This window comes from Arthrobacter sp. GW822-FHT05G07 (assembly GCF_058799755.1).
Genome location: NZ_JBXALT010000001.1, coordinates 528,998 through 641,350 on the forward strand (window position 1 = coordinate 528,998; position 112,353 = coordinate 641,350).

110 protein-coding genes, 1 tRNA gene and 3 riboswitches (1 of these 114 running past the window's edge) are annotated in these 112,353 nt (G+C 62.3%); of the genes, 51 read left to right on the forward strand and 60 right to left on the reverse strand.

Going from position 1 to position 112,353, the window contains the following annotated elements:
• The 5 genes from AC1RJY_RS02320 to AC1RJY_RS02340 all read right to left on the reverse strand — a co-directional run.
• Positions 1-97, reverse strand: the 5' portion of a protein-coding gene (locus AC1RJY_RS02320) for an NTP transferase domain-containing protein (protein ID WP_014920922.1). 818 nt of this gene lie to the left of the window's left edge; only the first 97 of its 915 coding nucleotides appear in the window; the start codon lies at positions 95-97; its stop codon lies off the left edge, out of view.
• Between the two features lie 43 nt (positions 98-140).
• Positions 141-641 carry an HNH endonuclease gene (locus tag AC1RJY_RS02325; protein ID WP_014920921.1) on the reverse strand — a complete coding sequence of 167 codons (501 nt, stop codon included), beginning with the start codon at positions 639-641 and terminating at the stop codon, positions 141-143.
• Positions 642-858: 217 nt separating this feature from the next.
• The gene (locus tag AC1RJY_RS02330) at positions 859-1,638 is read right to left on the reverse strand and encodes an NlpC/P60 family protein (protein WP_014920920.1); all 780 of its coding nucleotides are present in this window, start codon (positions 1,636-1,638) and stop codon (positions 859-861) included.
• A 338-nt stretch (positions 1,639-1,976) separates the two neighbouring features.
• Positions 1,977-2,137, reverse strand: a riboswitch (cyclic di-AMP (ydaO/yuaA leader).
• Between the two features lie 146 nt (positions 2,138-2,283).
• Positions 2,284-3,120, reverse strand: a complete 837-nt coding sequence (locus tag AC1RJY_RS02335) for a M23 family metallopeptidase (protein WP_011773754.1) — start codon at positions 3,118-3,120, stop codon at positions 2,284-2,286.
• Between the two features lie 4 nt (positions 3,121-3,124).
• A riboswitch (cyclic di-AMP (ydaO/yuaA leader) is annotated at positions 3,125-3,365 on the reverse strand.
• Between the two features lie 182 nt (positions 3,366-3,547).
• A complete protein-coding gene (locus AC1RJY_RS02340; RefSeq protein ID WP_011773753.1) occupies positions 3,548-4,243 on the reverse strand; it encodes an iron-dependent transcriptional repressor DtxR in 696 nt (231 codons plus the stop codon).
• Between the two features lie 293 nt (positions 4,244-4,536).
• On the opposite strand from AC1RJY_RS02340, the gene serC reads away from it, so the two are divergent.
• Positions 4,537-5,667, forward strand: coding sequence for a phosphoserine transaminase (gene serC / locus AC1RJY_RS02345; protein WP_011773752.1), 1,131 nt, complete (start codon positions 4,537-4,539; stop codon positions 5,665-5,667).
• Between the two features lie 66 nt (positions 5,668-5,733).
• Here serC and AC1RJY_RS02350 read toward each other — a convergent pair whose 3' ends face one another.
• The 3 genes from AC1RJY_RS02350 to AC1RJY_RS02360 are packed head-to-tail and all read right to left on the reverse strand — an operon-like array spanning position 5,734 to position 8,064.
• Positions 5,734-7,041, reverse strand: coding sequence for an MFS transporter (locus AC1RJY_RS02350; RefSeq protein WP_011773751.1), 1,308 nt, complete (start codon positions 7,039-7,041; stop codon positions 5,734-5,736).
• A 43-nt stretch (positions 7,042-7,084) separates the two neighbouring features.
• Positions 7,085-7,672, reverse strand: coding sequence for a DUF3027 domain-containing protein (locus AC1RJY_RS02355; RefSeq protein WP_011773750.1), 588 nt, complete (start codon positions 7,670-7,672; stop codon positions 7,085-7,087).
• Positions 7,673-7,680: 8 nt separating this feature from the next.
• Positions 7,681-8,064 carry a cold-shock protein gene (locus tag AC1RJY_RS02360; RefSeq protein ID WP_011773749.1) on the reverse strand — a complete coding sequence of 128 codons (384 nt, stop codon included), beginning with the start codon at positions 8,062-8,064 and terminating at the stop codon, positions 7,681-7,683.
• Between the two features lie 226 nt (positions 8,065-8,290).
• Here AC1RJY_RS02360 and AC1RJY_RS02365 point away from each other — a divergent pair, with 226 nt between their 5' ends.
• The 5 genes from AC1RJY_RS02365 to AC1RJY_RS02385 all read left to right on the forward strand — a co-directional run bounded on the left by AC1RJY_RS02365 (position 8,291) and on the right by AC1RJY_RS02385 (position 15,617).
• Positions 8,291-8,506 (forward strand): hypothetical protein, encoded by a 216-nt coding sequence (locus AC1RJY_RS02365; RefSeq protein ID WP_014920916.1) that lies wholly within the window; start codon positions 8,291-8,293, stop codon positions 8,504-8,506.
• Between the two features lie 53 nt (positions 8,507-8,559).
• On the forward strand, positions 8,560-11,025 hold the full coding sequence (locus tag AC1RJY_RS02370; protein WP_011773748.1) for a helicase-associated domain-containing protein: 2,466 nt from the start codon (positions 8,560-8,562) through the stop codon (positions 11,023-11,025).
• Between the two features lie 43 nt (positions 11,026-11,068).
• Entirely contained in the window at positions 11,069-12,727 is a 1,659-nt protein-coding gene (locus AC1RJY_RS02375) for a DNA repair helicase XPB (protein ID WP_011773747.1), read from the forward strand.
• Between the two features lie 211 nt (positions 12,728-12,938).
• Positions 12,939-13,412, forward strand: a complete 474-nt coding sequence (locus tag AC1RJY_RS02380) for a hypothetical protein (RefSeq protein ID WP_011773746.1) — start codon at positions 12,939-12,941, stop codon at positions 13,410-13,412.
• A gap of 12 nt (positions 13,413-13,424) precedes the next feature.
• Complete coding sequence (locus AC1RJY_RS02385) at positions 13,425-15,617, forward strand: multicopper oxidase family protein (protein WP_498601170.1); 2,193 nt, start codon at positions 13,425-13,427, stop codon at positions 15,615-15,617.
• Positions 15,618-15,638: 21 nt separating this feature from the next.
• On the opposite strand, the gene AC1RJY_RS02390 is transcribed toward AC1RJY_RS02385, so the two are convergent.
• Together AC1RJY_RS02390 and AC1RJY_RS02395 are read right to left on the reverse strand one after the other, a co-directional pair.
• Positions 15,639-15,860, reverse strand: a complete 222-nt coding sequence (locus AC1RJY_RS02390; protein ID WP_498601171.1) for a hypothetical protein — start codon at positions 15,858-15,860, stop codon at positions 15,639-15,641.
• 60 nt (positions 15,861-15,920) lie between these two features.
• A complete protein-coding gene (locus AC1RJY_RS02395; protein WP_498601172.1) occupies positions 15,921-16,862 on the reverse strand; it encodes a LysR family transcriptional regulator ArgP in 942 nt (313 codons plus the stop codon).
• A 68-nt stretch (positions 16,863-16,930) separates the two neighbouring features.
• On the opposite strand from AC1RJY_RS02395, the gene AC1RJY_RS02400 reads away from it, so the two are divergent.
• From AC1RJY_RS02400 to AC1RJY_RS02415, 4 genes are all read left to right on the forward strand, one after another.
• Positions 16,931-17,566 (forward strand): LysE/ArgO family amino acid transporter, encoded by a 636-nt coding sequence (locus tag AC1RJY_RS02400; protein ID WP_498601173.1) that lies wholly within the window; start codon positions 16,931-16,933, stop codon positions 17,564-17,566.
• 88 nt (positions 17,567-17,654) lie between these two features.
• The gene (locus AC1RJY_RS02405; protein ID WP_024819794.1) at positions 17,655-18,365 is read left to right on the forward strand and encodes a response regulator transcription factor; all 711 of its coding nucleotides are present in this window, start codon (positions 17,655-17,657) and stop codon (positions 18,363-18,365) included.
• Positions 18,366-18,368: 3 nt separating this feature from the next.
• On the forward strand, positions 18,369-19,832 hold the full coding sequence (locus AC1RJY_RS02410) for a sensor histidine kinase (protein ID WP_043469838.1): 1,464 nt from the start codon (positions 18,369-18,371) through the stop codon (positions 19,830-19,832).
• Positions 19,833-19,954: 122 nt separating this feature from the next.
• A complete protein-coding gene (locus AC1RJY_RS02415; protein ID WP_011773740.1) occupies positions 19,955-20,245 on the forward strand; it encodes a WXG100 family type VII secretion target in 291 nt (96 codons plus the stop codon).
• Between the two features lie 113 nt (positions 20,246-20,358).
• Here the strand turns inward: AC1RJY_RS02415 and AC1RJY_RS02420 are convergent, their stop codons facing one another.
• The 5 genes from AC1RJY_RS02420 to AC1RJY_RS02440 all read right to left on the reverse strand — a co-directional run bounded on the left by AC1RJY_RS02420 (position 20,359) and on the right by AC1RJY_RS02440 (position 25,017).
• The gene (locus AC1RJY_RS02420; RefSeq protein ID WP_498601175.1) at positions 20,359-21,462 is read right to left on the reverse strand and encodes an RNase H family protein; all 1,104 of its coding nucleotides are present in this window, start codon (positions 21,460-21,462) and stop codon (positions 20,359-20,361) included.
• A gap of 224 nt (positions 21,463-21,686) precedes the next feature.
• A complete protein-coding gene (groL, locus tag AC1RJY_RS02425; protein ID WP_011773738.1) occupies positions 21,687-23,312 on the reverse strand; it encodes a chaperonin GroEL in 1,626 nt (541 codons plus the stop codon).
• Between the two features lie 323 nt (positions 23,313-23,635).
• On the reverse strand, positions 23,636-23,839 hold the full coding sequence (locus AC1RJY_RS02430; RefSeq protein ID WP_011773737.1) for a cold-shock protein: 204 nt from the start codon (positions 23,837-23,839) through the stop codon (positions 23,636-23,638).
• A 172-nt stretch (positions 23,840-24,011) separates the two neighbouring features.
• Positions 24,012-24,632 carry a LytR C-terminal domain-containing protein gene (locus AC1RJY_RS02435; RefSeq protein WP_011773736.1) on the reverse strand — a complete coding sequence of 207 codons (621 nt, stop codon included), beginning with the start codon at positions 24,630-24,632 and terminating at the stop codon, positions 24,012-24,014.
• A 49-nt stretch (positions 24,633-24,681) separates the two neighbouring features.
• The gene (locus tag AC1RJY_RS02440) at positions 24,682-25,017 is read right to left on the reverse strand and encodes a DUF3263 domain-containing protein (protein WP_374100547.1); all 336 of its coding nucleotides are present in this window, start codon (positions 25,015-25,017) and stop codon (positions 24,682-24,684) included.
• A gap of 106 nt (positions 25,018-25,123) precedes the next feature.
• Between AC1RJY_RS02440 and AC1RJY_RS02445 the strand changes: the two genes are divergently transcribed.
• Together AC1RJY_RS02445 and AC1RJY_RS02450 are read left to right on the forward strand one after the other, a co-directional pair.
• A complete protein-coding gene (locus AC1RJY_RS02445; RefSeq protein ID WP_498601178.1) occupies positions 25,124-25,894 on the forward strand; it encodes a uracil-DNA glycosylase in 771 nt (256 codons plus the stop codon).
• 69 nt (positions 25,895-25,963) lie between these two features.
• Positions 25,964-26,803 carry a siderophore-interacting protein gene (locus tag AC1RJY_RS02450; protein ID WP_498601179.1) on the forward strand — a complete coding sequence of 280 codons (840 nt, stop codon included), beginning with the start codon at positions 25,964-25,966 and terminating at the stop codon, positions 26,801-26,803.
• A 59-nt stretch (positions 26,804-26,862) separates the two neighbouring features.
• On the opposite strand, the gene AC1RJY_RS02455 is transcribed toward AC1RJY_RS02450, so the two are convergent.
• The 10 genes from AC1RJY_RS02455 to AC1RJY_RS02500 all read right to left on the reverse strand — a co-directional run bounded on the left by AC1RJY_RS02455 (position 26,863) and on the right by AC1RJY_RS02500 (position 39,265).
• Positions 26,863-28,350: a threonine/serine exporter family protein gene (locus AC1RJY_RS02455; RefSeq protein ID WP_011773732.1), complete on the reverse strand. Its 1,488-nt coding sequence runs from the start codon at positions 28,348-28,350 to the stop codon at positions 26,863-26,865.
• Between the two features lie 27 nt (positions 28,351-28,377).
• On the reverse strand, positions 28,378-29,694 hold the full coding sequence (locus tag AC1RJY_RS02460; protein WP_210064492.1) for a peptidoglycan bridge formation glycyltransferase FemA/FemB family protein: 1,317 nt from the start codon (positions 29,692-29,694) through the stop codon (positions 28,378-28,380).
• A gap of 111 nt (positions 29,695-29,805) precedes the next feature.
• Positions 29,806-30,894 (reverse strand): lipid II:glycine glycyltransferase FemX, encoded by a 1,089-nt coding sequence (locus AC1RJY_RS02465; RefSeq protein WP_498601180.1) that lies wholly within the window; start codon positions 30,892-30,894, stop codon positions 29,806-29,808.
• A 107-nt stretch (positions 30,895-31,001) separates the two neighbouring features.
• Positions 31,002-31,823 carry a DNA/RNA non-specific endonuclease gene (locus AC1RJY_RS02470; protein ID WP_498601182.1) on the reverse strand — a complete coding sequence of 274 codons (822 nt, stop codon included), beginning with the start codon at positions 31,821-31,823 and terminating at the stop codon, positions 31,002-31,004.
• Between the two features lie 15 nt (positions 31,824-31,838).
• Positions 31,839-32,090, reverse strand: coding sequence for a hypothetical protein (locus AC1RJY_RS02475; protein ID WP_011773728.1), 252 nt, complete (start codon positions 32,088-32,090; stop codon positions 31,839-31,841).
• Positions 32,091-32,131: 41 nt separating this feature from the next.
• A complete protein-coding gene (locus AC1RJY_RS02480) occupies positions 32,132-33,544 on the reverse strand; it encodes an L-serine ammonia-lyase (RefSeq protein ID WP_498601183.1) in 1,413 nt (470 codons plus the stop codon).
• Between the two features lie 305 nt (positions 33,545-33,849).
• Positions 33,850-34,236 (reverse strand): glycine cleavage system protein GcvH, encoded by a 387-nt coding sequence (gene gcvH, locus AC1RJY_RS02485; RefSeq protein WP_011773726.1) that lies wholly within the window; start codon positions 34,234-34,236, stop codon positions 33,850-33,852.
• 125 nt (positions 34,237-34,361) lie between these two features.
• Complete coding sequence (gene gcvT, locus AC1RJY_RS02490; RefSeq protein ID WP_011773725.1) at positions 34,362-35,495, reverse strand: glycine cleavage system aminomethyltransferase GcvT; 1,134 nt, start codon at positions 35,493-35,495, stop codon at positions 34,362-34,364.
• A 14-nt stretch (positions 35,496-35,509) separates the two neighbouring features.
• On the reverse strand, positions 35,510-38,356 hold the full coding sequence (gene gcvP / locus AC1RJY_RS02495; protein ID WP_498601184.1) for an aminomethyl-transferring glycine dehydrogenase: 2,847 nt from the start codon (positions 38,354-38,356) through the stop codon (positions 35,510-35,512).
• A gap of 178 nt (positions 38,357-38,534) precedes the next feature.
• Positions 38,535-38,632: riboswitch (glycine riboswitch) on the reverse strand.
• 93 nt (positions 38,633-38,725) lie between these two features.
• The gene (locus AC1RJY_RS02500; protein ID WP_014920900.1) at positions 38,726-39,265 is read right to left on the reverse strand and encodes a TetR/AcrR family transcriptional regulator; all 540 of its coding nucleotides are present in this window, start codon (positions 39,263-39,265) and stop codon (positions 38,726-38,728) included.
• Between the two features lie 72 nt (positions 39,266-39,337).
• On the opposite strand from AC1RJY_RS02500, the gene AC1RJY_RS02505 reads away from it, so the two are divergent.
• Positions 39,338-40,888, forward strand: a complete 1,551-nt coding sequence (locus AC1RJY_RS02505) for an MFS transporter (RefSeq protein ID WP_011773722.1) — start codon at positions 39,338-39,340, stop codon at positions 40,886-40,888.
• A 63-nt stretch (positions 40,889-40,951) separates the two neighbouring features.
• Here the strand turns inward: AC1RJY_RS02505 and AC1RJY_RS02510 are convergent, their stop codons facing one another.
• On the reverse strand, positions 40,952-42,091 hold the full coding sequence (locus AC1RJY_RS02510; RefSeq protein WP_498601186.1) for a hypothetical protein: 1,140 nt from the start codon (positions 42,089-42,091) through the stop codon (positions 40,952-40,954).
• Positions 42,092-42,340: 249 nt separating this feature from the next.
• Entirely contained in the window at positions 42,341-43,000 is a 660-nt protein-coding gene (locus tag AC1RJY_RS02515; RefSeq protein ID WP_011773719.1) for a cyclodeaminase/cyclohydrolase family protein, read from the reverse strand.
• 90 nt (positions 43,001-43,090) lie between these two features.
• Between AC1RJY_RS02515 and AC1RJY_RS02520 the strand changes: the two genes are divergently transcribed.
• Positions 43,091-44,314, forward strand: coding sequence for an amidohydrolase (locus AC1RJY_RS02520; protein WP_498601188.1), 1,224 nt, complete (start codon positions 43,091-43,093; stop codon positions 44,312-44,314).
• A 111-nt stretch (positions 44,315-44,425) separates the two neighbouring features.
• On the opposite strand, the gene AC1RJY_RS02525 is transcribed toward AC1RJY_RS02520, so the two are convergent.
• On the reverse strand, positions 44,426-44,638 hold the full coding sequence (locus tag AC1RJY_RS02525) for a hypothetical protein (RefSeq protein ID WP_043805831.1): 213 nt from the start codon (positions 44,636-44,638) through the stop codon (positions 44,426-44,428).
• Positions 44,639-44,779: 141 nt separating this feature from the next.
• Here AC1RJY_RS02525 and AC1RJY_RS02530 point away from each other — a divergent pair, with 141 nt between their 5' ends.
• Positions 44,780-44,995 (forward strand): hypothetical protein, encoded by a 216-nt coding sequence (locus AC1RJY_RS02530; protein WP_043469830.1) that lies wholly within the window; start codon positions 44,780-44,782, stop codon positions 44,993-44,995.
• On the opposite strand, the gene AC1RJY_RS02535 is transcribed toward AC1RJY_RS02530, so the two are convergent.
• Positions 44,987-46,009, reverse strand: a complete 1,023-nt coding sequence (locus tag AC1RJY_RS02535) for an NAD(P)/FAD-dependent oxidoreductase (RefSeq protein ID WP_498601189.1) — start codon at positions 46,007-46,009, stop codon at positions 44,987-44,989. The two genes, AC1RJY_RS02530 and AC1RJY_RS02535, sit on opposite strands and share 9 nt — an antisense overlap.
• Positions 46,010-46,096: 87 nt before the next feature.
• On the opposite strand from AC1RJY_RS02535, the gene AC1RJY_RS02540 reads away from it, so the two are divergent.
• Entirely contained in the window at positions 46,097-46,678 is a 582-nt protein-coding gene (locus tag AC1RJY_RS02540) for a helix-turn-helix domain-containing protein (protein WP_043469824.1), read from the forward strand.
• A 2-nt stretch (positions 46,679-46,680) separates the two neighbouring features.
• Here AC1RJY_RS02540 and AC1RJY_RS02545 read toward each other — a convergent pair whose 3' ends face one another.
• Positions 46,681-46,983, reverse strand: a complete 303-nt coding sequence (locus AC1RJY_RS02545; RefSeq protein ID WP_011773714.1) for a helix-turn-helix domain-containing protein — start codon at positions 46,981-46,983, stop codon at positions 46,681-46,683.
• Between the two features lie 67 nt (positions 46,984-47,050).
• On the opposite strand from AC1RJY_RS02545, the gene map reads away from it, so the two are divergent.
• On the forward strand, positions 47,051-47,830 hold the full coding sequence (gene map, locus AC1RJY_RS02550; RefSeq protein ID WP_498601191.1) for a type I methionyl aminopeptidase: 780 nt from the start codon (positions 47,051-47,053) through the stop codon (positions 47,828-47,830).
• A 13-nt stretch (positions 47,831-47,843) separates the two neighbouring features.
• Here map and AC1RJY_RS02555 read toward each other — a convergent pair whose 3' ends face one another.
• Positions 47,844-49,382, reverse strand: a complete 1,539-nt coding sequence (locus tag AC1RJY_RS02555; RefSeq protein WP_498601192.1) for an HNH endonuclease — start codon at positions 49,380-49,382, stop codon at positions 47,844-47,846.
• Between the two features lie 227 nt (positions 49,383-49,609).
• On the opposite strand from AC1RJY_RS02555, the gene AC1RJY_RS02560 reads away from it, so the two are divergent.
• Genes AC1RJY_RS02560 through AC1RJY_RS02570 form a run of 3 tightly spaced genes read left to right on the forward strand, consistent with a single transcriptional unit; the run spans position 49,610 to position 52,317 of the window.
• Positions 49,610-49,744 (forward strand): hypothetical protein, encoded by a 135-nt coding sequence (locus tag AC1RJY_RS02560; protein WP_498601194.1) that lies wholly within the window; start codon positions 49,610-49,612, stop codon positions 49,742-49,744.
• Complete coding sequence (locus AC1RJY_RS02565) at positions 49,741-50,766, forward strand: agmatine deiminase family protein (protein ID WP_498601195.1); 1,026 nt, start codon at positions 49,741-49,743, stop codon at positions 50,764-50,766. The genes AC1RJY_RS02560 and AC1RJY_RS02565 overlap by 4 nt, the downstream gene beginning before the upstream one ends.
• A gap of 12 nt (positions 50,767-50,778) precedes the next feature.
• A complete protein-coding gene (locus tag AC1RJY_RS02570) occupies positions 50,779-52,317 on the forward strand; it encodes an APC family permease (protein WP_011773710.1) in 1,539 nt (512 codons plus the stop codon).
• A gap of 111 nt (positions 52,318-52,428) precedes the next feature.
• On the opposite strand, the gene AC1RJY_RS02575 is transcribed toward AC1RJY_RS02570, so the two are convergent.
• From AC1RJY_RS02575 to AC1RJY_RS02585, 3 genes are all read right to left on the reverse strand, one after another.
• The gene (locus tag AC1RJY_RS02575) at positions 52,429-52,974 is read right to left on the reverse strand and encodes an AMIN-like domain-containing (lipo)protein (RefSeq protein ID WP_011773709.1); all 546 of its coding nucleotides are present in this window, start codon (positions 52,972-52,974) and stop codon (positions 52,429-52,431) included.
• Between the two features lie 216 nt (positions 52,975-53,190).
• Complete coding sequence (locus AC1RJY_RS02580) at positions 53,191-53,493, reverse strand: DUF4193 domain-containing protein (protein WP_017199882.1); 303 nt, start codon at positions 53,491-53,493, stop codon at positions 53,191-53,193.
• A gap of 125 nt (positions 53,494-53,618) precedes the next feature.
• Entirely contained in the window at positions 53,619-53,834 is a 216-nt protein-coding gene (locus tag AC1RJY_RS02585) for a hypothetical protein (RefSeq protein ID WP_011773707.1), read from the reverse strand.
• A gap of 96 nt (positions 53,835-53,930) precedes the next feature.
• Between AC1RJY_RS02585 and AC1RJY_RS02590 the strand changes: the two genes are divergently transcribed.
• A complete protein-coding gene (locus AC1RJY_RS02590; protein WP_498601197.1) occupies positions 53,931-54,686 on the forward strand; it encodes a CPBP family intramembrane glutamic endopeptidase in 756 nt (251 codons plus the stop codon).
• On the opposite strand, the gene lhgO is transcribed toward AC1RJY_RS02590, so the two are convergent.
• The 9 genes from lhgO to AC1RJY_RS02635 form a co-directional block, all read right to left on the reverse strand.
• On the reverse strand, positions 54,687-55,904 hold the full coding sequence (gene lhgO / locus AC1RJY_RS02595; RefSeq protein ID WP_011773705.1) for an L-2-hydroxyglutarate dehydrogenase: 1,218 nt from the start codon (positions 55,902-55,904) through the stop codon (positions 54,687-54,689).
• A gap of 128 nt (positions 55,905-56,032) precedes the next feature.
• Positions 56,033-56,524 carry a DUF805 domain-containing protein gene (locus AC1RJY_RS02600; RefSeq protein ID WP_011773704.1) on the reverse strand — a complete coding sequence of 164 codons (492 nt, stop codon included), beginning with the start codon at positions 56,522-56,524 and terminating at the stop codon, positions 56,033-56,035.
• On the reverse strand, positions 56,521-56,835 hold the full coding sequence (locus AC1RJY_RS02605; protein WP_081589115.1) for a DUF3237 family protein: 315 nt from the start codon (positions 56,833-56,835) through the stop codon (positions 56,521-56,523). Before AC1RJY_RS02605 ends, AC1RJY_RS02600 begins: the two co-directional genes overlap by 4 nt.
• Positions 56,832-58,382 carry an o-succinylbenzoate--CoA ligase gene (menE, locus tag AC1RJY_RS02610; protein WP_498601200.1) on the reverse strand — a complete coding sequence of 517 codons (1,551 nt, stop codon included), beginning with the start codon at positions 58,380-58,382 and terminating at the stop codon, positions 56,832-56,834. The genes AC1RJY_RS02605 and menE overlap by 4 nt, the downstream gene beginning before the upstream one ends.
• A 12-nt stretch (positions 58,383-58,394) precedes the next feature.
• Complete coding sequence (locus tag AC1RJY_RS02615; protein WP_011773702.1) at positions 58,395-59,720, reverse strand: MFS transporter; 1,326 nt, start codon at positions 59,718-59,720, stop codon at positions 58,395-58,397.
• A 58-nt stretch (positions 59,721-59,778) separates the two neighbouring features.
• Positions 59,779-60,234 carry a MaoC family dehydratase gene (locus AC1RJY_RS02620; protein WP_011773701.1) on the reverse strand — a complete coding sequence of 152 codons (456 nt, stop codon included), beginning with the start codon at positions 60,232-60,234 and terminating at the stop codon, positions 59,779-59,781.
• A gap of 37 nt (positions 60,235-60,271) precedes the next feature.
• Positions 60,272-61,495: an acyl-CoA dehydrogenase family protein gene (locus tag AC1RJY_RS02625; RefSeq protein WP_498601202.1), complete on the reverse strand. Its 1,224-nt coding sequence runs from the start codon at positions 61,493-61,495 to the stop codon at positions 60,272-60,274.
• A gap of 1 nt (position 61,496) precedes the next feature.
• Positions 61,497-62,387: a 4-hydroxyphenyl-beta-ketoacyl-CoA hydrolase gene (locus AC1RJY_RS02630; RefSeq protein WP_014920883.1), complete on the reverse strand. Its 891-nt coding sequence runs from the start codon at positions 62,385-62,387 to the stop codon at positions 61,497-61,499.
• Between the two features lie 2 nt (positions 62,388-62,389).
• Positions 62,390-63,343: an SDR family NAD(P)-dependent oxidoreductase gene (locus AC1RJY_RS02635; RefSeq protein WP_498601203.1), complete on the reverse strand. Its 954-nt coding sequence runs from the start codon at positions 63,341-63,343 to the stop codon at positions 62,390-62,392.
• A 139-nt stretch (positions 63,344-63,482) separates the two neighbouring features.
• Between AC1RJY_RS02635 and AC1RJY_RS02640 the strand changes: the two genes are divergently transcribed.
• The 6 genes from AC1RJY_RS02640 to AC1RJY_RS02665 all read left to right on the forward strand — a co-directional run bounded on the left by AC1RJY_RS02640 (position 63,483) and on the right by AC1RJY_RS02665 (position 67,263).
• The gene (locus AC1RJY_RS02640; protein ID WP_210064509.1) at positions 63,483-63,941 is read left to right on the forward strand and encodes a MarR family winged helix-turn-helix transcriptional regulator; all 459 of its coding nucleotides are present in this window, start codon (positions 63,483-63,485) and stop codon (positions 63,939-63,941) included.
• 112 nt (positions 63,942-64,053) lie between these two features.
• Complete coding sequence (locus tag AC1RJY_RS02645) at positions 64,054-64,272, forward strand: hypothetical protein (protein WP_498601204.1); 219 nt, start codon at positions 64,054-64,056, stop codon at positions 64,270-64,272.
• A gap of 160 nt (positions 64,273-64,432) precedes the next feature.
• Positions 64,433-65,341 carry a DNA/RNA non-specific endonuclease gene (locus AC1RJY_RS02650; protein WP_159101451.1) on the forward strand — a complete coding sequence of 303 codons (909 nt, stop codon included), beginning with the start codon at positions 64,433-64,435 and terminating at the stop codon, positions 65,339-65,341.
• Positions 65,342-65,974, forward strand: coding sequence for a hypothetical protein (locus tag AC1RJY_RS02655; RefSeq protein WP_498601205.1), 633 nt, complete (start codon positions 65,342-65,344; stop codon positions 65,972-65,974).
• Between the two features lie 114 nt (positions 65,975-66,088).
• The gene (locus tag AC1RJY_RS02660) at positions 66,089-66,451 is read left to right on the forward strand and encodes a hypothetical protein (RefSeq protein ID WP_498601206.1); all 363 of its coding nucleotides are present in this window, start codon (positions 66,089-66,091) and stop codon (positions 66,449-66,451) included.
• Positions 66,452-66,531: 80 nt separating this feature from the next.
• Complete coding sequence (locus tag AC1RJY_RS02665; RefSeq protein WP_498601208.1) at positions 66,532-67,263, forward strand: DUF72 domain-containing protein; 732 nt, start codon at positions 66,532-66,534, stop codon at positions 67,261-67,263.
• 35 nt (positions 67,264-67,298) lie between these two features.
• Here the strand turns inward: AC1RJY_RS02665 and AC1RJY_RS02670 are convergent, their stop codons facing one another.
• Positions 67,299-67,760, reverse strand: a complete 462-nt coding sequence (locus AC1RJY_RS02670; protein WP_043805825.1) for a GatB/YqeY domain-containing protein — start codon at positions 67,758-67,760, stop codon at positions 67,299-67,301.
• A 102-nt stretch (positions 67,761-67,862) separates the two neighbouring features.
• On the opposite strand from AC1RJY_RS02670, the gene AC1RJY_RS02675 reads away from it, so the two are divergent.
• Both AC1RJY_RS02675 and AC1RJY_RS02680 read left to right on the forward strand, forming a co-directional pair.
• A complete protein-coding gene (locus tag AC1RJY_RS02675; protein WP_286176752.1) occupies positions 67,863-68,600 on the forward strand; it encodes a 3-keto-5-aminohexanoate cleavage protein in 738 nt (245 codons plus the stop codon).
• A 106-nt stretch (positions 68,601-68,706) separates the two neighbouring features.
• The gene (locus AC1RJY_RS02680; RefSeq protein WP_011773691.1) at positions 68,707-68,991 is read left to right on the forward strand and encodes a DUF3040 domain-containing protein; all 285 of its coding nucleotides are present in this window, start codon (positions 68,707-68,709) and stop codon (positions 68,989-68,991) included.
• On the opposite strand, the gene AC1RJY_RS02685 is transcribed toward AC1RJY_RS02680, so the two are convergent.
• A complete protein-coding gene (locus tag AC1RJY_RS02685) occupies positions 68,977-70,272 on the reverse strand; it encodes an NAD(P)/FAD-dependent oxidoreductase (protein WP_210064516.1) in 1,296 nt (431 codons plus the stop codon). The genes AC1RJY_RS02680 and AC1RJY_RS02685 overlap by 15 nt on opposite strands.
• A gap of 124 nt (positions 70,273-70,396) precedes the next feature.
• Here AC1RJY_RS02685 and AC1RJY_RS02690 point away from each other — a divergent pair, with 124 nt between their 5' ends.
• Positions 70,397-71,182, forward strand: coding sequence for a histidine phosphatase family protein (locus AC1RJY_RS02690; protein ID WP_014920873.1), 786 nt, complete (start codon positions 70,397-70,399; stop codon positions 71,180-71,182).
• Positions 71,160-72,089, forward strand: a complete 930-nt coding sequence (locus tag AC1RJY_RS02695) for an NAD(P)H-hydrate dehydratase (RefSeq protein ID WP_498601210.1) — start codon at positions 71,160-71,162, stop codon at positions 72,087-72,089. The genes AC1RJY_RS02690 and AC1RJY_RS02695 overlap by 23 nt, the downstream gene beginning before the upstream one ends.
• Positions 72,090-72,110: 21 nt before the next feature.
• On the opposite strand, the gene AC1RJY_RS02700 is transcribed toward AC1RJY_RS02695, so the two are convergent.
• Together AC1RJY_RS02700 and AC1RJY_RS02705 are read right to left on the reverse strand one after the other, a co-directional pair.
• A complete protein-coding gene (locus tag AC1RJY_RS02700; protein WP_498601211.1) occupies positions 72,111-73,775 on the reverse strand; it encodes a RecQ family ATP-dependent DNA helicase in 1,665 nt (554 codons plus the stop codon).
• A 123-nt stretch (positions 73,776-73,898) separates the two neighbouring features.
• Positions 73,899-74,519 (reverse strand): dihydrofolate reductase family protein, encoded by a 621-nt coding sequence (locus AC1RJY_RS02705; protein ID WP_011773686.1) that lies wholly within the window; start codon positions 74,517-74,519, stop codon positions 73,899-73,901.
• 102 nt (positions 74,520-74,621) lie between these two features.
• Between AC1RJY_RS02705 and AC1RJY_RS02710 the strand changes: the two genes are divergently transcribed.
• Complete coding sequence (locus tag AC1RJY_RS02710) at positions 74,622-74,855, forward strand: hypothetical protein (protein ID WP_143711609.1); 234 nt, start codon at positions 74,622-74,624, stop codon at positions 74,853-74,855.
• A gap of 26 nt (positions 74,856-74,881) precedes the next feature.
• Here the strand turns inward: AC1RJY_RS02710 and AC1RJY_RS02715 are convergent, their stop codons facing one another.
• A complete protein-coding gene (locus AC1RJY_RS02715; RefSeq protein WP_498601213.1) occupies positions 74,882-76,441 on the reverse strand; it encodes a glycoside hydrolase family 32 protein in 1,560 nt (519 codons plus the stop codon).
• A gap of 222 nt (positions 76,442-76,663) precedes the next feature.
• Between AC1RJY_RS02715 and AC1RJY_RS02720 the strand changes: the two genes are divergently transcribed.
• The 7 genes from AC1RJY_RS02720 (at position 76,664) to AC1RJY_RS02750 (ending at position 84,087) form a co-directional block, all read left to right on the forward strand.
• The gene (locus AC1RJY_RS02720) at positions 76,664-78,100 is read left to right on the forward strand and encodes a family 43 glycosylhydrolase (RefSeq protein WP_498601214.1); all 1,437 of its coding nucleotides are present in this window, start codon (positions 76,664-76,666) and stop codon (positions 78,098-78,100) included.
• 49 nt (positions 78,101-78,149) lie between these two features.
• Positions 78,150-79,487 carry an ABC transporter substrate-binding protein gene (locus AC1RJY_RS02725; RefSeq protein ID WP_498601216.1) on the forward strand — a complete coding sequence of 446 codons (1,338 nt, stop codon included), beginning with the start codon at positions 78,150-78,152 and terminating at the stop codon, positions 79,485-79,487.
• 46 nt (positions 79,488-79,533) lie between these two features.
• Positions 79,534-80,415: a carbohydrate ABC transporter permease gene (locus AC1RJY_RS02730; RefSeq protein ID WP_011773682.1), complete on the forward strand. Its 882-nt coding sequence runs from the start codon at positions 79,534-79,536 to the stop codon at positions 80,413-80,415.
• Positions 80,412-81,314 carry a carbohydrate ABC transporter permease gene (locus AC1RJY_RS02735; RefSeq protein WP_498601218.1) on the forward strand — a complete coding sequence of 301 codons (903 nt, stop codon included), beginning with the start codon at positions 80,412-80,414 and terminating at the stop codon, positions 81,312-81,314. The genes AC1RJY_RS02730 and AC1RJY_RS02735 overlap by 4 nt, the downstream gene beginning before the upstream one ends.
• A 38-nt stretch (positions 81,315-81,352) precedes the next feature.
• A complete protein-coding gene (locus AC1RJY_RS02740; protein ID WP_498601219.1) occupies positions 81,353-82,432 on the forward strand; it encodes a LacI family DNA-binding transcriptional regulator in 1,080 nt (359 codons plus the stop codon).
• Between the two features lie 64 nt (positions 82,433-82,496).
• On the forward strand, positions 82,497-83,237 hold the full coding sequence (locus AC1RJY_RS02745) for a DedA family protein (RefSeq protein WP_498601220.1): 741 nt from the start codon (positions 82,497-82,499) through the stop codon (positions 83,235-83,237).
• Between the two features lie 361 nt (positions 83,238-83,598).
• A complete protein-coding gene (locus tag AC1RJY_RS02750; protein WP_498601221.1) occupies positions 83,599-84,087 on the forward strand; it encodes a DUF2306 domain-containing protein in 489 nt (162 codons plus the stop codon).
• Positions 84,088-84,348: 261 nt separating this feature from the next.
• Here the strand turns inward: AC1RJY_RS02750 and AC1RJY_RS02755 are convergent, their stop codons facing one another.
• Positions 84,349-84,633 carry a DUF1905 domain-containing protein gene (locus AC1RJY_RS02755; protein ID WP_210064523.1) on the reverse strand — a complete coding sequence of 95 codons (285 nt, stop codon included), beginning with the start codon at positions 84,631-84,633 and terminating at the stop codon, positions 84,349-84,351.
• An 811-nt stretch (positions 84,634-85,444) separates the two neighbouring features.
• Between AC1RJY_RS02755 and AC1RJY_RS02760 the strand changes: the two genes are divergently transcribed.
• The 4 genes from AC1RJY_RS02760 to AC1RJY_RS02775 all read left to right on the forward strand — a co-directional run bounded on the left by AC1RJY_RS02760 (position 85,445) and on the right by AC1RJY_RS02775 (position 88,655).
• Positions 85,445-85,678 (forward strand): hypothetical protein, encoded by a 234-nt coding sequence (locus AC1RJY_RS02760; protein ID WP_143711608.1) that lies wholly within the window; start codon positions 85,445-85,447, stop codon positions 85,676-85,678.
• 545 nt (positions 85,679-86,223) lie between these two features.
• Positions 86,224-86,418 (forward strand): hypothetical protein, encoded by a 195-nt coding sequence (locus AC1RJY_RS02765; RefSeq protein ID WP_498601223.1) that lies wholly within the window; start codon positions 86,224-86,226, stop codon positions 86,416-86,418.
• Positions 86,415-87,338: a ketopantoate reductase family protein gene (locus AC1RJY_RS02770; protein ID WP_498601224.1), complete on the forward strand. Its 924-nt coding sequence runs from the start codon at positions 86,415-86,417 to the stop codon at positions 87,336-87,338. Before AC1RJY_RS02765 ends, AC1RJY_RS02770 begins: the two co-directional genes overlap by 4 nt.
• Positions 87,339-87,665: 327 nt before the next feature.
• Positions 87,666-88,655: an ArsR family transcriptional regulator gene (locus tag AC1RJY_RS02775; RefSeq protein WP_498601226.1), complete on the forward strand. Its 990-nt coding sequence runs from the start codon at positions 87,666-87,668 to the stop codon at positions 88,653-88,655.
• A 478-nt stretch (positions 88,656-89,133) separates the two neighbouring features.
• Here AC1RJY_RS02775 and AC1RJY_RS02780 read toward each other — a convergent pair.
• A tRNA-Thr gene (locus tag AC1RJY_RS02780) sits at positions 89,134-89,210 on the reverse strand.
• A gap of 146 nt (positions 89,211-89,356) precedes the next feature.
• Entirely contained in the window at positions 89,357-90,229 is an 873-nt protein-coding gene (locus tag AC1RJY_RS02785; protein ID WP_043469807.1) for a DsbA family protein, read from the reverse strand.
• 175 nt (positions 90,230-90,404) lie between these two features.
• Here AC1RJY_RS02785 and AC1RJY_RS02790 point away from each other — a divergent pair, with 175 nt between their 5' ends.
• The 5 genes from AC1RJY_RS02790 (at position 90,405) to AC1RJY_RS02810 (ending at position 97,096) form a co-directional block, all read left to right on the forward strand.
• Entirely contained in the window at positions 90,405-91,907 is a 1,503-nt protein-coding gene (locus tag AC1RJY_RS02790; RefSeq protein ID WP_011773669.1) for an alpha,alpha-trehalose-phosphate synthase (UDP-forming), read from the forward strand.
• Positions 91,897-92,694 carry a trehalose-phosphatase gene (otsB, locus tag AC1RJY_RS02795; protein WP_014920859.1) on the forward strand — a complete coding sequence of 266 codons (798 nt, stop codon included), beginning with the start codon at positions 91,897-91,899 and terminating at the stop codon, positions 92,692-92,694. The genes AC1RJY_RS02790 and otsB overlap by 11 nt, the downstream gene beginning before the upstream one ends.
• Positions 92,695-92,900: 206 nt before the next feature.
• Complete coding sequence (locus tag AC1RJY_RS02800) at positions 92,901-93,983, forward strand: ABC transporter ATP-binding protein (protein ID WP_011773667.1); 1,083 nt, start codon at positions 92,901-92,903, stop codon at positions 93,981-93,983.
• Positions 93,984-94,100: 117 nt separating this feature from the next.
• Complete coding sequence (locus AC1RJY_RS02805) at positions 94,101-95,684, forward strand: beta-N-acetylhexosaminidase (RefSeq protein WP_498601229.1); 1,584 nt, start codon at positions 94,101-94,103, stop codon at positions 95,682-95,684.
• Positions 95,681-97,096 carry a DUF4032 domain-containing protein gene (locus tag AC1RJY_RS02810; RefSeq protein ID WP_011773665.1) on the forward strand — a complete coding sequence of 472 codons (1,416 nt, stop codon included), beginning with the start codon at positions 95,681-95,683 and terminating at the stop codon, positions 97,094-97,096. Before AC1RJY_RS02805 ends, AC1RJY_RS02810 begins: the two co-directional genes overlap by 4 nt.
• Positions 97,097-97,155: 59 nt before the next feature.
• Here the strand turns inward: AC1RJY_RS02810 and AC1RJY_RS02815 are convergent, their stop codons facing one another.
• The gene (locus AC1RJY_RS02815; protein ID WP_286176316.1) at positions 97,156-97,857 is read right to left on the reverse strand and encodes a GntR family transcriptional regulator; all 702 of its coding nucleotides are present in this window, start codon (positions 97,855-97,857) and stop codon (positions 97,156-97,158) included.
• Between the two features lie 198 nt (positions 97,858-98,055).
• Between AC1RJY_RS02815 and AC1RJY_RS02820 the strand changes: the two genes are divergently transcribed.
• Positions 98,056-99,285 (forward strand): amidohydrolase family protein, encoded by a 1,230-nt coding sequence (locus tag AC1RJY_RS02820; RefSeq protein ID WP_498601231.1) that lies wholly within the window; start codon positions 98,056-98,058, stop codon positions 99,283-99,285.
• A 3-nt stretch (positions 99,286-99,288) separates the two neighbouring features.
• Here AC1RJY_RS02820 and AC1RJY_RS02825 read toward each other — a convergent pair whose 3' ends face one another.
• The 7 genes from AC1RJY_RS02825 to AC1RJY_RS02855 form a co-directional block, all read right to left on the reverse strand.
• Positions 99,289-99,801: a pyridoxamine 5'-phosphate oxidase family protein gene (locus tag AC1RJY_RS02825; protein WP_011773662.1), complete on the reverse strand. Its 513-nt coding sequence runs from the start codon at positions 99,799-99,801 to the stop codon at positions 99,289-99,291.
• Between the two features lie 35 nt (positions 99,802-99,836).
• Positions 99,837-101,108, reverse strand: a complete 1,272-nt coding sequence (locus AC1RJY_RS02830; protein ID WP_498601233.1) for an MFS transporter — start codon at positions 101,106-101,108, stop codon at positions 99,837-99,839.
• A gap of 276 nt (positions 101,109-101,384) precedes the next feature.
• Positions 101,385-102,830, reverse strand: coding sequence for an FAD-binding oxidoreductase (locus AC1RJY_RS02835; protein WP_014920854.1), 1,446 nt, complete (start codon positions 102,828-102,830; stop codon positions 101,385-101,387).
• Between the two features lie 130 nt (positions 102,831-102,960).
• Positions 102,961-104,883: a glycoside hydrolase family 13 protein gene (locus AC1RJY_RS02840; protein WP_498601234.1), complete on the reverse strand. Its 1,923-nt coding sequence runs from the start codon at positions 104,881-104,883 to the stop codon at positions 102,961-102,963.
• A gap of 2 nt (positions 104,884-104,885) precedes the next feature.
• Positions 104,886-105,818 carry a sugar ABC transporter permease gene (locus AC1RJY_RS02845; protein WP_498601235.1) on the reverse strand — a complete coding sequence of 311 codons (933 nt, stop codon included), beginning with the start codon at positions 105,816-105,818 and terminating at the stop codon, positions 104,886-104,888.
• Positions 105,818-107,476: an ABC transporter permease subunit gene (locus tag AC1RJY_RS02850; RefSeq protein ID WP_014920851.1), complete on the reverse strand. Its 1,659-nt coding sequence runs from the start codon at positions 107,474-107,476 to the stop codon at positions 105,818-105,820. Before AC1RJY_RS02850 ends, AC1RJY_RS02845 begins: the two co-directional genes overlap by 1 nt.
• A 97-nt stretch (positions 107,477-107,573) precedes the next feature.
• Positions 107,574-108,872, reverse strand: coding sequence for a sugar ABC transporter substrate-binding protein (locus AC1RJY_RS02855; RefSeq protein WP_011773656.1), 1,299 nt, complete (start codon positions 108,870-108,872; stop codon positions 107,574-107,576).
• Positions 108,873-108,974: 102 nt separating this feature from the next.
• On the opposite strand from AC1RJY_RS02855, the gene AC1RJY_RS02860 reads away from it, so the two are divergent.
• A complete protein-coding gene (locus AC1RJY_RS02860) occupies positions 108,975-110,828 on the forward strand; it encodes a glycoside hydrolase family 13 protein (RefSeq protein ID WP_498601236.1) in 1,854 nt (617 codons plus the stop codon).
• 20 nt (positions 110,829-110,848) lie between these two features.
• The gene (locus AC1RJY_RS02865) at positions 110,849-111,871 is read left to right on the forward strand and encodes a LacI family DNA-binding transcriptional regulator (protein WP_498601237.1); all 1,023 of its coding nucleotides are present in this window, start codon (positions 110,849-110,851) and stop codon (positions 111,869-111,871) included.
• A gap of 7 nt (positions 111,872-111,878) precedes the next feature.
• Here AC1RJY_RS02865 and AC1RJY_RS02870 read toward each other — a convergent pair whose 3' ends face one another.
• Positions 111,879-112,319 carry a GNAT family N-acetyltransferase gene (locus AC1RJY_RS02870; protein WP_498601238.1) on the reverse strand — a complete coding sequence of 147 codons (441 nt, stop codon included), beginning with the start codon at positions 112,317-112,319 and terminating at the stop codon, positions 111,879-111,881.
• Positions 112,320-112,353: the final 34 nt, after the last annotated feature.

Here is a 112,353-nt window from a genome sequence, read left to right on the forward strand (position 1 = left end):
AAAGGAGGGTGTCGCCGTCGTACTTCAACGATGGCTTGGGCACCCCACCGAGGCGGGTGGCCCTGCCACCCGCCAAAATCACGGCATTGAACTCCATCCGCCCAGATTACCCGGGACGGCCGGAGGCCAGCAGAAATCGATCAGGCAGCGGATTCCGGCAACAGGAACGGGTCCCAGTCCGGCGCAGGTTTCTCGAGTTCTTTGATCTGCCACATGGTTCCCTGGGGCACACCGGGTTTGAAACGGAGCTTCCAGCCCATCTCAGCCAGCGTGTGGTCACTCTTGGCGTTGTTGCATTTCAAGCACGCCGCAACCAGGTTTTCCCAGGAATCCGCGCCGCCCCTGGATTTGGGGTGGACGTGGTCTATGGTGTGGGCTGTTTTCCCGCAGTAGGCGCAGCGATGGCCGTCGCGGCGAAGTACCCCGCGGCGACTCACGGCGGTGATCCTGTTGTACCGGGGACGGATGTAGCGGTTGAGAAGGATCACGGAAGGTCTTCCGAGAATCTCCTGTGGCCCGACGACAGGCTCGTCGCCTTCGGCCACTACGCTAGCTTTCCCAGTCAGCACAAGGACCAGCGCCCGGCGGAATGTTATTACCGCCAGCGGTTCATATCCAGCATTCAGAACGAGTGTGCGCATGCACGTACCTCTTCACGGCCGCACCCGTCAGGGGCACGAGGGCCGGCTGCCCTCTGCTTGTACGGGCTGTGGATCGACACCATAAGGGTAAGCACTTATATGCCGTATCAACGAATTTTTCTGTGATTTCGTGTGCGGTGTCGGCAAGAGTTCATGCGCGGTTAAAGCAGAACACCCCGCCGGCCGAAGCCTGCGGGGTGTTCCTAAGCTCTGAGAATTAGCCGTTGACGCGGATGAAAACCGGGCCCGAGCCCACGTTGGCGCTGAACAGTGCCGTGGTGGATCCGTTCCATCCACCGTGGACTGCCTGGCCGTTGCCGACGTAGACAGCGATGTGGGCCTGTCCAGCCAAACCACCGTTGGCGTAGTAGGCGAGGTCACCGGGCTGGGCTTCTGCTGCACTGACGGTGCGGCCCAGGGAAAGATAGCCGGCGGGCCAGTCGTGGAAGTTGATGCCCACGGCCGCCAGGGAGTTGGTCACCAGCATGGTGCAGTCCTGGGTCACGCCGATCTGGGCGTAAGCAGCCGCAGCGATGGCTGCCCCGAGACCGCTGGAAGCCGCCGGAGCGGGGGTCGGGCTGCTGACGGCAACGGTCGCGGTGGCTGCCGGAGCGGCCGCCGGGGTTGCTTGTTTGGGCTCAACCTTGGCTTCAACCTTGGCCTGAGCTTCTTCGATCACAACGGGGGCCGGGGCTTCCTCCGTGGTGACAACGGGGCGCTCGTAGGAGATGGCCACCGTGGAGTCCGCGGCGATGGTGGCCTGGACTACGGACTGCACGTCCAGAGTGGACGTTGACGTCGATTCACGATCCACGTTGGTCTCGGCAGCGTTGGCGGCGATCCCACTGGTCAGGACCAGGCCTGAAGCTGCAGCGATAACTGCTGCCTGGCGGCCAACGCCACCGGCGTTGGTGGTGACGGCCTTGGCGATGACGGAAAGCGAGCTGGTCTTGGGGGCCTCAGCACGGTGCCGCGCAACCTTGTTTGCACTGGTCATGATTTTCTCTTTTCGTATCCGAGTGCAGTTGGGGTGCACACGGGTAGTGGGTTGGCCAACATGGGGGCATGCTGGACGACCCCGAACCGGATTATTTCTAGCGGAGGGTGAAGCGTGAGGATGAGGTCCCGGTGGACGCTACGGAGTGCAGCAGCGTTGACGCAGGGGATGCTGATTCGGGCCTGCTGAGAGCGGAGGCCGGGGCTGCTGCCGGTACGGGCGCCAGATGGCGCGAGGTACCTGCCGTGAATGATGCAGCCTTGCAAAGGGTGTTCGACGGGTTCGCGCGAACCGTTGGGGCGCTAAGCCGCGCAGGGGTAGTGCATGATGACACGTAGGTAGCCTCTCCCAGTGCCTGCGAGGTGAGCTGTCGGATTCGGATGGGAGTCATCCGGCCACGCTGCTTCCACGGAAGCTTTGCGACTTAACCCCTAGGCCTTCTTTCGAAGACCGGAAGTGGTTCCCCCGCCCCTGCCAGACGATTTTGCGAACGGACCTTGAGCGGTGGCAGAGCTAGGCAATCCACTCAAGTGCATCGGCCCCCTAAAAAGCCGATGCGCTCTGTACGCTACAACAGTTGGACCTGAATGTCACATTCAGGTCACGGCGCGTCTCCCTAATGCGAGAGGCGACCATCGACTGGGATTAGAGCCAGCCCATGGGGTCTACGACTTCACCGTTGACCTGGACCTCGAAGTGGAGGTGGCAACCGGTGGAAGCGCCCGTGGTGCCACTCAGGGCCACGGTGTCGCCGCGGTTCACGGTCTGTCCTACCTGGACGGTGAAGGACGACAGGTGGTTGTACGTGGTTTCGAGGCCATTGCCGTGGTCGACCACCACGCGGTTGCCTCCGCCGTACTCGTGCCATCCGGCGAAAGTGACCTTGCCGGTAGCTGCGGCGTGCACAGCCGTGCCGCACTGGGCTACGAAGTCCTGACCGCGGTGGAAGTCACCGGCACCACCCGTGAGCGGGCTGATGCGGTAACCGAAGGGGGATGCCGTGGTGAGCGTGTCAAGGGGGCTGGCCATGGTGCCAACGGATGAGGCGCGCTGGATGCTTCCAGCAGACTGGGCGCTGAGCAGCTGCTTCAGCTTTCCATCGGGGTCCGCGGCAGTAGCGACTGCGGCGCGGCTGAAGTCGATCTTGGCCGACGCGGCAGCGGAAACCTCGGGCTGGCTGCCGGCGGGGGCGGCGACGGCGAGGGCCGATTCGGTCTGTCCTGATTCCGACGTGGCCATGACGGGGCTTGTAGCCGGCAGGCCGACAGTCAGGGCAAGCCCGGTGGCGGCAAGCGCAACTCCGGCCTTCTGCCCGACGCCGCTGGCAGCGGCGAAGTCGGCAACCTGGCGCAGCGGGCTCTTACGGCGGCGCACCTGACGCTCGGTGTCGCGGGGCCGGATCTCCGTTACGACGGTGGCTGGCCGCAGCTCAGCAGCGGGGCCGGACGCGCGGCGGCGACCCCTGACGTTCTGCGATGTCAAACTCTGTTCCTCTCTCAAAAGCCTGCGAAGTTAGCTGTCGGATTCGGGTCAGAGAGTACAAAGACCCGGTCCGCACGAGGCGCTCACGGCACACAGGTATCCCAAGAGGGACTTGCATACGTGGGCACTTCTGCTGCGGACTTCACCCCAAGGCTGCTTCTTTAGACAGCCGCTTGTGGTTCCCCCGCCTCTGCCAGTGGTGGTGACACACCTGATCCGCTGGCAGAGCTCGGCTCCGGATCAGGTAACGCTTTGGTATCAGCGCTAGTAGATAACTATAGGGGATGAAGGCCTGCGGTAATAAATTCGTTATCAACAGGAGGCCGCTGAGAGAAGGAGGCTTTTATCATCTTTTTCGGAAAACCGCAGGTCACACGCGCGCCGAAGCGGGCAAAGTGAGGTTTGACACGGTGCTTTGGGGCTTCGCTCAGCTGAGTGAGACGAAGACGTGCGCGGCAACTTCCGGAGGCAGCTCCAACGCGCCCTCAATACCGGGGACCCGTACTGAGATGTACTCGCCGACGCGCTCCAGCGAGACACTTGCGCCCGGACGGATTCCGCCTTCGTCCAACTGGGTCAGGAGCTCGGGCTCCACCTGGATGGGCTCCGCGAGGCGGCTGACCACCACACGGGAATCCGCGGCATAGCCGTCCATGGCCTGCAGAAGGTTGACATCGAGCCGTGGGAACGGCTGGCTGGCAAGGCCACCAAGCGCTTCGAGTCCGGGGATGGGATTGCCATAGGGAGACTCCGTGGGGTGCTCCAGGAGCTCGTAGAGCCGACGCTCCACCCGCTCGCTCATGACGTGCTCCCAGCGACAGGCCTCATCATGCACGTAGGCCCAGTCCAGACCGATCACATCGGCCAGGAGGCGCTCCGCGAGGCGGTGCTTGCGCATGACCTCGGTGGCGCGCTTCCGCCCCACTTCAGTCAGTTCCAGGTGGCGGTCGTTGGACACAATCACCAGGCCATCGCGCTCCATGCGTCCAATGGTCTGGGAAACAGTGGGTCCGGAGTGGCGCAGTCGTTCGGCAATGCGCGCCCGGAGGGCCACAATGTTTTCTTCTTCAAGCTCCAAAATGGTCCGAAGATACATCTCAGTGGTATCGATCAGATCCGTCATCCAGCTCAGCTCTCCTCGAACGCAGTTCCTTGCGTAATCTCCACCGTACCGCGTCCCTAGCAAGGGCGGACGGTGTGCACCGCCGCCCCCTGAACGCCAACCACCAGCCTAGCTTATTTGGAATTACTCTGGATAATTCCGGTCGCATTCGGTGAGCCCGCATTCCACGTAGCGGACTATGACGGCCGCAGGTTCCTGCGCGCGGGCCGTGTCAGGCAGAATTGGGGTGTCGAAGGGGCAGTTGATGCCCCATGCCACCTCCCATCTCTAGCCGACACCCATTGGAGCGCCACGTGAGCGACAACAGCATCACCATTCCCGCCGACCTGCTGCCCAAGGACGGACGCTTCGGCGCTGGACCGTCCAAGGTTCGCCCGGAACAGATCGAAGCGTTGTCTGCCGCATCGACCACCATCCTGGGCACTTCCCACCGCCAGGCTCCGGTCAAGAACCTGGTTGGTTCGGTCCGTGAAGGACTCAGCCAGTTCTTCCGCGCTCCGGAAGGCTATGAAGTGGTCCTCGGCGTGGGCGGCTCCACAGCGTTCTGGGACGTGGCCGCGTTTGGCCTGGTAGAGCAGAAGGCACAGCACCTCTCCTTCGGCGAGTTCGGCTCAAAGTTCGCCGCCGCCACCAACAAGGCACCGTTCCTTGATGCTTCCTCCATCATCAAGTCCGAACCCGGCACCCGCCCGGTGGCACAGGCCGAAGCCGGCGTTGACGTCTACGCCTGGCCCCAGAATGAAACGTCAACCGGCGTGGCCGCCCCCGTCAAGCGCGTCGAGGGGGCTGACGAAGGCGCCCTCGTCCTGGTGGACGCCACCTCGGCAGCCGGCGGGCTGGACGTGGACGTCGCCGAGTCGGACGTCTACTACTTCGCGCCCCAAAAGAACTTCGCTTCCGACGGTGGCCTCTGGCTGGGCCTCTTCTCCCCCGCCGCCCTGGAGCGCGCGGCACGGGTCAAGGCAAGCGGCCGCTGGATCCCGGACTTCCTGGACCTGCAGACCGCCATTGACAACTCCAAGCTGAACCAGACGTACAACACCCCGTCGCTGTCCACCCTGGTGACCTTGGACGCCCAGGTGCAGTGGCTCAACAGCAACGGCGGCCTGGACTTCGCCAGCAAGCGCACGGCAGACTCCGCCAACCGTATCTACTCCTGGGCCGAGGCATCCGAGTACGCAACGCCGTTCGTTGCCAACGCCGAGGACCGCTCCAACGTCATCGCTACGATCGACTTTGACGACTCCATTGACGCCGCAGCCATCGCCAAGGTCCTGCGCGCCAACGGCGTGGTGGACACCGAGCCGTACCGTAAGCTCGGCCGCAACCAGCTGCGCATCGCCACCTTCGTCGCCATCGAGCCGGACGACGTTTCGGCACTGCTCGCGAGCATCGATTACGTTGTGGGCGAGTTGAAGAAGTAGCACCACGGGCTTTGGTCGGCGTCGTGCGGGTAGCTCCCGGACGGCGCCGCCGCTTTTTAAGGTGGGCTATCCGCCCTGCCGGCTTGCGCCGTCGTCGTCCGTGTCCGGACGGGCAAGCAGCGACTCCACCCGGAAGTGCTTCAGTCCACGGGCCCGTCGGTCAAAGCGGAGCCGCAGCTGCTTGGCGCGGATGATCCACAGCAAACCCACGACGGCGGTGCTGACGCCGGCAACCGCGGCGACGCCAACTGCCCATCGGGGGCCGCCGACGTTGGCCACCAAACCCACCAACGGCGCCCCGATAGGGGTGCCGCCCATGAAGATGGCCATATAGAGGGACATGACCCGCCCGCGCATCACAGCCTCCGTGGTGGATTGCACGTAACCGTTGGCGCTGGTGATCAAAGTCAGGGCGAACAGGCCGCAGGGAACCAGGGCGAGCCCGAAGAGCACAGCATTGGGGGCCAGGGCGGCAAGCGCGCTTGATATGCCGAAGCCGCCAGCGGCGCCGAAGATCAGCCTGAGGCGCGGCCGTCCGCGTCGGGCAGCCAGCAGTGCACCGGTCACGGATCCGATGGCCATGACGGAGTTCAACGCTCCGAACGCACCCGCGTCCATGCCGAATTGGGTTCCCACCATCGCGGCGATGAACAGGGGGAAGTTGAGCCCGAAAGTGCCCACAATGAAGATGGCCACTAGGACCACTTGGATATCCGGCCTGTTCCGGACGTAGCGCAACCCCTCCCGGATGCGCCCCTTCCCCGCCGCCGCACGGGGCTGGACGCGGAGCGATGACGCAGGAATGAGTTTGAGCGCCCACAACATGGCCACGAAGGACACGGTGTTGATGAGGAACACCCAGCCGGGACCCACCACCACCGTCAGCACGCCCGAGACAGCGGGTCCGATCATCCGGGCCACGTTGAAGGAGGCACTGTTGAGGGCCACCGCGTTGGGGAGGTAATCGTCGGTGACCAGCTCGGAGACGAACGTCTGACGGACGGGAGCGTCCAGGGCGGTCACGATTCCCAACATCAAAGCAAAGAGGTAGACGTGCCAGAGTTCGGCGACCCCCAGCAGCACCAGCACACCCAGCCCCGTGCTGAGCAGGGCCATGGCCACCAAAGTGATGAGGAGAAGTTTCCGCCGGCTATAACGGTCAGCCAGCAGCCCCGCCCACGGAGCAAGGAAAAGCTGGGGACCGAGTTGGAGCGCCAGAGTAATGCCCATGGCACCGGCGTCGTGCGCGGTCAGGTGGTCAAAGACCAACCAGTCCTGCGCCGTGCGCTGCATCCACGTGCCGATGTTGGAGATCAGCGCACCGAAGAACCAGATGCGGTAGTTGAGGATTCCGAGTGACCTAAAGGTGGACATCAGCGTCCGCCTTCGATGTGGTCACTCCGGGTTTCCGCAACGCTTATTCAGCCCCGGCTTCGTCGTCGTCGGCGCTTTCGTCGGCGATTTCGGGTTCGTCGGATTCAGCAGCCTCATCAGCCGGTTCAGTGGCCTCGTCTTCGGCCGCCTGCACAGACGCTTCCGTGACATCCTCAACGGTCTCTTCGACCAGCGGCGTCTCATCCTCGGGACGGACGCGTTTGGCCCACGGCACCCATTCAGGAGCCAGGATGGAATCCTCGGAGGGCAACAAACCAAGCTCGCTGACAGTCACGATCTTGGAGCGCGAGTTACGGGTCACCACGGCGTACCACTGCCAGCCGCCGTAGCCGGCGAGCCTGGACTCGAACAGATGGGTGACCACACGGTCCCCCTCCGACTTGGCGCCCAGGTGCGAGCCGACTTCGCCCGGATTGGCGATGCCTTCAACAGCCTCACGTGCAGTATCGACGGCGGCAGCCAGGAACGCGTCCGGCTTGCCCGTGCGCCACACGGGCAAACCGGCGCGGGGCTTGGCCGCGACGGGCTTCCGCGCGGGGGCGTCCCCGTTTGCAGGAGCCTGGGCAGCGTCAGGGACGGCCTTGGTGTCCTGTGCGGATTCCGATGTCATGGCCGGTCCTAGGCTTCCAGCTCGTCGGCAACCTTGCGCAGTGCCATGCTGATGGCCTTGGCCTTGTTGCCGTCGGGGTATTTGCCTGAAGACAGGGAGCCGGAGAGATTGTCCAGCACGGTGACCAAGTCCTGGACCATCGGCGCGAGGTCCCTGGCGTTCATGCGCTTGGCCTTGGCAATGGACGGCGTCTTCTCCAAGACACGCAGTCCAAGTGCTTGTGCTCCACGGCGGCCGTCGGCCACACCGAATTCCACGCGGGTCCCGGCTTTGAGCTCCGTTACGCCCGCGGGCAGGGACGTCTTGGGCAGGAATACTTCCTGGCCGTCTTCAGCCGCGAGGAATCCGAAGCCTTTTTCCTTGTCATACCACTTGACCTTGCCGGTAGGCACGTAATCAACCTTCTTCGTTCTTGCTTTGGGAGACACGTCGGGCCATTCACCGCATCCACAGTTATCTGCGGGATCGAGGGCGACAGCCCGGTCCGTGTTGGTCTGTTCCTTCAAGGTTATCCTGCCGGACCCCCTATTCCCGCTTTGCCGCGACCACGCGGTACGCGAAGATGACAACAGTTGCTTCCATGAATCGGCTTCGCGTGCTGCTGCTAGCGTTATTGGCATGACTTCCCCGGGTTACCGCCGCCCCATCATGATCATCGCCGCCGTCATTGCCGTCATCTCCCTGGCTGCCGTGGGCACGGTCATGGCTGTCGCATTCAACGGGGGCGTGCCACCGGTGTGGGTAACGTGGGCGGCCCTTTACGGACTTCCCGTAGCCTTCATGCTCGCCGTAGTTCTGGTGCTTGACTCTGTTCGCCAACGCCGCCGGCAGTAACCCACGGCCCCACTGACAGGCACGAGGGGCCCGGGGGCGGTAACGTTGGATTGATGTCCCTGATACGCGCGCTCAGCAAGGAACTCGAAGCGCGCAGCGACGATTCGCTGCGGGCCTTGTTTGCCGCGCGACCGGACCTCATCTCCCCCATGGCGCCTGACTTCCCGGCTTTGGCTGCGAGGGCGAGCGCACGGGTCAGTGTCCAACGTGCCTTGGAACGGTTGAACAAGCCCGAGATGCAGGTCCTGGAAACACTGCACCTGTGCACCAATGCCGATACCGGCCACAGTATTTCCTCGGCCGGGCTGAAGAAGGTCATTGCGGGTTCCACCCTTTCGGCGCTGGACCCCATCCTCGCCAAATTGCAGGATCTGGCCCTGGTACATCGGGCAGATCCGCCCACCGGCTCGCCGGCAACCTCGTCCCGTCAGCGCTTCTACCTTCCGGTGGGCAGCCTCAAAGACGTCATCGGAATCTACCCTGCGGGTCTTGGGCGGAGCTATACAGAACTGGTACGGCTACAACCGGCCTTTGCCCAGCGGGTAGTGCAGTTGGTGGCCGAGCTTCATCAAAGCGGTGCCGGTATCCACCCCGCCAGCACTCCAATGGACGCGGCCCTGGCCTTGCAGCGCTGGACCTCCACTCCGGAGAACCTGCGCGCCATCCTGGCCACGGCACCCGACCGGACGGTGGCCTTGTTGGACAAGTTCGGCAGCTGGGCCATGGGCGCAGTACCCCAGGCGCAGCGCCGGGCTTCGGTCACCCACGAAAGCCATGATGTGGGGCCCATCGACTGGCTGTTGGCGCGGGGTTTGCTGGTCCCTTTGGACGCCGGCCACGTGGAGCTGCCCCACAGCGTGGGCCTTGCCTTGCGTGGTGGTGCAATCGTGGATGATTTCACGCTCGCCCCACCGGTTCCGGAACTCGGCCATACGAGTGCTGCCCTGCGACGCAATGCTGCCATGGGGGCCATCGCCGAGATTTTGCGGCTGGCGGCTGAGCTTTTGTTCGCAGTCCGGGAGCAGCCTCTGGCTACCCTTCGGAGCGGCGGTGTGGGCGTGCGCGAACTGCGGCGTTTGGCAGAGTCCATCCGTTTAGGTGCCCATGAGACGGCCATCCTCCTGGAGTTGTGCGCCATGGCAGGGCTGCTCCGCTTGGACGTGGACAGCTCCACGTGGGTACAGCCACCGTCGCTCGAATGGCTCAACCTGCCCCGGCAGGAACAGTGGCTGTGGCTGGTCAACGCATGGCTGGCAAGCGAGCGGGCACCTTCATTGGTGGGGCAGCCTCTCGCTGGCCCGTCGTCGTCGGCCGCCCATCAAGGCGCGGCAGGCACCACCATCAACGCCTTATCCGCGGAGGCACAACGGCCCGACGCCCCGGTGGTGCGCCGGCGGGTTCTGGAGATCCTGAATGAGCTCACTGTGGAGGCCGCAGCGCCGGACGGGAAGGCGCCCGTCCTGGATGCCAGGGCCGTGCTGCAGCGGGCCGAGTGGGCGCAGCCACGGATGTCCCGCCGGTTCAGTTCCCTGGTGCGCGGCATCCTTGAGGAAGCCACGATCCTTGGCCTGATGGGATCCGGTGCGTTGACGCAGTTGGGTTCGGCCATCGCTGACGGCCAGCCGGAACAAGCCATGACCATCCTCGGCGAACATTTGCCCGCTGCGGTGAACCACATCCTCCTCCAAGCAGATCTCACGGCCGTGGCGCCCGGTTACCTTGCGCCGGAACTCAGCGAGACCTTGCTGTTGATGGCCGACGCCGAGGGGCAGGGCCCGGCGTCGATCTACCGTTTCTCAGCCGCCACCATCCGGAGGGCGCTCGACGCCGGACAGGATGCGGAATCGCTGTTGGCGTTCCTTCGTGAGCATTCCGCCACGGACGTGCCCCAACCTTTGGAGTACCTTGTCCAGGACACCGCGTCCCGGCATGGCCGGCTCCGTATCGGCACGAGTGCCAGCTTCATCCAGAGCGACGACGAAACTGCCATCACCGATCTCCTGCGCGAGGCCCGGACGTCCGTCTTGAGCCTGGTGCGCATCGCCCCCACCGTTCTGACGTCCTCCGCCAGTCCGCGCGAGACTGCGCGTGTCCTTCGCGAGCTGGGACTCTCGCCTGCCGTGCAGGAGGCCGAGCCCGCCGTCGTGCGTTTCAAACGGACCACGGCGGTGCCGGGCAGCGCACGGCCTGTCTACTCGGCGCCCCGAATGGCTCCGCCGGACGACGACGTCGAAGCACAGCTTTCGGTCCTGCGGCAACACCGCGCCGTCCCGGCTGAAGCGGCGGGCGAGGCGTCCACCCAGCTGGGCCTGGAGACACTGCAGACGGCCATCCGGCTCAAACAGGCGGTCACCATGAACGTGGTGGACAGCTTGGGGAATGCCAACACCGAAACCGTTGTTCCTGTATCCGTCTCCGGTGGGCGTGTCAGGGTGTTCGATCCCGCCAAGGACACCGAACGGGTGTTGTCCATCCACCGGATCATCGATGTGGAACCCGCAGGAGAACTGCGTACATGAAAACAGCGCCGTCCCTGAGAACTGCGCAAGTGAGGATTCAACAGTGACCGACGGTCCGCTGATCGTACAAAGTGACAAGACCATCCTGCTGGAGGTCGACCACGAGCTCGCTACCGAGGCACGCCACGCCATCGCCGCGTTCGCCGAGTTGGAGCGCGCCCCGGAACATATGCACAGCTACCGGCTGACGCCGTTGGGTCTCTGGAACGCCCGGGCGGCAGGGCTGGATGCGGAACAGGTGCTGGATACGCTGCTGAAGTACTCGCGCTTTCCCGTGCCGCACGCCTTGCTGATCGATGTGGAAGAGACCATGTCCCGCTATGGCCGGCTGCGGCTTGAGAAGGATCCGCAGCACGGGCTGGTGATGCGGACCGATGACTATCCGGTGCTGGAAGAAGTCATCCGTGCCAAGAAGATCGCTCCCCTGCTGGGGCCGCGGATCGACGGCGAAACGGTGGTGGTGCATTCCTCCCAGCGTGGACAGTTGAAGCAGTTGCTCCTCAAACTTGGGTGGCCCGCTGAGGACCTTGCCGGCTATGTGGACGGGCAACCACACCTGATCATGCTGGACGAAAGCGGCTGGCAGTTGCGCCCTTACCAAAAGCTGGCCACGGAGAACTTCTGGGCCGGCGGCAGCGGCGTCGTCGTGCTTCCCTGCGGTGCGGGAAAGACGCTGGTAGGCGCGGCAGCCATGGCCACGTCCTCCACCACCACACTGATCCTGGTCACCAACACCGTCTCTGCGCGGCAGTGGAAGGACGAATTGCTCAAGCGGACATCGTTGACGGAGGACGAAATCGGCGAGTACTCGGGCGCGGTCAAGGAAGTCCGGCCCGTCACCATCGCCACCTATCAGGTCCTGACCACAAAGCGCGGCGGGCTCTACCCGCACCTGGAACTCGTGGACGGGCATGACTGGGGCCTCATCATCTATGACGAGGTCCACCTGCTGCCCGCCCCGATCTTCCGGATGACAGCGGATCTCCAAGCCCGGCGGCGGCTCGGCCTCACGGCAACGTTGGTGCGCGAGGACGGGCGTGAAGGCGAGGTGTTCAGCCTGATCGGACCCAAACGATACGACGCACCGTGGAAGGACATTGAGGCACAGGGCTACATCGCCCCCGCCGACTGTGTTGAAGTGCGCGTGGACCTCCCCCGCGACGAGCGGGTGGCTTACGCCATGGCTGAGGATGCTGACAAGTACCGGCTGTGCGCCACCTCGGAAACCAAAACCAAACTGGTGGAAGAGCTCGTAGCCGTCCACAAGGGCGAGCAGTTGCTGGTGATCGGCCAGTACATCGACCAGTTGGACGAGATTGCCGAAAGGTTGGACGCTCCCCTGATCAAGGGCGAAACCAGCGTCAAGGCACGGCAGAAGCTCTTCGACGCGTTCCGCAAGGGTGAGATCCACACCTTGGTGGTGTCCAAGGTGGCCAACTTCTCCATCGACCTGCCTGAAGCATCGGTCGCCATCCAGGTTTCAGGTTCCTTTGGCTCGCGGCAGGAGGAGGCCCAGCGCTTGGGACGCCTCCTGCGTCCCAAGCAGGACGGCCGCGCAGCCCGTTTCTACTCGCTGGTGGCGAGGGACACCCTGGACCAGGATTTCGCTGCGAAACGCCAACGGTTCCTGGCCGAGCAGGGCTACGCCTACCGGATCATGGATGCCAAAGATGTGGGCAAGGACGCTGGTCAGGCACAGTAGCCTGGCTGGTCTTGGGACAAAGAACCTCAGGGCCCTTGCTAATCATCTCCAGCGACTTTACGATTCCTAGTGAAGCTCTCCGCCCTTAAAGGTTGCCCCTGGTCCAGGCAGCCCGGCGGCCAGCCGTCGGCGGTGGGGGAATCCCGCAGCCAGGGAGCCGACGGTTTGAAGGCCTAGAAGAATCTGAGAATTTCCACCAGAGGATTCCCCAATGCGCAAAGCCCTCCTGGTCCTCTCCGCGATCGTCCTGCTGTCCGCACTCGCACAGCTGTTCTTCGCCGGATACTTCCACTTCCAAAACACCATCGAAGCCCAACGTGAAGCGGGCGTCTACCACGCAGTTAATGGCCAATATGTGTTGCGCTATGCGGCATTGCTGGCTGCAATCGTCGCGGCCATTGCCCGGATGGGATCCCGGACGATCTGGCTGGCGGCAGGCATTTTCCTGCTGACGTGGCTCCAGCTGTTCATCTTCATCATCGGCGGCATGCTGACCGGGTCCTCGCCGGAATTCATCACCCCGGCAGGCTCGTGGGTGGTCTCCATCCACCCCATCGTTGGTGTGCTGATGATCTTCATGTCCTACTGGCTGTTCAAACGCGCCCGGGCGGCGGCCCTTAATCCCCAACCGCTGCCTCCCAAGGCGGCATCCTCGGATGCTTCCACCTCGCCAAGAACAGCCTGACCAACGGCAGCTGTGAACACCTCGCAGCTGCTGGCGGTAGACCTGGTGCTGTCCGCCTTGGCGGCCGGCGCATGGATTGCCGCCGCCTGGTTGACAGCGTCCGTGAGGACGGACGCTTCAAGCACCGCTTCTCCGAACACCGACAGTAAACCGGACAAATCCCGCGGGATTGACCTGGCATTGCTGTTGGTGGGTGCAGCCGTCGCACTGACAGTGGGTCGGTACGCATTGCTTCCTGCTTTGGTGGCGGGCAGTTGGTGGTTTGCCAGCGAACGCATAACCATCAACGTGCCTCTGACCGCCATCCCCGCGGCTTGGGCCGCGACGGCCGGTGTTCCGTTCTTGCTGAGGAGGCGGAACACCGGCTCCAAACCCGTCACAGGAGACCCCGGGCGTCCGGGACGATCCCGCGAGTGGGCCGTTCTGGCCATGGTGGCAGCTGCCTCGTCAGCTGTGGCATCACTGGCACTAACGTTCATCCTTGGGCCGTTCCCGGCCCTCTGGAGCCTCGCGGTGCTGCTGTTCATGGTGGCCGCCAGTGTGCTGATCGCCAAGCTCTCCCTGTTTACGCCGCAACGCGTCGCCAGGGAAGGTGCGGCCGCTCGGGCAGCAGTGTCAGTTCGGGCGGGCGCGCCAGTCCGGGCAGGCCGCCGGGGCGGCGCCTCTCCCCTCGGCAGGCGGCCGACGGCGGCTGCTGCAGTTGCCGGGCTCATGATCTGTACCGCTTTGGGCTCGGGTGTCTTCGCCTGGCTTGGGAGCCGGTCCGCCGACGGCGCGACCATCGCTGCCGCCGTCGGGCATCATGGCGGCACTGGCGCACCGGTGACGGATCCGACGCCGGTGACCAGTCTGGTGGGCGACGCCCCCGCCGCCGCCGTGGTCCGGCACTACGAGCTGACGGCCAGGGTGGAACAGGTGACGCTGCCCTCCGGGCAGACCACGGAAGCCTGGACGTACGGCAGCCTGCCGGGCCCGCCATTGGAGGCTCAGCTGGGCGAAGTCATGGAGGTGGTGCTGAACAACCGGGACGTAACTGCCGGCGTGACGCTCCACTGGCACGGTTACGACGTCCCCAACGCCATGGATGGAGTCGCCGGCGCTACTCAGGACGCCGTGATGCCCGGGGAGTCCATGACGTATCGTTTCGCGGCCGCCCAAACGGGCACCTACTGGTATCACACCCATCAAGATTCGGCCGAGGGGGTTCGCAAGGGCCTCTACGGCACGTTCGTCGTGCACCACCCCGCTTCGCCCCGTGCTGACACGGACATTGTGGTGGCAGGGCACGACCTGAGCGGTCTGGGGTTGCTGGGCTCCTCAGACCGTGGCAGTGCCCACACGGCCGCCCCTGGCTCAAACGTGCGGGTGCGGCTTATCAACACCGATTCCGTGCAGCAGCGGTACCTGATCCAAGGCTCCGCCTTCAAAGCCGTGGCGGTTGATGGGACCGAAGTGAACCAGCCCCAGGACGTAACCGGCAAACTGCTGCGACTCGGAGCCGGCGGCCGGGTGGACATCGCCTTCACCATGCCAGCCACACCAGTGACCGTGCGCTCGGACACCGCGGCCAGTGCTGTAGTGGTCATTGCCCCGCCCGGTTCACCTGCCGCAGATGAGGCTGCCACGCCTGAAGACGTGGTCCCGGACAAAGCGCCGGCAGGCGTCTTCACCACCACACCCGTGCTCGACCTGTTGGAGTATGGCAAACCCAGGCCCGAGGAATTGGATGGTGGGGAAAAGGATGGTGGCGGGAAGGCGGCAAAGCGGCCCATCACCCGTGAGGAGGTGATGGTGTTGGACCGGCAGTTCCGCTTTGTAGACGGCATTCCCCGGTACGCCTTTACTGTGAACGGGGCTGCTTATCCGCTGGTTCCGTCCATTGAGGTAGCTAAGGGCGACACCGTGAAAGTGACGGTAGTAAACCGCACCTCCGAACCTCATCCGATGCACCCCCACGGTCATCATGTGCAAGTACTGAGCAGGAACGGCGTGACCCCAAGCGGATCACCGCTCATCCTGGACACCGTGGATGTGTTGCCGGGCGAAGTCTGGGAACTGCTGCTCCACGCCGACAACCCTGGAATCTGGATGGACCACTGCCACAACCTGGACCACGCGGCAGAGGGGATGATGATGCTGCTGAAGTACCAAGGCGTGTCGTCGCCGTTCGTGCACGGCGGCCATTCCCATAACCGTCCGGAGTGATGGACAGCTGAGGCTTGCGCCTCAGGCGACCATCCGGCTGGTGACTTCGATGGTGACGTGGTCCACCACGGCCCAGCCGTCGTCATCGCGGAGTTGGGCACTGGCGAACCGTTCGGCTGCGGCCAGGTCATCAAAGTCCTCGCGGCGAACGCGGCCTGAATCGGTATCCAGATACGTCACATGGAATTCGACGTCGCTGTTACGGTGCTGGTGGATGCTTAATGGAGCTGTTGTGTTTGCCATGTTTTAAGTGTGGATCGGGGCACTGACATTTTTTGAAGCATCCGTGGGCGTGTTCGGATTTCAAGGGGTCCCGACGGTCCCGGCCCTCCGCAGATACCGGGCCGAAACGTCGCGGACGGTTTCACTGAGCACGTCCAACACCCGGGATGCCGTCCTCCACCGCTGCCAGTAGAGCTGCACATCGAAAGGCCGGTCCGGGGCGAGTTCGATCAGCCGGCCGTCCGCTATATCCGGCCCGCATTGAACTTCCGGAATCAGCCCCCAGCCGAGGCCTAACCGGATCGCGTCGCCGAAGTCCTGGGAAGCGGGGACGTAATGGCGCGGTCCTTTCCGGCCCGGAACCGGGCGACCCTCAGCCGTGAACGCCCACTGCACGAAGGCCCACTGGTAGGTGTCTTTGCGGTCGAAGTCCACGGTGGTGGCCGCGTTGAGTGTTGCCCCATCAAAGCCCTTATCCAGCCCCGGGAACCAGCGCTCCACAAAGTGCGGGGCCGCGACGGCGCGGTACCGCATGACCCCGAGGCTTTCTACGCGGCACCCCTGCACGGGTTCGGGCGTGGCGGTGACGGCGGCCATGACCGTGCCTGAGCGAAGCAAGGAAGTGGAGTGTTGTTCGTCGTCGCGGTGGAGGTCGAAGGTGACGTTGAGGTCTCCGGGCACCTGGGCCAGCGCCTTAAGGAACCACACCGCCAGGGAATCCGCGTTGACCACGATCGGTACGGCAAGTTGCGCTGCGTCGGCACCCAACCCCAGTTCCCGCCCGGCATCGGCTTCGAGTTGCGCCACCTGCCTGGCCAGACGCAGCACAACCTCGCCGGCTTCGGTGGCCTGGGCAGGGTTGCTGCGTTGCAGCAGGACCCTGCCGGCCGACTGTTCGAGCGCCTTCAGCCGTTGTGAGACCGCCGACGGCGTGATGTGCAGCAGGCGGGCGGCAGCATCCAGTGTGCCCTCGGAGAGGACCGTGGCAAAGGTCAGCAGCTGTTCGGAGGGGAAATGGGACATAAGGAGATCTTACGTGGCGTGAGAATATTTAGCTGTTCTAAATACCTCTGGAAACGTAATTTCGAAGGGTGAACTCTATTGATTTCTTCCACTCAGCAGGCCTCGGCCTGGCCACCGGGCTCGCCCTCATCGTCGCCATCGGAGCACAGAACGCCTTTGTGCTCCGCCAGGGAATCCGGGGCGAGCACATCGTCCCTATTGTGGCTGTATGCGCGTTGTCCGACGCCGTCCTTATCGCGGCCGGAGTCCTTGGCACCGGCGCCCTTATTACGGCAGCTCCGGCCGCCGTCGTGATTCTTCGCTACGTGGGGGCCGCGTTCCTGGTGACATACGGCCTCATGGCAGCCCGCCGGGCGTTGCGTCCGCAGTCGCTGACAACGAGTGAAGGAGCAGCCAACGACGGCGGCGCGAAGCGCGGTCTCGCCGCGGCCGTCGCCACCGTCCTCGCCCTGACGTGGCTCAACCCGCACGTATACCTGGATATTGCCCTTCTCGGCTCCATAGCCAGTGCCCAAGGAGCTCAATTGCAGTGGTGGTTCGGGGCCGGCGCCATGCTGGGCAGCATCGTCTGGTTCTCATCACTGGGATTTGGCGCACGATTCCTCCGAAACTTCTTTGCCCGGCCCATGTCCTGGCGATTCCTGGACGGCGGGATCGCCGTGACCATGGTGGCGTTGGGAGCGGGGTTGGTGCTGGGGGCCTGAAGTGGCACAAGCACACCGCGGCGGCCACGCAGACCGCTCCCATGCGGCATCCAGAAAACTCCCAGTTTCTGGGAGCATCATGGATGTCATGAAAAAGAACGGTCCTGAAGCCAAGCTTCTTGTTGTCGACGACGAGCCCAACATCCGCGAGCTGCTGTCCACGTCGCTGCGTTTTGCGGGCTTCGAGGTCGTCGCGGCCGCCAATGGTCGCGAAGCCCTCGCAGCGGCCGACCTCCACTCACCGGATCTGGCAGTCCTCGATGTCATGCTGCCTGACATGGATGGCTTCACGGTGACGCGCCGCCTCCGTGCTGCCGGCAAGCACTTCCCCGTCCTGTTCCTCACGGCGAAGGACGATACCGAGGACAAAGTCACCGGCCTCACAGTCGGTGGCGACGACTACGTCACCAAACCCTTCAGCCTGGACGAAGTGGTGGCCCGCATCCGCGCCGTCCTTCGCCGTACGCAGCCACTTGAGGACGACGACGCCGTGATCCGCGTTGACGACCTTGAACTCGACGACGACGCCCATGAGGTCCGCCGTGGAGGCACGGTGATCGAGCTGTCCCCCACCGAGTTCAAGCTCCTGCGCTACCTCATGTTGAATCCCAACCGCGTGCTGTCCAAGGCCCAGATCCTGGACCACGTCTGGGAGTACGACTTCAACGGTGACGCCTCGATCGTGGAGTCGTACATTTCCTATCTGCGACGCAAGGTGGACATCGATCCCGATGCCGCGGCCCTCATCCAGACCAAGCGCGGCGTGGGCTACGTGCTGCGAACGGCAGAGAAGCGCTGACCCTTGCTGCTTCGCTGGAAATCGGCGTCCCTGCGGTCGCAACTCGTCGCCATCATTATGGGCTTGCTCCTGCTCGCCTTGGCTGCCACGGGTGCGGGAACGCTGACGCTCGTCAAGAGTTACCTGCAAGGCCAGGTGGACGACAAACTCAAGGCCGCCGTCGCCTTGGCGCAGGACCAGCAGTCCTTTGACAAGCTGGCGCAGCCCAACCCTACGGCTCCCACTGACTCCACAGTTCCCACGGACTACTCGCTGACGCTGTACGTACCCGGGCTGGAGCCCTATCCCTTCGGCGGTAGCCAGAGTGACCGTCCCGCGATCGCGAACATCACCGCAGCTGAAGCCAAGCTCCGCGGTAACTCCCCCTTCCAGGTCAGGGGCACCGCCGGTAGCAACTGGCGCGTGGTGGCCATTGGCGTCACTGCCAACGGCCAGAACGGCGTAGTGATCATTGGGCTGCCGCTCACGCCAGTGGACAAAGTGATGGAGCACGCAGTCCTGGTGGTAGTGGGCGTGGGCCTGTTGACCCTGGTGCTGGCTTTCTTCATCGCCACCTGGACTGTGGCACGTTCCTTCCGTCCGCTCGCCAAGGTGGAAAAGACGGCTGCGGCCATTGCTGCCGGTGACCTGTCCCGCCGCGTTGAAGTGGATAACCCTCACACCGAGGTCGGACGGCTGGGCGGCTCTTTGAATGCCATGCTTGCCCACATCGAGGCCTCTTTCGCTGCCCGTGCCGCGTCCGAAGGGCGCATGCGCCGCTTCGCGGCCGATGCCTCCCATGAGCTGCGCACGCCGTTGGTCACCATTCGCGGCTTCTCGGAGCTGTATCGTCACGGAGCCTTGGCCACCAAGGAGGACGTGGCCATGGCGATGGGCAGGATCGAAAGCGAAGCCAAGCGCATGGGTTCCATGGTGGAAGACCTCTTGATGCTGGCCCGCCTCGATGAGCAGCGCCCCCTTCAGCTCAAGCCCGTGGACCTGCAGCTCCTTGCACACGATGCTGTGGTGGATACCAAGGCCTCCTCCGGAGACCGGACCATCACGCTCACCGGACTGGACGGCAGCTCCCCCACTGCTGCGCCGGTCCAGGGTGACGAAGCCAAACTTCGGCAAGTCATCGGGAACTTGGTGGGAAATGCGCTGCGGTACACACCCGAGGGAAGCCCCATAGAACTCGCTGTCGGTGTTCGAAAGACCCCGACGGGTTCAGTTTCCGTCATCGAGATCCGCGATCACGGGCCGGGCATTCCGGAGACGGAAACCAACAAGATCTTTGAACGTTTCTACCGTGCGGATACCTCACGCACCAGGGAGACGGGCGGCAGCGGCCTCGGCCTTGCGATTGTTGCAGCGATTGTCGCCTCCCACGGCGGCACGGTCGACGTGGGAGAGACCGACGGCGGCGGCGCCACTTTGGTGGTCAGCCTTCCGTACCATGAGGAATCTGCGGCGCTGTTATCCACATAGCCCCGTTGTCCACATAGCGACGAACCGTTGTTCTGCGGTTGCGGGTGGCTGCTTAGGCTCGATGTTGTGGCCCACGCTTCCCACCGCAACACGCGGAACATCTTCGTCGAAAGGCATCACCCATGAGCGTCATCTCCGTCGATACCGAACTGCTCCAGCTCAAGTCGGCCAACGTCAAAGGAACTGTTGATCGGATCAGTTCTGATGTCCAGACCATGAGGCGAGGCTTGGAGGAACTTGAGGCGACCTGGCGGGGAACAGCTGCCACGAATTTTCAGGCGCTTGTTCTTGAATGGTCGCTGACGCAGAGCAAGGTTGAAGCCTCCTTGGCTTCCATCAACATGGCCTTGTCCTCAGCTGCCGCAAGCTATGTGGAAGTGGAGCAAGGTAACACCCAGCGCTTCACGTACTAGCTGAACCGTGCGCGGTTCTACCGCTCCATGAACTCCTGCGGGACGGCTGTCTTCCCCCTGTGCAGCCGCCTCGCAGGTCAGGAACAACTCGCATCCGGCGCTAATTCTCCGGCTTAATTCTCAACAGTCCCTTGATGGAACCGCAGCCGCCATTGACCGCGGTCCAGCAACCAGACAGAACTGCGGAGCGCCGAGCCGGTGTGCGCGAAGCTGCGGTAATTCAGCAAAATGGTGTTGTCGCTGAGCCGGTCCGCGCTGAGTAGTTCCAGTTCGGTGGGTTCGCCGGGGTCCTCTTCCAATGCCATCATCATGGCGTCCCGTGTCCAGAACCTGCCCGAGCTGCCAATCTCCGCGAAGTCCGGGTGGAGCAGCACGCCGATCCTGCCAATATCAGCCCTCACGTCAGGCTTGAGCAGTTCCCGCTCCAAAGCCAGGACTGTGTCCTCAGCCGACAGTTGCTGCGTGGAAGCGTCAACATCCAGTTCACTGAAAAGATCAGCTTGGCCAAACATGCCGGACTCGCCAAAGAGTGTCGGCTCAAAGTGCGGCCGGGAGCTGCGGTCAGCCTTCGGGGGTGCAGAACCGACGGCTGCCGGGGAGACTCCGGCGGCAGCGGTTGCCGGGACGGGCATGGACGAACGGGCCTGTACGCGCTCTTCCGCACGCGGCTGAGACTCAACATCCGCCTGTGCCTTGCCTTGCACCTGAGCCTTGGTCTGTGCCTGTGCCTGTGCCGTACCCTCCCCCTGCGCACCGGGGAACCCAGGGCCGGCCCTGTGCGCTACGCCCTGCTGGTAGGCCGTGGCAACTGCGCGAGCACGCTCGTCTGCGGCCTCGTTGAGGTCGTGGCCCGCGTGGCCCTTGACCCATTCGAAGGTGTATTTGCGGCCAACGATCGCTTGGTCAATGTCTTTGAGAAGGTCCACGTTCAGCACGGGCTTGCCGTCTGCCTTCCGCCAGCCCTTCCGTTTCCAACCCGGCATCCACTTGGTGATGCAGTTGATGACGTATTGGCTGTCGCAAAGGATCAGCAGCTCTTCCTGCGGCACGTGGGCCGTGGACCGGAACAGGTCCAGGACGGCCATCAGTTCACCCTGGTTGTTGGTACCGTGCGGCCAACCTCCTGCTCGCCAACAGGAGTCATCAACGTACCAGGCCCAACCGGCCGGCCCAGGATTACCGAGGGCGGAACCATCGGCGGCAGCAATAATCGTCATGGGTTAATCCTGCCAGACCACACCGACACTGAAACCGTGATAGTACCCAAGTGAGTCGTAGTAGATGCCGTTTTGAACACTCAATAGGGCATCTGCTGCTACCTACTTGGGTGACGCAGCCAGGGGTGCCGACGCAGAACGGCGGTCCCCACCACATGGTGAGGACCGCCGTCGTCATGCTGTTCAGCGTGAGGCTGGGCGCTGTATCGCTACAGCAGGGAGGCTTAGAAGCCGCCCATGCCGCCCATGTCGTCGCCGCCGGGAGCCGGAGCGTTCTTCTCCGGCTTGTCGGCAACTACGGCCTCGGTGGTCAGGAAGAGACCAGCGATGGAAGCAGCGTTCTGGAGAGCCGAGCGGGTGACCTTTACGGGGTCGTTGACGCCGGCAGCCAGAAGGTCTTCGTAGACACCCGTGGCAGCGTTCAGGCCGTGGCCGGAAGGCAGGCCGCGAACCTTGTCCACCACAACGCCCGGCTCGAGGCCGGCGTTGAAGGCGATCTGCTTCAGCGGTGCGTCGATGGCAACCTTGACGATGTTGGCACCGGTTGCCTCGTCACCCTGGAGGGTGAGGTTGGCGAATGCCTTGGCGCCAGCCTGGATGAGGGCAACGCCACCACCGGCAACGATGCCTTCTTCAACAGCAGCCTTTGCGTTGCGGACTGCGTCCTCAATGCGGTGCTTGCGTTCCTTGAGCTCAACTTCGGTTGCGGCACCGGCCTTGATGACTGCAACGCCGCCGGCCAGCTTGGCCAGGCGTTCCTGCAGCTTCTCGCGGTCGTAGTCGGAGTCGGAGTTCTCGATCTCGGCGCGGATCTGGGCCACGCGGCCTGCGATCTGCTCGGCGTCGCCGGCACCTTCAACGATGGTGGTCTCGTCCTTGGTGACAACAACCTTGCGGGCGGTGCCCAGGAGTTCCAGGCCAGCGTTTTCGAGCTTGAGGCCAACTTCTTCGGAGATGACCTGACCACCGGTGAGGATGGCGATGTCGGCAAGCTGTGCCTTGCGGCGGTCACCGAAGCCCGGAGCCTTGACGGCAACGGACTTGAAGGTGCCACGGATCTTGTTGACGATCAGGGTGGCCAGGGCCTCGCCCTCGATGTCTTCGGCGATGATCAGCAGCGGCTTGTTGGACTGCATGACCTTCTCCAGAACCGTGACGAGTTCCTTCACGTTGGAGATCTTGGAGTTGACGATCAGGATGTACGGGTCCTCGAGGACCGTTTCCTGGCGCTCTGCGTCGGTGACGAAGTAAGCCGAGATGTAGCCCTTGTCGAAGCGCATGCCTTCGGTGAGTTCGAGCTCCAGGCCGAAGGTGTTGGATTCCTCGACCGTGATGACGCCTTCCTTGCCCACCTTGTCCAGGGCTTCGGCGATGAGGCTGCCGATTTCCGGGTCGCCGGCGGAGATGGAAGCCGTAGCTGCGATCTCTTCCTTGGTTTCGATTTCCTTGGCGGAGGCCAGCAGTTCGCTGATGACTGCCTCAACAGCCTTCTCGATACCGCGCTTGAGGGACAGCGGGTCGGCGCCGGCGGCAACGTTGCGCAGGCCTTCCTTCACCAGTGCCTGGGCCAGTACGGTTGCAGTGGTGGTACCGTCGCCAGCGACGTCATCCGTCTTCTTGGCAACTTCCTTGACCAGTTCTGCACCGATCTTCTCGTAAGGATCGTCCAGTTCGATCTCCTTGGCGATGGAAACACCATCGTTGGTGATCGTGGGGGCGCCCCACTTCTTTTCGAGGACGACGTTGCGTCCACGCGGGCCGAGGGTGACCTTGACGGCGTCTGCGAGGATGTTCAGGCCCCGCTCGAGGCCGCGGCGAGCCTCTTCATCAAATGCAATGATCTTGGCCATAACGGCGGTAGTCCTTTCGGGACAGTCGTTAAGAAGGTACCTGTCAGATGGGGTGCCCGCGACGGACGGTCCTTTGCTTGCGGCCTCTGTATGCCCCGCGCTCCGGACCTCACCCCACCAAGGTGTTTCTTGATCCTCCGCCGGTCCAATGCCTGTCCGCCGCCGGGGTTAGCCGGGCCGGGTTTAGCAGTCGAACCATAGGAGTGCTAAATCAATAATTAGCACTCGACCGGGGAGAGTGCAAGCAGAGATGCCACTTTGCTCTACATACAAAGGGATTTCAGCCGAGGGCTGACGTGACGGGCACGGATCCAGGAGCGGAACTACGCGACGCGAACACCTTCGGCTTGTGGGCCTTTCTGCCCCTCCCCCAGTTCGAACTCAACCCGCTGACCTTCTTCGAGGGCGCGGAAGCCATCCATCTGGATGGCGGACCAGTGCACAAAGACGTCGTCGCCGGATTCATCCACAGTGATGAAGCCGTATCCTTTTTCGGCGTTGAACCATTTGACGGTTCCCAAAGCCATGATGCCCACACTTTCGCAGTAGCCAAGACCGGTAGCCGGGATCTCCGTACCGGAATTAATCCACTGTAACCATTGTCACTGGCACCGCGCTGCTGTGGATGGCCAAGGCACCGCTTTTGTTATTGAGGCTTAACCGAGTTGGGGAATTTCAGCTGCGGAAGGGGCCTGGAGCTTATTGGTAACCGGGCCCGGCCACAACCACCAGCGGCTGTTGAACCTCGGGCGTTTCCACGATGGTCTGGATGCCCAGTAGCGTACCCAAGGCCTCCGCGTTGGCCTTCTGCTCGGGCGCGTTGTAGAAGATTACGGACGTCTGCTGCGGCAGTCCGCCCCAGTTTCCTACCGTGCTCAGCGCCCAACCGTCGCCCTGGACGAGGCCTGCCACACGCCCTGCCAAGCCCGCAGTCCCCGCGCCGTTGTACACAGCCACCGGAGTGCTCTTATCCACCGGCGCGGACGACGGGGTAGCAGAAGGAGATTCCGACGGCGTCGGTTCGCTGCTGGGTTCGCTGGAAGCGGTAGGTGCGCTGCTGGATTCGGTGGGTTCAGCGGACGGCGCCGTAGATGTCTGCTGGGGTGCCGGCGTCGTGGTGTTCGACGAAGCGCTGGGTGCTACCAGCCCAAGGTTGGGGAGGATCAGGAAGGCCACCAGCCCAAGCACCAAGGCCACTGCCCCAACGGTCAGGACCGGCCACAGAGTGGGGCGTGCGGTCTCTTGGGCGTCGCGGTGAACGCCTTGACGGGACGTGTTCTGCGGAACCCGGTCGAATTCGTCCTTGGCATATTTGGTCATGGTGAAGCCGTGTCCTTGCTGGTTGCTGCTGACAGATCAGCCTGGCGATTTACGCGTCGGACCCCAAGCGACGTGCAGTCCTCGCGCGCTGGCGGGACGTACGTAGTCTACGCAATCTCTTGACGAGCATGGGATCGTGGGCCAACGCGTCCTCGGTATCAATGAGCGCGTTCAGGATCTGGTAATAGTGTGTGGCGGAGAGATCGAACAGCTCCCGGATAGCCTGTTCCTTGGCCCCGGCGTACTTCCACCATTGCCGCTCCAGCGCCAGCATCTGCTGGTCCCGTTCACTCAACGGAGAGTCACTACGGGTCTCGGCCGCGAGGTCCTCAAGGGCAAAGCCGGTGCTCTGCGACGCCATCGGTTCCGGTACTGGTTCTGCCACGGCACACTCCTTCGACGCTTGATGGGGGAAAATGTCCTACCCCCATGTTACGGGCGAATAACAACGGTGTCATTCGCAGGCGCGGCGCCGCGCGGGAGACAATGGCGTGGTGACTGGTGAGGATGCACTCTTTGATCTTGAACCTGCCGACGCAGCTGACCCGGGCTTCACCGCCCTCCTTGAGCTGTCCCTCGAGGAGCTGATGGCTCCCGACTGGGCAGATGCACTGCGCCCTGTTGAGGGCCAACTCCGGGAAGCCTTGGGTTATGTAGCCGGCCAAGCATCCAGCGGCACCCAGGTTCTACCTGCTGCCAAGAACCTGTTGCGCGCCTTCAATCAGCCTCTGGCCGACGTCAAAGTCTTGATTCTCGGCCAGGATCCGTACCCAACCCCGGGCCACGCCGTCGGGCTTTCCTTCGCCGTTTCCCGCCCAACCCGGCCCATCCCCCGAAGCCTCGCCAACATCTACCGTGAACTCCATGACGACCTCGGCCTGCCGCCACGTGTCCACGGCGACCTCAGTGCTTGGTCGGAGCAAGGCGTCCTGCTGCTGAACCGTGTCCTCAGCGTCGAAGCGGGGAACGCAGGCTCCCACCGCGGCAAGGGCTGGGAGGCCATCACGACGGCGGCCGTCACCGCCGTCGTAAACCGTACGGACGGCGCGGGGCGGCAAAGTCCGCTGGTCGCGATCCTGTGGGGCAAGGATGCCGAGGGCGTCGTGCCATTGCTCGGCGGGGCACCGTCCATCGTGTCCGTCCACCCGAGTCCGCTTTCGGCCTCGAGGGGCTTCTTCGGCTCAAAGCCTTTTAGCCGGACCAACGATCTCCTGGTGGGCTTGGGCGCGGACCCCATCAATTGGGAGTTACCTGTTCTGTAGCTTGCGACGAACTGTAACCTTCGACTCATACCCAGCTGGTGTGCAGGCAATTAGCTTAGGCTTACCTTCATGACTGCTCTCCCCGTCACTTCGTCCGCCTCACGCAAAACCCGTCCGCAGGTCAACCTGACCGTCCTGCGAAATGAACGCCTCTCACCGCATATGGTGCGGATTGTGGCTGGCGGACCCGGATTCAGCGACTACGAGAACAACGACTACGTGGACCGCTACGTCAAGATCGTCTTTCCGCAACCGGGCGTCGAGTACGAACTCCCGCTGGACCTGTGGGCCATCCGCGACACCATGCCCCGCGAGCAGTGGCCCCACACCCGCACGTACACCATCCGCTGGGTGGACTTGGAAGCGCAGGAACTGGCCATCGACTTTGTGGTGCACGGCGACGAAGGACTGGCGGGCCCTTGGGCAGCCGCTGCCAAACCAGGTGACTCGCTGATCTTCACGGGCCCGGGCGGCGCGTATAACCCCGCCCCCGCGGCCGATTGGTACCTGTTCGCCGGCGACGACGCCGCGATACCGGCCATTGCGGCCTGCGTTGAGGCCCTCGCTCCTGAAGCCCGGGGAACCGTCTTCCTCGAGGTGGATAACGAGGCCGACATTCTTCCGATTTCGGCGCCCGCCGGTGTGGAGCTGCATTGGCTCCTGCGCAAGGGCGTTCAAGCCGGGTCCAGCGAACTGCTTCTCGAAGCTCTCCGCACCACCGAATGGTTGCCCGGACGCGTGGACGTCTTCGCCCACGGCGAGCGAGGCTACATGAAGGGACTCCGCGAGATCTTTTTCGTGCAGCGCGGTTTGGAGCGTTCGCAGGTCTCACTGTCCGGCTACTGGGCGCAAGGTCGTGTGGAGGAAGTCTTCCAGGCAGAGAAGAAGCTCCCAGTGGGACAGATCTAGCCTCTCAGTCCTCAAAGCCGAACGGCGCCGCCTCATGGCGGCGCCGTTCGCTTTTGTCATTAGCGCCTGCGTACCCTGCGCCGTTCGTTGCTGGACAGGCCCTTCGTCAGCGGCCTGGCCAGGTTGTCGCCAAGCACGATGCCCGCGGCCACTCCCAGGACAATGGCACCGGCGTTGAGCATGCCACCTGCACCGAGCAGGATGTCGCCGCCTTCAACGGTGAGGGCATACATGGAACGGAAGATCGTCAGACCGGGCAACAGAATCAGAGCGGCGGGAACGGCCACTACAAGCTGGGGAGCACCCAGTTTGAGCGCCACCACCCGGCCCAACAAGCCGATAACCACGGCCGCGACGGCGGGCGACAAGCGGTCCCCGAGGCCGGCTTGACCCACCCCCCACAAGACGAAGAAGCCCACAATGCCGACTGCCGCCGTCGGGAGTAACAGCCGCATTTGCGTCTGCTCGGTGACGCCGATGGCGACCACCGCAATAGCAATAAGGACTGCTTGAATCCACAAGGGATACGCGTCGGGGAATGTTTGGGTAACGTCCAGAACGGCGCTTCCCATGAGCGTTCCGACCACGACGGCCACGCCGATACCCGCCACGATGGCACCGAAAGTGAGCAGCGTGGAGAGGAATCGGCCGGCTGCGGTCACCGGGAAGCCGTTGATTGCATCCTGCACCGAGGATACGAGCCGGCCTGTTGGGAGCAGCAGCAGGATTCCACCTGCCACCACAATGGATGGAGCGATTTCCACCCCCGCCCAACGCAGCATCAGCGCGATGAAGGTGACCAGGAACGAGCACGCCATGGTGTTGAAGAAATCAGCAGTCCGCCATCTGGCAAGCTGACGCGAGAGCAAGCTGATGAGGATGTTCGAAGCAAAAGCCACCGCGGACGCACCGATGCCACCACCCAGGACGCCCACGAACACTGCGGCGAAGATACCGAAGGCCATGGTGACCATCCACCTGGGGAAGGGCTTGGCGCTGCGGATGATCTCGTTCAACCTGCGCACGGCTTCGTCGCGGCCCACTCCCCCGGCCACGATGTCCGTGACCAGCTGGTGCACCTGCGCCAGGCCGGCGTAGTTATTGGTCCAGGAGCGCACCACGCGGAGCAGCGTGATGGGCGTCTGATCCTTCGGCGCGTAGTTGATGGCCACCGACTGATTGGTGATGTCCACTTCAACGTTCTTCAAGCCAAGAGCTGCCGTGACCGCAATCATGCTGGTCTCCACCTCAAGGGCACCTGCACCGTAACGGAACATGACCTCAGCAAGATGAAGGGCGAAGTCGATGGTCTTCCGCGCCGACGCATCAACACCCACCACTTGGATGGTGGGGTTGGCGTAAGGACTTCCGGCCAAGCGGTCCACGATGTTCATGGGTGCGGTAGGCGGGCTGTCGCCTTGAACCAAACGCATCAGCATGCGCTTGGCGTTGACGTTCTGCCGGACCTGGGACGGCCGCAACGGCTGGGTTTTGGGCAGCCCGTCGGTATGGGGCCTGTTGGCGGACCCGTCGGGGCGTTCAGTCACGCGGTGATCCTCCCTTGGCTTGTGTGATTAGCGATTCCTCCGGAATTTTCCTACTACCGGCAATTTCTCAAGTGGCAATCGTCCCAGAACTGTCTGGGCGGCCCCTGCGAGCTTCCTGACCGCGCGGTAGCCATGGAAGATGAGCGGGTTCACCGGCGCTACGAAGTCGCCCACCAACTGGACTACCTCGCCACCGAAGCCCTTCTTGAATTCGTACCCGCCGTGGCCGGTCTCATCTTGGCCCTGGATTCCGAACGTGCCGTAGAAGTTGTAGCGGGAGTACCCATTGTTCAGGGCGTGCAGCATCATTCCCCAGTAGAGGGAGGTCGCGCCGTTGAAGTAGATGTAGTCCTGCACCGTACCGCCGATGACGCACACCAGTTCGTCGCCGGAGCACGCAAAGTGGATGGCCGCCACCGTAGCCACGCCCACGGAATCGGGGAAGCGTTCAATGTCCTTGAGGCTGCGCTCGTAGCTGTCCACGAGGTCCTGGACCACTTTGACGCGGTTGGCCTTCTTCTTGCTGCCGGTCTCCTCGACCTCGCGCTTGAGCTCTGCCAGGGTCTTGGATTCGGCATCCAAGCGCTCCGTAATGGAGGCCCGGTATTCGGGAATGTTGATCTTGGCCATCATGAGCTTGGTGAACTCATCAGAGGTGTTCCGGAGGAGTTGCTCGTAGTACTCGCGTTCGCGGTACGTGAAGCCCTTCTCATCGCCAGCGGTGCTCAGCGCGTTGTAGAACTCGTCCAGTGTCTCCAGCGTGGCCTGTTCCAGGTAGACGCCGTTCTTTTCGGCTTTCCGGATGGCCTTGCGGGTGCGGTAGTTCATCCCCATGATCAGTTCTTCGGAGTCAGCGATCCCGTTGAGCTGCTTGATGAACATCCAGTTGATGTTGGCGAAGTTCATGTCGAAGCCCTGGTGCTTGAAGCCCAAGCCTTCGAGCTCCTTCAGCAACGGACGGTTGTCCTCAACTTCGGGGTGCTCAGCGCCTTCTTCGTCCCGCGCGATGTACCGGATGTTGGGAGAGATGCGCAGCTCGGCGGCCTTCTTCGAGGCCGCATGCTTTTTCAACTGCTCGACGACGAAGCTCACCACGGTGGGGTCGCTGTAGTCCATCAGGGGTCCCTTGGCGCAGTCGGCGGTTTTGTACCCCACACGGTTGGACGTGTACACGAGCTTTCCGGCCGCGATCAGGCTTCCGCCGCGCGTCACACCGAAGAGTTCAACCTCCTGGCCACGGGCACGCTGGAAGCGCGTGAGGTCCATGGACTGGATAAAGCTGCCTTGAGGGTGTCCCTTGGCGAACGTCTCGAAATCAGCGTCACTGAGAATCACGAATTCCATGTCGGTTCCAGCCTCAATCGGAGTCAAAGAAATTACCTCACCTAAAAGTAGATTTGCACCCGTTGGCGGCCGGGGCGGGCCTGAAGTTGGCGTGCTGGCTGCGAGTGGCCGTCAGTAGAACTGGCCGCCGGTACGCATGGTTTCGAGTCGACGGAAGATGCGTTCTGCACCCTTGAGCCACAGCTTGTGGCGGACAGGCCCCAGGACAAGGTCATAGCAACCCACGAAGTCCGTGACCGTCTTGGTGAAGCTGGTCTTGAACAATCCCATGCCGTAGAGAGGGTGGGTCTTGTCCTTGATCCTCGCAGCAGGGGGCGTGCCACAGAAGTCGTACTCCACACACCCGAGTTCCTGCATGCGCTGGATCGCCGCCCACTGTGCCAGATGGGAGTCGCCGTACTGCTTGCGGTTCTGGGTGGAGCCGCCGTCCTTGTACGTCGCTTTGGAGCCGTAATTGATGACGAAAGCACCAACACTGGGTGCGCCGTCCTCGTACACGAAGAAGAAATGCCCCTGGCCGCGGCTGCAGAATTCTTCCCAGAACCTGGAGTAGTACTCGTAGCTCCGCAGCGGCATGGCACCTTTAGCGTTTACGGTGTTCTGCATCAGGGCGTAGAGCTTGCGGTAGGTATCCTCGCCCGGCTCGGCCGGCAGGACCTCGCACCCCTCGCGCTCCGCCCTGCGGACCGCGTTGCGGGCACGCGAGGAAATGCTGCGGAGGACTTCATTTGGGGGCGCTGATATGTCCAGCAGCGCTGTGGAGTCGTTGGATTGGATATTTGGAGCTTTCACCAGACCCGCAGCCTTGAGCTGGGTAGTCGCCTCGGCGGACTCCACCACATCCGGCTCGATCTTGATGGTGAAGACGTTCATCTTCTTCTCGCGAGCCAGCGCGGCGACTGCTTTGAGTGCAGGCTGAATATCGCTGACATCTGCGAGGTCCGGCCCCTTGATCAGGTACCAGAGCCGACCCATCACGGGGAACTTCTTCTCCAGGAGCAGGTTGTAGCTGGAGTAATCAGCGGTCTCCACCACAAGACGGCGGACCAGCCAGCCGTTTCCGTCCTTGACTGCCGCGTAGGCGTCCGACTGCAGCATGTTGCCGCCGTTCGGATTCGCTGTGACGTGCTTGTCCCAGTTATCGATTTCCTCGGCGGTGGCAAAGCGGGCGGTAAATTCTCGCAAGGTGGCCGTGTCCAATCTCAGGGTTTTGGTGCAGTGTTCAAAAGCGTAGTGCGCATGCGGACATGCAGCCCCAAGTCTATCGGGGTATGTGGATATCCCCCGATTCTGCTGGTTACAAGGGCTCAGAGCCTGATCTGTTCTGCCTTCTCCAGCCTGATCGCCCGCGGTTCAATGCCGGATTCCCGTTGACCCCTGACAAGGCGGTCAGCATTGATGAGTCTGCCGAGGCTGAGCCCGGTGAGGTCCGCGATCTGACCGATGGGTACTTGGAACGTCCGGAATGGTCCAAGCGGCGGTGGCTCACCTTCAAGGAGCCGTTGGCTGATGGCCTTCTTTAGCTCCACTTTCCCCAGCATCGGCGACTGATCCAGGACAAAGCCGACAGCGGCCAGCTTGGCATCGTTGGTCCATGCCGCGATCTTCCAGAACTTTCGAGGGATCTGAACTCCCCTATACACAGGATCGTCATCCCTGAACACAGGTCCCGTGAAGACGCTCAGTTTTGCTTCGTGGGCGTCTGCATGACCCAGAACGTGATCTTCCAGCCCCACCCACAGCTCCTTGCCCTGATTGAAGTCATCAATCTGTGGTGCCGCGTTGGTATAGCTGAAGGTGTCCTGGTTGGCTTTCTTCGCCGTTGTTGCATCACCCCACACCGGATCCAAGCGGCGGACCAAGTGCCCGCGATCAAAGGCGTTGCCCTTGTACAGATCCTGGCCGGCCTGCTGCTCCCGGGGGATCCTGTCATCGAAATGCCACGAACCCTCGCGGGCCAGGGGTATCAGTTCCTTGCCGTTGATGTTCACACCCACAATCGCTGCGAGCTTCCGGGCAGCCCGGAAGCGAACAGAAAAGTGGGTGTAGTCCAAAAGTGTCGTAGTAGCCGACGGACTGGGCAGTTCAAGCCGTGTCCGCAAAAAGTCCCTGCTGTATCCCCCGGTCATGGATACAGCATTGCATCAGGGGCTGACAGTAATGCGGCGCCGAGCCCTTCGCTGCTCAAGAAGTGCCACCACGATGCCCGCCACTGGGCCGGCGACAGGGACTGCAAACGCCAATAGCGCCAACGCGAACCGAACTCCCGGCGAGAAGGACCCAGTGCGAAGTACCAGGATCAGGGCAGCCACAAACAGAAGCAGTGACACTGCCCCGGCCCCCGCTACCGCGGCCTCCCACGCCGTGGGAACAATGGGATTTAGTTGATCATTCATACGGTCCCCCAGAGACGGTTGTGAAGTCACAGCCTACAGAATCAGCATTCGACGACGTTGACGGCGAGGCCGCCCATCGCTGTTTCCTTGTACTTGGAGGACATGTCCTTGCCCGTTTCACGCATGGTCACGATCACCTCATCCAAAGACACCCGGTGCGTCCCGTCACCCCACAACGCCATCTTCGCGGCGTTGATCGCCTTCGCCGCCGCGATCGCGTTCCGCTCAATACACGGGATCTGCACCAAACCCCCGATCGGATCACACGTCAACCCCAGATTATGTTCCATCGCGATCTCCGCAGCGTTCTCCACCTGACCCGGCGAACCACCCATCACCTCAGCCAACCCCGCAGCAGCCATCGACGACGCCGAGCCCACCTCACCCTGGCACCCCACCTCAGCCCCCGAAATGGACGCCTGCTCCTTATACAACACACCCACCGCACCCGCGGCGAGCAGGAACTTCACCACCACATCGTCCTTATCGGCCTGGCTGGCCTTGTCCATGCCCGGCGCGTAATTCAACGCGTAATACAACACCGCAGGAATGATCCCCGCAGCACCATTGGTCGGCGCCGTCACCACCCGGCCACCCGAAGCGTTCTCCTCGTTCACCGCCAACGCGATCAGGTTCACCCACTCCTGCCAATACTTCGGATCATTCCGGTCCTTGTCCTCCTTCAGCAGCCGCTCCAACCAGTCAGGAGACCGACGCCGGACCTTCAACCCCCCGGGCAGCACACCCTCACGCTTCAACGACGTTTCAACACACGCCTCCATCACGGACCAGATATGCAAAAGACCCTCCCGGATCTCCTCCTCACTCCGGGACGCACGCTCATTGATGAACATGATGTCGCTGATCCCCAACCCCTTGGACGAACACCGGCCCATCAACTCCGCCGCCGTCCTGAACGGCAACGGCAACTCCGCTTTCGTCTCCTCCAACTCGGCCCGGGCAGCGTCCTCCTCACCCTCACGGACAATGAACCCGCCACCCACCGAAAAGAACGTCGCCTCCCGCAGCACATTGCCCTGGGCATCAGACACCTGGAACTTCATCCCATTGGTATGCCGCGGCAACACCGTCAACGGATGCAACACCATATCCTCCACCGCATACGGCAGCTCCACACCGTCCCCGGACGCACCACCCAGATTCAGCACACCCGTCTCCGCGATCGTCGCCAGCCGCTCCTCCACCTCGTCAGGCAGGATCAACTCGGGGTGAAAGCCCTCCAAGCCCAGCAGCGTGGCCGTCATAGTGCCGTGCCCACGACCCGTCGCAGCCAAAGAACCATACAGATCAACCCGCAGCGACGCCACAGAACCCAGGACACCGGCGTCCTTGAGTTCGCCAGCGAACACCGCCCCAGCCCGCATCGGCCCCACAGTATGAGAACTCGACGGGCCAATACCCACAGAGAACAGATCAAAAACACCAACAGCCATGGCTGGGATCCCTTAACAAAGCTTGAAAACGGTCCGGCAGATGGTCCTGCCGGAGGGTCGCCCCCACTTGTGGCGGCAGACGACCGAAGCACGACGCCGGATGGCCCCCAAAGGCGGCAACCCGGCGTCGCAATTTTATTCAGTTCTACAATCCCACGCTACGCCACAGTGGGCCGGTGGTGGTGGCCCGTCGGGGACGACGTCCTCCGCGGGCTCGGTCGTCCAATACGGGGCTAAGCTGCCGAACATGCCGGGCGCACGGCACATCCCGCAGCCAACCCCCGAATCGGACTGGCGATGGGAAGTTAGGAGAGGTCTCCGCCGTTCTTGGAGGCGTACTCCTCGGCTGAGAGCAGGGGGCCGTCGGACTCAGCGGCGACCTTGAACAACCAACCGGCGCCGTAAGGATCGTTGTTGATCAGGGCGGGGTCGGATACAACGGCGTCGTTGATCTCGGTGACCTCACCGGTGACCGGCGAGTACAGGTCCGATACCGACTTGGTGGATTCAACCTCGCCACAGGTCTCGCCTGCAGTAACAGTCGAACCGACCTCGGGAAGGTCAACGTACACAATGTCACCCAGTGCGTCGGTGGCGACCTCGGAGATACCAACGGACACTGAGTTCCCGTCCCCGCGAGAAACCCACTCGTGCTCGTCGGAGTACTGAAGTTCGGGCGCTACTTTGGGCATTCTGATTCCTTACTATGGTTGGTCAAAAACTATGGCTGGGATGGTGGGGCACCGAATTCCTCGGCGGGCGCACATGCGACCGAGCATGCAGAGGAGGTCGGACCCGCCGGCCGAAGGCGACTGACTCAGCGAACCCGCTTGTAGAACGGCAGTGCGACGACTTCGAACGGCTCACTCTTACCGCGCAGGTCGATGTCCAGTGCGGTACCAAGCTCTGAGTGTTCGACGTCGACATACGCCAACGCTACCGGGTAGCCGAGCGTGGGGCTGGGCTGACCGGAGGTGACTTCGCCAACCACGGCGCCGTCTTTGAGGACCGGGTAGTGGCCGCGACCGGCCCTGCGGCCCAGGCCTTTGAGGCCAACGAGCTTGCGTCCGCTGGTGGAGCCGGCACCGTCAGCTTTGAGGGCAGCGAGTGCGTCCTTGCCGACGAAGTCACCTTCCTTGGACAGTGCCACTACGGGTCCGAGTCCTGCCGCGAAGGGGTTGCCTTCACGGGAGAGTTCGTTGCCGTAGAGGGGCATCCCGGCTTCGAGACGCAGGGAGTCGCGTGAAGCCAGGCCGGCGGGGGTCAGTTCGCCTTCTTCAGCGGCGCCGGCGATGGCCTGCCAGAGGGCTGCAGCGGAGTCGTTGGCTACGAAGATCTCGAAGCCGTCTTCCCCGGTGTAACCGGTGCGGGCGAGCAGCAAGTCTTGCGTGCCGCCGTCGAACGTGAACGGTACTTCGACCGCCGCGTAGTACTTGAGTTCGGTGACCAGCGCATGCTGCTCGACGGGCACCAAGCGGAGGAGGATCGCTTCGGCGAGGGGACCCTGCACCGCGATCAGCGAGGTTTCAGCGGATGCGTCCTGGACCTCGACGTCGAACCCGGCCGCCCGCTCCAGTAACGCCGTGGCCACAACCTTCGCGTTGCCCGCGTTCGGGACCACCAGGAACTTCTCGGAGCCGCGGCGGTAGGTGATGAGGTCATCGATGATGCCGCCGTCTTCCTGGCAGATCAGCGAGTACTTTGCTTTACCGTCGGCCATGGCGGAGATCTTGCCCACCAAGGCGTAGTCGAGGAACGCGGCTGCCTCGGGACCGGTGACCCAGACTTCACCCATGTGGGAGAGGTCGAACAGGCCGGCGGACTTGCGGACTGCGTGGTGCTCGGCCAACTCGGACGAGTACTTGAGCGGCATCTGCCAGCCGCCGAAGTCGGTGAAGGACGCGCCGAGCTTCTTGTGCTCTTCGTAGAGAGCTGTGTAGTTCTCAGTCATTTTGTGGGACCGTCCTAGTTCTCGAAGTCTTCGATCGGCGGGCAGGAGCAGACCAGGTTGCGGTCTCCGGCTGCGCCGTCAATGCGGCCAACGGGCGGGAAGTACTTGTCCTGCTTGAGGTGGTGGACCGGGAAGGCGGCCTGCTCGCGCGGGTACGCACGGTCCCAGTCAGAACTTACGACGGCGGCGGCTGTGTGCGGCGCGCGGCGAAGCGGGGAATCCTGCACGGAGAAGTCACCGGCAGCAACCTGGTCGATTTCCTTGCGGATGGTGATCATGGCTTCGATGAAGCGGTCGATCTCCACGAGGTCTTCCGATTCGGTGGGCTCCACCATGAGCGTGCCCGCCACCGGGAAGGCCAGGGTAGGCGCGTGGAAGCCGAAGTCGATGAGGCGCTTGGCAACGTCCTCAGCGGTGACCCCGGTCTTTGCCGTCAGTTCACGCAGGTCCAGGATGCACTCGTGGGCCACGAGTCCGCCTTCGCCGGTGTACAGGACCGGGAAGTGGTCGTTGAGGCGGGATGCGATGTAGTTCGCGGCAAGCAGCGCGGACTTGGTTGCCTCGGTGAGTCCCTGGCCGCCCATGAGCTTCACGTAAGCCCAGGAGATTGGAAGGACACCGGCGGAACCGAAACGGGAAGCCGAAATCGGGACGTCGTTGCCTTCGGTCCAGGAGGCTGCATCGCCGGGCATGAACGGTGCGAGGTGTGCCTTTGCAGCTACGGGGCCAACGCCGGGTCCGCCGCCGCCGTGGGGGATGCAGAAGGTCTTGTGCAGGTTCAGGTGGGACACGTCGCCGCCGAACTTGCCCGGCTGGGCCAAGCCAACCAGTGCGTTGAGGTTGGCGCCGTCGATGTACACCTGGCCGCCGGCCTCGTGGATGGCGTCGCAGACTTCCCGGACGTCGGCGTCGTACACACCGTGCGTGGACGGGTAGGTGATCATGATGGCCGAGAGGGCGTCCCGGTTAGCTTCGATCTTGTTCTTGAGGTCAACGTGATCGATGGTGCCATCGGGTGCCGTGGCAACCACAACCACCTTCATGCCGGCCAGGACTGCCGACGCTGCGTTGGTGCCGTGGGCTGAGGCGGGGATGAGGCAGACGTTGCGCTGTTCGTCGCCACGGGACAGGTGATAGCCGCGGATGGCCAGCAGTCCGGCGAGCTCACCTTGGGAACCGGCGTTCGGCTGGATGGAGACTTGGTCGTAGCCGGTGATTTCGGTCAGCTGTGCTTCGAGGTCGGTGATGAGTTCACGCCAGCCCTCAGTCTGGGAATCCGGAGCGAACGGGTGGATGGAGGCGAACTCCGGCCAGGAGATGGCTTCCATCTCGGCTGTGGCGTTCAGCTTCATGGTGCACGATCCCAGCGGGATCATGGTGCGATCCAGCGCGAGGTCGCGGTCCGAGAGCTTGCGGATGTAGCGCAGGAGCTGGGTTTCGGAGCGGTGCGTGTTGAACACGGGGTGCTGCATGAAGTCGCTCGTACGCTCAACGGAACCTTCAAGCGCAAAGCCTTCAGCGGCTTCAGTGACCGAAGCGCCGAAGACATCAAGGAGACCGCCGACAATTTCAGATGTAGTGGTCTCATCGACGGAAATTCCCAGAGTGTCAGCGTCGATGCCGCGCAGGTTGATGCCCTTGGCCTCCGCTGCGGCGATGATCTCGGCAGCCTTACCGGGGACGCGGACGGTGATGGTGTCGAAGAAGGAACCGTGAAGGACCTCGACGCCGGCAGCCTTCAGGGACGCTGCAAGGGTACGGGCGTGACCGTGAGCGGTTTCGGCGATCGCCTTCAAGCCCTCGGGGCCGTGGTAGACGGCATACATTGAGGCCACGATGGCGAGCAGCGCTTGCGCGGTACAGATGTTGGACGTGGCCTTCTCGCGGCGGATGTGCTGCTCGCGGGTCTGCAGCGCCAAGCGGTAGGCGGGGACACCGGCGTCGTCCTTGGAAACGCCCACCAGACGGCCGGGCATGGAACGCTCCAGGCCCTTTTGGACGGCCATGTACGCGGCGTGCGGGCCGCCGAAGAAGAGCGGAACACCCAGGCGCTGTGCGGAACCAACGGCGATGTCGGCGCCCTGCTCACCTGGAGGGGTGATGAGGGTCAGTGAGAGGAGGTCGGCAGCGACGGTCACCAGCGCGCCGCGTTCCTTGGCGTCAGCGATCACGGCGGAGTGGTCGAACACGCGGCCGGACACGCCGGGCTGCTGGAGGACGACGCCGTTGATGGCACCTTCCGGGAGGCCAAGGGAAAGGTCAGCGACCTCAACCTCGAAGCCGAGCGCTTCGGCGCGGCCCTTGACGATGGCGATGGTCTGCGGGAGGCAGTCTGCGTCGAGGACGGTCTTGCCATCCTGAACGGCCTTGTTCTTGTTGGCGCGGCGCATCATGAGGACGGCCTCGGCCACAGCCGTTGCTTCGTCCAGGAGCGAGGCGTTGGCGATCGGCAGGCCCACCAGGTCCTGGACCATGGTCTGGAAATTGAGCAGCGCTTCGAGGCGGCCCTGCGAGATTTCCGGCTGGTAGGGGGTGTAGGCGGTGTACCAGGCTGGGGACTCGAGGATGTTGCGGCGGATCACCGGCGGCGTCACGGTGTCGTAGTAGCCCTGGCCGATCATCTGAACGGCGGTCTTGTTCTTGGAAGCGAGCTTGCGCAGCTCAGCCAGAACTTCAACTTCACTCAGTGCGTTCTGAAGGGTGAGGGCGACATCCTGGCGGATGTCGTTCGGGACGGCGGTGTCGACCAGCGAATCGACGGTGTCGTAGCCGACGGACTTGAGCATGGTCTCAATGTCGGCCTGGCGGCGGGCGCCGATATGCCGATCGACGAAGGTGGTGGAGGCAGAACTAACCGTCACGAAGGAACTCCATTACTTGGGCAGCGTTTGGGTACGCCACAGCGGCTGGGTTCCTCCCCGCTCTGTATTGGACCTGAGAGTTTCCGCGCGTTGCGTGAACAACCATCGCTTGCACCGTCGGTGAGCACAGCACTTTCACCCTGAGGTGGGTTCCGTGCCTGCTGCTTTCCAGAGTTGCCTCGCCGCGGCGGTGCGTGGGCCTGAGAGATTCCTGGGGAGGGTTTGCTCCTACGGCGCCTGCATCACTTGCTTGCAGGACTCTCCCGCCGCAGATCAAAGGCATGTTCAGTTGTGTGTGGGCACCGCGTTGGGCACGCCACAAGGGTTAATTGTCCTACGTCCGGGGCGCTGCAGCAAATGGATGAATCGCTACTTCCGTAGCCGCTCGAGGACTCCCAGCAGGATTTCGACGTCGGCCTCCCGCCCGGCGTTTCCGCCCTCCTGCCCGCCTTCAAAAATCGCATTGAAATAGAGGCCGTCGCCCATGTAACTCACAGCTTTGGCAACCTCGGGTCCAACATCCTCCGCCAGCACGTCCAGCCACCGTTGCTGGATAGCAGCAAACCTGCGGCGGGTTTCCTCGTGAGCCACCTCAGCCAGCCTGGTAGCGGCGACGAAGGCCCGATCCATGGGCGTATCTGCCCAGAGCGAGGACCTGATGAAGTAGGCAGCCGAACCATCCGGTGCTGCCTTCATCAGTTCGGTATCTTCATCGGCGAGCAGGTCCAGGCGCTCCAAAAGGGCCGTGGTCAGCGCTTCCTTATTGGGAAAGTGGTACAGCAGCCCACCTTTGGACACCCCTGCGCGCTTGGCAACCGCATCGAGAGTGGCAGCCCGCTCCCCTACCTCAATAAGGAGGGCTTCGTAGGCATCCAGGACGGCATCCCGGGCAACTGGTTTTCGTGGCATAGGTACATCATTCCCTAAAGGCTTGGGGGGTTCCATTTGAAACTGTACCGTCTGGACGGTACAGTAAGTGACATGTACTCGCCGTCCTCAACCCAAGCACCCCGTTCCGCTCGTCCCGTTAAGGGCCAGGCAGCACCGTGGCGCGATTGGACGGCTCTGGCGCTCCTGATGTTCCCGGTGCTGCTGGTGGCCGTCGACAACACCGCGCTCACCTTTGCCCTGCCCGAGATTGCCCGATCCCTGGAGGTTGGCGGCGTCCAACTTCTCTGGATCGTGGACGCCTATCCCCTGGTACTGGCTGCGCTGCTGGTTTCCATGGGTAACCTGGGCGACAGGATCGGACGACGCCGGTTGCTGCTGATCGGCAGCACAGGCTTCGCTGCAGTGTCGGCCGCTACGGCATTCGCCCCGACCGCGGAATGGCTAATTGCCGGACGCGCCGGCCTTGGCGTCTTCGGCGCCATGCTGATGCCCTCCACGCTCTCCCTGATCCGGAACATCTTTACCGACCCGAACCGTCGCCGGCTCGCGATCGCTGTCTGGGCTGCCGGCTTCTCCGGCGGTGCCGCCCTCGGTCCGATCTTCGGCGGTTGGCTGGTTGAACACTTCTGGTGGGGTGCCGTCTTCCTTGTGGCAGCTTTCCTGCTCCTCCCGCTCCTGGCTTTCGGCCGGGTCCTGATTCCGGAGTCCAGGGACTCCAACCCGGGACGCGTGGACGTGCCGAGCATCGTCCTGTCCGTTGTCACCATGGCTCCATTTGTTTACGGCATCAAGGAATTCGCGGTGCATGGCTTCGGAGCCTCTGCAGCAGCCTTCATGGGCTTCGGCGTGGTGATGGGCATCCTGTTCGTTCGCCGCCAGCAGCGGATCGAGAGCCCCATGCTCGATGTCGCCTTGTTCAAGAACAAGGTGTTCAGCACAGCCATCGTGGCCAATGTGCTGTCCCTCTTCTCCATGACCGGATTCATCTACTTCTTCGCCCAGCACCTGCAGCTGGTTGAAGGTCAGTCCCCCATGGAGGCAGGCATCGCGATGATCCCCGCCCTCCTGGCTACGGTCATCGCCGGCCTGCTGGTGGTACCGCTGGTCAAGCGCGTGCGGCCAGGGTCTGTTGTGGCTGCCGGGCTGACGCTGAGCGCCGTGGGTTATCTGATCGTCGTAGTGGGCGATCACGGCAGCGGGCCCGTGTTCCTGTTGTCGGCCCTGACCGTCCTGGCTGTTGGTGTGGGTGCCGCGGAGACCATCTCCAATGACCTCATCCTGGCTTCAGTGCCGGCAGACAAGTCCGGAGCGGCCTCGGCCATCTCCGAGACCGGCTACGAGCTGGGATCGCTCCTGGGAACCGCTGTACTCGGCTCCATCCTCACGGCGTCCTACCAGCACAACCTGATCATTCCGGACGGCATCTCGGAGCAGGCTGCCGGGAATTCCACGGAAACGCTGGCCGGCGCTGTTGATGCGGCGGCCGCACTTCCGGCCCCGTTGTCAGAGGCATTGACACATGCCGCCCGGACAGCTTTCGAGTCCGGTGTTCACATCACTGCGGCGATTGGGCTGGTACTGATGGCTGGTGCGGCAGTGCTCGCCGCCGTCGTGCTCCGGCGTGTGCCGAAGGCGCAGTAAAGGCACAGCGCCGACTGAAGCTAGACAGCTTCGGTCGGCGCTGCTTTTTGTCTACGCCGGCTGTCAGTCCGCACTGCTGTTCTTCGGCTCCAAGAAGTTCCGGGCTGCGGCCACCCCGGCTTCGAGGTCCCCGATACCCGGACCACAAATAGCCCCGAGTACTTCCACAGTGATGTTGGCCCCTTCACTGATGGCTGCCATCAGGTCCGCGGGTGCGGGAATGTGACGCGTGCCTGACCTTCGGCTGGCGTCACCGATCCAGTCAACAATCTCCTCGGCAAGGGCCTCGTCGGATTTCATCGGGAAGCCGACTGAAAGGAAGCCGTCCGCGTGGTCGTATTCGGCGCGGGCCCAGGATCCTCCTTCAAACCCAAAGACGAAACCGATCGGAACGCCCTCCCGCGGAAGGCCAGCGTTCCACCAGTCCGGGGTTTTGGCCAGCAAGTTCATTTCGACGTCCGAGTCCCCGCCGGTGCCGCTGAGCACGTTTTCGCTGGCCTCGTGGTCGTGGCCGTAGAGCAATGCCCTTTGGTCATCGAGGACGTCCATGGCCACCCAGTTGCCTCCGCCGTCGTCATGATACATATGGTTCTGGGAGCCGTTGCAGGAGTCACCGTACCCAAGGGCCGTCTTAACGGCCGACACTACTGCCCACCGACGGGCCAACGATTTCGGGGTAGGGATTTCCATGCCGATCAACCCATCGCGAACTCCCCAGCAGAATCGGTCAGAGGCGGCGTAAATACTGACAAGCTTCTTCCCTGCTGTCTCTACTCGGGCACCTACCGGCAACGTCAAGGCTCGAGCCAAATTTCCCCTGCGCCTGATAACGTCGTGCACGGGCAACACTTCCTGATCTGCAGCTGCCCCTGGTCCCACTACCCAGCCCGAATCATTTGGCTCTGTGGGTTCCTCCCGCCTTAGGGTGACTCGCGGCATGTCCAATGCCGACGGGGACACACGTAACGTCTGCCCCAACTTCACAGGCGACCAGGCCGTCTCACTCACGGACTTGCTCCACGTCGACTGAACTGCCAACAACGTAGCGGCGTAGCTCAGATCCCAGGTAGAAGACTCAAGACCCGGGCCGGAAAGGTCCACAGCGCTGACACGGAAACTCTTTCGGGCGGTCTGGTGCAGATTGAAGTACCAGGAGCCGTGTGAATACCGGAGACCATCGACCAGATCCTTTGGATCAGCCATGGAAACCGCTCCTAGAATGACCTCCACGGCAGAACCGCAGTCCTCCCGGGCCAGACCTTCCACCGTGATCGCACCAACCTGCACCCTGAATGTGGAGAGACCCGACGGCGGCTCCGGAATCGGCGTCAAAGGTGCTGCCCTTTTCCTGAAGATCACGTCAACCTGTCCTTTCCTCACTTCGTGTTCTTAGTCGGTAGTTAAGTAGCGGGGAAAGACGGATCGTGATGCAAAGACGCACATCGACTGAAGCTAGACAGCTTCGGTCGGCGCTGCTTTTTTGTCTACGCCGGCCGTCAGTCCATCAATTCTGTCGAGGGCGTCGCTGAGTCGGGTGACTGTATTCCATAGTTCTGGATGCTGTTTCCTAATTTCCTCCAGTGCGGTGCCCGCGGAGGTCAGGGATGCGAGGTCGAAGCTCACGTTGGTTCGTGCTCCGGCTATGGCTGCGCGGAGGGCTCCGAACCCGACCACGACATCCGCAATAAGCGCAGGATTGCCGTTGGAAGCGAGCCAGCCGAGATCTTCAATGGCGTCGATGGCCCGCTCCCCCAGAACCGCTGATGCCTTGGCAGCATGGACGGACGCTTGATGTATTGCTTCGTCGCGTTCCGGACCGGGGTCGAGACGGAAGGCAGCGCCGAAGGCGTTGGAGGCGGACGCGTCGTCGTCGGCTAGTTGAAGGGCAATTCGTCGGAGTTCGTGCGCCCGGGAGTGGATGCCGTTCAGCTGTTCGCGCTGGGCCTCCTCAGCCTCGGTATATCCGGCCACCATGGACGTCAACGAGGCCGCGATGGAGAGCATGACCCCGGTCCCTGCACCCCCGCCCGGCGATCCGGTGGACTCCGCCAAGGCTTTGGTCCACTCATCAACTGTGGATATCTGCGTCGTGACTGATTCAGAATCGTTCATGCCATCCAGTGTGCCGGGGCTTCCCCGCCTTTGCAGCTTCGGGCTGGATACACTGGCCAGACCTAGGCGTCGAATGAAAAGGGCAGACTCATGACCATTGACCTCAAAGAGCTTTACAAGGACCTGCACTCCCATCCTGAGTTGTCCTTCCAAGAGACCCGAACTGCCGGGATCGCCGCGGGTTACCTCGAAGAACTTGGCTTCACCGTTCATCGCAACATCGGAAAGACCGGGGTTGTTGGCGTTCTGGACAATGGGCCCGGACCGGCGGTGATGCTCAGGGCAGACATGGACGGCTTGCCCGTAAAGGAAGCAACGGGCCTGGAGTACGCAAGCACGGCGATGGGTGTTGATCACGAAGGCAAGGACATGCCGGTCATGCACGCTTGCGGCCATGACGTGCACGTGACCTGCCTTGTTGGCGCGGTGGAGGTTCTGGCCGCGCAACGTGATGAGTGGCAAGGCACACTGATCGCCGTGTTCCAGCCGGCCGAGGAATGGGGCGGCGGGGCGGAAACCATGGTGGCCGATGGCTTGTACGACACTGTGCCGAAACCGGACGTCGTCCTGGGCCAACATGTGGCCCCCTTCCCCGCCGGATGGTTCGGTGTCCGTCCCGGCGTCACCATGGCGTCCGCCGATTCGCTCAACATCACCTTGCATGGTCGGGGCGGGCACGGATCACGCCCCGAGACCACTGTTGATCCGGTGCTGATGGCGGCTGCAACCACTGTCCGGCTCCAGGGAATTGTGTCGCGTGAGCTCGCCGCCAGTGACTCCGCGGTGGTGACAGTTGGGCAGATTCACTCCGGGACCAAGAACAACATCATTCCGGAAACGGCAACGTTGGGCCTCAGCGTCCGGTCATTCAGCGATGCCACCAGGGATAAGATCCTCGGTTCAATTGAGCGCATTGCCCAGGGCGAAGCCACAGCATCAGGTGCTCCCAAGGAACCGGAGATTCATTTCGAAGAGCACTTCCCGCTGACCGTCAACGATGCAGCTGCCACTGCGAGGGTGTCGGCAGCTTTCACGGCAAAATTTGGCGAAACGCAGATCATCGACCCCGGTCCCGTGTCCGGCAGCGAAGACGTTGGAGCCTTGGCGAAAGCTGCCGGCGCTCCCCTGGTTTTCTGGTTCCTGGGAGGGGCCGAGCCTTCCTTGTTCAAGGAGTGGGCAACAACGGGTCGCCTTCCCGAGGACATTCCGTCGAATCACTCGCCCTACTTTGCGCCCATAATCCAGCCGACGCTGGCACGCGGAACTGAAGCTCTGGTGACGGCTGCGCGGGAATTCTTGGCCGCTGAGTCGTAGGGCCCAGCCTTCTGCAGCAAGGCCGCAAAAGGTAAGGCGCTGCGAGCGCAGCGCCTTACCTTTGCTTAATTCTTAAATCAGTCCAGCTTCTTCGATCGGGTTAGGGGATCCCTAGACTTTCTCGTGGATGCGGTGGATCCTCGGTTCGGAAACCTCGGATTCCCTGCGACGGCGGGCCAGGAAGGTAAATAGCGTTCCTTCCGTCCGTGGACGGCTCTGTGCAGGTTCCTGGTCCTTGGGTGCCTCAGACGTGCGTGCTTCAGGCTTGCGCACGGAGTCCTTCTTCGTGCGCCGCTCGAAGTCGTCATAGTACGCGTAGCACATGACCAACCTCCTTAGTGGCTGTCCCTTAATCGTCCTCCCGTCAAAGCGACAAGTCGACTGTTTTCGCCAGCCTTCAGCTGTATCGGCGCTGAGTTGTACTGGCGCGCGCCCAACGAGCTCATCGAACGAATACTCTCCGGCATGACCGGCACTCCTGCGTATGTCCGCAACGCGAAGATGGAGGTCGAGTCCACCCGCTGGGCACGCCATAACGTCCATTTCCACAGGACCGCCAGGAAGACGTTGCGAAACGCGTTGGCGGGAGAAATCGAACTCACCGGGTTCCTGGCCAGCTGGACGGCAGCCCATGCGTCGCCTCACGGCGCTGAGCTGCGGTCCGGCGAGCCCCTAACGTGACACGGTTGAAGACCGCGCTGCTTCCACGGCAAGCCTCGTCTCCTCGGCGATGAGGTCGGCATTGATAGCTGCCCCGGCCATGACACCTGCGGCTGCGGAGGCCATGACCTGTCCCATGAGGTCGGTGACGTTTCCGGCAGCGTAGACACCCGGCACTGACGTTGCACCGCCCATGGGATTGACTTCAACGTGGCTTCCAACCCCCATGGGGTGCTCCACCGAGGGAACGCCCAGGGATTCCAGCACGCCGCTCCGTGCCTCCATGCGGGAGCCAGTGACGACGGCTTCCACAGGAATCACAGTGCCGGAGGCCAGCACAACACCGGTCAGGACGTCATGAGTGACTTCCAATGCTTGGACACGCCCGTCCACGACGGTGATGGAACGGGCAGCCAACTGCTGCCACTGTTCGTCCGTCGGTTCCACCACGTCATTCAGGAACAACGTGATGTCGGAGCTCCATTGGCGGAACAGCATCGCCTGATGCAACGCCATTGGTCCCGAGCCTATGATGCCGATCTGCTTTCTCCGCACTTCCCAGCCGTGGCAATAGGGGCAGTGCAGGACGTCTTTGCCCCACCGTTCACCAAGACCTTGAACGTCCGGCAGCAGGTCCACCAGTCCGGTGGTGACCAGCAAGCGCCGCGCTCTCGCCGTTTGGCCGTCGGCCAGGTCCACCTCAAAGGCGAGCACGGAACCCTCCGTGAGGCCCGTCGTCGAACGCGCCGTAACGGCGACGCCCTCCACAATGGCTGCCCCATACTGGTTCGCCTCCGCGCGTCCGAGTGCCAGCAGTTCCTTGGGATTGATCCCGTCCCGCGACAGGAAGCCATGCACGCCTGCGGCAGGAGCATTCCGCGGCTCCCCGGCATCGATGACCAGGACGGATCTCAAGGCCCGTCCCAGCGTGACCGCAGCACTTAACCCAGCTGCGCCACCACCGACAACAACGACGTCGTATTCCGCGCCCATCCGGTTGTTCACTGATTCTTGACTCACTGTACCTCCACGCATATCTGGCGGCGTTGCGCCGCTCATTCCATGGTTGGGCAGAGTCCAGCAGATCAGCAAGGAAGTTTGCCAATATGGCAAGCTGGATACATGACAACCGACTTCAGCACAATGCTTGACGCCGTGGGGCCAAGGCTCCGTGCCATGCGAACCCAACGCAACGTGACCCTTGCAGAGGCCTCGGAAGCGACAGGGATTTCCGTCAGCACGCTCTCAAGGCTGGAATCAGGTCAGCGCAAACCAACGCTCGAACTACTCCTCCCCATAGCCCGGCTGCACCAAGTCCCCCTCGAAGAGTTGATCGATGCCCCGGAAACCGGCGACCCGCGAATCCACCTCAAGCCACACATCCACGAATGGGGAACTGCCGTTCCCCTGACGCGCCGCCCCGGCGGAATCCAGGCCTTCAAAATGGTCCTCAAGGGCGGCTCAGGCAGGCAGACTCCAACGCCGCAATCACACGAGGGCTACGACTGGGTGTATGTCCTCAACGGCAAGCTGCGGCTGGTCCTGGGCGAGAACGACTTTGTCCTGAAACCGGGCGAGGTGGCGGAGTTTGATACCCGGACGCCCCACTGGTTCGCGAGTGCCACGTCAGACCCGGTGGAGCTTCTAACCCTCTTCGGGCAGCAGGGCGAACGCCTCCACGTGCGGGCACGGCCCAAGCGCTGACGCTACGAAGCCAACCATTCACGCGCGTTCCGACGCGAGCTGCCTGACTCAACACCAGGGTCAGGCAGGTTGATCTCGGCCCACACTTCATCGAGGGAAAGTCCGAGGACATCGGCAATTGCAGCAACAGTTGGGAAAGCGGGCGTCGCCACCCGGCCGGACTCGATCTTACGAAGCGTTTCGGGTGAGACCCGGGCGTCGAGGGCGGTCTCCAGCATGGAGCGGTCACCCCGGGCACGACGCAACAGAGCACCGAGACGCTGTCCGCGCTCGGCCTCTGCGGGTGTAAGTGGCAACCTGACCATGGCTCCAATTGTAATACCGGGATAATATGGCCGGGATAGTTATTGGTTGTTACTAGAAAGGCCCCGAATGATTGAGATCCTGAGCCGCGCAGAACTCGGCCGTGCCAAGGAAGCTGGCGCCCTGGTCGCCAACATTCTGCACACCCTGAAGGGCCGCGTAACTGTGGGCACAAACCTTCTGGACATAGACCGGTGGGCAAAGAGCATGATCCTCGAAGCCGGCGGTGTCTCCTGTTACGTCGACTACGCCCCTTCCTTCGGACGCGGGCCATTCGGCCACTACATCTGCACCGGCGTCAACGACGCCGTCCTGCACGGATTGCCCAGGGACTACACCTTGGCCGACGGCGATCTGCTGACCCTGGACCTGGCTGTCTTGAAAGACGGAATCGCAGCAGACTCGGCCATCAGCTTCATCGTGGGCGAGTCTAAGCCGGCGGAGAGTGTCGCGATGATCGATACGACCGAACGAGCATTGCGCGCAGGCATAGAGGCCGCCCGGCCCGGCGCCCGCATCGGCGACCTCTCCTACGCCATCGGCTCGGTCCTCAGCGATGCCGGCTACCCCGTCAACACCGAGTTCGGAGGCCACGGTATCGGCTCCACCATGCATCAGGATCCGCACGTCCCGAACATGGGACGCCCCGGCCGCGGTTACAAGCTGCGCCCGGGACTGCTGCTCGCCCTGGAGCCCTGGGTCATGGCCGATACCGCCCAGCTTGTCACCGACGCCGACGGCTGGACGCTCCGTAGCGTCACAGGTTGCCGGACGGCCCACAGTGAGCACACCATTGCCATCACCAATGACGGCGCCGAAATTCTGACCCTGCCCACGCTGGCTGGCTAGACGCGGACCAAGGTTAAACCTCCGCCATGCGCCGTTGATGCTGGTCCCCGGGCCGAAACTCCGCATCTTCCGGAGGGTAAGGCTCCGGCAGCTGAACCGACGAGTTAGCCACATCCGCAGCAAACTCACTCGACGTAGCTACAGACGGCGTGGGTGGTGACGGCTTGGCCCGGACATACCCCGGCGGCGCCGGTGCGGTGGAACTGTACGTGTGCCCTGTGGGTGTGCTGATTTCCACTGTGTGAATACCCTGCCCATCCGTTTTCACGGTTTTGCTGTTCCAGCCGGGTTTTTCTTTGGTGTGGTTGCAGGCTTCGCAGAGCCCGGCACCGTTCTCCACAGTGGTGGCCCCGCCGGTATGCCAGGGGATGATGTGGTCGATATGCCGGATGGGCGCGTCGCAGTACGGGGTGCGGCAGGTGTCGTCCCGGGTTTCAATGAACCGTCTGAGCCGTGGCGGGAAGAACCGGGCTTTGGAGTCCATGGCCAGCAGCTCACCGGTGCCCGGGGCGGTGTAGAGCCGGCGGAGTAGTACCTTGAAGTCGAAGCGATCCGACGATTCCTCCCGCCGCTCCTGATCTTCGATCCGATCATGCCCCTCAGCCAGCATCTTCCTGGCCCATTCCGCAGGGACGATTCCGTAGCCCGCGAGCCGGGCCGGCTCGCTGTCGCCCTGAAGAAGAGCTCGGTCGGTCATGACCAGTTGAAGATCGACGCCACTGACCCCGCCACGCTTTCCGGTGATGCGTTCGACCAAGGTGTCGGCCATGACCTGGCCCCGGTTCCGGGCATCGCCGCCCGACCCCGCGTCTCCACGGGCACGGGCCGAATCAGCAGCCCTGGTGAGTGCAGCATAGGCGGCCACACCTTGGGCGACGGGCAGCAGGGCGGTCAGGTAGGTCATGGCATCCGGGGCAGGACGCAGGCTCACGGTCCGCTCGGCGACTGCACGGCTGGCACGCCTGGCAACCGAACGGGGATCCCGCCGATACGCAGCGGCTTTCGCTGCGGCGATGACCGCCCGGTCGCCTTTCCCCTCGAACGTCCCGGTATCGGCTGCAAGTTCTTCATCCACCGCGCACCGGTCTTCCACAGACAAACACGCAGTCTCCTTCACCAGCAGGGAGGCACGCCACTCATTGAGCTGGCCCGACTCCAACGCGGTCAAGGTCCGCGGCATCTCCGTCACCAAAGCCTTCGCAAAGCCGAGGAACAGGGACCCGCGGTTCGGGGACTCACGCCTGGCCAACGCTATCTGGGTCCCAACACCCTGGCCGCGTTCGGACGCGGGAACGCCAGCCTCTGCCTGTTCCTGTCTCTGCATAAGGTCAAAGGCCACAGCGATCCGGGCCTGGAGGCCGGTGATGGCGGACTTCAGATTCTCCAACCCGCGGATCTGATCGATCAGCTCTCCACTCTCCGTGCCCAGCCGGACCGCGCTCAGGAGCGTGATGAGATCCGAAACCCGGGGCGTCGTATCACGCGACCGAGGCCCCGGAACGGGGGCAGGCACGACCCCCGCGCCCGCTTGGCTGCCCCGAATCTGCTCCATGACTCAACCCTTCCAGCCATCACGGAGCACTATCAGACCCCAACCTTTCTATGTGGAAAACCGGGCCCCAGAGGAGCGTCTGCGAGCGCCAGGTCGCTTCGCAAAGAGCCGAGACGTCGCCCCTCATTAGCCCTGCCCGACCCACCCATCGCGCTCCCCCATAACGGTCACAAATACGGGGCACCTGTTTCACCCCTTGCATCAGGAGGTGACTCCCGCCATACTAAATGAACGCAATTCATTTAGTGATCGTCGTCTCACGGAGTACAAGCCCCATGATTGAAACCAGTTGGCTCGCACCGAGCCCGGAACCCAACCACCCGGACCTCGACGCCCAGTCACTCCAGGCAGTCACCGCGTGAGCGCCTGGCGCATGCCGTCCGAGACGGCCCCGCAGGACCGCGTGTGGATGGCATTCCCCACCGGCGGCTACACCTTGGGTGACACCGAAGAGGAGGCGCACGCAGCACGTTCCACATGGGCCGCCGTCGCTAACGCCATCCTTGATTTTGAGCCGGTCACCATGGTGGTAGCGCCCGACGACGTCGAGACCGCCGCGCGCTATCTGGATCCGCGCGTTGAGGTCATTACAGCTGACCTCAACGATGCCTGGATGCGGGACATCGGACCATCGTTCGTTCTGGATTCCAATAAGCAACTGGGCGCCGTGGACTGGATCTTCAACGGCTGTGGCGGTCAGGACTGGGCTGCATGGGACAAGGACTCGCTCATTGCCGAGTACGTCAGCGGCCGCGCCAACGCCCGGCACCTCCCCTCGGGAATCGTCAACGAGGGCGGAGGCATACACGTTGATGGCGAAGGTACCGTCCTGGTCACCGAGACCGTGCAGCTCGATCAGGGTCGCAATCCAGGCCTGACCAAGGCTGACATCGAGCAGGAACTTGCCCGCACCATCGGCGCCACCCACGTGGTGTGGCTTCCTCGCGGCCTCACTCGCGACTCCGAAAAGTTCGGCACCCGCGGACACGTGGACATCGTGGCCGCGATTCCCAGCCCGGGCACTCTGCTGGTCCACTCCCAGCAAAACCCCGAGCACCCCGACTACACGGTCTCCCGCGAGGTCATCGACTTCCTGCGCACCACCCATGACGCAGCTGGCCGGGACTGGAACATCATCGAAGTTCCCGCCCCGGAAACTCTTACCGACGATGAGGGGTTTGTGGACTACAGCTACATCAACCACCTTGTGGTCAACGGCGGGGTTATCGCCTGCACTTTCAACGACCCCATGGACGAGAAAGCACTCCGCATTCTCGCCGACGCCTACCCCGGACGCCGCGTGATCGGTGTTGACGCACGCGAACTTTTCGCACGGGGCGGCGGTATCCACTGCATCACGCAGCAGCAGCCTTCGGCCATCTAGAAAGGGCCTTACATGAGCCAGACAATCCGCCGCAGCGGCAATGAAGCTGCAGAGTCGCATGACATCAGCGGCAAGGGACTGAAGACGGGGCAGCTGGGGCTCCTCGCCGTCGTCGTTCTTGGCATCTCAACCATCGCCCCGGCGTACACACTCACCGGTGCGCTCGGTCCAACCGTCAACGAAGTCGGGCTGCAATTGCCCGTCATTTTCCTGATCGGTTTCATCCCGATGATTCTGGTATCACTGGCCTACCGGGAGCTCAACGCAGACTCACCGGACAGCGGCACCACATTCACCTGGGTCACTAAAGCGTTCGGACCGTGGGTGGGCTGGATGGGTGGCTGGGGCTTGCTCGCGGCCAACATCATCGTCTTGTCCAACCTGGCAGGCGTCGCAGTGGACTTCTTCTACTTGTTCCTGGCGCAGGCCACGGGCTCACCCGAGCTCGCCGACCTTGCCTCGAACAAGCTGCTCAACGTTGCCACCTGCTTCGTCTTCGTGGCGCTGGCCGTGTGGATCAGCTACCGCGGCCTGCACACCACCAAGATCGTCCAGTACGGCCTGGTGGGATTCCAGCTGTTGGTACTGGGTTTGTTCGTAGGTATGGCGTTCGCCAACTGGTCCACGTCCGAAACCGCCGTTCCTTTCAGCTGGGATTGGTTCGACGTCACCAAGATCGAAACCTTCGGGCAGATCGCGGCCGGCATCTCGTTGTCGATCTTCGTCTACTGGGGCTGGGACGTCTGCCTCACAGTCAACGAGGAGACCGCCAACGGCAAGAAGACCGCAGGCCTCGCAGGCACGCTGACAGCGGTCATCGTGTTGGGCATCTACCTGCTGGTCACCATCGCCACCATGATGTTCGCCGGCGTGGGAGACACCGGAATCGGCCTGAACAACGCCGACAACCACGCCAACGTGTTCACGGCCCTTGCATCACCCGTGATGGGACCGTTCGCCATCCTCATGTCCCTGGCAGTGCTGTCCAGCTCTGCGGCATCCTTGCAGTCCACGTTCACCTCGCCGTCGCGCAGCCTGCTTGCCATGGCGCACTACGGCGCCCTGCCTGAGCGCTTCAGCCACATGAGCAAGAAATTCTCGACGCCGGGCTTCGCCACCATTGCGGCAGGTGTGCTGTCCGCGGGCTTCTACGCGGTGATGCACGTGATCAGCGAGAACGTCCTGAACGACACAATCCTGGCCCTGGGCCTGATGATCTGCTTCTACTACGGACTCACGGCCATCGCCTGCGTCTGGTACTTCCGTAACAGCGTGTTCTCCAGCGCCAGGAACTTCTTCCTGCGGCTCGTATGCCCGCTGTTCGGTGGTGTAGGCCTGTTCGTGGTGTTCCTGCAGACCGCCGTGGACAGCTGGGCTCCGGAGTTTGGCAGTGGCTCGGAGATCTTCGGAGTGGGCCTCGTGTTCGTTCTGGGCATCGGGATCCTGGCCTTGGGCGCTGTGGTCATGCTGATCATGTCCCGCGTCCGGCCCGGGTTCTTCCGCGGCGAGACCATCCGGAAGGATACGCCGGCCTTGGTGGTACCTGAGTAACTCGCCATAGAGCCTCGAAAACGCTGGAAAGCTGCCAGTTCGCCCGATTTCTTCCGGCGAACTGGCAGCTTTCGTATGTTCTGGCCGCAATCCCGCGTTTCCGGGAAGCCCCTACCAGCGGTGGGCTACATCCACCACAAGGCGGGAACCGCCGCCGGGTCCGTCCAAGGTGAAGACCCGGAACGGAAGCCGCGCCCGGACTCCCAGGCCGATGCTCGTGGTGCCCTCAAAGCTGCCCGCGTAAACGACTTGCCGGAACGTCTGGTACCCGGAGACGTTGGACAGTTCCGCCTTGGCCGCCGGCTCGTAGGTCGGCTGGCTGTACTGGTTGTACGACGGCGCCGTGACCATCACTTGCAGATCAGCATCCCCCAGCACAGGGATGGGGTAGCCGGTGGCATCCTGGGTCACCACCGGAACATACTGAACCACGTAGCCGGCCACCTTGCCGGTCATATCAATCACCAGACGGTCGTAGCAGGGCTGTTGGCCCGTGCGAACGTTGGTGACATTGGCGGCGCTCCAGTCGAGGTCGGCTTTGGCCATCGAACCCCACGAGATGCCGCAATACGTTGCTGCCGAGGCTGGCCCCGGTGCCACCAGACCGAGCCCGGCAGCCGCAAGGACAGCTGCCAAACCCGCTCCAAATTTCCTCATTTTTTGTGCCCCCTTCAGGCGAAGTTGATACTTCAACAGTAGGAGCGCAGCAGGGGCTTTGGGTGGGTTGTGGCCGCTTCGGCACATAACCGTTAAAAGGGCCGCCGGGTGGTCACGGGAGGGTCATCGGAGACCCCTTCCAACCGCATTTTCCGGTCGTTTTTAAGGTCTTCGCGCACATGTTCGTGATCGAAGATAACGTGACCGGGGCGTTATTTAGCCTTCGCAGTCCTTGCAGTACTTAAGACCGTTCTTTTCCAGCGCAATCTGGGACCTGTGGCGGACCAGGAAGCAGGAGCCACACGTGAATTCGTCGGACTGCTCAGGGACCACAATGACGGTCAGTTCTTCACCGGAAAGATCCGCGCCGGGAAGGTCGATTCCTTCGGCCGTATCGTTTTCCTCGACGTCGATGACCGCAGTCTGCGCAGTGTTCCCACGGGATGCCTGAAGGGCCTCAAGCGATTCGGCGGGAGACTCTTCTTCTGTCTTGCGCGGGGCATCGTAATCAGTAGCCATTGAGGTTCGCTTTCGTTGCTGCATAGTGCCCATTCCGGCACCTCAGTGAAGCAGTTTAGGGCATATCACACGCGATAAACGAATAGTGTGCCCAACGCAACATTTGGCAGCAATCCGGGCGGGCTCTAAGGCTCTTTACGCACCTTCACAGCATGCGATTGCATGGCCCGCGCACTGGCGACCGTGACGCCGCTGAGGGCAGGAAGCCACAGCACTTCGCTCACGGTTCCGTGCCCTGCGTCCTCCTCAGGGACACTGCAGTCCAGGACGTAGGCTGCCTCAATCCATGCTCCCAGAGTGGAGCCGATACGGGTTGCCAGCGTGGCCAGTGAAGCGATCATGCCGCAACCGTATCCACCCCGGGTTTGGGGGCCGTTTCCGCCGCGTCACGAGCTTGTTAACTACTCCGCTAGGCTCACATGATGAACACTCGGGGGATGCTGTTGGCAACTGACGCTATTAACCATGCGGGAGCAACGTCCCAACCGCCCCCGGCGGTGTCACTGAAACAGGCTTTATGGGCCCTGATGTGGGTTGTTGTCTACGTTGCCGCAGTGGCCTTGGCAGCAGTTGCAGCGGGGTTGTCCGGCCTGGTTCATGTCACCGCCGAAGTGGCTGTTCCAGTTATCCTCGGAGGGGCAACTGCAGCCGCAATGCTGGCAACATACGTACATTTGATTCGCAGAAACCAGCTCACTCCCGTCATGCTCGGGTTCCGACAGGCGGACGCGCGCACGCTGCACTTACTCTGGCAGATCCCGGCTGCGATAGTGGCTTCCGCCTGCGCCCAAGGTCTCTTCTTGGCAGGTCTCGGCCTCTTGGGAGTAGATGGTGCTGCGGAAAACTCCTCAAACGGCGCGTTGGGCCGGGTTGCCACACTCCCGGCGCCGCTGATTGCTCTGACCGTCCTGATAGTTGCTGTGTTGACTCCCCTCTGGGAAGAAGTCCTCTTTAGAGGAGCCTTTCTCAGCGGATTGTCGCGACGTTGCGGACCGTTTGCCGCCGTGGCGATCTCAGCGGCAATCTTTGCAGCTGTCCACCTTGTCCCGTTGAGCTTTGCCTATCTCTTCGTGCTGGGCGTCGCGTTGGCGCTGCTGAAAAGATTCCATCAGAACCTCTGGGCGCCCGTACTCTTACACTCCGTCAACAACGCTCTGGTGCTGCTTATCATCTTGTCGGCTGCGCGAAATTAGCTACTCCCGCAAAGCCCGTTCCACGATGTACTCCGCGATGGCCATAGACGAAGTAGCCCCCGGAGAGGGGGCGTTGCGCACCAGGACCGCGTCCCGGCGTCGTGCGATCACAAAGTCGTCCACCAGTGAACCGTCACCGTTCATGGCCTGGGCGCGCACGCCACGGGTCCCGGGAAGTACCGTGGCGCCCTCCAACGACGGCACAAAACGAACAGCCTCGCGGATGAACCTCTTCTTGCTCACGACGGTTTGAAATTCGCGAACAGCTGACGGCACATTCTGACGGGCAAAATTCCAGAAGCCCGGAAAGAGCGTGTAGTTCAGGATGTCGCGAACATTCACTTGGTTCCATGCGTAAGACTCACGGCCGAATGAGATAAACGCATTCGGGCCGAGCATCATCTCGCCGTCAATACGTTTGGTGAGATGGACGCCAAGGAACGGGTGTTTAGGGTCCGGGACGGGGTAAATGAGGCCACGCACGTGGTCCCGGGCTTCCTTGCCCAACAGGAAGTACTGCCCGAAGAACGGCACGATCCGTGGCGTTGCCGGCTCGCCGGTCGCCTCGGCCACCCGGTCAGATTGGAGCCCCGCGCAAACCACAACCAGGTCATAGTGTTCGCCTCCGTCCTTGGTGGTGACCACTACTCCACTGCCCTGCTGCGCGAGAGACGTGACCTCCTGCCCAAGGCGGATGGCCCCGCCCGAGCCGCGAACGTCGTCGGCAAGCGCGTTGGTGATGGCCGTGTAGTCAACGATCGCCGTTTCCGGCGAATGCAAAGCAGAAAGCCCGACGGCGTTCGGCTCCACCTCGCGTATCTGCTCGCCCCGAAGCATCCTTACGCCCGGGACGCCGTTAGCTGTGGCGCGGGCGAAGATATTGTCCAAGCGCTGGGATTCCTCGGGTGTCTGGGCGATGACCAACTTGCCGCACGCTTCATAGGGAAGGTTCTTCGCGGTGCAGAACTCCTGCAGCAACTCCACACCCCTGCGGCACAGCTTTGCCTTCAGGCCGCCGGGTTCGTAGTAAAGGCCTGCGTGGACCACACCTGAGTTATGCCCGGTCTGGTGGGCTGCGAGCCGGTCTTCCTTTTCGTACACGGTGACTTGGACGTCGTGGAGTCTGTTGGTGAGTTCCCTGGCCACCGCAATGCCGATGATCCCGCCGCCGACCACGGCGCACCGCTTGATGGTTCTCGTGTGTGGAGGGTGGGGCATGGCACTCCTCGTCTTTGGGGTCGGCCCGTGTCAGTCACAGCATTTCACGGCAACCAAGGCGAAACAGCACAACGGCACGCAAAAGGGGCGGCACATTGCGTGCCGCCCCTTTACTTGATGCGGAAAAACTATGCAGTCGGCTGGTCAAAACGCTGGCCGGCCGGGTTGGACGGCAGGAGCGCGAAGACCAGGATGGCAAGTCCACCCACGAACGGGATAAGTCCGAGGAGGGCCAGCCAGCCACTGAAGTTGCCATCGTGAAGACGACGAACCAGCAGTGCGATGGAGGGGATAAGGACCGCCAGGTAGAAAACGAAAATCAGGATGAGGCCGACGACGGCCCCCGGACCGGGAACCGTTCCGCTGCTGGTAGTCGTGGATCCAGCTGCACCGAGAATGCCGGTGAGGATCTGTAGGACGATCCCGATGACGCCCAATGCGAGGGCGACCCACCAGTACTCACTGCGGCTCGCGCGGCCACTGAATGCGGTGTACTTCTTGAAGAAACGCCTTATAGCTGCGCCGATGGGAGCGCCGTAGTAGGGAGCCCACAGCGGGGGCTCGCCGGCCTGGACGCCGTACTGCTCGGTTTGCTGAGGTTGTTGCGGGTAGCTGGTCATTGGTATTTCCCCCGGGCTAGGTGTGAATCATTGCGATGAGTCGTACTCAGTGATGAGTCGTGCCTATCGTAATGCCCCAGCAGCGAATTACGCAGTTCGATGGACGAAATTAACCCGGATTTAGCCTGATAACGGAATATGTCGCAGGAAAGCCCCCGCCCGTTGAGTCCGGGGCCGGCGACAGTCCCACCAACAATTGGAATGATCCGGCGGTGCCCCTCGGGCGTTGGCCCCACGTCAACCGGCGAGCCCACGTCAACGCTCAACGTCGCGAGGAACGTCAACGCAGGCGACTCCGGAAATGCGGTCACTGTGCGTATTGCTTTCGGAGATCCATCTTCCGGATTTTGCCGCTGGCCGTCCGAGGCATTTCCTCCACGAACACTACGGACTTGGGAATCTTGTACCGCGCCAACCGGCCCTCAAGATGCGAGCGCAGTTGTTCTTCGGTGAGAGAAGCGTTCTCCCGCAACGTGACGATCGCCCGGGGCACCTCACCCCACTTCTGGTCATCGACTCCGATCACGGCCACGCTCCCCACCGCCGGCAACTCCGCAATGGCAGCTTCCACTTCGGCCGGGTAGACGTTTTCGCCGCCGGAAATGATCATGTCCTTGATGCGGTCCGAGACGAACAGGAAACCGTCGCCGTCTTGGTAGCCCATGTCGCCGGAGCGGAACCACGACGAATCAGAGTAGCTTTCCGCGGTGGCTTCCGGCCGGTTCCAGTATTCCTTGATCACGTTGGGCCCGGAGATCTGGATCTCGCCCACCTCACCAGGAGCAGCAATGCCGCCCAGGGGTTCCGCGATCCGCACGTCAGTGAAGAAGTGTGGCAATCCCGCAGACCCGGCCTTCTCTTTGGACCTCGATACCGGCAGCATCGTGGTGCCGGGAGCGGTTTCGGTCATGCCGTAGCAGCTGGTGAATCCAATGCCGCGCTGCTCATACGCCTCCAAAACCCGGCCCGGAACCGCGGAACCTCCGCAGGTGAGCTTTTCCAGGGACGTGAGGTCCGCCGTCGACCATCCGGGGTGGTCACAGAGCATTTGAAAAGTGGTGGGGACGCCGTTGAGCGTGGTGACCTTGTGCTGTGCCACCAGCTGCAGTGCACGACCGGCGTCGAACTTGGATTCAAGCACCACCGTGGCGCCTTTGAGCAGCATGGGCAGCAAGCCCATGTCCAGGGACGCCACATGGAACAGCGGTGAGATCATGAGGGCTACGTCGTTGCGGCTCAGGTCCATGTCCACCACCGTGTTGATGCAGTTCCATGTGATGTTGCCGTGCGTCAGCAGCGCCCCTTTGGGCTTGCCGGTAGTGCCGGACGTGTAAAGGATCATGGCGGCATCGTCCAAGGTCACGGACTCGTCCAGCGGCGTCGCCGGTGCCGCGTCAAGCACTTCACCATAGTGCTCGACGCCGGATGGCAGCTTAACAACGGAACCGTCAGTGCCGTCGTCGGGCGCCACTACAAGCCGGTGGGATACTTCCGTATCCGCCACTGCGGCGGCGGCTATGACCTCCAAAGTTGCTGCGCCGATCAAGAGCCGTGCCCCCGAATCCTGTAGTTGAAACTGCAGTTCCGGGGCCGCCAGGCGGGTATTCAGCGGGACGAAGATCGCGCCCAGAAGCCCACAGGCGAAGAACGTCTCCACGAAAGACGGGTGATTCTCACCGAGGTAAGCCACCCTGTCCCCCTTGGCCACTCCCCTGCCCTTGAGCGCGTCGGCCAGGCGGTCGGTCCTGTCTGAGAGTTCCGCGTAGGTCACAGTGTGCCCGCCGGAAATAACAGCCGCTTTGGTCCCGGACTTGATCCGGCGCCGGTGCAGCCAGGATCCAACTCCGTTGTTGTCCATGGTCCGGTACTCCTAACTGACCGTAGAGAGGTCGTTGTTCTTAGACTCCCGCGTCAGCAGGATGAAGACAATCGATACCAGCGACATGACGGACAGGAACACCACCACGGGGACGATACTCTGGCCGGCGTCCTTGTAGAGTCCGGCGACGATTCCCGGGGTGAAACCAGCGCCGATCAAGGTTGCCAGCTGGTAGCCGACGGCCGCGCCGGTATAGCGGTTAGTGGTGCCGAACTGCTCGGAAACGAACGCTGCAAGGGGCCCGTAGAGGGACGAATGCAGAATCAGCGCCACCGTGAAGGCCAGGAAGACCAAGGCGATGTTGCCGGAGCTGAGCATCCCGAACATCGGGAACAGGTACAGGATGAACAGGGCCAGGCCCGTGACCATGACCGGACGTCGGCCGAAGCGATCGGACAACCTGCCGCCCAGGAGCACGAACAGGATGGAGATGGCCGAGGCACCTGCGAAGGCATACAGTACGCCCTGCTGTGGTGCGCCCTTGGATACTGCATAGGTTACGGAGAACGTGGGCAGTACTACTTGGAGGCCGAAGCCGGCAGCACCGGCAAACATGATCATGATCAGCGCTTTGGGACGCTTCAGAACTTCCAGCAGCGGGATCTTGCGTTTGTAGCCCTGGGCGCTTTCCTTGGCCACGGCTTCGGCGAAGATCGGGCTCTCGGAGACCCGGAGCCGGACGAACATCCCTACGATCAAGAGGACGAAGGACAACAGGAACGGCACACGCCAACCCCAGGCCAGGAACGCGTCCTGGGGAAGGGCAGAGAAGATGCCCATGACCACGGTGCCCAGAACTGCGCCCGTTGGGGCACCGGCGTTCACGAACGACGCCGCAAACCCGCGCCTCTTGGGGTCCGAATGCTCCAAAGCCATGAGGGCGGCCCCACCCCATTCACCGCCGACGGCGATGCCTTGGCATACACGCAGAACCACCAGAATCACGGCACCCCACGGTCCGATGATGTTGGCGCCAGGAATCAGTCCAATCAACGTGGAGGCGATGCCCATCATCGCCATGGAGACGATCAGCATGCCCTTTCGGCCGATGCGGTCACCGAAGTGCCCGAAGATGATGCCGCCCAAAGGCCGGGCAACATAGCCCGCCGCGAAGGTGGCATACGCGGCGACCACGCCGACCCACTCGTCAGTACCGGCGAAGAACACCTTGGGGAAGGCAACCGCGGCGGCCGTTGCGTACAGCAGGAAGTCGTAGAACTCGATGGTGCTGCCCAGATAGCTGGACATGATGACCGTGCGCGCCTCTTTGCGCTTAGCGGCCGTGCTCGACTGTGCGAGCGCAGTGTGTCCTGACATGGCTGTTCCTTGGGAGAGGAGGGAAAAGGGGTGGGATCTTTACTTGTAAAAACGCTTCTTACTTGTAGAAACGGGCGAGGAATTCGGCCACGACGGCGGGGCGTTCCTGGCCTTCGATCTCGATGGTGGCGTTGACCTTGATCTGGGCTCCGCCTTTGACCTCGGTGACCTCGGCAATGGTGCCGTGCATGCGGACCTTGGAGCCGACTTTGACCGGGGAGGTGAAACGGACTTTGTCCAGGCCGTAGTTGACCTTGGTGGTGACGCCTTCGACGTCGAACAGTTCGCCCCAGAACGGGATGATCAGGGACAGGGTGAGGAATCCGTGTGCGATGGGGGCGCCGAAGGGGCCGTCCTTGGCGCGCTCGGGGTCCGTGTGGATCCACTGCTGGTCATCTGTGGCGTCGGCGAACAGGTTGATCTGCTGCTGGGTGATTTCGCGGTAGTCGGTGGTGCCGAGGTCCTTGCCGGACATGGTGAGCAGGGTGTCGAAATCGACGACGAGATTGGGCATCTTTGCCTCCTGGTTGTTGTGTTTTGGTGTGCGTTGTTCAGTGGATGAAAGCACTCTCGCCCGTCAGGGCGCGCCCGACGATGAGGGCGTTGATTTCGTGGGTGCCTTCGTAGGAATAGACGGCTTCCGCGTCGGCATGGAAACGCGCGACGTCGGCCGCGAGCGTTATGCCGTTGCCGCCCACCACTTCGCGGGCCAGGGCGACGGTTTCGCGCATCATGAGGCTGGTCTGCATCTTGGCCAGGGCAGAATCCTGATCCCGGTAGATACCCCATGCCTGCTGTTCGGTGAGCCGGACCACCAGAGAGAGGGAAGCCGTGATGTTGCCGAGCATCCGTGCCAGCTTTTCCTGGACCAGCTGATGAGAGCCCAGGGACCGGCCGAACTGTTGACGTTCCTTGACGTAGGCCAGGCCGGCTTCGAAGGCGCCGGCCTGGATACCGGTGGCGATCCAGGCAACATCCGAGCGCATGGCCCTGAGCATCGCGGCAACGTCCTTGAACGAGTTCACGTTGTGCAGCCGCATGGCCTCGGGGACCCGCACATTGTCCAGGGTGATGTGGGCGTTCTGCATCATCCGCAGCGAGGTCTTCCCGTGGATTTTCTCCAAGGTTACTCCGGCGGCGGTGCGGTCCACGAGGAATGATTTGACCTGTCCGTCGGCGACGTCGCGGGCGAAAGCGCACAGCACATCCGCCGTTGAGGCTCCCCCGATCCACCGCTTCGCGCCATCCAAAACCCAAGTTCCGCCGTCGAGGTTTGCTTCGAACCGGGCGGTGGTGGAAAGCCCTCCCGCGATGTCCGAACCGTGCTCCGGTTCTGTCAACGAGAAGACGCCCTTGAAGGAGAAGTCGATAACCTTGGGCATCCACTCCTTTTGCTGATCTTCGGAGGCACCCACCCGGATTGCGGTGCGGAACAGTCCAGCTTGAGCGGTGTACCAAGTAGCCAGGGAAGCATCCGTGCGGGCAAGTTCGAAGATTCGGAAACCGTGGAAGATTCCCCGCGCGGGGGCCTCAAAGGTGAGATCGGCCGGTTCCATCACGTCAAGGTCGATCAGCGGCCTCGCGAGCTGCTCGGGGAATTCGCCCCTCTCCCAGTATTCGGCCAACAGAGGTTTCGCTTCGGTCTCCAGGAAGGCCCTCAAGCGGCCCAACACCTGGCGTTCTTCGGTGCTGAGCAGCGCCTCAGCGTCGTACCAATCCGCCACGGAATACAGCCTCTGATCCGTGCCCGTCCCCGGTGTCGCAGTCGTACTCATCTCAACCGCCCAGTCCCAGCAGCCGGACGGCGTTGTCCTTGAGGATCTTCGGCCGAACCTCGTCCTTCAGCGGCAGGTCCGCGAACGCACCCAACCACTTCTGCGGCGTAATCAGCGGGAAGTCGGTGCCGAACAACACCTTGTCCTGCAGCACGGAGTTGGACAGCCGAACCAGCGATTCCGGGAAGTACTTGGGCGACCAGCCTGACAGGTCGATGAATACGTTGGATTTGTGGGTCGCGATGGAGTTCGCTTCGTCCTGCCACGGCACTGACGGGTGGGCCATGATGATCTGCAGCCCCGGGAAATCAGCCGCCACGGCGTCGAGCAGGAGCGGGTTCGAGTACGCCAGCTTGATGCCGTACCCGCCGGGAAGCCCGGCACCCATACCGTTCTGGCCCGTGTGGAAAATACACGGCAGCCCGAGTTCCTGGAGCGTTTCCCAGAGCGGGTAGAACTGCTCGTTGGACGGGTCGAAGCCCTGCAGCGAGGGGTGGAACTTGAAACCCCGGGCGCCGAGCTCCACGGCCTGGTGCTTGGCCCCGGCAATCGCGTCCTCCCCCGTGCGGGGATCAACACTGCCGAACGGAATGAGTACATCATTGTTTCGCGCAGCTCCGGCAATCAGCTCAGGGATGCTGTTGGGCTCATGCTTGAGCTGCGTGCGGGCATCGACAGTAAAGACGACGGCGGCCATGTTCAGTTCCCGGTACACCTCGGCGATCCTGTCCAGGGACGGGGTGCGGTCCTCGGACTTGAAGTACTTCGCCGAGGCTTCCGTCAGCGCGTCCGGGAGCGAGCCGTGCCCGCAGCTGTCCACTTCGAGGTGGACGTGCATGTCGATCGCATCCAACGCCGATGCGTCGATGCCCAGTTCATAATGGTCGGCCATGATCAGCGCGCCTGTACCGCTTCAGATTTGGCTGGCTCGGGCCGGAGTTCCTCGGGAAGCGGCAGGAATTCCTCGCCGAAGCTCTGCAGCGCCTCCGCGCCAAACAGGGAGCCGGCATTCTCTTGCAGTGCTTCATAGCTCCAGCCGCCGTCGCGGTATTCAGTGGTGGCCGCCGTCGGGTGCGTCCAGACCTGAAGCCGGTCACCGCCGGCACCGATCGCTTGGCCGGTCACTCCCGCAGCCGCGTCAGAGGCAAGGAACGCGATTAGCCCGGCGACGTCGTCGGCCGTTCCGAAGCCGAGGTCGTGGCGGAAGAAGGACGGCATGGCCTCGCCGCGTTCCTCGGCTTCTACGGCCTTCTGGAAGTACGGGACCGTCTTGGTCATCGCTGTCGCCGCCACCGGAATCACCGAATTGACCGTCACGCCGGCCTTCTTCATCTCCAGCGCCCAGGTTCGGACCATGCCCACGATGCCGGCCTTCGCCGCTGCGTAGTTGCTCTGCCCGAAGTTTCCGCGCTGGCCCGTCGGTGACCCGATGGTGATGATCCGACCCGCGATGTTGTTTTCCTTGAAGTACGCGAACGCCTCACGCACACAGGTGAACGTACCCTTGAGGTGCACGTTGATCACCAGGTCAAAATCCTCGTCCGTCATCTTCAACAGGCTCTTGTCCCGCAGGATCCCGGCGTTGGTGACCAGGATGTCCAGCCGGCCGAAGGCTTCAACAGCGCCCGCAACCAGCGCTTTGGCGGCGTCCGTGGTGCCCACTGGAACCACCACGGCGGTGGCCCGGCCGCCGTCGGCCTCAATCTGCGCAACGGCTTCCGCAGCGGTCTCAGCGTTCACGTCGTTGATCACGACGGCGGCACCCCACCGGGCGAGTTCCTTCGCGTAAGCGAGTCCAAGACCCTGTCCACTCCCGGTGACGATTGCAACCTTGCCGTTCAAGCTCATGGCGTGCTCCTTCGCATGCAGTAACCGGCTGGAGCCGGTGAGGCCGATCCCACTGCATCGTGAGATCCTTGTCATGATCAATGAGAATACGGATCATTGAAAAAGTCAACGATTGTTTTTCATTACTATTGGAGTTGTCATGGGCCCGCAAAGCACCGAAGTGGAAACCCCGCGCCTGGCGGCAGCAAAAATCGGCAGCGATGTGGGCCTGTTACTGGCCAAACTTCACGCCACAGGTTCACTCCTCAACAACAAGGCCTTGGCTGATTATGGACTCCGGGAACGGTCATTTTCCGTGCTGACCCTCGCGTGCAGCGGCTTGGAACCCACGCAACGTGAGCTCGCCGATTTCCTCAGCCTGGACCCCAGCCAAGTGGTCAGCCTTGTGGACGACCTCGAGCACCGCGGGCTCGTCAAACGAGCCCAAGGCAAGCAGGACCGTCGGGCCAAGATCATCGTCTCCACAACTGAGGGCCGGCGGATCCACAACAAGGCGCGGGCGGCGCTGGAAGTATGCGAGCAGACCCAGCTCGCGGCGCTGAGTGAGGAAGAGAACGTGCAATTGAGGACGCTGCTCAAGAAGGCGTTGTGGGGCTAGGCTCGGCGCCAGCCCGGTCCTAGCCAGCGATGGACATCTGCACAGCAGCGCCCGACTAGCGTATGCACCTGTCCATATCGGCATGCGGGCGCTTCTGTCAGGATCGGAAACTATGAACTTCCCACTTTTCCACGATCCCCTGCAGGGTGCCGTCACTGCCGACGCCCCCGTGCGTGATCCCCAGATCCACCGCCAAGCCCACACCACCAACCGGCCGCCCCGCCAAGCCACTCATGGTTCAAAGCCAAGCCGGTCCGCCAGGCAGCGCGAGGTAGCCAAGGTGGCCGAAGACCTCCAAGCTTTGATGGCGAGGACCATCGGCAGGCACTGATTTCGAGGGAACTCTGACTTGTCCACAGCCGCCCTCAGGTGACTTGTGAACTTGTCTGACGCCAGGCCTATATCGGCGGGGGCTCCATGGCCGTAGTCGCCTACCACCACGGCAGTCTCGAGTTGGGGCGCCATCGGCCCTTACTTTCCAGATGCGGCTCATGGAGGCTGTTGCGGGCGGCATGATCGAGGACCACCGTCGCGCCGTCGAAAGCTACGCCCGCTTCCGCCTGCAGACGCCAGTCACCGAGCCCTCTCCCGGCACCCTGGAAGTAACGTGCTTCGCGAAACCGGACAACGTCACCAACACCGTCGTCTATCGGCACGGCGACAGCGCGTTCCCGATCCACCGCAAAGAGAACTTCGCCGCACGCACCACTCTCAAACCAAACACCGAATACATCATCGAACACCGCAGCGTGATGAGGGACAGCACAGGTGCGCTCACGGAAAACACGGTAGAGAAGTACTACACCGACGACACCGGCACAGTCACGCGCGTAGACACATACGCAGGCGTCAAGGGCGCGTGGTCCCCCGAACTGAACAAACCCATGCCCAACGTCACCTACAACGTCATCGCCCAAGTCGACGGCGGACTACAGAACACGTTCACGCTTATCACGGACGATTTCGCAAAGCCAAAATTCATTGGGGCACATATCACTGGAACCCTCAAGGGTGACATGAATCGTAATGCCTGGCAGCAGCTGTTAGCGGGCAGGAGGGTTGGCGGTTCCGCCTATGATGGCGGACACTTGATCGCGTCGCTTTTTGGTGGTCCGGGTGAGAGCGCCAATCTACTCGCTCAGCACATGTTCCAGAACAGAGGCCACGGCAATCCGAACAGTGATGCCAACGCCTTGGCGTTCTACCAACTCGAGAGAGATCTGTTCTCCCAGGCCCAAGAACGCTTCAATGCCGGACAAACCATAGACTTGCATATGGAAGTGGAAGCCGTCCCGGGTCCCAAGCCAGGGCTTCCGAGCTCGCTGACGGTCGATTACAGATTCGCCGGTGGGCGAGCGGAGTTTGCAGAATTCGACAACCTCGTCCAGGGAGATATGTAAGTGCCTGATTTCAGCAACTCGACTAACAGCACCAAAGTTCAGGAAGCTTTGCTGAATCTTCATAAAGTTTGCATGGGTTCAGGCGGTGACTTTACTGATGTTGACGAAGTGCTAATTACCCAGTATATCTTTGCTGGTTATTCACACCGTTATGTTGATGTACGTATTGCTGGACAATGGACGTTTACTACGAACCAGCGCATTAGCCGATCTGCCCTGATGTGGTTGAAAGAGCTAAAGAAGGATGCTTACCAGCCAGGAATCGGAAGCTGGGTGACTGCTCAAGTACATCTATTCCCCCAAGCTTCCGGCTCCATTCGAGTCTTTGATGAAGAAGTTCAACCGCCAACGGCAACTTCAGGACGCAAAGGTACGGCGGAAGTCATCTCCTCCGAGTTATTGGCATTTCCGCGGACGTTAGAAAACATCCCCCCTTGGATGCTGTCTATTCTAGAGACCGCCCACATGTCTCCACCGCTCTATAACCGGGAGCAGGGTACCGTTGACTGGAACAACAAGCGCCTACCAGTTAGCGACTCCGGTACGGATTTTTCCAGGGATCCTGCAGTCATCGTTTCTTCGGACGAACCGGGCGTCTTTGCCAGAATCAGCAAGAAACTGTTCGGAGCATAGCCTACCGATAGCAGTCAATGGTGTTCGGCCAACTCCCGCCAGTCGGAAGCCTCGCCACCCTCCTGACCAGGCTTGAAGCCGTTTCTTCAGAAGGACGACGCCAAGCAGGTATCCGTGACTGGCACAGTTGGTGCCGATACTCGCCTAGGGAACTCGTTGGAAATTGCTTTTCTCCCTCGGGATGACGACTTCATGCCTTCGAGTTCCGGCTTGTCCTACCTCGTCGAGGAAATCGGAGAACTCTGGAATGCTACATGGTTTGCCGCGTTAACGGAAGAAATTATTGATGCTATTGAACAACCATTCGGCGAACCGGAAATTGGAATTATTTCGTACTGGGCAGACAGCATCAAACGCCCACTGCCGGCATCGAGCGATGTAACCGTACGAAAGACCGCCAACGGCATGCTCGCTCAAGTACACGATATGGACAGTAGAGGGGCCATCACTTACTCACTGAAAGTGAAACAGATATAAGGCACAGCTCTTTCATTAAATTCTGAATTCTTCGAGGAGCCGGCGTAGAGCCCACTCCGGAACCCGTTAGTATCCACACCATGGGCATCCACATCGGCACCTCGGGCTGGAGCTACGACCATTGGGAGAACGTGCTGTATCCCCCGGGCCTTCCGGCGTCCAAGCGCCTGGCCCATTACACGGCACGATTCAATACGGTGGAACTGAATGCGAGTTTCTACCGTTGGCCTCGCGACACGTCGTTCGCTAGTTGGAGGGTACGGCTTCCGGCTGGCTTTGCCATGTCGGTGAAAGCACCGCGGGGCCTCACGCACGGCAAGAAACTCTACGATCCGGAAGTTTGGGTGGAACGGATCGTCCGGTGCTGGCACGAACTAGGCGACAAAAGAGCGGTCCTGGTGGTCCAGCTGCCACCAGGATTTGAACGGGACGACGCCCGACTCGACTATTTCCTGTCCGCGTTTCCGGAGTGGATCCGCATCACCGTCGAGTTTCGGCATGACAGTTGGGACCACCCGGACATCTATGCCTTGCTTGAACGCCACGGAGCCGCCTACTGCATTATGAGTGGCGCCAACCTGCCGTGCATCCTCCGGGCCACCGCACCGTTCGTGTACATTCGCCTGCACGGCCCGGACCACGAGCACCTTTACGGTGGCTCATACTCCGATGACGATCTCCGATGGTGGGCGGACAGGATTCGGGAGTGGGACGGTTCCGGCAAGGATGTCTATGCCTACTTCAACAACGACGGCGGCGGTAACGCCGTGCGGAATGCTGACACTTTGCGGTGGCTGCTTGGGGTCAGCTGAGCTCGCTGATCCCCAAGCTTGGATGGCGGGCGCCTTTAGGCCAGGCGTCCGCGCACGATCTCACTGACGGTCTTGCCGTCAAAACGTCCTGCAACCTTGGCCGTGACGGGCTTCATGACCGCTCCGATGGAGCGCATGGAAAGTTCCTGCCCGTCAGCCTTCAGGGCCTCAATTGCCTCGTCCACGATTGCCTCTACTTCTTCGCGGGTGAGGGCCTTTGGCAGGTAGGCCTCGATGATCTCCGCCTCAGCGACTTCGGCCGCTGCACGGTCTGTTTCTCCGGCCTCCGTGTAAATGCGGGCTGTGTCCCGGCGCTTCGCAGCTTCCTTTTGGAGCAGCGATGTCACCTGGGCGTCGTCCAGCTCAACGGGAGTCTTTCCGGACTTCTCGCGGGTAGTTATCTCGCCCAACACGTTGCGGACAGTGGTGAGGGCAATCTTGTTGCCGGCTTTCATGTGGTCTACGACGTCGGCTTTCAAGCGTTCTTTGAGTGTCATGATGTTGCTCCTTGTTCGGGGTCTTCCTGCTATCTTCCCAGCTTGGGTAGTCACCCCGGGTCTCCCGCCGCACCGGGAGCAAGCCATAACATGGGCCGTGTGATGCTACAGGCTTGTATCAACGGGGCTCGAGAGGTCTCACAGCACCATCGGTTGACAGCTGATCCGACCGGCATTGCCCGCGAAGCAGCGGCGTCAGTGGCTGCCGGCGCCCACACTCTGCACTTCCACCCCAAGAATCCGCTGGGTGAGGACACCCTGGAACCTCACTACCTGGCCTCATGGCTGACTGCTCTCCGTAAGGCCTGCCCAGCCACTCCATTGGGCGTGACAACAGGTGCTTGGAGCTCCCCGGATGCACCAACCCGGTTGAGGATGATTGAGTCCTGGCACGAGCTTCCTGATTTCGCATCCGTAAATTGGCACGAGGAGGGCGCAGAGGAAGTCGCTGAAGCCCTTCACGCCCGCGGCATCGGCGTAGAGGCCGGAATTTGGCACGCCGACGCGGCACGTCAGTGGGCCTCCTCTCCGCTGCGGGGCAAATGTTTGAGGGTGCTGGTGGAAATTCAAGACATTCCGGCCGAGAACGTGGAAACGGAAGCCAAGAGCCTCCTGGATCTGGTGACTGACCAGGCACAATCCGATAGCCAGCATGCCGTCCAGCCGCCCGCCCTGCTCCATGGTGAGGACCGATCAGCCTGGGCTGCGCTGCAGCTTGCGGCCCGGTGGGGATTGGACACCAGAATCGGCCTTGAGGACACGCTCGTGCTCCCAGAAGGAATCCAAGCTGACGGCAATGCCGAGCTCATTGCTGCAGCAAAAATTCTCCTTGCGGCCTGAATACTAAGCATGCTTAGCTTATCGAGTCGCTGGACATCAGGTTCACCTGGAAACCAGTTGACCCGCTAACCGCATCAAGGAGCCGCAGCGCTTAGGAGGAACTCCCATGCCACTTTCAGAAAGGGAGCGCAAGGTACTTCAGCAGCTTGAGCGCGAGCTCTTCATCCAAGACCCTGACTTGGCTCGGCAACTGGAATCCGGAGTTCCTGTACGCGGTCCTGTTCACCCCCGTATCCGCGACGTCGTGACTGCCGCCGTCGGAGTGCTGTTGATCCTGCTAGCCATCCCCTTCAACGTATTTCCGTTTGCCCTCGCCGGCATGCTTCTTGTTGCACACGCATTGTTGGCTCACAGGAAATACAAAAATGAGTCCTCGTCAAGACTCCTTTGAAGGCAACGCCCCCGGCGGTTCCTGCTCCGTCGGTTCCCTCTCCATCGGCCCGCTGACCACTACCTGCGCAGGGCTGTGGAGGAGGTAGCCGTTAAGCCAGGAGAACAGGGCGCGGATTTTTTGCTGGAGCCCTGACAATAGAGCGAGGTGTACCAACAGCCAGGACAGGAAGGCAAGGATGCCCTGCAACTGGATTCTCTTGCGACCCAACTCTGCCACCGCGGCGCCACGCCCCACCATCGCCATGTAGCCCTTGTCCACATAACGGAAGGGCGTTCGACTGCCCCCGCTGAGGTCCGCAAGAATGTTCTTCGCCGCCCATTTCCCGGCCTGTTGGGCCACCGAACCCAGCTGCGGTAGTTTTGCCCCCGTTGAATCCGTGATGTTGGCTGCATCTCCAATGACGTAGACGCCATCCGCGTCCGGGGCAGTCAGGTCCGGACGGACATCTATTCGTCCGCCTCTCCCCTGAGCAAGGCCGGATCCGGAAATGAGGTCGCCCGCTTTGAGTCCCCCGGCCCACACCACGATCTGTCCGGGCACGGAGCTCCCGTCGGCCAAAGTCACTCCGTTGTGCCGGACCTCAGTCACGCCCACACCCATGTGCAGTTGAACTCCCACCTTCTTCAAGTGCTCAGTGGCATAGCTCTGGGACTTCTTGGAAAACATGTTGAGGACGCTGGGAACCATATCCACCAGATGCACACGGCAGCGTGCTGCCAGCTCGCGCGAGAAGTACTTACTCACAACGTATTTGACGTTTTCGGCCATCGCTCCAGCCGTTTCAACTCCGGTAGGTCCGCCGCCTACTACCACTACATCCACTGACCCGTCGGGGTTTCTGTCGGCCTGGTCCAACAACCGGGTGAGGCCGGTCCCAAGCCTCGTCGCATCCGTGACGGAATACAGCGGGAACGCATGATCTTCCGCACCGGGTGTGTTGAAGAAGTTCGGGACCGCCCCAACCGCGATGACCAGGATATCCGCCCGCAAGGTTCGCCCATCAGCAGTCCTGACCGCTCGCTCGGCGGCGCTGACGGAGTCCACCTTCGACGTCAGAACCTTGACCGTTTTGAAGCGGCGGAAAACGGAACGCAGTGGCCGGGCAATGGCTGACACTCCGATTTGCGATGTTGCTACTTGATAGAGGAGCGGCTGGAACTGGTGGTAGTTGTTCGCATCGATCAGCAAGACGCGAACGCCCTTGCGCCCGAGCTCCTTGGCTGCTGCCACGCCTGCGAAACCGGCACCGACAATGATGACTGGGTATGAGTCCTCCATGCGAGCAACTTACTTCACTCCAAGTCCGGGCAACAGGGGTTCGCGATTGCCGTCGAGCGTTTATCCTCTGGCCCTGTGGGTACGCAGTGGGTAGTGTTCTGCATTCGGCAACGCACGCGGAAGGGTGATCTTTGTGAACGAGGACGGGCTGACGGACGCAGTGCAGGAAGCGGGAGCCGTCGAGCTGCTCCTGATCCGGCACGGCGAGAGCGAAGGCAACGTGGCCGCAACGGAGGCACGTTTGGCTGGAGCCGAGGTCATAGATGTTCCGGCCAGGGATCCTGACGTAAATCTCTCCGGCACTGGACAGGACCAAGCCAAAGCATTGGGGACGGCGCTGGCCCGGATCGCCGATGAACTCCGGCCGGATGCTGTTGTTTCCTCCCCCTATGCGAGGGCCCTGCAGACGGCGGAAATCGCAGTTGAGACGGCCGGCTGGCCCGTGAAGGTTCTCACCGATGAGCGTCTCCGCGACCGCGAACTGGGCATCTTGGACCGGTTGACACGCCTGGGCGTGGAGACCCGATATCCGGACGAGGCCGAGAGGCGGCTATGGCTGGGCAAGCTGTACTACCGGCCACCTGGCGGCGAATCGTGGGCCGATGTTGCACTCCGCATACGCTCAATCCTGGATGAGCTCAACACTTTGGGAACAGGGCAGCGGGTGATGCTGGTCTGCCACGACGCCGTCATCCTGCTGGTCCGTTACGTCTTGGAAGGAATGTCCGAGGAGGAAATTCTTGACTTGGCAGCCACAACGTCTGTGCTGAATGCATCGATCACAAGGTACGTGCGCCCTTCGGGTGCGGGGCCTTGGGAACTGGAAAGCTTCAACGTGGCTGACCACCTCACCGAACAAGGTGTCACTGTCACCGAGCACGCCGGGGATGCCAGTGTCCACCCCCAGTGACTCCACCACACCCACGCTGGTGACACCGTCGCTTCTGCGTGACTGGCCGCTGCCGGCACCGGGAGATGACAAGTACTCGCGCGGTGCCGTGCTGGTCATCGGTGGAGCACGTGTGACCCCTGGCGCGGCTTTGCTGGCCGGAATCTCAGCCCTTCGCGCAGGAGCCGGGAAAATTACCTTGGCCGTTGCCGAATCCGTGGCAGTGCAGGTGGGAGTCGCGTTGCCGGAGTGCGGCGCACTTGGACTGCCCGAGAACGCCGGCGGGTCCGTAACCGGTGAGGGGTTGGACCGGATCTCGTCCTACCTGGAGCGCGCCGATGCCATGCTGATCGGGCCAGGCTTGGACGATCTGGAACTGGCGGAATCGCTGCTGCGAACGCTGTTGGAGCGGGAGGAGTCCCACGCTGCCCCCGGCACTGAAGGAGGTCCCGCCGTCGTTCTTGACGCTTTTGCCTTGGGCGGACTGGTTAAGGTTGAGGATGTACTGGAACCGTGGCGTGGCCGGCTGATCCTCACGCCGAACCCCACAGAGACCGGAATACTCCTGGGCAGGGATGTAGGGGATCTTGGAGCTGATGTAGCTGAGGTCGCTCGCAGGTTCGATGCGGTGGTGAGTTGTCAGGGATACATCGCCGGACCCGGCGCCGAAACAGCAGACGACTCGACGCTGTGGAAGATCACCACCGGCTATGGCGGGCTGGGAACGTCCGGCAGCGGCGATGTTTTGGCAGGCGCCATTGCGGGGCTCCGCGCGCGCGGTACCAGCGACGCTCAAGCTGCTTGCTGGGGCACGCACCTTCACGCCGCCGCTGCCGACCGCCTGGCCAGCAAGCTCGGCCCGCTCGGATTCCTGGCCCGCGAGCTGGCCGACGAACTGCCCGCCCTCATGCTGGAACTCAATACCTGACGGGCAGTTCGCGACGGGAACCTAAGCGGGCTTCAGCAATTCATGCTCCACGACGGCGGCACGGGACAGCGTCTTATAGCCCTCCTGTTCGAACAGAACAGTCATGACGTCGTCCTCGTGCCGCATCACCAGACCCGGACCCCACTCTTTGTGGATCACGGTGGACTGCAACGGGAACAGGTTCTCGGCTGTTGAGGTGAGGTGACCGGCGGAACCCGACCCCGCGTCGTCGTGAATTTCAGCGCACGCATCACAGTTTCCGCAAGGTTCCGGCAGGTCCTCCCCAAAGTAGCCAAGCAGGAACTGACGGCGGCAAGCATCCGTCTCGGCGTACGCGCGCATCATGGTGAGCCGGGACTGGTCAACGCGTTGCCGGGCCTCAGCCAGCTCGACGGCGCGGTCCACCAGCGTGGTCAGCTTGGCTTTGGAACTGAGCCGGGTGCCGCGCTTGCCTGTTGTGACGGCACCGCCTTCCTCCAACTGGTTCACCAGCGCGGTGACGCGGCGGGCGGGGAAGCCGGTGAGCTCCACCAAAGCGGTTTTCGGGACGGGTGCGCCCGCGTTCTTGATGACTTTCAGCACCGCTGTGAGCGCCTCCGCGTCCGGGGAATGGGTGGCGAAGAACTTACGCAGCCCCAGGTCTTCGGCACGGTAATGCAGTATCGCGGTGGCCGGTTCGCCGTCGCGGCCCGCGCGGCCGATTTCCTGGTAGTAGGAGTCCAATGACTCCGGAATATCCGCATGCCCCACGAAGCGGACATTGGGCTTGTCTATGCCCATACCAAAGGCTGTAGTGGCAACCACGACGTCCAGTTGATCGTCCAGGAATCTCTCGTGGATACTTTCCCGGTCAGAGTCCGCCCGCCCCGCGTGGTAGGCCTCGGCGCGGAGACCATGCTCGGTCAGTTTGGCCGCGTATTTTTCGGTGTCCTTGCGGGTAGCGGCATACAGCAGTCCCAGTCCCTCCGCCTTGGCAAGCGCGACTACCTGTTCCATCACAGCTTTTCGCTTGCCTTTGTCCTCCTGATGCCGGACAACATCGAGGCTGATGTTCGGGCGATCGAAGCCACGAACCAGAACCACCGGTTCCGTCATGCCCAGCCGCTTCACGATTTCGTCACGCACTGGTGGGGACGCGGTTGCGGTCAGGGCTATGACCGGCGGGTTACCCAGGTGTTCGCGGACGTGGCCCAGCTCGAGGTAATCCGGGCGGAAGTCATGGCCCCAGGAAGATACGCAATGTGCCTCGTCCACTACGAACATGGTGATGTCCAGATTGGCGATGCGCTCCACGGTTTCCCGCTTGGACAGTTGCTCGGGGGCGAGGAACAGGAAAGCTGCTTGGCCGGACTCTACGGCCTGCCAGGCTGCCTCCACCTCCGCATCGCTGCGGGAAGAATTGATGGCGACGGCGGCTCCCTCACCCAGGTGCTCTGCCAACCCGTCCAGTTGATCTTCCTGCAAGGCAATAAGAGGAGAAACCACGACGGCGGGTCGGCCCGTTTTGTTGTGAAGGTACAGCGCTGCGACTTGGTAGGTAGCAGATTTTCCGTAACCGGTGGGCATAACGGCCAGGACATCACGCCTCTCGACGAGGGCGGTCATGCCAGCGAGCTGGCCCTCTCGTAGCTCAGGCAAGGAAAAGGAAGAGGCCGCCAGGGCGGTCAGGGCAAGGTTATCGGACATTAAAGTGTGGCTCCGCGTTGTGGTTCCTGCGGCCACTTGCATCAGCCGAGGTGACCAGCCTAGCGCGGGCGAGGCTCCGCCGTCGTACGCTGTTTACCCGGTTGTGGATAACCCCGGGTGAAGTTAGCGCGGATCCCGGGACCGCACCTGATAGCTCAGGTGGGTGACGCGTGTTCCCGGAACGATCACGGGATCGTCCAGCACGATGTCCGTTTCCAGGTGCTCGAACCAGCGAATACCGCTTCCGAGGAGGACAGGCACCAGGTCTACACGGAGTTCGTCAATCACACCGCGGCGCAAGCACTGCTGCACAACGTCCGCGCCCGCGACGCCTATCTCCTTGCCCTCCGCGAGGTCGGCCGCGCGTTCCAGAGCTGAGTCCAGGTCGCCGACGAATTCGAACGGCACCGGCTTGCCGTCCCGCCGGACCGGTGGCCAATCCGCCGGGGGTTCCCGGTGCGTCAGGACAACGGTGGGTGACTCATTGGGCGGATGTCCGCCCCATCCCTTAGTCATATCGAAGATACGCCTGCCGGAGATGAATGCACCCTCCCTTGGAAGCGAGTTCCAGTAGGCGGCATCAGCTTCGCTGAGGTGAAACGGCACGGGATGGCCGGGCATCCAGGTTTCAACATTTCCGGCTTCATACCAATCGAACAACGGCCCGATTCCGTCGTCTTCCCGGGCGATAAATCCATCGAGGGACACCGAAAACTGGGCGGAAACGCGGCTGTTCCTGTACATGAGATCAGTGTGGTGGCAACGCCCGGGTTGTCAAGAATACTGCCCCCAGAGAAGGTAATCAGGCTACTTATAAACGGTGGCAGTTGTGCCTATGCTTATTCCATGGAGCCCACGTCAGCCATCCTTTTAGTGCTCATCGGTGTGGTCGTCTGGCTCGGTGCCACCATCCTGCCCTTGGCCCTCCTTCCCTCGTCGCGCGCCGAGGACGAGCACAAGCCCAGAGCACACCACCCCCGCCGCCCCAGGCGTGAGCCGCGCGCCGTCCACCGGTTTCGGCCATCCTCACTGAAGGTCCGCTCGGGGCACCACGCCCACGCGCGGCCACACGGCGCTTAGCCATGCGGCCGCAGGCTACAGCCCGGCTACAGCGGATTGCCAAACTCCCGGATGGTGATTCCGGAGAAGTTCGCAGGGCCACCGTCCGCATAGAGTGAGATGCCGCTATCGCCGTCCGCGAAGTGAACCTGCTGTGAAATTACAGTGTGCCCCGAGTTCACAAACACCTCAACGCTCTGCGTGTCCACGAAGATGCGTAGATGGACTGACCGGGCGTTGGCGTCGATAGGGGCTGCGGCCCGAGTGTACGGCACCAGCGTGTACCCATCTTGGTCTGAAGGCGCACGGTCGACGTATAACTCATCGCCGTATTTGCCGATATTGGTATGTCGGGATCCGTCCGGGGAACGGCCAACAGATACCCCGACGTTAGCGGCCAGGTTCCATGAAATGTGGACCTCCAGTTCGTAAGCGCGCCCGTTCCATGGCAGTACCAGACTGCCGTTAACCGTGCGGTCGGGCAGGGTCGTAGTGGCGGTGACATAACCCTGCAGCGCGCCGACCGGGGAGCTCAGCAAGCTGTACCAACCTCCGGATTGACGCTCCAACCGAAGTTCACGCGTCATGGAGTTCTGCCCGTTGTAACCGTCGGAGGCATCTGTGGGTACGTCGCGGGCGGCGTACTTCCAGTTGTTCATCCAAGCGATCGCCAGACGCTTCGTTTCGGGGGCCTCGACGGAGGGCCAAGTCACGGCGGCGTACCAGTCCCATCCCCAATCGAGCCACTGCGGAGTTAAGTCATCAGCAATGAACGCCGCGCCGTTCCAAGTACCCGTCCAATAGGCAAAGGTCATAGGCAGATCGACGCCGTATGCATCCATGCTCGCACCAAACACCCAATGCCGCGTGCCGTCGCCTGCGGTCATCTCAAAAAGATCAGGACATTCAATGCCTCCCAGGGCGTGGTTCGGGTAATCGAAGTTGGATTTCCAGTTCCAGTCCCGCAGGTTTGCGGAGGTGTAAAACGCTGCGTACCGAGCCCGTCCGATCACACACACCCACTCATTACGCGCTCCGTCCCAGTGGATCTTCGGGTCTCGGAACCACTCTGCGTTCTCAATCTCAGCCTGGGTGGCGGCAGATCGTCCGTCTGTGTTCACGATTACCGGGTCCGGGAGGGCGGAGAACGTGTAACCGCCGTCGGTTGACCAGTACAGGTACTGCTCCTGGAACTTTCGAATGCCGCCAGTTGGCTGAGTAGCCAGTGCGACTACGGTCCCGGCACCGAAACCAGCGGTGTTCGCGATGTCCACTACCGCCGATCCCGACCACACCGGGAAGTCGGGCTGCAAGGGCATGACCTCACCGTGATGAGTGAAGGCGACGCCGTCACCGGTAGTTGCGTGATCCCATCCACCCGGCCCGTTGTTCTGGCTGGAGTGGAGGTAGTAGAGCTGGTACGCGCCGTTGGTATGGACTGGACGTTGCGGATCACACAGCCAGCCGGAAGGCGGAGTCATGTGGTAAACAGCCCGAAGTGATGTCTGGGCGTGCGCGGCTACGGGGGCGGCGTTGCACAAGAACAGCGCGATGGCGCCAGCGCTTGCACCTTGTAGTGCAGTGCGTCGAGAGATGTCGTACGTCATTGATTCGTTCCTCTCAAGGTTCGGCGCAACAGCGCGCCGAGGGTCATTCAGTGGGGGAAGCCGAAGCTATGCAGGACCCTAGCGGCACGAAGTCTTGCTGGTCAAGCGTTTTAGCATTATCAAAATTACGAGGAATAGATTTTGCTAAAACGCTTGAATGAATCGGAAATACACGCTAACTTTCAGTGATCAAACGCTTTAGCAGAATGGACATCAGCGCCGATGAAACGCTCAGTCTTCTTCCAACCCACCCACGGATGGGTTGGCGACCTTATCCCTTTCGAGAAGGACGGGGAGTTCTGGCTCTTCTACCTTCACGAAGACCGCTCAGACCCGAAACCAGGCACCTCTTGGAATCTCGTCACCACAAAAGACCTCACGCAGTTTGAGGACCACGGCGTTTCGTTGAGCCACGGCAGTGAAAGCGACCTGGACTTCAACGCCTACACGGGCAGCGTCCTTGCGGACGCAGCCGGCGTCCATCACCTGTTCTACACCGGCCAGAACCCGCGAAACGTCGGCCCCGACGGCATGCCCCGGCAATTGGTCATGCATGCCACGAGCACGGATGGCATGCGAACTTGGCAAAAACACCCGGAGCTCACGTTCGGCGCCCCGGACGGCTACGAATCCGGCGACTGGCGCGACCCCTTCGTGTTCTGGGACGACAGCAAGAACCAGTGGAGAATGCTCCTCGCGGCCAGGCACTCCGAAGGACCGGAACGGCGCCGCGGCGTCATCGCACAGTGCGTGTCCACTGACCTGATGACCTGGCAGCACACCGAACCCTTCTGGGATCCACGCCGCTACATCACCCATGAATGCCCGGACGTCTTCCAATGGGGCGACTGGTGGTACATGGTGTACTCCGAATTCTCGGAATCGTTCACCACCCGATACCGCATGGCCAAGAGTCCCGACGGGCCGTGGACTGTGCCGGCGCTGGACAGCATCGACGGCCGCGCCTTCTATGCCTCAAAAACCGCCGAACGTGACGGGCGGCGCTTCTTCTTCGGATGGATTGCCAGCAAGGAAGGCAACGCCGATCAGGGCGCTTGGCAATGGGCAGGAACCATGTCCGTGCTGGAAGCGCGCCAAAATCCGGACGGGACGCTGGGGTTCTCGTTCGCAGATGAGCTCGTGGAGAGCTTCTGGGACGACGTCTCCGTGCCCCTGACCGGTTCGTTGCCGGCTCGGCTCCACGTCCCGGACGGTTACACAGCGATAGTCTCCGACGAGGAACTGCCCCAGCAGTTTTACGCCAAAGCGGTGCTGGACATCGCCCCTGACACCACCGAATGCGGGCTGCTGCTGCGCTCAAGCCACGACGGCGACCATTCTTACGTCCTGCGCCTGGAACCCAAGCGGGGACGGCTCGTCTTTGACCGCTGGCCTCGTACCATCACCGGCGACGCGCAGTGGCACGTCTCCGGGGACGTCCCGTTCGACGTCGAACTCGAGCGGCCCTGCGACCTCACCCCTGGCGAGCACACGCTTGAGGTCATCGTCGACGGCGACATTTGCGTCGCCGTCGTCGACCGTCAGGTTGCGCTCAGCACCAGGATCTACGACCTGACAGCTGGGAGGATCGGCCTCTTCGCGGGCGAAGGATCAGCCACTGTCACCGAACTTGAAGTACGTCAACGCACCGACCACTGAATATTCATCCCATCCCCAACCTCTGTTCCAATCAAGGGAGATTGCCGCAATGAACAAATTATTCCGTGCTGCCGCCGTCGCAGCCGTAGCTGCCCTGGCTTTGACAGCATGCGCCGGCGGAGGAGCCGCCAGCGACCCCTCCAACGTCAGCCCCACCGGAGAGATCAAGCCCCGCGAAATTTCCTGGTTGCTCTCCAGGCCCGCCGACGGAGCTGTCATCAACATCATGAAGAAGCTCGCAGACGACTACGCCAAGGACCACCCTGGCTTCGCACTGAATCTCATCACCACCCCGGACCGGCCCTCCTACATTCAAAAACTCGAAACCCTGGCCGCGGCCAACAAGTTGCCGGAACTGTTCGATACGGATGCCACCCCCTTCGCCCAGGAGCTGGCCAAGCAAGGCAAAATGGTGGACGCCGACAAGCTCCTGAAATCACTAAACGTCTACGACGACTACCGGCCCGGCGCACTTGACTACCAGCGCTTCGACGACGGCTCCCTGTACATGATCCCGTTCCAGTTCGAACTCGAGTTCATCTGGTACAACAAGGCCCTGATGGAAAAGGCCGGCGTTTCCGTGCCAAAGTCTCTCGATGACATCCCCGCCATGTGCACTGCCTTGCGGAATGCCGGGATCACCCCGATCGCCATCGACGGACAGGACCAGTGGCCGCTGGAACGCTACGTCGCGTACCAGCCGTTCCGTGAAGCGGGGCCCGACTTCGTCCAGAAGCTAAAGAAGGGCGAGGCATCCTTCTCGGATGAAGCCGGCCAGAAGACTGTGAACTGGATGGCTGACCTTGGCAAGGCGAAGTGCTTCCAAGAGGGCTTCTCCGCCCAAGGATATTCTGACGCGCAGAACCAGTTCACCTCGGGACAGGCCGCCATGTACAACATCGGCACGTGGGAACTTCCCAGCCTCGCCACCGACAAACTCAATCCTGACGTCCGCGACGACATCGATTTCTTCACCTTGCCCACCACTGAAGGTTCGGTGACATCTGCCAACGAGTTCGTCTCACCCTCCGGCATTGGCATGGCAGTGAATTCGAAGACCTACGATCCGTTGGTGAGCGACTTCCTGAAGTTCGCCTTGGAGAAGTACCCGGCTGAATACGCTGCCACCGGGGCCCTTTCTCCCACCACCAACGTACAAACGGCCATCCCGGCGAACGCGACTCCGCTGTACAAGAAGGCTCTCGAAACGGCCGACACCCTTGGGGGCAAGCAAGCCATGCCGTGGGATACCCAGCTGGACCCCACCACCAACGGCCGGCTGCAACAGGAACTCGTCCTACTGGTCCAGGGCAACATTACGCCCGAACAGTTCACCAAGACCATGGACGACGCCATCAAGCAGAACGCCCCCAAGTTCTTCAAGTAAACCGAAGCGGCGGGGGCTCCCAAGGCCCCCGCCCGAAAGGCCCACCATGCTACCCAACAGGTCAAGAACCTCGGTCCTGGTTTTCCTGCTTCCACCCCTGCTGCTCTACTGCGCAGCCGTACTCTTCCCGATTCTTCAGTCGTTGTTCCTGAGCTTCTTCTCCTGGAACGGCATCAGCGAGATGGAGTTCGTAGGGCTCGCCAACTATGTCCGGATGCTCACCGCGGACGACATTTTCTGGAGGTCCTTCTTCAACGCGCTCCTCTACCTGGCCATCTGCCTGGTGCTGCAGCTCGGCGGAGCACTGGTTGTAGCCAGTCTCCTCACGTCACTTCGCCGGGGCCGGGAACTCATCAAAACCCTCTACTTGCTGCCAGCTGTGATCTCCACCGTGGCAATTGCTTTCCTCTTTGTCCGTATCTACTCCATTGACCCAGTGGGCCTGTTGAACCAGCTGCTGCATTGGATAGGTTTGGGTTCCTTCGAACGGGCCTGGCTCTCCGATGTGAACACGGTGCTGGCCGCCGTATCCGCCCCCGAAGGCTGGCGGTTTACAGGGCTGTACATGCTCATCATTTACGCCGCCCTGATCGCGGTTCCCAAGGAACTCGAAGAAGCAGCTGTCCTGGACGGCGCCTCGAAGTGGACCCTCTTCACCAAGATCCGGTTCCCTTATATACGTCCCGTGTGGATTACTACCACCATCATGGCCACCACCTACGGCTTGCGCGGTTTCGACATCCCGTACCTCATGACCAACGGTGGCCCTGGGCAGTCCTCCGAGCTGCTCACCACCTACATGTACAAGACAGCCTTCACCAGCACGGACTTCGGCTACGCAAGTACCATCTCCGTCTTCATCGTGATCGAGTGCCTCGTCGCCGTCGGCCTCATCTTGTTCATGCTCAAGCGGAAGGCAGATTCATGATCACCCAGACAGCCCCGTCTACCCCGCGCGCTTCGACTCCGCCCTCGCCGGTTCGTCAGCGACGGCGGCGCAAGCCAAGCCTGTACCTGACACTCTCGCGGGTACTGATCATGCTCATCGTCATCGTCCAGGTCTACCCGCTCGCCTGGCTGTTCCTTACCAGCCTGCGGACAGAACACGACTTCGCAACCGGCGATCCGTTCGCTCTTCCGAGCTCGCTGACGTGGGAAAACTATGCCAGAGCCTTCGAAACGGGAGACCTGGGCCGGAATATCCTGAACAGCTTCATTGTCACCATGGGTGCCAACATCCTCATAGTGTTGTTCGGCATGATGGCTGCATACGCCATACAGGTTCTGGGATTCCGGCTGAGCCGCTTCGTCCGTGCCCTGTTCCTGATCGGGATCATTGTTCCGGTTCAGATCGCTTTGGTCCCGCTGTTCATCGACTACTCCGCCGTGAACCTGCTGGACACCTATCAGTCAATGATTATCCCCTTGGCCGGTTTCGCCCTGCCCATGTCCATTTACCTGTTCTCCTCCTTCTTCGAATACATTCCGCGGGAAACCTACGAAGCCGCATCCTTGGACGGCGCCGGACCTTACAGGATTTTTGGTCTGATCACCCTGCCGCTCTCACTCAACACCGTGGTCACCGTTGTCCTGGTGAACAGCATCTTCATTTGGAACGACTTCATCTTCGCCAACACTTTTGTTCTCTCCGAGGACTTGAAGACGATTCCCTTGGGCCTGCAGAACTACATCGGGGCCATGGGCAAAGTGGATTGGACAGCCACCTTTGCGGCCGTGTGCGTGACCATCACTCCGCTGCTCCTGGTCTTCCTGGTTCTGAACAAGGCCATGATCCAGGGCTTGGAAAGCGGGGCGACGAAGGGATGACCGCCATGGCAGGCGGATATACTCCAGAAGGAGGACAGATGATTTCGCAGGAGAAAAATTCGGGCAACGCGGCCGCCCCCATCGTTCATGCCGCAGTGGGCCGCGCCCATCCGGTGACCCTCCGCGAAGTCGCTGAACTAGCGGGGGTTTCCACTGCCACGGTCTCCCTGGTCATCAACAAAAAGAAGAACGCGCGCATTGCAGACGAGACACGTCAGCGGGTCACTGAGGCAATTGCTCAACTGGGCTACCGTCCAAATGCCATGGCCAAAACACTGGTCAGTGGAACCTCGAAGTTCATCGGGTTGGTGGCCGACGGCGTCGCCACCACGCCCTTCGCAGGCCAGATCATCCATGGCGCGCAAGACGAAGCGTGGAAACACGGTTACGCCTTGCTGATCGCCAATACCGAAGGCAATCAGGACCTCGAAAAAGATGCGATCGCCATGATGCTGGAATACAAGGTCCGCGGCATCCTGTACTCAACGTGGTTCCACCGACCCACCGATGTCCCGGAAACCCTTCGCGAGGCGGATTTCGTCCTGGTGAACTGTTTCTCCCCCGAGGCCGGGACGGCACGCGCCGTGGTGCCGGACGAAGCGCAAGGTGGACAGTCCGCCACGGACATCCTGCTCCGCAGCGGCCACCGGCGCATCGCGTTCATCAACACCACCACCCCCGCACCCGCCAAGGACGGTCGACTCCAGGGCTATAAGGACGCACTCGAAGCCGCTGGAATACCGTTTGATCCCGATTTGGTGCTCGAAGCGTACCCGGATCAGGAAGGCGGCTACGGCGCCACGCAGGATTTGCTCGAGCTTGGGGTTGGCGCCGTGTACTGCTACAACGACCGTATGGCCATGGGGCTTTACGACGGCCTGCGGGAAAACGGCCTCTCCATCCCGGAGGACATGGCCGTGGTGGGTTTCGACAACCAGGAAGTCATCGCCGCCCACCTCCGGCCCCCGCTTTCAACAGTGTCACTGCCCCACTACGAACTAGGCGCTGCGGGTGTTCGGATGCTGTTGGGCCTGGATGCCGCGCCTCTCGAGTCCGCTGTGAAGATCGCTTGCCCGGCGGTTGAGCGCGGCTCCGTTGCCGTTCATTCGCCCGCCTAGAGACCTGTTGTCATTGCTTGTTGCCCGAGGGCTTGGATAGGAATAGCGTTGAGGTGGAAGCCCAGTGGTCCCCCATCACTGGGCTTCCCTTTGGAACCGGCAGCTTGCGCTTCAGGCCTCTGTGGGGCGTCGCTTAAGAAAGGAGATCGACCTGATCAGTTTTCTTAAGGCGACTGCTGCAGCCGATGAATTGACCGGGATTGTCGGTATCGCCGCGCAGGTAATCGAAGCCCTCGGTGAATGGGGCGTGGGCTTGCTGACGCTTCTGGAGACTGTATTCCCACCTATCCCCAGCGAGGTGATCCTCCCACTGGCTGGATTCCTTACCCAGCAGGGAAGCATGAACCTGATCCTGGTGTTTGTCACCAGCACGCTCGGGGCTTACGCCGGAGCGATGCTCCTGTACTGGCTGGGATACAAGGTGGGTTTGGAACGGTCAATAAAGCTACTGTCAAAGCTGCCGCTGGTCGATCGGGAAGATTTCGAGAAGGCCGCCGAATGGTTTGAACGTCACGGCAAATCAGCGATCTTCTTCGGTCGGCTGCTACCCGGCGTGCGCAGCCTCATTTCCCTCCCGGCAGGTGCCGAACGCATGAACCTGGCGACCTTCAGCGTCTTCACTGTCGCGGGAACCGGTCTGTGGAACGCACTGCTCATTGGAGCGGGCGCACTGCTCGGCAAGCAATATCATTTGGTGGACCAGTACTCCCGATTTCTCAACTACGCCGTTTATGCAGGACTGGCTGCGCTCTTAGTGTGGCTCATCATTCGAAGGGTCAAAAAGCGCAAGGAAAGTACCCGCTAGCCCACCCACGTCCGGCGTCATTGTGCGGTCGGTTCAGAGCCGTCGGGTCCGCACCGCTGTTCTGTCTACCTTCATTTCTTCCAAAAGCTCTGAAACGGGATCGTATTCGCCGCGGTTAAGGAGTGCTACGAGAAGATTCGAGGTGCCAGCGTGCCGTGGATCTTCCTCATTGGCCTTGGCTTTACGGCGATGTTGGTGGGACTTCTGATGCGCATGTACGTCAAAGCGAATGCTGCCGCATCCAAGGTCAACCAGACAGGCTGACTCCTCGCCGCAATAAATCAGCGCTTCGTCGCTGCTGCCACAGTTCCGGAGCTGACACATACGGAAACAAGCAGCCACCGCCCAGTACGCTGGCCGTATGCCTTCGCCGTGGACCTTCCTCATCGCTCTGCACGCCATCGCAGCGGGCTACGCCCTGATATTCGGCGCCGTGAACCTGCTCCGCCGCAATAAAGGGAGCGCAGCGCACAAGATTCTGGGCCGCATCTGGGCGGTTGCCATGTACGTCGTCGTGGTCACCTCGTTCGGGATCCGGACCATCGATGGCGGGTTCAATTGGCTCCACGCGCTTTCCGTTCTGACGTTCTGCACCCTGACGATGGGCTTGTGGGCCGTCAGTAAGGGCAACATCCGGGCCCACCAGCGCTTCATGACCGGCAGCTACTTCGGACTCGTCGGCGCGTTCATCGGCGTCGTGGCCGTGCCTGATCGGAGGCTCCCCCAAATGGCCATCCACGACCTCGCAGGCCTCACCCTCTGGGTGGCCGCCCTTGCACTCACTGCCGGGCTGACCGTCGCCGGGCTGATGCAACTGCGCCGGAAGGCCGGGGTGGTGCCCCGCGGATAGCCGCGCGCACGGCGCTCTGCTGAACGTCGCACCGGCCGCTGCGGTCCTCGCCGGAATCAACATCATCCAAGCCAACGGCAGCGCTCGGGTATGTTACTACCGGCTGTTCCTCGACGCCGACTCGAATCCGCGCGATCGTCCTGAGACCTTCAAGGACAAGGAGCTGCGACCGCTGAAGGATCTCTAAGAGAGGTACGGTCGCCGCGGGTCGGCATGGTCTTTGTTGAGTCTGCCGAAGTTGATCTGAGCGGGATGACCTTGTCAGTTCAGGCGCCGAGTGAGGTGAACTTCTACTGTGTCACCGTCGTCCTTCCCGATGGCTTTGCGGACAGGAGCAGCCACCGGGAGTTTGTGCGTGCCGTCTCCCAGCGCCATGAAGGCTCCAGTAAACGGGTGCCCGTCTACGGTGCCGGACACTTTGACCAGTCCACGGGTTCCAAAGATCTTCGCTGAATCGGGTAGCTGGACACAAGTCCACGTGTCACCAGGCCGGACTTTGCCGAGCTGGGCGACGAAGGTGATGTTCAGTGGTTGTGGTTCTGCCATCTTCTCTTCTCCTGGTCTCTGAGCCGAAGTCCGCAAGAAGCAAAACACAAGCTGGACTGCTTTGTCTTGGATCTGCGGAGCCGTTGTCCCCGCGCCACCTCCGCCTCGCGGTCGTCACTCATGGGGCAGTGCAGTCCTTCTGGCTACTCTGACAAGTCGCGACGCGCGGTGGCGTGATGCACCCGTCGCGGGGGTTTACACAGGAGTGTTGGTCTCCATTAGCGTCAGAGCTCCAATGACCAACATGGGCCATTCCCAGCATCCCGGACCCGATGAAGGTGAACTCCCGACGCCTCGTTCCCCTTGCCAGAAAACAGCTGGCGCAGAGGCCGGCCGCCAAGACCCCCGCACCGGCCAGCGCCAAGCTGACCGAAAGCGGCCTGAAGGGAAAACTGTCCGTCAAATAAACGGCAAAACCAGCGCCACGATGATGCAAGCAACACCTATCAACGCAGTCAGCGCCACCAATGGACGACGCCGGAACTCATCGCGCACGAGGCCGCCACGCAGCATCATTTGTCCCCCTGACAGCTTCGATTCGTCCTGTTCATCTCAATTCAAGTCCTTGGTCTCTTCCCCGGGCTACCGTCGTGATGCCTGAGGGCAATGTCGCCCATCACAACGTAACTCTTAGGGGGAAACGTGAGACTCCGGGGGGTAGAAAACAGCAAGCTCTCCATCACCAAGACCCTCCGCACCGGCCCACCGAACTCGCTGGCAAATAGCACGGAGGCCATAGCAGCGGTAGTTGTTGCGTAGGCTCGTTGGTTCGTGGTGTTTCACTTGGTGCGCCCTGGGAGTATGAGGATCTGTGGAGAAAATTCTGATTGGGGTAGTCGGAGGCATTGGAGTGATCATCGGGGTCCTGATGATCATCAACCGTGCCTCCCTGACCAAGTTCATGTCCGGAGCGCAGCGATCCACCTTCGGCAAGGTAGGACACAGGGTTGCGGCCCGACCGAGCCAAGGAATGCTGGCGGTAGTTGGCGCCGGCGCCATTCTGATCGGTGCCGCCATAATCGTGCTGGTACTAACCCGTGCTTAGGCGGCTATCTTGCTGCCGGCCAGCACTCCGCTGCGTACTACAGGGACCAGATCCCGTTCCGCCGAACGGCCATGGCTGTGTCAGTCGCCGTGCCGGCATTGGCAGCCTTGGTGTCCGATTACTCGGTGCTCGCCCGGCCCCGCAACACCTTCCGGGGCATCACCGGAGCTGTCGTCGTGGTGATTTGTCTGACCGCCGCCGTGCTGTGCTGGCTGCTCGGGACCGAAGCCGTCCGCAGGGCCACGCACTGGGCCGAGCACACCACCGGTCAGTGGCAGACCGCAGGCAACCCATGTGGGCATTCGAGTCCGATAGCAAGCTGCCCGCCCCTTGATCCAGAGGCGGACTCGGAAGGCGCAAGAACGCCACCTGGACATCCGCCGGATTGTGACCGACGTGCAATCCGCAGGAAGTCACGAAAGCTGTCCAAGAACCGGTCGTCCGGCTTGATAAGCCACGAGGGCCGTGCAAACATCGGCATGGGTTTCGAAATAGCCGGATTTCTCTCGAGGCCACACCTTTCTCCTTCGAGCGATAGGCGACCCATGCTCCAGTTTCCGAGCACACATAAACCCCGGTACAACGACTTCTCGATCAAGGCCAGCTCCCACGAAGCCATCCGTGATGCCGGCGAACGCGCCCCCTTCAGCGCCAACAATGACGACAAGCTTGAGCTTTGCATGAAGGGGGCTGGAGCTACTGAAATCCGCTCCGGCCAGCATGAGAGGTTGAGGCCGTGAACATCCTTGTTTACGGCGCCGGAGGCATGGGTTTGTACTTCTCCGCACGCCTGGCCCAGGCCGGCCACAGCGTAGTGCTGAAAGCCCGGTCATCCACCCAGGACGCCAAACTGCACCTGTTCACCGGAGGTCGAACAGAAACCATATCCGGGGTAAGTGTGGTTTCTGAGATAGACCCGGTGGATGTCGACGTTGTCCTGATTGCCACCAAAGCCTGGCAGGTCGAGGACGCCCTTCTTGAGCTGCAGGGCAAGATCAGCAACGGGACCCCGCTGGTCACACTTCAAAACGGCATAGAGGCCCCCGAAGTCGCCCGGCGCATCTTCCCTGCCTCCCCGGTCATCGCCACAACCTGCGTTGTCATCGTCAAGCGCACGGCCCCACTGGCTGTTGAGCTTATCGGCGGAGAAGCCATCCTCAGCGCCGGACTCTTCGATGAGGTCGGCGCAGACACCGGCATCGCCGAGAGGGTGGTCGATGCCATCAACGAAAGCTCCGTCACAGCGACCCTTGCCCAGGACGTCCAACGCGCGCTCTGGAAGAAGATCGCCCTGATCGCTTCCTATGGCGGGGTAGGCGCCGTCTCAGGAGACCCCGTCGGGGTGACCCGCACGCATCCCGAGACCCGGTCAATGGTCCGTGATGGCATCGTTGAGGTCGCCTCGGTAGCTCATGCCTACGGCGTCACGTTTACGAGGGAGGACGTGGAGGAAGTCTTCTCGGTCTACACTGACGTCTTCGACCCTTCGACGACGTCATCGATGCAGCGCGACCTGGCTTCAGGATTGCCGTCAGAATTGGCAGATCAAAACGGGGCGATTGTTGCCCGGGCCGCCCAAGTAAGGGTGGCAACTCCAACCCATTCGTTCATCCTGAACTCACAGCTACCTCGGGAACGGCAAGCAAGGCTGAGCTCATGAGCGAGACTCCCACAGTACGGCGCATGGCTGTCCCGCCCCTGATAGCGGTCAGCATCGGGAACTCGGGCCGGCGTCTGATGCGGTGACATTATGGGGGCCCCTTCTGAACGGGCGAGGCTAAACGCCCCGACAGCATGCTGCCACATCAAGCCCTTCACCATTGACCATGCGTAATTCCGAACGTTGTGCCGGTAAAAGAGCTGCATGTGGCCGGCCCCGCCATGCTCTGGCCAGAGAGGCCAGCATTGCCGTGCTTTGTTTGAACGCTTATAACCTAAGTTAGGTTTTCCCGGCTGTTGTTATTTGACAACGCAACCTAGGTTATGGATGAACGAAATGGAACGGGACCTGATCCTCTCGCAGGCGATGTTGCTGTTGGGCGAAGCGGACGTGCGGATCACGGGCGGCAACCTCGATGCACTGTCTTTGACGCTCCCGGACAGCAGCGTCCGGGAAGTGAAGGTGCAGCTGGCGGCCACTCCCCCGACGCCCAGTAAGCTGCGGGCCATCCTTGAACGGGAGACTCGGACGCTGATTGTCACGTTCCGCCCAACCGAGCGACTCACCGAAGCGGCTCTCCAGGACAAGGTTGACCTGATTACCATCGCTCCGGTCTCAGTCATCATTGGCGGTGTTCAGCGCCTGGAACCACGCCATAAGCCCGAAGCCGTTGAGAAGACCCACGGGCGGGCGCCGTGGGGCCGGTGGGCATTGCTGCGCGCCTTGGCCCTCGCAGATGGGCCGCAAACGCAGCAGGAGCTCGCAGCAGCGGCCGGCATTAGCCAGCCGGCGGTGAACAAGCACCTGAAAACGCTGGGGGCTTTTGTCGACCGCGATCAGTGGGGCTGGCACGCCCACGACGTTGACGCCATCATCACATCGTTGCTGGCCAGCTACCCCGGGCCCCGGGGCGTGACGTCTTATTGGTATGGGCTGGATTCCGCTGCCGAGCAAGCCAAGAAGGCCGCCGAATACGCCACTGCGCTGGGCGCATCCCCTCTGGTCTCCGGGGACGCTGCGGCGGACTTTTACGCGCCCTGGCGGTTGCCGGACAGCGCCGTCGTCTACGTCCATGAAGCTGTGGATTTCACCGATGCCGGCTTCGCCCCCGCGACTCCGGAGGAAGCAACGCTTATCACCACCGTCCCTGAAGACTTCACCCTGTGGGCCACCGCGTCCCTGGTGCACCACTCGGATGGGATCCCCTTGGCCGACCCGCTGATCACGCTCCGGGACGTCATGGCCGGGGACGCTGTCGACATCCAAGAGGCAGCTGACCAGCTCCGCAAAGTCATCGTGGCGAGAGCTGCTCGATGAAGACCATCAACGTCATCTCCATGTCCAACGCAGCAAATCTCGGGTATCGGGCGCTGGCCGACGTCGCCGAAGCGGCAAAGGGCTTGGAGCCCCGCAAAGTGACCCACTAACGGGATGGCAGGCTGATTATCGACGTCTGAGAGAGCAAGACCAGTCAGAAGCCATTGCCGGTTAGAGGCGCTCAAGCTTCGGGGTTCTGGACCTCGGTCCTCCGGGCCTGGAGTTTTGGTCCGATGAACTGCCCCAGAACAAGCCAGAGAATCGTCACAACGACCACGGTTGTGCCCTTGGCAGGGTTGTTCCGGTCAATGGCAGTCCCAAGGTCTTGTTGCCTGGCTGCATGGCTCCCTCTATGCAGCCCAGGAGCCCGCTGGTGTCGTCTGGCTTCTTGAAAGCGTGTTGTCAACGTGTAGTGCCCTGCATTTCCGACACGAAAAACCCCTCCGCTCCGGACAAAATCGCCGGAAGGGAGGGGTGGTGGAGCCCCCTGTCGGATTCGAACCGACGACCCCCGCTTTACAAGAGCGGTGCTCTGGCCAACTGAGCTAAGGAGGCGCGCTCCGGTTACCCGAAGCAAAGCGCGAAAGAGCGCTAGATAAGGTTAGCCCAGACCATCCCCGTCAACGAAATTAGCCGCTCCCAAGCAACAGCGGCCGGCCACCCGCAGGGGTGACCGGCCGCCGTCGTGCATTCCGCGAAGGTTAGCCCTTGGCGTCAATTGCCGTCTGGATCTCGGCGTTCAGGTCGGTCCGGCCGTCCCACTGCTTGCCGTCGATGAACACGGTGGGCGTACCGGTGACGCCGATCGCTGCAGCTTCCTGCGTGGCAACCTTCACCCACGGACGGAACTGCTTGCTGTCGATGCAGGAGTCGATGTTGGCCGCACCGATTTCGGTGGCCATTTTCTTGAGGTCGTTGTCGGAGATGCCCGCTCCGCCTTCAGCCGGCTGGCGTTCGAAGAGCAGGTTGAAGAATTCCGCGTACTTCTCGGGGGATGAGTTCACTACGCAGGCAGCAGCGTTGGCTGCGCGGGAAGAGTAGTTGGTGGTGGACTGGCGGTCCAGGAAGCCCAGGGCGCGGTACTCGACGGAAATCTTGCCTTCGTTGCGGAGGCTGGTGAGGGACTCCCCGTAAGTGCTCTCGAACTGCTTGCAGACCGGGCAAATGAAGTCGATGTAGGCAACAACCTTGACGGGCTTGCCGGCCTCGGCTTCGCCGGCCGGAACCGTTACCGTAGCCGGCTTGGTGGCGGGAGGAGCGGGAACATCAGCCACGTTGACGGTGGCAGGTTCCGTTTTCAGGACTTCAGTGTTGGCCAGCAGCGTTATGCCACCGTGCACGTTGCCGTTGGCCGGCGTCGGACCCTGATCGGCCACGGAGACCTCACGATTGCCAATAACCACAGCCGCGATTATCCCGATGATGACCACCACGGCCACCACGATGCCCCAGCCGACAAGAAGCTTGTTGCGCTTCTCCTTCTTCAGCTGCTCTTCGCGGATTGCGCGCGCTTTCTCCCGCGCCTGGGCGGTCTTTTCGGCCTTGGACAGGCGTGGTTCGTTTGCGGGGCTCATCAGTTCCTCGGGGTATTCGACGTCATAGTGCATAGCTAGGGCAACGGGCCCAGTTTACGGGAGCAAACTTGAAGGTTTTCCCATACCCATTGACCCGGTTGTTGAACGATCAACTGCCGAGGAAGATTCCGCTAGTAGGCTGGGAGTTGAGTCACAGCAACCCCAGGGAGCGTTAATGCAGGAACCGGCAAGCGAAAAACTCAGTACCGGACAGGGCACCAAGGCTTCTCCAACAAAGAAGCCCACGGCGAGCAAGTTCGATTTCATGGTGGTTTCCAACAGGCTGCCCGTTGACAGGTGCAGCAGCGACGGAAACGACGACGGCGGCGACGGCTGGCGTCGTTCACCCGGGGGCCTGGTCACGGCGCTCGCGCCGATGATGACAAAGTCCGACGGCGCGTGGGTGGGTTGGCATGGAGCGCCCGACGAGACGGTGCGTCCCTTCAGCCACGAAGGCATGGACCTCGTCCCGGTCCAGCTCAGCAGCCACGAAGTGGAGCTGTACTACGAGGGCTTCTCCAACGCGACCATCTGGCCGCTTTACCACGACGTGATCGCACCGCCGGAGTTCCACCGTACGTGGTGGGATTCGTACCGCCAGGTCAATAAGAAGTTTGCCGACGCCATCATTCGCCATGCCGCCGAAGGCGCCACTGTGTGGGTCCAGGACTACCAGCTCCAGTTGGTTCCGCGAATGCTCCGCGAGGCCAGGCCTGACCTGAAGATCGGCTTCTTCAACCACATTCCCTTCCCTCCCCCGGAGATCTTCGCGCAGCTCCCTTGGCGCCGGGAGATTATTGACGGCTTGCTGGGCGCTGACCTTCTGGGCTTCCAGCGCCCCAGCGACGCCGGTAACTTCATGCGCTCTGCCCGGCGCTTCCTGGGTGCCAGCGTCAAGCAGCAGCAGGTTCACGTGAAGGGCCCGGATGGCGAAGTTACGCACATCGCGCGGGCGCAGGCCTTTCCCATTTCCATCGACGTTGACCAGATCCGCGAGCTGGCCGCCAGGCCGGACATCATCGAGCGGGCCAAGCAGATCCGCAAGGACCTGGGAGATCCCAAGACCATCCTGCTGGGTGTTGACCGACTGGATTACACCAAGGGCATCGGCCACCGTCTCAAGGCCTTCGAGGAACTTCTTCGCGAGGGCAGCATCAAGGTAGAGGACGCCACCCTGATTCAGGTGGCGAGCCCCAGCCGCGAACGCGTGGAACAGTACAGGCTCCTGCGCGAGGAGATCGAAGGCACTGTTGGCCATATCAACGGCACGTACGACACCATCCAGAACACGGCCGTCCGCTACCTGCACCACAGCTATCCGGTGGAGGAAATGGTGGCGCTGTACCTCGCCGCGGATGTCATGCTCGTAACGGCCCTGCGTGATGGCATGAACCTGGTGGCTAAGGAGTATGTCACGGCCCGTTCGGAGGACGATGGCGCGTTGGTTCTCAGCGAGTTCGCCGGCGCCGCCGACCAACTCAAGCAAGCGCTCCTGATCAACCCGCACGACATCGACGGCCTGAAGTCGGCCATCCTGCGCGCTGTGAATCTCCCGCCCAAGGAAGCCCGCCGCCGCATGAAGCTGATGCGCAAGCAGATCCTGGACCACGACGTGGATCATTGGTCAGCTGAGTTCCTGGCTGCCTTGGAGGAAAAGGTGGTGCGTGATGACAGCTGAGAACCTTTCCCTGTCACCGGAACTGCTGGATGCCGTCCGGCGCATTTCCGGCACGGAGCACCTTCTGGTTGCCCTGGATTTCGACGGCACCCTGTCCCCTATCGTCGACCGCGCGGAGGACGCACGCCCCCTGCCCCGGTCCGCCGCGGCGCTGGAGGCCCTCGCCCAACTTCCGCGTACGACGACGGCACTCATCTCGGGCCGCGCACTGGACAGCCTGCGGCTGGTCGCCTCGCCCCCGGCGGATACGCTGCTGATCGGCAGCCACGGTGCCGAGGTCTGGCTGGGTGAGGGATCTTTGGGCCTGGAACTGGACGAAGATCAGCGGCTGAAGCTGGCAGCGGTGCGTGAGGTTCTTTCGGAGATCGTGAACATCGCTCCGGGGACGCTGCTCGAGGACAAACCCGCCGGCGTCGTCCTCCACACGAGGATGGCCGACGACGACGTTGCGGATGACGCCGTCGAGGCCGCGATGCGGGTGCTCCGGGAGCACCCCGGTGTCTACCTGAAGACGGGGAAGCGGGTTCTGGAGACGTCCGTCGTCCATGCCTCCAAGGGTGAGGCTGTGGAGTTCCTGCGTCAGGCGACCGGAGCGACGGCCATCCTGTTCGCTGGTGACGATGTCACCGATGAGGATGCGTTGGGCCGGCTGATGGGCGACGACGTCGGCATCAAGGTGGGCTTGGATTTCACCCAGGCCCAGTATCGGGTGGAGGCGCCTGTGCACGTGGCGGAGTTGCTGGAAGCGTTGCTGCGGGAACGGCGCAGGGTCACCACCGATGCTTAGCGAGTGACGAGCGCAACGTGTGACGTTCGTAACATTTAGGTAGTAAGTCAAAAAGTCTGACATACTCTTGGATGTGATGTGACGCACAGTACCGTGCGACGTCACACGATCCTCCCCGGCCATTGGCCGGGGAGTTCAACTGAAGAAAATGAACCATTCACAACGGATCGTCCGGCACGTACCTGCCGGTGAAGGGATTGATAACTGTGGCTACAGTTACTTTTGATAACGCTACGCGTCTGTACCCGGGCACAGATAAGCCCGCCGTCGATAAGCTCAACATCGACATCGCCGATGGCGAATTCCTGGTCCTCGTTGGACCCTCCGGTTGCGGTAAGTCCACCTCGCTGCGCATGCTCGCAGGCCTTGAGGACGTCAACGCCGGCCGCATCCTGATCGGCGACCGCGACGTCACGGACGTTCCGCCGAAGGACCGCGACATTGCAATGGTCTTCCAGAACTACGCCCTTTACCCGCACATGACCGTTGCGGACAACATGGGCTTCGCACTGAAGATCGCCGGCATCTCCAAGGAAGAGCGCGCCGAGCGTGTCCGCGAAGCCGCCAAGCTTCTTGACCTCGAGCAGTACCTGGACCGCAAGCCGAAGGCACTCTCCGGCGGTCAGCGCCAGCGTGTTGCCATGGGCCGTGCAATCGTCCGTAACCCACAGGTCTTCCTCATGGATGAGCCGCTTTCCAACCTTGACGCCAAGCTCCGCGTCCAGACCCGTACGCAGATCGCATCCCTGACCCGCCGCCTGGGCGTCACCACGGTTTACGTGACGCACGACCAGGTCGAGGCCATGACCATGGGTGACCGCGTTGCTGTCCTGAAGGACGGTCTCCTGCAGCAGGTTGACACCCCGCGCAACCTCTACGACCGCCCGCAGAACGTCTTCGTTGCAGGATTCATCGGCTCCCCGGCCATGAACCTGCTTGAACTGCCGGTCGTCGACGGCGGCGTCCAGTTCGGTGGGACGGTTTACCCCGTGCCGCGCAACATCCTCGAAGAGGCTCACGGCCAGACCGTCACCGTTGGTTCGCGTCCGGAAGACCTCGAGACTGTCGGCAACGGCGAAGGCCTCCAGGTTGAGGTTGACGTCGTGGAAGAACTCGGCGCCGACGCTTACGTCTACGGCCACACCATCCTTGACGGCAAGAGCCACGACATCGTTGCTCGCGTCGACGGTCGCCGCCCTCCGATGAAGGGTGAGTCCATCTTCGTTCGTCCGCAGTCCGGCCACGTGCACCTGTTCGACACGAAGACCGGCCTGCGCCTGGGCGACTAATCCCGCCAACCGCCGGCTGGGTCCGCCCACCGGCCAGTACATCCGCATTGTGACAGCGGCCCGACCCCACCCGGTCGGGCCGCTCTCGCTTTAACCTAACTCCTGCGAAAGAACGGCATGAACACGACGGACAACCTGATCCCCCGCCCCTCGCACGTCGCACTCCTGAACGGCCCGGCCTTCACACTCGCCCCCACAGCACGGATCGCCGCTTCCGGCGCAGCTACCCCTGTAGCCAGGCAGCTTGCCTCGCTGCTGCGCCGCGGCACTGGTTTCGACCTCCCCACCGTTGAGGACACTCGCCCCGGTGACATCTCCCTCGAGTTGGTGGAGACATTCGACGGCGGCCCGGAAGCTTACGAGCTCAGCGTCACCGAGGGTGGGGTCGTACTCGCGGCCTCCACTCCAGCGGGACTCTTCAACGGAGTGCAGACACTCCGCCAGCTTTTTCCTGCTTCCATTGAGGGCACTGATCCTCAGGCAGGCACGTGGGTGGTTCCCGCCGTCGAGATTGCGGATGCTCCGCGCTTTGCGTACCGCGGCCTCATGCTGGACGTCGCCCGCAACTTCTTCACGGTGGAGGAAGTGAAGGAGCAGATCGACGTCATGACGCAGTTCAAGTTCAATGCCCTGCACCTGCACCTCACGGACGATCAAGCATGGCGCATCGAAATTCATGAGCCCGCAAAGAACCCGTCCGGTTTGCCCTACGCCAAGCTGACCGAAGTGGGCGGCCAGGGCGCGGTGGAGGTTTCCACCGCAATGCCTCCCCGGGGCAACTCCGGCTTCTACACCCAGCAGGATTTCAAGGACATCCAGGCCTACGCCGCCACCAAGAACGTGCTGGTCATACCGGAGATCGATCTTCCCGGGCACGTCAACGCCGCCCTCGCCGCGATCCCGCAGCTGAATCCCGACGGCCAGGCCAAGCCGATGAGCACTACGTCGGAGGTGGGCTGGTCAACGCTCACTGAAGACTTGCCCGCAACCTACGAGTTCGTACGCGAGGTCCTCGGCCAGCTCGCCGCGATCACGGTGGGACCTTACCTTCACATTGGTGGCGACGAAGCCCACGTCACCGGACATGACGACTACGTCTCCATGGTGCAGCGGTTCGTGAGGATCGGCGCCGAGACCGGCAAATCCGTGGTGGGCTGGAACGAATTCGCCGCCGTCGAGCTTCCGCAAGGTTCCGTCATTCAGTACTGGCACGGCGATTTCGAACCCACTGTGCGGCAGGCTGAACAAAACGGGTCACGGGTGATCATGTCCCCCGCGGCCAACACCTACCTGGACCAGAAGTATGCGTCGGACAGCCCTGTCGGCCTCGAATGGGTGGAAGGCGGGCCTTTCACCTGGTCCGAGTACTACAACTGGGACCCTGCCCAAGGCGGGTTGCAGGACCAGCAGATCCTCGGCGTCGAAGGCCCGCTGTGGACCGAAACCGTTCGCAACAACCAGCAGGCCCAATGGCTCCTGTACCCGAGGGCGGTCTCCTTGGCGGAAGTCGCGTGGTCCGGTCAGGAGGTTCGCAACCCGGGTGACTTCAGACGTCGTTTGGGCGCCTTGGGTGAGCGGCTCGCCACGCAAGGTGTCGCCTTCCAAGAAGCGCCCGACGTCGAGTGGTCCGCGAAGCCGGAGTATCCCTTTCCTGGCACGATAGCCGGAAGCGCATCCAAGTACGGAACAATTGAGGCATGAGCGAGCAAAACGAAGCCCAGTGGCACGACGAACCCACCGATTACGGGCAGATCGGCAAGCTCCCCAGGACCGAGGCCGCCAGTGCGCAGGACACCGCACCGCCGGCCAGTGTCATCGGTTCCCTGAACATTACTGCCGCTGCGGCTGATCCGGAGTTGCTGGACCTCCCCTGGCATATTGCCTTGGAAGACTGGCCGGCTGAGAACCTGGCCGCTCTCCCCCGCGGTATTTCCCGGCACATCGTCCGTTTCGCGCACTTGGGTGGCTCGGTGATCGCCATCAAGGAAACGTCGGAGCACGTTGCCCGCCACGAGTACCACATGCTGCGGAAGCTGGCCCGGCTGGACGTGCCCTGCGTGGAGCCGGTGGCTGTCATCACGGGCAGGACCACAGCGGACGGCAGGCCCCTGAATCCAGTGCTGGTCACCCGGCACCTGAAATTCTCCATGCCGTACCGCGCACTGTTCTCGCAGATGCTCCGCAAAGACACCTTGACTCGCCTGATCGACGCCCAGGCGCTGCTGCTGGTACGCCTGCACCTTGTGGGCTTCTACTGGGGTGACGTTTCACTGTCCAACACGTTGTTCCGCCGCGACGCCGGCGCCTTTGCCGCGTACCTGGTGGATGCTGAAACGGGAGAGCTCTACCCCGATCTCTCCATGGGCCAGCGTGAATACGACCTCGAAATCGCCCGGGTGAACATCGCCGGCGAACTGATGGATTTGCTGGACGGCGGACTCATCGAGGAGAAGGTGGATCCCGTAGCCACCAGTGAGCTGATCATGGACAGCTACCGACGCCTCTGGACCGAGCTGACCGAGAAGGAATCCTTCGAACTCGGCGAAAGGTGGCGCGTTGCCGCCCGAATCCGACGCCTCAACGAGCTGGGCTTCGACGTGGAAGAGTACGCCATCAAGACCACGGCGGACGGATCCACCATCCAGCTCCAGCCCAAGGTGGTGGACGCCGGTCACCACCAGCGTCGTTTGCTGCGCCTTACGGGCCTGGACGCCCAGGAAAACCAGGCCCGCAGGCTCCTCAACGACATGGACCAGTTCCGCGCGGACAACAACCCGGATCTGGACGAGGAAATCAGCGCCCACATTTGGGTCAGCCAGATCTTCGAGCCCATTGTGCGTTCCATTCCGCGGCACCTCGCCGGGAAACTGGAGCCTGCGGAGGTGGTGCACGAGGTCCTGGAGCACCGCTGGTACATGAGCCAGAAGCAGGACAGGTACGTGCCCTTGGCGGAGACCGTGCAGTCCTACCTGGATACGGTGCTGCAGCACCGTCGCGACGAGGCCGCCATCATGCTGAACCCGGATACGGAGCTCCTCAAGATCCTTGAGGTGGAAGTGGAGGAATCCGGCCGGTACGACGATGAGGACGAGTACCCGGACGCGGACGACTAACGCACGTTGAAACGAACTCGACGTCGGCACTCAGGCGAGTGCCGACGTCGAGCTTTAGCCTAGGGTTCCAGCGTTTCCGCGAGGCCTGCCAAGACGGGTTCGCGGCCCAACTCGATGTGCGAGTACGCCAGCGAGTAGGCCAGGTCCGGCTTACCTCTCAGGATGGCGTTGCACAGCTCGGTGTGTTCGTCCCGCTGGAGTTCGTTGCTGCGGTTATGGGCCAGCCCGAAGATCCAGCGCATCCGCCCGAACAGCGGTTTCACCGATTCAATCAGCAGCCGGTTGCCGGACAGGCGCACAATCTCGGCGTGAAGCTCGGCGCTGATGACAGCAACGTCGTCGGTCCGCTCTTCGTCAATGGCTGCCTTGGAGGCCTCCATGAGTTCCTCCAGCCGTCCGCCGTCGCTGCCCTCCGCTACACGGGTAGCGGCCATCCTTGCGGCGAACGTCTCCAAGCAGAGGCGAACATCGAAGAGCTCGTTAACATCCGTGAGGGTCAGTTGCCGTACTACGGCACCGCGGCGTGGGAAGGTTGCCACGAACCCGTCCTGCTCCAGGCGCTGAATGGCTTCGCGCACGGGAATGCGGGAGACGTTGTAAAGCTCCGAGAGTTCACGTTCCCGCAGGCGCATTCCTTGGGCGTACGCTCCCGTGACGATGCCTTCCAACACCAGTTGGTAGACGTTCTCCGCGCGGGCCTCTTCATCGCGGCCATTACCGGATTCCGGCATCGCTTCAGCCACAGTCAAACTTCCCTTCATGCCAGCGTCCGCTCCAGGTGCCGGACGGCGCCGGTCAGCGTTCCAACCGAGCATACACGGGAGGAAACAGCTCATCGGCCGGGCGGTTCCGGGCATCCCGAACCGTGTAGGCGTTGCGCATCGTGTCGAAGAGCCGCCACGGTGCTGGCGGGCGTGCAATAGAAGCAGGCAATAGATTCACTATCGAAGGAGTAACCATTGAATACCCTGATCCGCGCCGTCCGCCCCTGGGGGCAAGCGCTCAGCGACGTCACCCTGGTGGCGGGCGAAGCAGGCGGCAAGATCGTCGCCGTCGAACCGCATGATCCGGCCCGTGTGCTTCCAGATGGCGTTACGGTGGTGGATGGCCGCGGACGTTTGCTGCTCCCGTCCTTCTCGGACGTCCACGTTCACCTTGATTCCACCCGTATCGGCCTTCCGTTCCGGGAGCACACCGGAGGTCCGGGCGTGTGGACCATGATGATGAACGACCGTCAAAACTGGCGCAACGCGGAAGTCCCCCTGCAGGATCGCGTGAACGACACCCTGGGACGGATGATCGCCCGGGGTACCACCCGGGTCCGCTCCTACGCGCAGGTTGACGTGGACTGCAGGCTCGAGCGTTTCGACGCCGTTGCTGCCGCCAAGGAGAAATTCGCCGGCCAGGCTTCCGTGGACATCATCGCTTTTCCCCAGGCTGGATTGTTGCTGGAGGAAGGGACGGTGGAGATCATGGAGGAGGCACTGAGAGCCGGTGCCAACGTCATGGGTGGCATCGATCCCTGCACTCTTGACCGCGATCCGGCCAAGCACCTGGACATCGTGTTTGCCCTGGCAGAGAAGTACCAGGTTCCCATCGACATCCACCTCCACGAGCCCGGCGAATTGGGTGTTTTCAGCACCGACCTGGTGCTCGAGCGCACCCGGGCGCTGGGGATGCAGGGAAAGGTAACCATGTCCCACGCCTACCAATTGGGCAGCGTTAATGTGGCCACAACGCGCAGGCTCATTGATGCCTTCGCGGAACTGGACGTGTCCTTGGCCTCGGTTGCTCCGTCTGCTGCAGGCCAACTGCCCATCCCCCTGCTCACCGAAGCCGGCGTTCGTTTGGGCTTGGGCGAGGACGGCCAACGTGACTACTGGTCCCCGTACGGCAACACGGACATGCTGGACCGCACCTGGCAGCTTGCCTTCACCCACGGTTTCCGCAAGGACGAGCTGATCGAGCACTGCCTGGCCATCGCCACGATCGGTGGTGCGAGCATCCTTGACCCCAGCGCTACCAGGCTGAAGGACACGGCCCATCGTCCCGGCGTCGAGGTTGGCGATCCTGCGGAACTGTTGCTGGTGGATGGCGAAACTGTGGCTTCCACAGTGATGGACCGTGGTAAAGACCGGACCGTCATCCACGCCGGCAAGGTGGTGGCTGACCAGTTGGAGCTGGTCTAAGGGCTACTCGCCTCGCGCCGTGGGCGCGTCATCCAGCGGCGACCACCACGTCACAGGAGGCGTTACCTTGAAGCGACGGCCCGTCACCTCGCTGGGCGTGATACGGATGAACTGGTCCTTCTGGCCGGCTTCCCACGGGAACAGCAGGAGTCCGATGGTATCCAGCACGTCCTGCGTCAGCTTCACGGCCGACGCTTGGCCCTTGACCACCACGCTCCAAGCCACCCCTGTTTCGGCGTTGACGCCGTCGGCTTCGATGGCCACGGGCGCGTCGCCCAGGGCTGCGTGAAGTTTGGTGCCTTCGCCCGTCCGGAACACCATGGTCCCGTGATCCACTTTGTAATTCACCGGAAAGATGTCCGGGTGATTGTCCACCCACACGGCAAGCCGGCCCACCGAGACGCCACGGAGGAGCTCCCAGCATTCGTTGGTTTCCAGGATTTCCGTGGCGGGTGTTTCCGGCTGCTGAGTCCCTGATGGTGAGTTCGTCATATCGCCGAGGATACGCCGGAGCATAGCCCGCCGACAGTGGCCGAACACCGTCTAACGGACTATTCACCCCCGCGTGCGAGAGTGAATAGTCCGTTGGGGGATGAATTTCGGCTCACCGGTTCAACGTTGACTACGGGGCCACGGATCGCCAGGAAGCCTGCAGCAGCCAGAATCACCGCTTCGGCCGCGAGCGCCCAGAACGTAACTTCCCAACCTCCTGTCCAGGTATGCAGGAGTCCGGCCATGAGTGGACCGAGCGAGGCAAGGGCGAACCCCAGCCCTTGGCTCATGGCCGAGAGCTTTCCCGCTGTCTGCGGACCGAACGAACGGATCACCACCAACGCCATGGCAAGGCCAAAGCCTGCACTCTGGACGACTCCCAGGATCCCCACCATGACGAACTGCAGACCCGCTGGCGCCGTGAGGACTCCCAAAAGCGCGAGGGCCACGGCCAGTCCGAGGCCGGGTGCCATGATCCGCAGAATGGCAGGACGACCGGCCAGCACAGGAGCCAGCAGGCTTGCGGGGAGCCCGGCAAGGCTGAACCAGGCCAGCAACGCAGCAGCGTCGGCCGATGACAGCCCTTTGGAGACGAGGTAAACAGCCAGCCATGACGTGATCGCAAAGTAGAGCATGGCCTGAAGCCCGAAGAAGGCTGTCACCGCCCACGCCGTGCGCTGCTTGCGCAGCGGCGTGACTTCCGCCGGGTTGACGGGCGCCAGTAAGACAGAGGACGACGGCGTGTCCTGCGTCAGCGACGAAACCGCCGCGGCCCCGGCTTCACGCGCGGAAGTCTCTGCCGCCGTCGGGCGTCCTCCGGAACGGTGAATCAGGAACGCGCCAATCAGCGCCGGTACCGCCCACACGGCCAGTGCTGACGGCAGGTTGCCGCCGAAGGCCTGCTGCAGTGGCTGGACCAGCCCGGCGCCCAGCGCAGCGCCGAGGCCGAATCCCATGGTGCACAGGCCAGTCCACCAGCCGGTGCCGCGGTTTGCTTTGACGATCTGGGGCACCAGCACGCTGGCTGTCATGATCGCCATGCCCGCCAAGAAGGTTCCGGGCAGCAGCAGTGCAGGCACGGTCGCCCGAACGACCAAGGCCGCGGCCAGGACCAGCAACGCCACCGCGACGGCACGACCGGTCCCGAGTCGTCGAGCCAGCCATGGCCCAATAGGTCCCGATATACCGAAGGCCAACACCGGCAACGTCCCCAGCAGCGGAAGCAGCCCAGGATCCAGGCTCAACACCCCCGGCACCTGATTCATCACCCCGGCAACGGTAGTAATGGCCGGCCGAAGATTGACGGACACCATGACAAGCGCGATCAACACCAAACCCACTCTCAGCCTCGGATTCAGTCCAGATCCAGCCTGCCGCTTCTCGCGCACGTCATTCCCCTCATAGCAACTTTGGTATACCAAGTAAGACTATGAGGAGAGCGGTGGAAAGTAAATGCGGCAAAAAGCTGGATGCGCTATGAGTCGGAATACGACTACTTCGCGTCTGGAATACCAAGAAGCGCTGAGGTGGTCCGCCGGAGGGTTGGATGTGAGAGAGCGTCACAGCCAAACACGAGGGATGTGAGAGAGCGTGGCCGGACCACGGATCTAGATAGCCTTCCCCGGGTTCAGAATCCCCTGCGGGTCGAACAATTCCTTGATCCGTCGCTGCAGCTCACGCACGGGTCCGGGCTGTTCCAGGCCGAGCCAACGCAGCTTGTATTGGCCCACGCCGTGCTCACCTGTGATGGTGCCGCCCATTTCGAGGCCTACGCGGATTGATTCGTCCAGGGCTGCGTTGAGTCGTTGGAGGGCGTCGGCGTCGGTGGCGGGGTCTACGCGGTCCATCCAGAACGTGGGGTGCAGGTTTCCGTCGCCGGCGTGTGCCACTACTTTCAGCCGAACCTGGAATCGGGCGGCCATGGCTTCGAGTTCGGCCACGAAGTCCACCAAGCGCGAGCGTGGGACGGCGATGTCTTCGCCGACCCGGAATTCGTCGTCCACTTCGACGCCGCGGCTGTTTCTGCGGAGTTCCACCAGCATTTCGGCTTCTTCGCTGGCTTCCGTGGTGACTGTGGCGCCGCGGTCGGCGAGTACTTGCCGGACGACGTCGGCTTCTGCAGCCGCTCCGAAGCCGTCGGTCTGGATGAGTAGCAGGGATTTGCCGCGCTTTTGGAGGTCGCCGCCGTTCAGTTCGTCGAGCTGCACCAGGGTGCCGTTGTCCAGGAGTTCCATGATGGCGGGCTGAACGCGGGCTTTGCCTACTGCGAGCACTCCGGCGGCGGCGCTGCGGAAGTCTTGGTAGAACGCGGCAATCGTGTGAATTTCGCGCGGCAGGTATTTGAGCCGAACGGTCACTCCCACCACGATCCCCAGGGTTCCTTCGGAGCCCACCAGCAGCGCGGTGAGGTCGTAGCCCGCGACGCCTTTGAAGGTTTGGTGGCCCGTGTGCATCAGTGAGCCGTCGGCCATGACGACGTCGAGGGCCAGCACGGAGTCGCGCGTCACGCCGTATTTGGCGCACCGAAGTCCTCCGGCGTTGGTGGCCACGTTGCCGCCGATGGTGGACATTTTGTAGCTGGCCGGGTCGGGCGCGTACATGAGCCCGTGTTCGGCGGCGGCAGTGTTGAGGTCGGCGTTGATGACGCCGGGTTCGACGACGGCGGTCTCGTCGTCGGGGTTGAGGTCCAGGATGCGGTTCATCCGTTCCAAGCCCAGGACGATGCAGCCTTGGGTGGCGTGCGCTCCCCCGGAGACGCCGGTTCCGGCACCCCGGGCGACGATGGGCACCTGGTGGGCCGCGCAGCTCCGAACGATGTGTTGCACGTCTTCCACGGACTCGGCCCACACCACTGCGAGGGGCAGGTGCCGCTCCAGTAGCGGTCCTTGATCCACGGAGTACACGGTGAGGGTTTCTTCATCGTCGGCCACCTGCCCGGCACGAAGTCCGGCCGCGAGCTCTGCCAGGAATACTTGTTGGCCTGTCGAGGGCCGTGAAGGTTCACGGTGGCCCGCCGTCCGGGTGTTGATGCTTTCCTCTGATGTTCCGGCCATAGCCGTTTCGTCCGACACAGTGGTCCCTCCACGTACGCACCGCGGACACGCCAAACCGGCAGTCTTCGCAGTGTTTTAGTGCTCACAGTCTAGCCAGCACAGAACGGCAGAGCACGGCCACAGCCGCCGGCTATCCGGTGGGGAGCACCGTCCCCGGCAGCGCCCAGATTCCTGCGGAGGTACCTTCGGCTCGTAGGCAAACACCGTCGACGCCGGATGGACCGGCGGGTGCGGAGCTCACTGTTCCGGAGTGGTGCAGTGGCGAGGCAAGCAACGCTTCCAGCTGCCCGTTGGAGAGGACTGAGTTGTCGAGGACCACCTCTGCCGTGTCCCTTGCGACGAACACCAGCACTGATGACTCTGCCGTTTCACGGACAAAAACCATGGCGTCGCCCTCGGCGTGCAGCCAGCGCACCCCGCCTTCGATCAGCGGCGGCAGTTCCCTGCGCAGCCGCGCAAAGTTGGCGTAGAGGGATCGCATGTCCGTCAGCACGTGGTTGCTCTCAGCCCACGGCATGGGCGTCCTGGAGTCCTCGCCGTTGAAGCCTTCGAGTCCGAACTCGTCGCCGGCAAACATGACCGGAACTCCTGGAAGGCAGAAGGTGAGGGCGGCGCCCACGGCAGGGCCGCCGTCGATCATCACCGTTGCCGCCCGCGCAGTGTCGTGCGTGTTGAGGGCGTTCATGTTGTTTTGTCGCACACTCCAGCTAAATCCCGCGGCGAGGTCCTGATGTGTTGCGAGGACGTCCTCAGCATCGATCTTGTTGGGACCGGATTGGGGTGAGCCAAAGAAGTTGACGTTCGGCGCGTCTTTCGCGAGCCAGGACCACAGCGGCCGGGTCAGGTGGGAGTATGTCATGGCTCCCTGCCAGTGCTCGCCCGTGAAGTCCGGGGAGGCATCGGAGGTGGACTCCGCCAGCAAAGCAGCGTTCGGGTTTATCTCGCGCACCCTGTCCGCAATGAGCCGGGCCACGTCATGGTTGAGGTCCACCGCGCCCAGACGGCCGGTCATGTTGCCGACGTCGATCCTCCAGCCATCCAGGTTGAACGGCGGCTTAAGCCAGCGGGCCACCACGGAATCATCGTCCGTCACGAAACGTCGGCGGAGTGCCTCCGAGGACCAGTTGAACTTGGGCAGTGACGGCACGCCCCACCAGGACTCGTAGCTGGAATGGTCGGCGCTGAAGTAGTAGTAGCCGGCTTCCTCCGAGCCGGGATCGACGAGCGCCTTGACGAACCACTCGTGGGCGTCGCCGGAGTGGTTCGCGGTGAGGTCCCCTATGACTTTGATTCCGCGCGCGTGTGCGGCCTCTACCAAGTCCACCAGGGCCTGGTCTCCGCCCAGGAGCGGGTCTACGGAATCGAAGGTGGACGCATCGTAGCGGTGGTTGGAGCGTGCGGGGAAGAAAGGCGTCAGGTAGAGGATATCCACGCCCAAGTCCTGCAAGTGGCCAAGTTTGCCCGTAATCCCGGGAAGGTCTCCCCCATAGAACTGGGTGGGTGCCTGCGCGCCCGTCCCCACCACCGGAGTGTCCCAGGAACATGCGATAGCCCAATCGGGCGTGGGGTGGTCCCCCGCTTGGGCGGAACGGGCAAACCTGTCAGGAAACACCTGGTACAGAGTGCCCTTACGCAGCCAATCCGGAGCCGGGGCAAACGCCGTCAGCCTGAAGTCCGCCGAGTCGGAAACGTCCCGTCGGAACAGGCCTTGGGCGTTGAGGTTCCAGTAGCGCCGCCCAACGGTGCTTCCACTCGCCACGGTGGCGGCAGCATCGTCGTCGTGCGTTTCAGTGACTTCCAGCAAGAAGCGGTACTTGGCCACCGGGTTTGCCACGAGCATCGCCGCTTCCCACCAGTCCCAGCCATCAGCCGAACCGAGCCGGATCGCAGCGTCGTAGCGCGGCTCGCCGTCCTGGACGGACCGGACCCAAACCTTCGACGCCGGACCCCACCCCTGTGGGACACGCACCCGGAGCCGGACGGTATCGCCAAGGGACACGGCGTGGGGAGCATGAAGTCCGGATCCGTCATGGTGCGGAAGGGCGATGGGCATGGTCAGCCTTTCACTGAGCCGGCGGTGAGGCCGCTGACGATGTACTTCTGCAGGAAGAGGAACAAGGCCATGACAGGTATGGCCGCGATGACGGCGCCTGCTGCGAAGACGCCCCAATTTTCGGAGCGCTGCTGGGCTACGTAGGAATAGAGCCCGACGGCGAGTGTCTGGCTGTCAGGATCGGTGAGGACAACGCTGGCGATGACGAATTCGCTGGAGATGCCAATGAACGCCAAGAGACCCACAACAGCGAGGATCGGGGTCACCAGGCGCAGGATGATGCCGAAGAAGATCTGGACATGGCTGGCACCGTCGATCTTCGCGGCTTCGTCCAGGGACTGAGGAACTGTATTGAAGAACCCGTACATCAGATACGTGTTCACGCCCAGCGCACCGCCGAGGTACACCATGATGAGGCCCAGCTGGCTGCCCAACCCCAGGGCGGGGATCACTTGCGAGACGCCGCTCAGGAGCAGGAAGATCGCGACGACGGCCAACAGTTGCGGGAACATCTGCAGCAAGAGGAGGGTCAACAGTCCCATCCGGCGGCCTTTGAAGCGCATGCGGGAGAACGCGTACGCGGCCATGGCGCCGAGGAAAACGGTGGCGGCGGACGTTACCGTACCAACCACCAGGGTGTTCACGAACCATCGGCCGAAAGGCCGGGTGGGGTCGCTGAAGAGTGCCACGAAGTTGCCGGTATCGAACCTGGAGAAGAGGCCGTTGGAACCTACCAGGGTGCCGTTGGAATCCAGGGCAGCGGACAGTACATACAGGAGCGGAAACACGGCGAAGATCGTGGTGACGATGCCCACCACATGCCGCCAGCCTTTGTCCTTGAACCAGACCCCGAACGGACGTCGTGTAGGCGCCAGCGGCAATGGGCCGCCGTCGAACGTTGTTTCCTTGCTGGAGGCGAGTGTGCGTACGCTCATCAGTTCACGTCCTCGAGTGCTTTGGTCTGCTTGAAGCTGATGGCCGAAATGGTGGCCACGATGATGAAAATGATGATGGCGAGCGCACTGGCCAGGCCGTAGTCGCGCCCCGTGCCTTGGCCGAACGCCACCTTGTACACCAGCGTGATCAGGATGTCGGTGGATCCGATATCGCGGTCAGTGTCCGCAAAGCGCGGCCCGCCCCCGGTCAGCATGTAGATGACGTTGAAGTTGTTGAAGTTGAAGGCAAAGGAAGAGATCAGCAGCGGTGCCACGGACACCAGGAGCAGTGGCAACTTGATGGACCGGAACACCCGCCACGCCGAGGCTCCATCCATGCGGGCGGCCTCATCGATTTCGGACGGCAGCGACTGCAGGGCGCCGGTGCAGACCAGGAACATGTACGGGAAGCCGAGCCACACATTGACCACCAGCACGCTGATCTTGGCCAGGACAGGGTCCGTGAGCCACCCGATGTTCGCGCCGCCCAGCAGTGTTTGATTGAGCCAACCGAACTCGGGATTGAGGATGCCGGACCACACCAAGCCGGACAGGAAGGCGGGGAACGCGTAGGGCAGGATCATCAGGATCCTGTACGCCTTCTTGCCGCGGAGGTCCTCACGGTTGAAGGTGATGGCCAGGAAGAGGCCCATCACGAAGGTCAGCGCGACGGATGCGATGGAGAAGGTGAACGTCCAAAGGATCACACCCAGGAGTGGCCCGCGAAGGCTGGGGTCCGTAAAGGCCCGGGCGAAGTTGTCCATGCCTACGTCGATCTTCCAGCCGGTTGCCAGGGTCTCGCCGTTGGCGTCGGCGAAAGCGCCCTTGCCGTTATCGCGGTACTCTGTGCCGGTTTCGGTATCCGTGAAAGTGTCCGTGGCGGCGTCATAGTCGAGCGCCGGTTTGAACTGGTACGCCGTGCTTCCGTCTGCTGTGCGCAAGGTGCCGTCAGCGGGATCGTCCGAAACCGGGACCGTGATCTTCAGGATGTCCTGCTGGTTGGCCACGATTTCCTGGAACTTCAGCGTCTCATAACCCGGCAGGGAGTTGGCCTTGCCCGTTGAGTCTTTGCCTGCCTCCGGGACCTCGGTGAGCGGATCCTCACTGCTGCCGAGCTGTGCCTTACCGGACGGATCCGTGAACAGCAGATAGAAGCCGTTGCCCTTGGTGAGCACGGACGCCTTGTATGCAGGCGAATCCGGGACGCGCTTCTGGGCCGTCAACTGGATGGCCGAAATGGCATCGTCTTTGGTGCTGTTGTGCCCATCGCCGTAGTTGGTGAAGGCGATGTAACCGCTAAACACCACCACCAGGACCTGGAACACCAGCAGGAACAGCACACCGGGAGCCAGGTACTTGGCCGGTAGCCCACCTTTGCGGAGGTAGATCCAGTTGATGGCCAGAACCACCAGTGACGATACCGCCAGCGCGGCCCAGGACTGGCTGAGGAAAAGCATCATCAGGACGTACACCGCAAAGGCGTCCACAAGTCCCAACAGGACAACCTTGAGGATGGTGCCCTTGAGGGAATCCGGGTGGCGTGCGGGCTTGGCTGCGGGGCGGGCGCCGCTGCCGGGGCGGGCGCCGCTGCTGACGGGCTGTTCCGGGGTCGGTTGGCCTTGGGTGGCTGGCAGTTCGCGGAGGTCTGGTTTTGGCATTGTGGATCCTTGGGTGAAGCGGTTGGCGGCAGGCAGGGCCGGGCGGTGGATTGCCGCCCGGCCCGGGGCAGACCGGTGGAGTTATCCGGTTGTGGTGCTAGCCGCCGATCTTGGACTTGATGCTGTCGGCCATCTTGGTCCAAGCCTCAGCCGGATCGCCCTGGCCCTTGATGATGGCCAACTCGGTGGCGCCCCAATCAGCCCACACCGCGCTCATTTCAGGGATTGCCGGCATGGGGATGCCCGTGGCACCGATCTTTCCGAACGCCTCCACAACGGGATCGCTGGCGGCCTTCTCGAACGAGGCTTTTAATGCCGGCGGGCGTCCGCCTGCCGCATACATGGAATCCTGTGCCGACTCGGAGGTGAGGTAGTTGGTGACGAACTCGTTGGTGGCCAAGGCGTTGGCGCTCTTGGCGCTGATGAAGAAGCCGTTGACGCCGATGAACGGCTGGGCAGGCTCGCCGCCGGCTGTGGGTAGCTCATCTACGGCGAACTTGATGCCCTTCTTCTGGACGTCAGGAACGTTCCATGGGCCCGTCAGGAAGTACGGGGATTCCCCGGCCAGGAACTTCTCCTTGGCAATGTCACCTGTGATGTTGGAGTTGATGATCTTCTCACCGGCGTCGCCCCAAGCGGCCAGCTTCTTGGCGAATTCGACGCCGGCAGCGTCACCGATGAGGAGCTGCTTTGCGTCATATCCGCCATCGGCGCCCTTGCCGAAGACCTGTGAACCCATGGAGGACTGCAGCGGGTACAGGTGGTACGGATCGCCCTGCTTCGGGTCCATACCCACCAGGAACGGGAAAGCGGCCTTGCCGTCCGCAACGGCCTTCTTGCCGTTGGCCACTACTTCGTCCAGCGTGGCAGCCTTGCTGTCCACGATGCTGGTGTTGCGCAGCAAGGCGATGTTCTCGATGGCGTACGGGACACCATAAACGGCGCCGTTGTAGGTCATGGCCTTGATGGAGGAATCCTGGAACTGCGCGGCTTTGTCGCCCAGTTCGACGGGAGCAATCACACCGTTCTGGACGAACTTTCCAATCCAGTCGTGGGGTCCAACAATCAAGTCCGGCCCCTGGCCGGTGGGTACCTGGGTGATGAAGTCGTCACGCACTGCGGCGAAGTCCTTGACCACAAGCTTCACTTCGATGCCGGTATCGGACTTGAACTTCTCCGTGATGTCCTTCAGGGCCGGAGAGCGCTCGGCGTCAACCCACATGGTGATGGCACCGGCTCCAGCAGCCTTGAGGTCCGGTTTTGTAGCATCCGAACTGGGTGCGGTGGAGGCGCTTCCACCGCAGGCGGTCAGCGCCAGGGCTGCGGCCACGGAGATCGCCCCGGCGGCAAAAACACGCCGGGTGGTTTGAGTCGCGAGGGTATTGTGCACCTTCATTGGTGTCCCTTCCGTTCTTCTTTGCTTCGACGGCAAGGGCTCTAAACCCGTCGCATCGCCGGTGACATTGCTCACAAACTGCAAGCGTTTCCACACACTACAGTGCTGAATGCGAATTTGAAAAGCTCGCGCTTCGTGACCAAAGCAAAGACAGCATCCTTAGGACTGGAAGCGTTTACAACTCTGCAGAATCTCTTCTACGATGTGTTCATGTCCGTTGACTCATTGCTCTCGGTTGCGACCCACGAGCCCACTGCAGCTTTCACGCACGTGACCCCCGTCCACGACGCCTCGACGTCGCACGGATGGTGGCGGTCCGCTGTGATCTACCAGATTTATCCGCGGTCCTTCCGCGACCTCAATGGCGACGGCGTCGGAGACTTGGCGGGTATCACCGCCGAGCTTCCGCAGTTGGCGACGTTGGGCGTCGACGCCGTGTGGTTGTCGCCCTTCTACCGCTCACCCCAGCGGGACGCCGGATACGACGTCAGCGACTACTGCGACGTCGATCCCCTCTTCGGCACCCTGACCGACTTCGATGCCCTCATCGCAGAGGCCAACAGGCTCAACCTGCGTGTCATCGCGGACCTCGTCCCCAACCACTGTTCCGACCAGCACGTCGCCTTCCAAGCAGCGCTTACTGCCGGTGCCAACAGCCCCGAGCGGGATATGTTTATCTTCCGGGACGGCCGAGGACCCGACGGCAACGAGCCTCCCAACAACTGGCAATCGCACTTCGGCGGACCGGCATGGACGCGCGTCATCGAGCCGAGCGGCAAGCCCGGCCAATGGTTCCTGCACCTCTTCGATTCCTCGCAGCCGGACTTCAACTGGGACAACCCTGCCGTCCATGCCGAGTTTGAACGCGTCCTCCGCTTCTGGCTGGACCGCGGCATCTCCGGCTTCCGGGTGGACGTCGCGCACGCCCTGGTCAAGGCAGCCGGACTCCCTGACTGGGGTGGCCGCGCAGATGGCAACAGCTCCGAAGGCTTCCCGGGCCAGGACGCTCCCATGTTCGGCCAGCCCGCCCTGCACGATATCTACCGTCGCTGGCGCTCCATTCTGGAAGAGTACGGACCGGACCGCATCCTCTGCGCTGAAGCCAATGTGGACCCGCTCCCCCGGCTGGCACAGTGGGTCCGACCCGACGAAATGCACCAGGCCTTCAACTTCCCCTACCTGCACGCAGGACTGGACGTGAACCGTCTGCGCCACATCATCACGGACTCCCTGGTCTCCTTGGACGCCGTGGGCGCCCCGAGCACCTGGGTGCTGTCCAACCACGATGTTGTCCGGCACGTTTCACGGTTCGGCTACGACGGACCAGGACCCCGCGACGGCGACGGCATCGGCCCTGACGACGTGCAACCCAACGAACACCTCGGGCGACGACGGGCTGCCGCGGCCACCATGTTCATGCTGGGCCTTCCCGGCGGCGCCTACCTCTACCAAGGCGAAGAGCTCGGGCTCCCGGATTCCTCCAGCATTCCCGGCAGCATGCGCCAAGATCCAACGTTCGCCCGCACCGGCGGAGCCCGCATCGGCCGCGACGGCTGCCGCGTGCCGCTCCCCTGGCGTTCGTCCGAACCCCACTCAGGGTTCGGCAGCGGCCTGGACCCATGGCTGCCCCAGCCCGAGTCCTGGCCCGCCTTGGCAAGGGACAAGCAAGAGGCGGATCCGGCGTCGCACCTTAACCTGTACCGCCGGATGCTCGAGCTCCGCACCACGCACCGCCTCGGAGAAGGCTCCCTCGCCTGGGTAGAGGACTACTGCAGCGAGACCTCGCTCGCCTACCTTAACGGCAACACCCTGGTGATTTTGAACGTCGGGGCCGAGGCAATGCCGCTCCCGGCAGGCGAAACCATCCTGCGGAGCTCCGCGGCGGAAGTCGGCGCTGATCTCATGGTCGCTGATCTACTAGGCTCGGGGGAGACAATCTGGCTAACAGCCAGCTAACTTTTCCTCCGAGGAGCAGCATGACCGGCATCAAGGACGTAGCCGAGCGAGCAGGGCTGTCCGTTGCCACGGTCTCACGGGCGCTGAGCGGAAAGGGCAACGTATCCCCCAGCAGCCGGGAACGTGCTCGCTCCGCAGCCGCCGAGTTGGGATTCGTGCTGTCCTACCACGCGTCAAGCCTGGCCTCCGGGCGCACGCACAACGTTGGTTTGGTGGTGCCCTCGGTCCACCGCTGGTTCTTCTCAGCGGTGATCGAGGGCGCCTCCGCGGCGTTGCTCGAGGCCGGATACGACCTCACCCTCTACAACATCGGTGAAAACCCCGCGCACCGGCAGAGCGTGTTCAACGACTTCCTGCTGCGCAAACGGGTGGATGCAGTCATTGCAGTGTCCCTGGAACTCAGCGAAGACGAGATCCAGCAGCTTCACGCGGTACACCGGCCCATCGTGGGCATCGGCGGACCGTTGCCGGGAGCTTCAACCATCAGGATCGACGACGCCGGCATCGCATTGAAGGCCACAAACCACCTGCTGGGCCTGGGGCATACCAAGATCGCGCACATCACAGGTCATGAGGCGTATGACCAAGACTTCCACCTGCCTGGAACCCGCCGCAGCGGTTTCGAGAAAGCAATGAACGACGCCGACTGCCCGGTAAGGCCCGAATGGATCGTGTCCGCGGACTTCACCATAGAAGGCGCGTACGCGTCGGCCCGGCAACTCCTGGCCAGCGCACCGGAGCGCCCCACGGCTGTTTTTGCGGCGTCGGATGAAATGGCCATCGGCACCATCCTCGCCGCCAGGGACTTCGGCCTGCGCATCCCTGACGACCTGTCCGTCATGGGCATTGATGGGCACGATCTTGGCAATGTCCTTGGCCTGACCACCATCGACCAGGATGCCAAGGGCCAGGGAGCGTTGGCCGTCCGGACTCTGCTGGGCGCCATCAACAACGGGTTGGTCCTGGAACCAGCCGATACCCAACACCCCACCAAGCTCGTGGTTCGCACCAGTACCGCGGTGCCGAGGGCCGGCACCTCCTAAGGTGTGCCTACGGCAGCCGTCGTTCCATCACGAGCTCAAGCTTTGATGTGTCCTGCGGATAGGCCCGGCTGGCACCGGTGGTCTCGAATCCGTGGCGCCGGTAGAACGCAAGTGCTCTTGAATTGTCCTCGTGCACCCCAAGCTCGATGCTTTCGGCCGCGAGTTCTCCAGCGGCGGCTTTGCACGCTGCATGGAGGAGTTCATCGGCTAATCCCAGCCCACGGTGCTCTGGTGCGACATACACGCTGATGAGCATGGCCTGCAGCGGTTTCTCCGGGATCCGGGGGTGTTTGACCACCACACGCATCAGGCCGCAGAGCTTACTGCCGTCGCTGCCCGCATCAGCGACCAAGGTGATGCTGGCATCCCCGGACATCGCTGCCGCACGTTCCTGCCACTGGGTGTCTGTTTGCCGGCGCGCGGCGTCCAGGCTCTCCACGTAAGCCATGGGCGTATCTGTGAGCATCTCCAGGCGGACGGCC

Bases quoted from the DNA above. Each gene is read 5' to 3' on its own strand.
- AC1RJY_RS02575 (WP_011773709.1), bottom strand. From the start codon at position 52,974: ATGAGGAAATTTGGAGCGGGTTTGGCAGCTGTCCTTGCGGCTGCCGGG.
- AC1RJY_RS02510 (WP_498601186.1), bottom strand. From the start codon at position 42,091: ATGGCTGATCCAAAGGATCTGGTCGATGGTCTCCGGTATTCACACGGC.
- AC1RJY_RS02630 (WP_014920883.1), bottom strand. From the start codon at position 62,387: ATGGCCGACCATTATGAACTGGGCATCGACGCATCGGCGTTGGATGCG.
- AC1RJY_RS02720 (WP_498601214.1), top strand. From the start codon at position 76,664: ATGAAACGCTCAGTCTTCTTCCAACCCACCCACGGATGGGTTGGCGAC.
- AC1RJY_RS02325 (WP_014920921.1), bottom strand. From the start codon at position 641: ATGCGCACACTCGTTCTGAATGCTGGATATGAACCGCTGGCGGTAATA.
- AC1RJY_RS02730 (WP_011773682.1), top strand. From the start codon at position 79,534: ATGCTACCCAACAGGTCAAGAACCTCGGTCCTGGTTTTCCTGCTTCCA.
- AC1RJY_RS02585 (WP_011773707.1), bottom strand. From the start codon at position 53,834: ATGATCGCTTCACTGGCCACGCTGGCAACCCGTATCGGCTCCACTCTG.
- AC1RJY_RS02415 (WP_011773740.1), top strand. From the start codon at position 19,955: ATGAGCGTCATCTCCGTCGATACCGAACTGCTCCAGCTCAAGTCGGCC.
- gcvT (WP_011773725.1), bottom strand. From the start codon at position 35,495: ATGACTGAGAACTACACAGCTCTCTACGAAGAGCACAAGAAGCTCGGC.
- AC1RJY_RS02535 (WP_498601189.1), bottom strand. From the start codon at position 46,009: ATGCGTGGAGGTACAGTGAGTCAAGAATCAGTGAACAACCGGATGGGC.
- AC1RJY_RS02835 (WP_014920854.1), bottom strand. From the start codon at position 102,830: ATGGCCGGAACATCAGAGGAAAGCATCAACACCCGGACGGCGGGCCAC.
- AC1RJY_RS02350 (WP_011773751.1), bottom strand. From the start codon at position 7,041: ATGTCCACCTTTAGGTCACTCGGAATCCTCAACTACCGCATCTGGTTC.
- AC1RJY_RS02695 (WP_498601210.1), top strand. From the start codon at position 71,160: ATGCCAGTGTCCACCCCCAGTGACTCCACCACACCCACGCTGGTGACA.
- AC1RJY_RS02785 (WP_043469807.1), bottom strand. From the start codon at position 90,229: ATGAGCCCCGCAAACGAACCACGCCTGTCCAAGGCCGAAAAGACCGCC.
- AC1RJY_RS02755 (WP_210064523.1), bottom strand. From the start codon at position 84,633: ATGGCAGAACCACAACCACTGAACATCACCTTCGTCGCCCAGCTCGGC.
- AC1RJY_RS02545 (WP_011773714.1), bottom strand. From the start codon at position 46,983: ATGGTCAGGTTGCCACTTACACCCGCAGAGGCCGAGCGCGGACAGCGT.
- AC1RJY_RS02530 (WP_043469830.1), top strand. From the start codon at position 44,780: ATGACCGGCACTCCTGCGTATGTCCGCAACGCGAAGATGGAGGTCGAG.
- AC1RJY_RS02675 (WP_286176752.1), top strand. From the start codon at position 67,863: ATGCTACAGGCTTGTATCAACGGGGCTCGAGAGGTCTCACAGCACCAT.
- AC1RJY_RS02805 (WP_498601229.1), top strand. From the start codon at position 94,101: ATGAACACGACGGACAACCTGATCCCCCGCCCCTCGCACGTCGCACTC.
- AC1RJY_RS02810 (WP_011773665.1), top strand. From the start codon at position 95,681: ATGAGCGAGCAAAACGAAGCCCAGTGGCACGACGAACCCACCGATTAC.
- AC1RJY_RS02645 (WP_498601204.1), top strand. From the start codon at position 64,054: ATGAACTTCCCACTTTTCCACGATCCCCTGCAGGGTGCCGTCACTGCC.
- AC1RJY_RS02700 (WP_498601211.1), bottom strand. From the start codon at position 73,775: ATGTCCGATAACCTTGCCCTGACCGCCCTGGCGGCCTCTTCCTTTTCC.
- AC1RJY_RS02705 (WP_011773686.1), bottom strand. From the start codon at position 74,519: ATGTACAGGAACAGCCGCGTTTCCGCCCAGTTTTCGGTGTCCCTCGAT.
- AC1RJY_RS02525 (WP_043805831.1), bottom strand. From the start codon at position 44,638: ATGTGCTACGCGTACTATGACGACTTCGAGCGGCGCACGAAGAAGGAC.
- AC1RJY_RS02870 (WP_498601238.1), bottom strand. From the start codon at position 112,319: ATGGCTTACGTGGAGAGCCTGGACGCCGCGCGCCGGCAAACAGACACC.
- AC1RJY_RS02840 (WP_498601234.1), bottom strand. From the start codon at position 104,883: ATGCCCATCGCCCTTCCGCACCATGACGGATCCGGACTTCATGCTCCC.
- AC1RJY_RS02640 (WP_210064509.1), top strand. From the start codon at position 63,483: ATGGGCCCGCAAAGCACCGAAGTGGAAACCCCGCGCCTGGCGGCAGCA.
- menE (WP_498601200.1), bottom strand. From the start codon at position 58,382: ATGGACAACAACGGAGTTGGATCCTGGCTGCACCGGCGCCGGATCAAG.
- AC1RJY_RS02365 (WP_014920916.1), top strand. From the start codon at position 8,291: ATGACTTCCCCGGGTTACCGCCGCCCCATCATGATCATCGCCGCCGTC.
- AC1RJY_RS02390 (WP_498601171.1), bottom strand. From the start codon at position 15,860: ATGGCAAACACAACAGCTCCATTAAGCATCCACCAGCACCGTAACAGC.
- gcvH (WP_011773726.1), bottom strand. From the start codon at position 34,236: ATGCCCAAAGTAGCGCCCGAACTTCAGTACTCCGACGAGCACGAGTGG.
- AC1RJY_RS02590 (WP_498601197.1), top strand. From the start codon at position 53,931: ATGCTGTTGGCAACTGACGCTATTAACCATGCGGGAGCAACGTCCCAA.
- AC1RJY_RS02620 (WP_011773701.1), bottom strand. From the start codon at position 60,234: ATGCCCAATCTCGTCGTCGATTTCGACACCCTGCTCACCATGTCCGGC.
- AC1RJY_RS02855 (WP_011773656.1), bottom strand. From the start codon at position 108,872: ATGAAGGTGCACAATACCCTCGCGACTCAAACCACCCGGCGTGTTTTT.
- AC1RJY_RS02625 (WP_498601202.1), bottom strand. From the start codon at position 61,495: ATGAGTACGACTGCGACACCGGGGACGGGCACGGATCAGAGGCTGTAT.
- AC1RJY_RS02790 (WP_011773669.1), top strand. From the start codon at position 90,405: ATGCAGGAACCGGCAAGCGAAAAACTCAGTACCGGACAGGGCACCAAG.
- AC1RJY_RS02765 (WP_498601223.1), top strand. From the start codon at position 86,224: ATGCTCCAGTTTCCGAGCACACATAAACCCCGGTACAACGACTTCTCG.
- AC1RJY_RS02500 (WP_014920900.1), bottom strand. From the start codon at position 39,265: ATGCCACGAAAACCAGTTGCCCGGGATGCCGTCCTGGATGCCTACGAA.
- AC1RJY_RS02380 (WP_011773746.1), top strand. From the start codon at position 12,939: ATGCGCAAAGCCCTCCTGGTCCTCTCCGCGATCGTCCTGCTGTCCGCA.
- AC1RJY_RS02420 (WP_498601175.1), bottom strand. From the start codon at position 21,462: ATGACGATTATTGCTGCCGCCGATGGTTCCGCCCTCGGTAATCCTGGG.
- AC1RJY_RS02815 (WP_286176316.1), bottom strand. From the start codon at position 97,857: ATGAAGGGAAGTTTGACTGTGGCTGAAGCGATGCCGGAATCCGGTAAT.
- AC1RJY_RS02430 (WP_011773737.1), bottom strand. From the start codon at position 23,839: ATGGCTTTGGGAACCGTCAAATGGTTCAACGCCGAAAAAGGATACGGC.
- AC1RJY_RS02600 (WP_011773704.1), bottom strand. From the start codon at position 56,524: ATGACCAGCTACCCGCAACAACCTCAGCAAACCGAGCAGTACGGCGTC.
- groL (WP_011773738.1), bottom strand. From the start codon at position 23,312: ATGGCCAAGATCATTGCATTTGATGAAGAGGCTCGCCGCGGCCTCGAG.
- AC1RJY_RS02405 (WP_024819794.1), top strand. From the start codon at position 17,655: ATGAAAAAGAACGGTCCTGAAGCCAAGCTTCTTGTTGTCGACGACGAG.
- AC1RJY_RS02435 (WP_011773736.1), bottom strand. From the start codon at position 24,632: ATGACCAAATATGCCAAGGACGAATTCGACCGGGTTCCGCAGAACACG.
- AC1RJY_RS02505 (WP_011773722.1), top strand. From the start codon at position 39,338: ATGTACTCGCCGTCCTCAACCCAAGCACCCCGTTCCGCTCGTCCCGTT.
- lhgO (WP_011773705.1), bottom strand. From the start codon at position 55,904: ATGCCCCACCCTCCACACACGAGAACCATCAAGCGGTGCGCCGTGGTC.
- AC1RJY_RS02865 (WP_498601237.1), top strand. From the start codon at position 110,849: ATGACCGGCATCAAGGACGTAGCCGAGCGAGCAGGGCTGTCCGTTGCC.
- AC1RJY_RS02845 (WP_498601235.1), bottom strand. From the start codon at position 105,818: ATGAGCGTACGCACACTCGCCTCCAGCAAGGAAACAACGTTCGACGGC.
- AC1RJY_RS02570 (WP_011773710.1), top strand. From the start codon at position 50,779: ATGAGCCAGACAATCCGCCGCAGCGGCAATGAAGCTGCAGAGTCGCAT.
- AC1RJY_RS02775 (WP_498601226.1), top strand. From the start codon at position 87,666: ATGAACGAAATGGAACGGGACCTGATCCTCTCGCAGGCGATGTTGCTG.
- AC1RJY_RS02520 (WP_498601188.1), top strand. From the start codon at position 43,091: ATGACCATTGACCTCAAAGAGCTTTACAAGGACCTGCACTCCCATCCT.
- map (WP_498601191.1), top strand. From the start codon at position 47,051: ATGATTGAGATCCTGAGCCGCGCAGAACTCGGCCGTGCCAAGGAAGCT.
- AC1RJY_RS02560 (WP_498601194.1), top strand. From the start codon at position 49,610: ATGAACGCAATTCATTTAGTGATCGTCGTCTCACGGAGTACAAGCCCC.
- AC1RJY_RS02370 (WP_011773748.1), top strand. From the start codon at position 8,560: ATGTCCCTGATACGCGCGCTCAGCAAGGAACTCGAAGCGCGCAGCGAC.
- AC1RJY_RS02470 (WP_498601182.1), bottom strand. From the start codon at position 31,823: ATGACCGGGGGATACAGCAGGGACTTTTTGCGGACACGGCTTGAACTG.
- AC1RJY_RS02480 (WP_498601183.1), bottom strand. From the start codon at position 33,544: ATGGCTGTTGGTGTTTTTGATCTGTTCTCTGTGGGTATTGGCCCGTCG.
- AC1RJY_RS02395 (WP_498601172.1), bottom strand. From the start codon at position 16,862: ATGTCCCATTTCCCCTCCGAACAGCTGCTGACCTTTGCCACGGTCCTC.
- AC1RJY_RS02670 (WP_043805825.1), bottom strand. From the start codon at position 67,760: ATGACACTCAAAGAACGCTTGAAAGCCGACGTCGTAGACCACATGAAA.
- AC1RJY_RS02460 (WP_210064492.1), bottom strand. From the start codon at position 29,694: ATGGAATTCGTGATTCTCAGTGACGCTGATTTCGAGACGTTCGCCAAG.
- AC1RJY_RS02665 (WP_498601208.1), top strand. From the start codon at position 66,532: ATGGGCATCCACATCGGCACCTCGGGCTGGAGCTACGACCATTGGGAG.
- AC1RJY_RS02680 (WP_011773691.1), top strand. From the start codon at position 68,707: ATGCCACTTTCAGAAAGGGAGCGCAAGGTACTTCAGCAGCTTGAGCGC.
- AC1RJY_RS02735 (WP_498601218.1), top strand. From the start codon at position 80,412: ATGATCACCCAGACAGCCCCGTCTACCCCGCGCGCTTCGACTCCGCCC.
- AC1RJY_RS02685 (WP_210064516.1), bottom strand. From the start codon at position 70,272: ATGGAGGACTCATACCCAGTCATCATTGTCGGTGCCGGTTTCGCAGGC.
- otsB (WP_014920859.1), top strand. From the start codon at position 91,897: ATGACAGCTGAGAACCTTTCCCTGTCACCGGAACTGCTGGATGCCGTC.
- AC1RJY_RS02725 (WP_498601216.1), top strand. From the start codon at position 78,150: ATGAACAAATTATTCCGTGCTGCCGCCGTCGCAGCCGTAGCTGCCCTG.
- AC1RJY_RS02715 (WP_498601213.1), bottom strand. From the start codon at position 76,441: ATGACGTACGACATCTCTCGACGCACTGCACTACAAGGTGCAAGCGCT.
- AC1RJY_RS02650 (WP_159101451.1), top strand. From the start codon at position 64,433: ATGGAGGCTGTTGCGGGCGGCATGATCGAGGACCACCGTCGCGCCGTC.
- AC1RJY_RS02615 (WP_011773702.1), bottom strand. From the start codon at position 59,720: ATGTCAGGACACACTGCGCTCGCACAGTCGAGCACGGCCGCTAAGCGC.
- AC1RJY_RS02540 (WP_043469824.1), top strand. From the start codon at position 46,097: ATGACAACCGACTTCAGCACAATGCTTGACGCCGTGGGGCCAAGGCTC.
- AC1RJY_RS02635 (WP_498601203.1), bottom strand. From the start codon at position 63,343: ATGAGCTTGAACGGCAAGGTTGCAATCGTCACCGGGAGTGGACAGGGT.
- AC1RJY_RS02475 (WP_011773728.1), bottom strand. From the start codon at position 32,090: ATGAATGATCAACTAAATCCCATTGTTCCCACGGCGTGGGAGGCCGCG.
- AC1RJY_RS02850 (WP_014920851.1), bottom strand. From the start codon at position 107,476: ATGCCAAAACCAGACCTCCGCGAACTGCCAGCCACCCAAGGCCAACCG.
- AC1RJY_RS02340 (WP_011773753.1), bottom strand. From the start codon at position 4,243: ATGACGGATCTGATCGATACCACTGAGATGTATCTTCGGACCATTTTG.
- AC1RJY_RS02515 (WP_011773719.1), bottom strand. From the start codon at position 43,000: ATGAACGATTCTGAATCAGTCACGACGCAGATATCCACAGTTGATGAG.
- AC1RJY_RS02740 (WP_498601219.1), top strand. From the start codon at position 81,353: ATGATTTCGCAGGAGAAAAATTCGGGCAACGCGGCCGCCCCCATCGTT.
- AC1RJY_RS02555 (WP_498601192.1), bottom strand. From the start codon at position 49,382: ATGGAGCAGATTCGGGGCAGCCAAGCGGGCGCGGGGGTCGTGCCTGCC.
- AC1RJY_RS02825 (WP_011773662.1), bottom strand. From the start codon at position 99,801: ATGCTCCGGCGTATCCTCGGCGATATGACGAACTCACCATCAGGGACT.
- AC1RJY_RS02330 (WP_014920920.1), bottom strand. From the start codon at position 1,638: ATGACCAGTGCAAACAAGGTTGCGCGGCACCGTGCTGAGGCCCCCAAG.
- AC1RJY_RS02355 (WP_011773750.1), bottom strand. From the start codon at position 7,672: ATGACATCGGAATCCGCACAGGACACCAAGGCCGTCCCTGACGCTGCC.
- AC1RJY_RS02710 (WP_143711609.1), top strand. From the start codon at position 74,622: ATGGAGCCCACGTCAGCCATCCTTTTAGTGCTCATCGGTGTGGTCGTC.
- AC1RJY_RS02450 (WP_498601179.1), top strand. From the start codon at position 25,964: ATGACTGCTCTCCCCGTCACTTCGTCCGCCTCACGCAAAACCCGTCCG.
- AC1RJY_RS02750 (WP_498601221.1), top strand. From the start codon at position 83,599: ATGCCTTCGCCGTGGACCTTCCTCATCGCTCTGCACGCCATCGCAGCG.
- AC1RJY_RS02580 (WP_017199882.1), bottom strand. From the start codon at position 53,493: ATGGCTACTGATTACGATGCCCCGCGCAAGACAGAAGAAGAGTCTCCC.